We start from the raw sequence: 111,797 nt of genomic DNA, 5'->3' as shown, positions 1-111,797 counted from the left end.
TCCGGGTGACGGAGCGGGTGCGGAGGTGGATGGAGCGCCATGGCCAGTCTCTTCCCGAAGCCGAATGAGACCGTTGCCCTTCCGGATCCCCTCCGGGAGGCGGTGGGCCAGCTGCTCCTGGCGATGGCCGACGATGAGGTCCTGCTGGGCCACCGGGATTCTGAGTGGGTGGGCCACGCGCCGATCCTGGAGGCGGACATCGCCATGGCCAGCATCGCCCAGGATGAGATCGGGCATGCGGTGCTTTGGTATTCCCTGCTGCAGGAGCTGGGGTGGCCGGATCCGGACCGTATGGCCTACTTCCGGGATCCCCCGGAGTTTCGCAATGCGACGCTGGTGGAGCTCCCTAAAGGGGATTGGGCCTTCACCATCATCCGACAGTTCCTTTTCGATGTTGCGGAGAAGGTCCGGCTGGAGGCCCTGATGGCCAGCGCCTGGATGCCGCTGGCGGCGGCGGCGGCCAAGGTGCGGCGGGAGGAGACGTATCATCTGATGCACAGCCGAGCATGGGTGCTGCGGCTGGGGGACGCGACGGAGGAGAGCCATCGCCGAATGCAGACGGCCCTGGAGCAGGCGTGGCCCCATGCCCTGGGGCTCTTTGAGCCGACACCCGGGGAAATCCTGCGGGTGGAAGCCGGGATCCAGCCCCCGGAGGCCGAGCTCCAGGCCCGCTGGGAGGCGGAGGTCCGTCCGATCCTGGAGGCCGCCTCGTTGAGGATCCCGGAGGCGGAGCCCGTTTACGGCGGGCGGCTCGGCCGGCATACGGAGCACCTGGCTGCACTGCTGATGGACTTCCAGATGGTGGCCCGTTTGGGATTGGGGGAGACATGGTGAGCGAGGGCGGGGCGCTGACCCGCGAGGCGGTGCTGGCGGCTCTAGAGGCGGTGAAGGATCCGGAGATCCCCACGGTCTCGGTGGTCGACCTGGGGCTGATTTACGATGTCCGGGTGAAGGGGGATGAGGTGGAGGTGGATTTCGCGCCCACCTTTGTGGGATGTCCGGCGTTGCACGTCATGGAGCAGGAGATCGTGGCGTGCATCCGGGCCCTGGGGGCACGCAGCGTCCGGGTGCAGCGGGTGTATCGCCCACCGTGGACCACGGATCGGATGAGCGAGCGCGCGCGGCAGGCGTTGCGCGAGCTGGGGATCGCGCCGCCCCGGCCGGTCCCGGCGGAGATCCCGCTCACGGCGTTTGAGGAAGTGCCCTGTCCCTTCTGCGGATCCACCGATACCCGGATGGAGAACCTGTTCGGTCCGACTTTATGTCGAGCGCTGTTCTACTGTCACACGTGCCGGCAGCCCTTCGAGGCGTTCAAACCCCTGTGAGGCGGGAAGGGCCTCTTTTCTCTTCCCCATGGTTGGGCAGGCGGGCGAAGCCATTTCCGGTGGCCTCGCCCGCCCATGCGGATCCCCTGGGATGGCTTACGCTGCGCGGGTGATCCGGCCTCGGGCCAGGGTGATGATCCCATAGATCGCAAAGGAGATGATGAAGGCGGGGAAGGTGGCCCCCACCGAGGGAGCCAGGCGGGTGAGAGCCTGGTAAGTGGCCACCCCGGCCGCCCAAGCCGCGAGGCCCTCCCACCGGATGGCCACCGGTCGATACAGATCCGCCTCGGTGTAGGAGCGGCGCACCACGAAATAATCGGCCGCCAGCACGCCGAACAGCGGGACGAAGGCGGTGCCGATCAGCAGCAGGAAGTTCTCATACTGGGCGATGGGGACCGTGAGGGCTAGCAGGAGGCAGATCGCTCCGATTGCTCCGGCGAAGAGCGCCTGGCGGCCCCTCGGCCAGATGTTTTGCAGGGACACGGCCGCCGAATAGATATCGGCGAAGGCGTTATCGGTCTCATCCACCAGGATGATTGGCAGCACGATCCAGCCGATGGCCAGCGCCCCGATGGCTTCCACCAGCTGACCGGTCTGGGCGGTGAGGAGCAACAGGGCGCCCAGCCCGTAGAACCACACGTTCGCAATGAGATAGCCGATGTAAGTTCCCCAGAAGGCGGGCCCTGCCCGCCGGGCGAACCGGTTGTAATCGGCCACCAGAGGCATCCATGAGATCGGCATCGCGGCCACCAGATCCACGGCCAGCCAGAAGGGCATCTCCCCGGTCCCCGGTCGCCGCCACACGGCTCCCAGATCATATGTGGATATTAGGTAGATGGTCAATCCGATGGTGGTCAGCAACACCAGCCACACCGCGAATTTCTCCAGCCACTGGCGCACCACTACCAAGGGCCCTCCAATGGCCATCAGGGTGCACCACAGGGCGAAGAGGATGGCCCAGAAGGGATAGCTGGAGAATCCGAGGAAGCGGTCGCTGATGAAATTCGCCGCCTGAGCCATGATAATGATCTCAAAGGCGCCCCAGCCGATCAGCTGGAGCACGTTGAGGGCGGTGGGCAGGAACGACCCCAGACGCCCAAGGGAAGGTCGAAGCAGCACCATGGTGGGCGCGCCCGTTCGGCTGCCGATGTATCCCGTGGCGGCCAGCAACAGGTTGCCCAGCAGCGTCCCGATCAGGATGGCCAGCAGGGCCTGGGGAAGCCCCAGGCCGGGCACCAGCAGGGCGCCGGCGGCCATCACCAGTAACCCCACGCCGAGATCTCCCCACAGGACTGCGTAATCGAGGAATCCCAGGCGCCGTGCTTCCACCGGCACCGGCTCGATGCCCCATTCGGGGGGCGCATGGATCCGGGGAAACGCGCGAGCCCATACTTTGAGGATCGCCATGGTGAACCTCCCTGAAGAAGGTGTGGGAATGAAGCGGCGTGGGGGAATAAAAAACCCGCCGACGGGCGGGCGAGGAGAACGAAGCGGTCGCGACGGTCCCTCCGCCGGTATGACCCGGATCAGGTTCAATGGGTCGGCGCCAGGGCCGGCCTTCGGCCGGCAAGGCGCCCTCTCAGCCCGCTTCCCCGCGGACTCCCCACGTCGCTTCAAATCGTGATTTTAGCGTTGCAAGATGGCGCGGTCAAATTCCAACGCTCTGCCGGAGATCTCATCCCCCCAGGCCCATCAGTTCGCGGGGGAACGTGGTGAGCGATTCCGCCCCGGATTCTGTCACCACCACATCGTCCTCGATGCGGACGCCGCCCTTCCCCGGCAGGTAGATCCCGGGCTCGATGGTGAAGGTCATGCCAGGCTGAAGGAGCTCGGTGTTCCCCGCCACGATATATGGGGGCTCATGGACCTCCAGTCCGAGCCCGTGGCCGGTGCGATGGGGGAAGTGGGCGCCATAGCCGGCCGCCTCAATCACCGAGCGGGCCGCCCGGTCCACGGCCTCCGCTGGGATTCCGGGCCGCACGGCGGCGCGGCCGGCGGCGTTGGCCTCCTGAACCCGCTCATAGATCCACCGCAGCTCGGGATCCAGCTCGCCCACCGCAAAAGTTCGCGTGAGATCGGAGACATAACCTTCCACGACCACCCCGAAATCCACCAGCAGGAGCTCCCCGGTCCCGATAGGGCGATCCGATGGCGTGGCGTGGGGGAGGGCCGTGTTCGGCCCGGCCACCACGATGGGCTCGAAGGCCAGGGCATCCGCCCCGGCCGCGAAGCACGCCTGGATCAGCCGCCGGGTCGCCTCCCGTTCTGTCATCCCCCTGTGCACCTGGGGCAGCCATATCCGCAGCGCTTCCTCCGCCACTGCGACGGCCCGTCGCATCGCGGCGATTTCGTTCGGATCTTTTACCATCCGCAGCCGGGCCAGCAACGGCTCCGCCGCGATCGGTTCGGGGGAGGAAAAGACGTGGGCGAGCATGGACCATTCCAGCACGCGCATCCCCAGGGTTTCCACGGCGATGGGACATCCGCGCCGGCCCACGGCTTCCGCCGCCGCCTGGAACGCCCGTGCGGGCCCTTCCTCGTCGGTGTAAGGGAACAGGCGCCATGGGATCGGCGCCTGCTGGGCCTTCTCGATCTCGAAGGCCGGGAGGATCAGCACGGGATCGCTATCCCAGGGAAACAGCGCCACGATGGGGCGCTCCATCCGATGGAGAGAGAGACCGGTCACATAGAACAGATTGGCGCCGGGGACTAAGGCCAGGAGCTCGATCCCCTCCCGGTTCATTTCCTCCCGCAAGCGCAGCCAGCGTGGGTGTGACATCGTTGCCTCCGGGCTTTCTGTCTCCGGGTCCTTCCCAACCTCCCACCGCCTTTCATGCCCAGGAAAGTGGGAAAGCCCTCTGGATCAGTTTGACAAATCCTCCCGCTTGTGGCAACATAGAACACTGGCATGGGTCGGGGACCTGTTCGACGTTTCCCTTATACGCGCTCTGGCGCTTCGCTGATGTTCGCATCAGCGGAGCGCCGGTTGCGCTCTTCAGGCACCGGGAAGGCGATCTCGCTCCCGGTGCTTTTTTTTATACTGCCGTCCTGAGGGAGGGCCCCAGCATGACCACCATCCGTCTGCCCGGAGCGGCGGACATCCATGTGCACCTGCGGGAGCCAGGGGAGACCCATAAAGAGGATTTCGCCAGCGGGACGGCGGCGGCGCTGGCCGGCGGGGTGGTGACGGTGCTGGCCATGCCCAACACCCGCCCGCCCCTTACGGATCCCACAGCCTTCCGGGAAGCCGTGCAGCGCGCTCGGGCAGGGGCGCGCTGCGAGGTGGGCCTCTTTGTCGGCGGCACGCCGGAGAACCCCGAGGTCGCTGCGGCCTTAGCCCCCCAGGCCGCTGGTCTGAAGCTTTATCTGGATGCGACCTACGGCCCTCTTCGGCTGGAAAGCCTCGCCGCGGTCCTGGGCCATTTCAAGGCTTGGCCCGGCCACCGCCCCATCGCGGTCCACGCGGAGGGGCGGGCCGTGGCGATGGTATTAGGGCTGGCTGCCCTGTTCCGCCAGCCGATCCATTTCTGCCATGTCAGCCGGCGGGAGGAAATTCTCCTCATCCGCCGGGCGAAGGAGCGAGGCCTTCCGGTCACGTGCGAGGTCACGCCGCACCACCTGTTCCTGACGGAGGCCGATTGGCCCCGTCTCGGCCCGTTCGGTCTTATGCGACCGCCGCTGGCCACCCGGGCCGATCAGGAAGCCCTCTGGGCCAACCTGCCGGTGATCGATGCGGTGGCAACCGATCACGCCCCCCATACCATCGAGGAAAAACAGAGTCCCCACCCGCCCCCCGGAGTGCCGGGCCTGGAGACCATGCTGCCATTGATGCTCACCGCCGTCGTTGAAGGCCGCCTGTCCCTGGAGGAGGTCGTCCGCCTGGTCGCCACCGGGCCCCGGCGCATTTTCGGCCTGCTGGAGCCCCCGGAGACGTGGGTGGAGATCGAATGGGGTGGACCCTGGACGATCTCCCGGGAAGGCCTTTTCACGAAATGCGGATGGACTCCTTTTGAGGGGATGGTCGTGCGAGCCCGGGTGCGGCGCACGGTTCTGGAAGGACGGGTGGCCTTCGAGGACGGAGAGGTCCGCGCCCTCCCGGGATCGGGACGGGTGCTGTTCGCCGATCCCCTCCGTCAACCCGGTGCATCGTTGCAGCGGCAACGATGCCGCTGTGGAAACGATTCGCAAGGAGGTGAACGATGGTGAGTCGACCGCGCCTGTTCCAGTTCGATGGCGTCGCTCCGCGGGAGCCGGTGAACCCCCACAACGGCTTCTACATGCAGGATATCCTCTCGGTCTCCCAGTTCAACCGGGAGAACCTGGCCTATCTCTTCGAGGTGGCTGAGGAGATGCGGGAGCTGGTCCGCCGCGTGGGCGCCTGCGATCTTCTCAGGGGCTATGTGATGGCCTGTGTCTTCTACGAGCCCAGCACACGCACCAGCTCCTCCTTCATCGCCGCGATGGAGCGCCTGGGCGGGGCCGTCATTCCCATCACCCAGGGCGTCCAGTTCTCCTCGGTGGCCAAGGGGGAGTCCCTGCCCGACACCATCAAGACCCTGGAGCAATATTCCGACATCATTGTCCTGCGCCATCCCGAGGTGGGCGCGGCGAAGATTGCTGCCGATGTGGCGGAGGTCCCCGTGATCAACGCCGGCGATGGCATCGGGGAACATCCCACCCAGGCCCTGCTGGATCTCTTCACCATCCAGGAGGAGCTGGGCCGCATCGACGGCCTGCATATCGCGATGGTGGGGGATCTCCGCTTCGGGCGCACGGTGCACTCCCTGACCAAGCTGCTCACCATGTATGACGTGCGGCTGTCTTTCGTGTCGCCGGAGATCTTGCGGCTGCCGCTGGACCTGATGAATGAAGTCCGGGCGAAGGGGATCCCGGTCTATGAGACCTACGACGTGGCGGATGTGATCGAAGAGGTGGATGTGCTGTATGTGACTCGGGTGCAGAAGGAGCGTTTCACCGATCTTAACGCCTACGAACAGGTGAAGAATTACTACGTGATCACACCGGAGCTGATGAAGCGGGCCAAGGAGCGGATGATCGTCATGCATCCACTCCCCCGGGTGGGAGAGATCGACCCGGCAGTGGATCGGGATCCGCGGGCGGCCTATTTCCGCCAGGTGGCCAACGGCCTCTATATCCGGATGGCCCTGCTGGCCGCCGTGCTGGGCAAGGCATGAGCTGGAGGATCGGCCATGGAGTTCTTCGACCGATTGGGCGCGCGGACCGGGCCAGCCCGGCTGGGACTGTGCGTGGGCTTGGATCCGGTGCCGGCGCGCCTTCCAGGATGGGCGCGCCAGCATCCGGATCCGACCCTGGCCTTCCTGCGCTGGGTGATTGAAACCACCGCGGAGTTCGCTGCGGCCTACAAGCCCAACCTGGCCTTCTACCTGGCCCTGGGCGTTTCCGGTCTGGAGAGCTTGCGGGCAGTTCGGGCGGCGATCCCGCCGGAGATCCCGGTGATCCTGGATGGGAAGTTCGGGGATATCGGGTGGACCGCCGAGGCCTATGCCCAGTTCGCTTTCGATGTCCTGCGAGCGGACGCGGTGACGCTGAGCCCTTTCCTGGGTCCGGAGGCATTACGCCCGTTTCTGAGCCGGGAGGGCCGGGGGATCTTCCTTCTGATCCGGACCTCGAACCCGGGTGCGGAGGCCGTGCAGGAGCTACAGGTTGGGGGGGAGCCCTTCTATCAGGCCCTGGCCCGTCAGGTCCAGGGCTGGCCTGGGAGCGAGCGGATCGGCTTTGTGGTTGGGGCGACGGCTTCGGGGGCCCTGGCCGCCCTGCGCCGTATGGCCCCCGATCGCTGGTTCCTGATCCCGGGGGTTGGGCCTCAAGGGGGGGATCCGGAAACCGTGCGGATCCTCGCCGGTCCCCCGGCCCTGATCGCCGCCTCCCGGGAGATCCTGGAGGCGTCGGACCCGGGCGCAGCGGCCCGATTTCTCATCGAGCGCCTGCAGGGGATGTCCTCTCCTTCCGTTGTCCCCCGCACCCTGGCCCGCTGGCTGTATGAAACCGGCTGCATCCGCTTCGGGGAGTTCGTCCTCAAGTCGGGCCAGCGGTCGCCGATCTATCTAGATCTGCGTCGCCTTGTGGCCTTCCCTCAATTGTTGGAGCGGGTGGCTGGAATGTATGCGGCCCTTCTGGAGCGCCTCACGTTCGATCGCCTGGCGGCCATTCCCTACGCCGCGCTGCCGATCGGGACCGCGGTGGCGCTCCGGATCGGGCGTCCTCTGCTGTATCCGCGGAAGGAGGCGAAGACCTACGGAACCGCCCAGCGAATTGAGGGGGACTTCCATCCCGGGGAGACGGTGGTGATCCTGGACGATGTGCTGACGACCGGGGCCAGCAAGCGAGAGGTGATCCAGACGCTGGAGGAGGCAGGCTTACGGGTCACCGACATTGTGGTCCTGGTGGATCGAGAGCAGGGGGGACGACAGGAGCTGGAGGCCGCCGGCTATCGGGTCCATGCGGTTGCCACCCTTACTGCTTTGCTGGATGCCCTGGTCATAGAGGGGAAAATCCCCTCGGCCGAAGGGGATCGGATCCGAAAGGCTCTGGGGCTGAGGCCAGCCCCTTCGGCCTCGGGGTGAGGAACGCGATGGATGAGGCCAGACTGCCACCTACGGAGGTCCGATCAGGCAGATCGTTACGAATCCCCAGTATGGAGTGTCCTGGATGGGGGATCATCCGGTGGAATCCGAATGGGCCTCCTCGTTGGATCTTTCCTGTGAGATCGCGGGGGTGCATCTGCCGAACCCGCTGGTGTTGGCCTCCGGGATCCTGGGGACCAGCGCTTCGCTAATGGTCCGCCTGGCCCGCCTGGGGGCCGGGGCCATCACTGCCAAGTCGGCCACCCGGCTTCCCCGGGCCGGGCATCCCAGCCCGATCCTTCTCGATTGGGGGCACGGACTCATCAACGCGGTGGGCCTGACCAACCCGGGGGCCGAGGGGATGGCCGCTATCCTCCAGGAGGCCCGGGCTGAGCTGGCCGCCATGGGCGTTCCCCTGATCGCCAGTGTCTTCGCCGCCAGCGTGGAGGAGTTTGTGGAGGTCGCGCGGATCCTAACGGCGGCCGCGCCGGATATGATCGAGCTGAACCTTTCGTGTCCCAACGTGGCGGCGGAATACGGCGAGATGTTCGCCGCCAGCCCCCGGGCCACGGCGGAGGCCGTGGCGGCGGTGAAGGCGGCGGTGTCCTGCCCGGTCATCGCCAAGCTGTCCCCCAACGTGCCGGACATTGCTCGCATCGCCCGGGCGGCGGAGGAGGCGGGCGCGGATGCCATCACTGCCGTCAACACGATGCCGGGGATGGTGATCGACATTGAGGCGGGCCGGCCGATCCTCACCAACCGCGAGGGGGGCCTCTCGGGGCCCGCCCTCAAGCCGATCGCCGTCCGATGTGTTTACGAGATCGCCCGGGCGGTGCGCATCCCCATCATTGGCACCGGTGGGATCCTCACCGGGGAAGATGCCATCGAGATGCTCATGGCGGGGGCGACGGCGGTGGGCGTGGGCTCGGCGGTGGCCTATCGCGGGCTGGGAGCCTTCCAGGCTATCCGGAGGGAAATGGAGGAATGGATGAAAGCCCACGGCGTCCGGTGCCTGCAGGAGATCCGCGGCCAGGCGCATCGGGAATGAGGGGCCGGATCTGGGATAAAATAATTAGGAGTTCTGCTACCTGCGGCGCTGGATAGCTCGAAGGGATGGAGGTGGAACCGTGGAGGAGCATGGTGTGGTTCGGCAACCGGAAGAGGGACAGGCTTCGCCGACGCCCCAGGAGGCGGCGGTGGCGGAAGCAGAAGCCTCGCTGATGGACCAGCTCGAGACGTTAAAGAAGGAGCTGGAGGCGGCGCGGGCGCAGGCTCAGGAATACCTGGAGGGCTGGCAGCGGGAGCGGGCCGCCTTCGCCAACTATCGCAAGCGGGTGGAGGCTGAGCGGGCGCAGTTCGCTGCGGAGGCGACGGCGCTGTTCATCCGCAAGCTCCTGCCGATCATGGACGACTTCGAGCGGGCCCTGCAGACCCTTCCGGACAACCTACGTCATCTGACCTGGGTGGAAGGGGTTGCTCTGATTTACCGCAAGCTGCAGCTGGCCCTGGAGTCTGAAGGGGTGCAGCCTATCGAGGTGAAACCGGGCGATCCCTTTGATCCCATGCTGCATGAAGCGGTGCTTTACGAACCCGTGCCGGGCTTTGAGGATGGTCAGATCGTGGAGGAGCTGCAGAAAGGCTATAAGCTGGGCGATCGGGTGCTCCGCCCCACCCTGGTGAAGGTGGCCCGCAAGGTTGAGTCTGTGCCTGAGGCTCCAGGGGACGAATCGGAAGGGAAGACAGGGATATAACGCCGGTGGCACAACTGTGAACAGTGGTCCGACATCAGAGTGAGGCTCCATGAGCGCATCCCGCAAGGACTACTATGAGATCCTCGGCGTCCCGCGAAACGCCACGTTGGAGGAGATCAAACAAGCCTATCGCCGTCTGGCCCGCCAATATCATCCGGATGTGAACAAGTCTCCGGACGCCGAGGAAAAGTTCAAAGAGATCAATGAGGCCTACGCCGTCCTCTCCGACGAGGAGAAGCGGCGAATCTATGACATGTATGGTCATGCCGGCCTGGAGAGCCGAGGGGTCCGCCCGGAGCCGGCGGATTTCACGGATTTGTTTGCGGACCTGTTTGAGGATCTCTTCGGCTTCGGGCCGCGGGTTCGGATGCGCCGGGCCCCCCGACGGGGGGCGGACCTCCAGACGGAGGTGACGTTGACCTTCGAAGAGGCGGCGCTAGGGGGGGAGAAGGAGATCGAGGTGATGCGCAACGAGCCATGCCCTCGCTGTCGGGGATCTGGCGCGGAGCCCGGGACAGGCCCCACTCGCTGCCCTACCTGTGGAGGGCTAGGGGAAGTTCGGCGGGTGAGCCAGTCATTCCTGGGCTCCTTCGTCCAGGTCACCTCGTGCCCGACCTGTCGGGGGACAGGGGAAGTGATTGCCTCTCCATGTCGAGAGTGCGATGGGGAAGGGCGGGTGCTCACCCGCCGTCGGATCGCGGTGCGGATCCCAGCGGGGGTGGACGATGGGATGCAGATCCGGCTGCCGGGCGAGGGAGAGCCCGGGGAAAACGGCGGGCCGCCGGGCAATCTCTATGTTCAGGTGAAAGTCCAGCCCCATCCGTATTTCCGCCGTCGGGGGGATGACCTGATCGTCCAGGTCACCGTGAACGTCGCTCAGGCCGCCCTAGGCGATCGGATCCGGGTGCCCACCCTGGAAGGGGAGGAGACGGTGGAGATCCCGCCGGGCACCCAGCCGGGCCATGTGATCCGCCTGCGAGGCCGAGGCATCCCTCACTTGCGCCGCAATGGGCGAGGGGATCTGCTGGTGGTGGTCCAGGTGGAGATCCCGACGCGTCTGACCCCGCAACAGCGGAAACTCTTCCAGGAGCTGGCCCGCACCTTACCGGAGGGCGGCGTGCAGAAACCGGAGAAGGGGTTCCTGGAGCGCCTGCGGGAGCTTCTCGGCGGGTAACGCTTCCGTGCTCTGCGGGATCGGCGGAAACCGGCAGAGGGTTTGTCCGATGCGCTGGCTGGAGATCTCGGTGCGGGTGCCCACGGAGCTGGCGGACAATATCGCAGAGGTGCTCTCCCGTTATGCCCCTCATGGCATTGCCTATGATTATGGCCCCATCGAGACCGATGACACCGATTGGGAGCGTCCCCGCCTGCCCCCACCGATCCTCACCCTCCGGGTCTACCTGCCGATGACCGGGGATTGGGAAACGGCGCGGCAGCGCATCGAGGAGGGACTCTGGCATCTGCGTCAGGTCCTCCCCTTCCCGCCGCCCCAGTTCCGGGAGCTGGATGAGACCATGTGGGAGGAGGCATGGAAGGCCCACTATGATGTCTTGCGGGTGGGCCCCTTTGTGATCCGGCCCAGCTGGCGGACCGCGCGGCTGGAGCCGGGCGATCTGCTGATCGAACTGGATCCCGGGATGGCCTTCGGGACGGGCACCCATCCCACCACACGGATGTGCCTCCAGGCCATCGCGGAGTGGGTGCGAGCAGGGGATCGGGTTCTGGATCTAGGTACGGGCTCCGGGATCTTGGCGATCGCGGCGGCCCGGCGGGGTGCCGCCCGGGTCTGGGCTCTGGACGTCGATCCGGTGGCGGTGCAGGTGGCGCAGGAGAACATGATTCGCAATCGGGTGGCGGATCGCGTGGTGGTAATGCGGGGTTCCCTGGAGGAGGCCCGTGCCCTGGGCGAACGCTTCGATGGAGTTGTGGCGAATATCGTGGCCCCGGTGATCTGCAGCTTCTGCGAGCGGGGCATCGTGGAGTTGTTGCAACCGAGGGGCTGGCTGGTGGTCTCCGGGTTCTTCCACGGGGAACAGGAGGAAGCCGTCCGCCGGGCCCTGGAGGCCACCGGCCTCACCGTGACGCGCCGCTGGATCGAGGAAAGCTGGGTCGCGCTGGGAGCACGACGGAGGCGCTTTGGATGACCAAACGCCCGCCTCTCAGCCAAGCCGCTGGAGCTCTTTCCGGATATCCCCGATTACCGCCTCTTCTAAATGCGGGTCCTCACGTAGAGCCTTCGGGCGACCTCCTTAAGATGCTCCCGCATATCACGACCCAGCAGGGGGCCTTCTGGACGAACGTTATCGAAGTAATAACGTTCCCACTCCTTGAGGGTGCGAGGGGCGCACGCGCGGATCGATTCGGCCTGTCGGCCCACATAGCGAGGCCGAACATAGCCTCCTTGTCGAAGCGCAAGAGCCCTGGATCCACCAGTGGCTGAGCCTCCTTCACCCGGGGCTGGTCATCTGGGGGCGGATCGACCGGCGGCAGCCCCTGCTCCCGCCGGAGGATCCGTGCGGGCCAACCGGGAAGCCTCCCGGATCTCCAACGGAGGCCATTCCGATCGACCCGGTTTCTTGAACAAGAGGATGAATTCATCATCCAGCCCCACGATCCCGTTCGGGGGATATGGAAAGGAGTCCATCACGACGGCCCCGCCCGTGGGGCGCATCGTGGTTTTCTTCTGTCATATGATCGCCCCTAATTGAAGCCGATCGCCTCGCCCGGAGCGATGATCCCGGCCCGGAAAACCTCATCATCCGGGGGTGGGTTCATGGGATGGATCTCCGCGCTGATGCAGGCGTTCTTCCGCTGGCTCTATCACGAGGGATCCTGGGCCTATGAGGGGATTGCCGCCCTGGTCTCGGCCGGGCGCTGGACAAAATGGGCAATCTCGGCGTTGGAGCACGTGGAAGGGATGCGGGTGCTGGAGATCGGCCAGGGCCCGGGTCATCTGCTGGCGGCCATGGCTCATCGGGGCCTCCGCCCGGTTGGGCTGGATCTTTCCTTCCCGATGGCCCGCCGGGCGCAGCGGCGAACGGGCTTCGCGATCCCTCTGGTCCAGGGTCGAGCGCAGGCTCTGCCCTTTTCCGACCAAACTTTCGATACCGTGGTGAGCACTTTCCCGGCTCCTTTCGTCCTGGAGCCCGCCACCTGGCAGGAGGCCGCCCGCGTGTTGCGGCCGGGCGGTCGGTTCGTAGTGCTGCTCGGCGCCTGGCCTGCGGGGCCAGGCCTTCTTATGGGAATACTCCGGATCCTCTACCGATGGACGACCCAACCCCGGGGAGAGGGTTCCTTCCTGGAGGTTTTCCGTCTCCGGGCTCAGGAGGCCGGCCTGGCGTTTCAAGAATGGTCCGGTTGGGATGGGCCCTGGCATTTACAGGGAATGATCGCGGTCCGTAAGGACCGAGAACCCCTGAGGGGCGGGGGGCGTTTTGGGCCCGGCGAGCAGCGCGGCAACCAGGGCATGGAGCGCTGCGCTGAGCCAGAGATGGCCGGTGAGGCCGAACAGGGCCGTGGATGTTAGCGCACTCCCCCAGATCGCCGGCCTCTGGGCCACCTCCGGATCGCTTCCGAACTTCCGCCGCGTGCCCCACCAGACCCCGAAGGCCACCCAGGCGGCCGGAAGGGGATTTTGAGGAAACCATGCCGCGATCAGGATCCCTCGCCCCAGGGCCAGCAGGGCCTCCCGGGCCAGGGCCGTGAAGGCTTCCTCCAGCCTTTCGCTCCACGGGACCGGGCATGGCCTCCAGAGGCCAGAGCCCCAGAGGGCCAGCAGCGTCCATCCTCCATAAAGGCCGGCCAGCCCGATACCCCGGACCCAATCCGCGGGAAGCCATCCCAGCAACGCCCCGGGGGCGAAGCGGAGCGGCCCCACCAGCCCCGCTTCCCGCAGGCTGATCCATCCCGCCCCCAACACAAGGCCCAGCGGAAGCGGCCCCGCGATGAGCGGCGCGCTGATCTCCAGCAGGGGTTTTCCCCTTGGAGGGATTCGACACCGAAGGGCCGGGAGAGCGATTTCCGCCATCAGCGTCAGCATACCCAGCAGCATGGCCGGGGTCCAGCGGCTCATCGGGCTTCCTCCCGGGCGGAAGCCTTTGCATCGAGGGCGGCGCCGGGCAATGGGACCTGAAGCCGGACGCGGGTGCCCTGACCGATGGCGGATTCCACCTGCAATTCCCCGCCGAGTAGCTCAGCCCGCTCCATCATGCTGAGCATCCCCAGGCTGCCCCGACGGCTGTAGTCCGCCCGCAACGCCTGGGGGTCGAATCCCCGCCCATCATCCTCCACGCTCACTTGGAGCTGATCGCCCTCCACTTTCACGCGGATCCACACATTCTGGGGCTCGGCATGCTTGCGGGCGTTGTTCAGGGCCTCCTCAATAATAGAAAACACCAGCCCCTTCGCGTTGGGGTCCAGGGCCTGATCCACCCGCGGGTCCGCCTCGACGTGGATTGCGAAGGGCTCCGTTTCCTGAAACCGTTCAGCCAGATGGGTGAGGGCTGCCACCAACCCTTGGGATTCCAGGATCAACGGCCGCAATCGGAAGAGGAATTGGCGCAGCTCCTGAACGGCCTGGCGGGCCATCCGTTCCGCTTTCTCCAGCTCGGAAGGAAGCTGCGCGGGATCATGCTGGAACAGCTTGTGGAGGAAATTCAGCCGCATTGCCAGGGCGGCCACGCTCTGAGTGGGGCCATCGTGCAACTCCCGGGCCAGCCGTCGCCGGGCCTCTTCCTCCACATCCACCAGGCGCTCCTTCTCCTGCTGGAGGGTGTGGTAAAGCAGGGCGTTCTGCAACGCAATGGAAGCCTGGATTGCGATGAGCCGTAGCAAATCCCGACGCTCGCCCGTGAGAGCCTGGGGGTCCAGGCTGCCGATCACCAGGACGCCATAGCGCTCCGGGCCGATCCCCAGTGGCAGAAGCAGAGCGGCCTGGGCGACGCGCATCACCACCAGCCGCCCGAGCTCTGGATCCTGGGCCGGATTCGAACAGAGCGTGGCCTCCCCGCTTTCCAGCGCTTCCCGGATCGCCCCGGCGACGCCATGCAGGCGAATTCGCTCGTCCCGGAGCGGCAAGCGTCGGGCAGCCGCCACCTGCAAACCCTCCGGGTCCAGGAGAGCGATGAACATGGGCGGAGCAGGATAGCCGCTTCCCCGGAACAAGCTCTCGCTGACCTCGAGGGTGGCGTGGAGGATCTCCTCGATCCGCCGCATCTGCCCCAGGGCGGCGGCCAGCTCGAAGATCCCCTGGAGCTGCTGGCGGGCCTGGGCAAGCAAACGCTGCTGGGCTAGCTCCCGCAGATGAAGCTCCCGCAGGATCTCCCGTTTCAGGCGATCGCCCACCGCCCCGGCCAGCAATGCGCCCAGGGCAAGAACGCTGCCATGGACGAAAAAGGAGGGGAAAACCAAGACAGACCGGGTCCGGATCCATTCCCAGAGGACCAATCCTCCCACCAGGCCAAGGGTGACCAGCTCCCCTGCCCACCAGTTGAACCGGAGGGCCGCGGTGAGGATGGGGAGGAAAGCGAAGAAAAACAGGGGACTGTTCAGGCCGCCGGTGATCGCGATGAAGGAAAGGGTGATCAGCACATCGCCGGCCAGCGTGATGCCCGGGAGGGGCAGAGGAGAGCGCACGAAGACCAGGGCCAGGAGGACCAGAAGATTGTAAAAGCCTGTCAACAGAAAGAGGGCAAGAAAGGCCGTTTCAGAGGCCTGCCATGCGCCCCGGTTCAAGGCCGCCGTTAAGGCCATCGCCGCGATCAGCAACCAGCGCAGGTTGCCCAGCACCCATTCCACCTGGGCAGCATCTATGGGCGCGGGCGACACCGGTCGTGTTTTCATAGATCCTCATTCCTCTCCGGGCACTGGGTTTCATCGGATGTTGTTCTGAGCTAATCGTAATCGAAAGCGGCGGAATCGGCCAGAGGTTTCGGGGGGAGCGCATCTCCGCTTTCCCCAGCGAGGCTCCCGTTCTTCGGGGAGTTTGAGGGCTGCTGGGCGGGGCTCCCCAACTTCCGGACGGATTCAGCCGAAACTCGATACAATATGAGAACAAGCTGGATATCCCAGCGACGTGGTCCGAACCTTTGGGCGGGGAAGCTCATTCCCCTCCTGTGCGGTCCTGTCGCGGGCGGAGGAGGATGGTGGGGACGGCGTGGGGACCCTTCCCCCTGAAAATCGCATCCCCAAGTTAGGGAGGAGTTCAGGCCTCGATGATCAGCGATCAGCCGCTTCGACGGGACATCCATCTTTTAGGGGATCTGCTCGGCGAGGTGATCCGGGAGCAGGCCGGGCTCGAGGGCTTTGAGCTGGAGGAACGGGTCCGACAGCTGGCCCGGGCCCGCCGGGCCGGGGATGCGGAGGCGGAGAGGGCGCTCCGGGCGCTCCTCGAGGAGTTGACGCTGCCTAAGCTCCATGTCATCGCCCGGGCGTTCACGATCTTCTTCGACCTGGCCAACCTCGCGGAGGATCGTCATCGGGTGCGGGTGCTGCGGGCGCGGGAGCAGGCGGTGCACCCCCAGCCTCGACCCGAATCGATCGCCGAGGCGTTCCACCGGCTCCGATCTGCTGGGATCTCTCCCACCTCGATGCGCGCGGTTCTCGAGGCGCTTTCCATCGAGCCGGTGTTTACCGCCCACCCGACGGAAGCCAAACGGCGGACCGTGCGGGGCATCCTAGGCCGGATCCGGGGGATTCTGACCGAACTGGATGCGCCCGATCGATTGCCCCGGGAGCGGGAGGAGCTGCTCCGGCGCCTGCGGGCGGAGCTCACCACCTTCTGGCAGACGGACCTGACGCGGGTGCGCCGTCCCTCCGTGATGGACGAGGTGGAGAATGGCCTATCCTTCTTCGTCCGAACGTTGTGGTCTCTCACCCCCCGACTGTATCGGGATGTTCGGGAGGCCCTCCGGGCCACCTATCCGGAGCTGGGAGATCGGATGCCGATCTTCCTGCGCTTCGGCTCATGGATCGGAGGGGATCGGGATGGAAACCCCCGGGTGACCGCGGAGGTGACAGCGCAGACCCTGAAACGCCACCGCCAGGTCGCTCTATCCCTTCATCTTCAGCAGGCTCGTGACCTCTTCATCGCCCTGGGGGTCTCCACGCGCCAGGCTCCGATCTCCTCCGCGCTCGCTCAAGCCCTGGCGGAGGCGGAAGCGCGGTGGCCGGCCCTGCAGGAGCGCCTTTCCCGTCTCTCCCCGTATGAGGGATATCGCCGGTGGATCGGTGTGATCGCCTGGCGCCTGGAACAGACCCTGCGCTGGGACCCTCTAACGGGTGATCCGCCTCCAGAAGGCGCCTATCGGTCCGCCTGGGAACTGGTGGAGGATCTGGAGCGGATGCGGGAGAGCCTGCGGGAAGGCCGTGGAGAGCGCATCGCTGAGGGCTTCCTGTGGGACTGGTGGATTCAGGCTCAGGTGTTTGGGTTCCATATCGCCCGCTTGGATGTGCGTCAGGAAGCGCGACGCCATGCGGAAGCGATCGCCGAGGTGCTTCGAGCCGCAGGAGTAGCGAACGATCTGCCGTGTTCCGAGGAAGAGCGGATCGCCCTTCTGAGGGAGACGTTCCCTCGCGCGGCGGAGCTGATAGAGCGGACGGCCCCATCGCCGGAGACGGCGGAGGTCCTCGCGGTGTTCCGCCTGATCCATCAGGCCGCCCAGGCCTACGGCCCCGAGGCCCTGGGGCCGTATATCATCAGCATGGCCCACAGCCCGGCGGATGTGCTGGCCGTGCTCTGGCTGATGGCCGGCGCCAATGGCCTTTCAGCCCCTCCGGAGTTCTTCCGGGTTGCGCCGTTATTCGAGACCATCTCCACACTGCGGGGAGCGCCCGGGATCCTGGATCGGATGCTTTCCCTGCCTCCATATCGAGAGCATCTGAGCCGCCAGGGGGATCATCAGGTGGTGATGATCGGCTACTCCGATAGCACCAAGGATGGCGGATATCTGGCCGCCGTCTGGGGTCTTTATCGGGCCCAGGCGGAGATGGTTCGGGTGGCCCGCGCCCATGGGGTCACCCTCACCTTCTTCCATGGGCGGGGCGGGGCCCTGGGGCGGGGCGGCGGCCCGGCGGCCCGGAGCATCCTGGGCCTTCCGCCCGACGCGGTGGGCGGTCGCCTGCGCATGACCGAGCAGGGCGAGGTGCTGGCGGAACGTTACGACGATCCGCAGATCGCTTACCGCCATCTGGAACAGGTCCTATGGGCGACGCTGCTGGTCTCCGCCCTGCCTTCCCCGGAGCCGGAGGCCGCATGGGTGGAAGCGATGGAGCGGATGAGCGAGGCGGCTTACCGCGCGTATCGGGAGCTCCTGGAGACCCCTGGCTTTCTCACCTATTTTGAACATGCGACGCCCATCGATGGCATCGAGGAGCTCCCCATCGCCTCCCGCCCCGCCCGCCGGCGTCCGGAGCGGCGATTGGAAGATCTGCGGGCGATCCCCTGGGTGTTTTCCTGGACCCAGAGCCGCCATCTGCTTCCGGGGTGGTTCGGATTGGGGAGCGGCGTGGAAGCCTTCGTGCGGGCGGAAGGGGCCTCCGGCTGGTCGCTACTGGAGGAGATGGCCCGCCGCTGGCCGTTCTTCCAGGTGGTCCTGGCGGATGCAGCCCTGGCCCTTGCGAAGACCGATCTAGGGGTCGCCCGGGCCTATGCCGAGCTGGTCCCCGACGCATCCGTCCGCGAGGCCATCTGGTCCCGGATCGAGGGGGAATACGATCGAACGCGGCGGGTGATTCTGCGCATCATGGGTTTGCCCGATCTCCTGGAGGACATCCCATGGCTGAAGCGCTCGATCCAGGTGCGAAACCCTTACGTGGATCCCCTGAACTTCATCCAGATCCTTTTGCTTCGGCGCTGGCGGGAACAGCCAGAGGCGGAGGGACTGCGGGAGGCCCTGTGGCTCACCATTCAGGGGGTCGCGGCCGGGTTGCGCACCACAGGGTAAAGAAAGGCCGGGTGGGCGGGCACCTTCGCGGTCCGCCCACCCCTCCCGCCCTTCTTTCACGCTTCTTCTACGAATAGGGGGATCTGCTCGAACCGGTTGACATCCACCAGGCCGAGGTCTGTGATCTTCAGCTCTGGGATCACCTCCAAGGCCAGGAAGCTCATGGTCATCAGGGGGTTGGGAAGCTCGCTCCCCAGGGCCCGAGCGGCCTCCAGCACCTCTTCCATCTGCTTGCGGACGGCTTCAATAGGCCGATCGGACATCAGCCCGGCGATAGGAAGCGGAACCCGGGCCAGCACCCGCTCGCCGTCGGCGACCGCCACGCCCCCGCCGGTCTCCGCCACCGCCCGAACCGCTGTCATCATCGAGGAATCATCGGCCCCGATCACCACGATATTGTGGTGATCGTGGGCCACCGAGGAAGCCAGCGCGCCCCGCCGCAATCCCATTCCCTTCACAAACCCGAGGCCCATCCGCCCGGTGGCCCGGTGGCGTTCGATCACGGCGATCTTCAGCAGATCCCGCTCCGGATCCGCCACCGCATCGCCGTCGAGGATGCGGGCGTCCTCGATCAGATGCGGCGTGATCACCTGATCGGGGATCACCCCGATCACATGGATCCGGCGACCCCGGGCCGGGATCCGAAACTGGATTCGATCCCAGGCGATGTTCATGGTGCTCGGCAGGTCTACCCTCCGGCTGACCGGCTGCCAGAGCGGCCGTCCATTCTCTGCGACTAAGACCCCGTGGCGGAAAACGAGCTCCGGGCGGAGGTCGTAAAGATCGGAGAACACCACCAGATCGGCGACCCGACCCGGAGCGATGGCGCCCCGATCGTGGAGCCGGAAATGCTCCGCCGGGTTCAGGGTAGCCATCTGAATCGCGATGACGGGATCCAGGCCCAGATGCACCGCTTTGCGGATCAGGAAATCGATATGGCCTTCGTCCAGCAGATCGAGGGGATGGCGATCGTCGGTGCAGAAGCAAAAGCGGCGGCTGTTCGCCGGGGTGATGGCGGGAAGCAGGTCCGCTAGGTTGCGGGCCACGGAGGATTCGCGGACGAAAACATACATCCCGAGCCGGGCTTTCTCCCGGGCCTCCTCGGCCGTCGTGCATTCGTGATCCGAGGTGATCCCCGCCGCCACATAGGCCACCAGGTCCCGGCCGGTGAGCCGCGGGGCGTGGCCATCGCGGATCCCGTGGGCGAAGGCTCGGAGCTTGTCCAGCACCACCGGGTCGCCGTTGATCACCCCCGGATAGTTCATCATCTCCGCCAGCCCCAGCACCCAGGGGCTGGAAAGCAGCGGCTGGAGATCATACCAGTAAAGGGCGGCCCCTGCCGTCTCCATAGGGGAGGCTGGGACACACGAGGGCAGCATCACGAAAACACTCAGGGGGTTGTATTTGGCGGCGTTTAGCATATAGCGGATGCCATCCAGGCCCAGGACGTTGGCAATCTCATGGGGATCAATGATCACGGTGGTGGTGCCCCGGGGGACGACGGCGCGGGCGAACTCGGGTGGGGGAACCATACTGCTTTCGATGTGAACATGGGCATCGATGAATCCGGGAGCCACAAAGCGGCCTTTCAGATCGATGACCTCCCGGGCCGTGTAGCCCTCGCCGATGCCCACAATCCATGAACTGTGAATCGCGATATCCGCTTCATAAATGTCCCCGGTAAACACATCGATCAGGCGTCCTCCTTTGAGGAGCAAGTCGGCCGGCTCCTGACCGCGCGCCAGGCGGATCCGATGGGCGAGCTCCATAAGCGATCCTCCTTCGAGAAGGAGAGGTGGTGCGCCAATCCGGGGGACGGCCCTTCCCCCTGTATCCTTGATAGGTATCCCTCCAGCGTCCTCGAAAAGGAGATCCCACGTATTTGAAAATATTATAAGAGAGAAATGCCGGATCGGAGGCGAGCAAGGCGTTTCCATAACCCTGTGGACAGCTAGGGTTCGGCCGGGCCGGCGGACCGCTCTTTCTTCTCGAGGAACCTCGCCCATTCCCTCCCCCCACCCTCAGCCCGCAGGCGCCATACGGTCATCAGAGGGCGCTGAATCCGGACCACGAAATCCAAATAATTCTTCGTGATCTTGACACATTAACTAAGATAAATGTAGAATTTTGCCTGATTGATGGGGAAGGGGTGGCCTGGGATGTTCGGAACGGTGGCGGAAGCCGGGTTATTCGGGATCGGCTTCCATCGACGGGAAGGGCTTGAGGGTTTGGCGGCGTGGCTGGGGCTTCCGCCGGAGGAGGTGCGGGAGCGGCTGGCGGCCTTTCGGGCCCTGGGGATGAGGGAAGGGGTCGTGCTGAGCACCTGCGAGCGTCTGGAGATCTATGGTGTCGGTCCGTTGGAGGAGGCGGTGGCCTTCCTGCGCCGCGCTCTTCCCGGCCGATCCCCCGTTCTCTGGGTGGGCCGAGCGGTGGCCGCCCATTTATTTCGGGTCGCCGCCGGCCTGGATTCCACGGCGGTTGGGGAGACCGAGATCCTCGGTCAGATCCGGAACGCCCTGGCCATCGCCCGGGAAGCGGGAGCGGCCGGGCCGATCCTGGGCCCGCTGCTGGAGCGCGCCCTGGCCTTGGGCCGGGCGGTTCGCGCCCAGACGGAGCTCGGCCGCCTCCCTGTATCGCTGGCCACTCTGGCGGTCCAGGAAGTCCACCGTCGGATCTCCCTGGAAGGAAAGCAGATCCTGGTCGCCGGGGCCGGAACGATGGGCACCCAGATCGCGCATGTCCTCCTTCGCTATCGACCTGCTGGGATACGGGTGCTCAGCCGAACGCTGGGACGAGCCCGCGCCCTGGCCGAGCAGGTGGGCGGGGAAGCGGGCCCATTGATGAATCTCACAGCGGATCTGATCCGGGTGGATGTGGCCTTTCTCGCCCTGGCCACCCCTCGACCGATCCTTTCGGCGCCGGATCTGCAAGGGATCATCGCCGCTCGCGGTGGAACGCCGCTCTGGCTGGTCGATCTGGGGGCGCCGCCCAATGTGGGCCTTGATGGACCGCTGACGCCTGGAGTTCATTGTATCCGCCTGGAGGATCTGCAGTCCCTCAACGCCCGGTATCGGGAACGTATGGCGGAGGCCATCGCTCGGGCGGAGGAGATGGTGGCGGAAGCGGTGACGGAGTGGGAACGGTGGTGGCGGAGCCGCCAGGTCGGGCCGGTGATCGCGCAGCTGCAGCGGCGCGCCGATGCGCTCCGGCGACAGGAGCTGGAATGGCTCTGGCCCAAGCTTGGGGAGCTGACCCCCACCCAGCGGGCTCGGATTGAGCAGTTCGCCCATCGCCTGGTCCAGAAGCTCCTCCATTTGCAGATGGTGGGCTTGAAAGGGATCGCGGAGGATCCTTACGCGCTTCAGCGGCTGCGGGTGCTTTGGGAAAAAGAAGGGGATGCGGGGGGCGCGATCCCACCCGCCTGGGGGGAGTGATAGTTGCCGGCGGTTGCCTCCGGGCGGGTGGAGATTGCTCGCGATGGAGGGTCCAATGCGCGGCCCACGCCCATTGCGCGTTGGCACGCGAGGCAGTGCCCTCGCCCGGGCGCAAACCGAGCAGGTCCTTCAGAGGCTGCGGGCTCTGGACCCGGAGCTTTCCCTGGAAATCGTGATCATCCGCACCAGCGGCGATCGTGGGCAACGGGAGGTGCGGGGGGCTTTCGTCAAGGAGCTGCAGCACGCGCTCTTAAAGGGGGAGATCGATCTAGCGGTGCACAGCCTGAAGGACCTCCCTACGGATCCGGTGTCCGGGCTGCGGCTGGCCGCAGTGCTGGAGCGGGAGGATCCCCGCGAGGCGCTCATTGCCCGGAATGGATGGACCTGGGCAACGCTGCCATCGGGGGCGCGGGTGGGGACCGGCAGCCCCCGACGCACGGCCCAGCTGCGGGCGCTGCGGCCGGACCTGGTTTACCTTCCACTGGTTGGCAATGTGGATACCCGGTTGCGGCGATTGGAGGAAGGACATTACGAAGCCATCGTGCTGGCGGTGGCCGGGCTGATCCGCTTGGGATGGGGCGAGAAGATCGCGGAGATCTTCCCCCTGGAGCAGGTGCTTCCCGCCCCCGGCCAAGGCGCCATTGCGGTGGAGGTCCGGGCGGACGATGCCTCAACCCTGGCCCTGGTGGGGCGTCTGAACCATCTCCCGACTTGGTGGGCTGTAATCGCGGAGCGGGCGTTCCTGCGGGCCCTGGGAGGCGGCTGTCGCGTCCCCATCGCGGCCTATGCGGAAGTCCACGGGGAGCGCTTAACGCTGGAAGGGCGGGTGATGGCCCTGGATGGGATGCGGGGGGTCCGGGGGCAGATCGAGGGGCCGGCGGAGGCCGCGGAGGCTCTGGGGGAAGCGCTGGCGGAACGGATTAAGGCCGCGGATGGATCCATGCTGCTGGAGGCAGGGGAATGAAACGACTTCCGCTGGCCGGATGCCGCGTGCTGATCACCCGTCCGCGCCGTGCAGGAGAGGACCTGGCGGAGCGCCTTCAGGCGCTGGGGGCGATCCCTCTGCTGTTCCCGGCCATCGACATCCGGTCCCCTGAGGATCCCCGGCCGCTGGAGGAGGCAGCCCGGCAGGCTCCGGCGTTCGACTGGATCCTCTTCACCAGCGCCAATGGGGTTCATGCCTTCATGCAAGCCTTTCAATCCACCGGTGGATCGCTGCGGGATCTGGCTCGGGCGCGCCTGGGGGCGATCGGCCCAGCGACCGCCCGGGCCCTCCAGCGTTACGGCTTGACTGTGGATTACCTTCCCCCCGTCTATCTTTCCGAGGCAATGGCGGAGGGACTGGGGGAGGTGAAGGGGCGACGCATCCTGCTTCCTCGTGCGGACATCGCCCGTCGAGACCTGGCGGAGCGGCTGCGGGCCCGTGGGGCGGAGGTGGTGGAAGTGACGGCTTACCGGGTGGTGCTGGGCGGAGATCCGGAGGTCTTGCGAGCGATCCTCACCCCACGGCCCCATCGGGTGACCTTCACCAGCCCCTCGACGGCCCGTGCTCTGGCCGAGCTCCTGGAACGTCTGCAGGAAGCCCTTCGACCGGCGGATCTGCCTGCTGTATGCATCGGGCCGATCACAGCGGCGGAAGCCAGGGCCCTGGGCTTCCCGATTGCGGCTGTGGCCCGGGAGCACACCCAGGCCGGGCTGATCCAGGCCCTGGTGGAAAGCTGGATCAGGGGCTCAGCGACCGGCCTGGCCGGTTGAGCTCGTGGATCCTCCATCCATCCCCATGAACCCGAAAGGAGGTGGCGAATGGTTCAGGTTCTTTCCTCCACCCGGGTGGAACCCATCGATCGGTTGCGGCGTCTGCGCCGCACGGAGGGGCTGCGGGCGCTGGTTCGGGAGACCCGGCTGACGCCGGAGGATTTCATCTATCCCCTCTTCGTCCGGCCGGGTCGGAACCTTCGGGAGCCGATCCCTTCGATGCCGGGTCAGTTCCGCTTCACCGTCGATCGCCTGGAGGCGGAGATCGAGGAGATCCTCCGCCTGGGGATCCGGGCGGTGCTGCTCTTCGGGCTGGCCGAGCGAAAGGATCCCGAGGCCCGGGAGGCTTATGCGGAGGACAGCGTGGTTCCTCAGGCGATCCGCCGCATCAAGGCGCTCGCCCCGGAGCTCGTAGTGATCACGGATGTGTGCGTGTGCGCCTACACGGACCACGGGCATTGCGGCGTCGTGCGGGACGGGGAGGTGGACAACGATGCCACGCTGGCCCTTCTGGCCCGGATGGCCCTGACCCATGCGGCCGCCGGAGCGGATCTGGTGGCCCCCAGCGCCATGATAGACGGCCAGGTCCGGGCGATCCGGGAGGCCCTCGACGAGGCCGGCTTCCCCTATGTGGGGATCATGGCCTATTCTGCGAAGTTCGCCTCTGCCTTCTACGGACCGTTCCGGGAGGCAGCGGACTCCGCCCCGCGCTTTGGCGATCGCCGGAGCTACCAGATGGATCCCCCAAATGCGCGGGAGGCCCTGCGGGAGATCGAGCGGGACATCGCCCAGGGGGCAGACATCGTGATGGTCAAGCCGGCCCTGGCCTATCTGGACGTGATCCGGCGGGCCCGAGAGCGCTTTGATCATCCTCTTGCCGCCTACAACGTGAGTGGGGAATACAGCATGGTGAAGGCGGCGGCGCAGATGGGCTGGCTGGACGAGAGGCGGGTTGTGATGGAGATCCTCACCGCTATCAAGCGAGCAGGGGCTGATCTTATCATCACGTATTTCGCCCGGGAGGCGGCGCGCCAGTTGCGCGAGTAGGGATGCGTATCTCGGCGTTTCCACCTTTCCATCCGGAGGGATGTGATGGAAAAAACGGTCCTCGGGCATTTCGCCTTCTTCCGGCTGAGCGATTCCTTCTGGGCGCTGCCGGCAGCCCAGCGTCGATCTCAGGCTTCCGCCTGGTGGGAACGGCTTCAGGGCGTCGCCGCGCGCGTGGAGCTGTATCAGGTCTTCCCCAGTCGCGTGGAGGCCGATTTGCTGGTCTGGAGCGCGGATCCGGTGGAGACGACGGACCTTCCTGCCCGCTTCTTTGAACGGTTGGCCCGGGCCGTCAACGATTGCCGGATCCTCTTCCAGCCTGTCCTCACCCTCTGGGGTTTCACCCGGCCTTCCATCTATGCCGCCGGACGCTCCCCTCAGGAGATTGATCCCTTCGATGGGGACCGCAAGACCTATCTGATCGTATACCCCTTCGTGAAGACGGCGGACTGGTATCGGATGAGCAAGGACACCCGTCAGGGGATGATGAACGAGCACATCCGGGTGGGGAAGCAATATCCGGCGATCCGCCAGTGGCTGCTTTATGCCTTCGGCCTTCAGGATCAGGAGTTCGTGGTGGTCTATGAGACCGAGGACCTGGTCCTGTTCTCCGATCTGGTCCAGGCCCTGCGGAGCACAGAGGCTCGTCAATACACTCTGCGGGACACGCCGATTTTCACCGCCCTTCACCGGCCACCGGAGGTGGTCCTGGATCTGCTGGGCTGAGGGAGAGCCCCATGCGGTATACGGAACGCCCCCTGCTCATCTACTGGGAATTGACCCGCGCGTGCGATCTGGCCTGCCGTCACTGTCGGGCGGAAGCGATTCCCTGGCGGGATCCGCGGGAGCTTTCCACAGCCGAGGGGTTCGCGCTGCTGGACCGCCTGACCGCTTTCGGAGAGCCCCTACCCCATCTCGTGCTCACCGGCGGGGATCCTCTGAAGCGCCCGGATCTGTTCGACCTCATTGCGGAAGCCCGACGCCTGGGCTTTCCGGTGGCCCTCACTCCCAGCGGCACCTATGCCCTCGCCGAGGACGTGATCGCTCGCCTGAAGGCGGCCGGGATCTGGATGTTGGCCCTGAGCCTGGATGGATCCACGGCGGAGCGCCATGATGCCCTGCGCGGGGTGCCGGGGAGCTTCGCCCAGACGGTGCGGGCCGCTCTGTGGGCGGTCGCAGCCGGTCTTCCCCTCCAGATCAACACTCTGGTCTGCGCGGAAACCATGCCCGATTTGCCGGCGATCGCCGAACGGGTGGCCGCCCTGGGGGCCCGCCGCTGGAGCCTCTTTTTCCTGATCCCCATCGGCCGTGGCCGGCTCCTCCGCGAGATCTCGCCGGAGGAAAGCGAGCAACTGATGCATTGGTTGATCGACCTGGCCTCTCAGGTGCCCTTCGAGATCAAGACCACTGAAGCCCATCACTACCGACGGGTTCTGGTGGAGCGAGTGGGCGGGCGCCTCCCCCCCGCCGCGCGCCGTGGGTTTGGAGTCCGGGACGGCAATGGGGTGATGTTCATTTCCCACATCGGAGAGATCTATCCCTCCGGCTTCCTGCCGATCCCCCTGGGGGACGTGCGCCGGGAGGATCCGGTGGTGACCTATCGGGAGCATCCTCTGTTCCGTGCCCTGCGGGATCCGGATGCGCTGAAGGGGAAGTGCGGGCGCTGCCCCTTCCGGGCCATTTGCGGCGGATCCCGGGCCCGCGCTTATGCACACACCGGAGATCCCCTGGAGAGCGATCCCCTGTGTCCCTATCTTCCGGCCTGAGGAGGCGGCGATGCGCACCGAGCGTTCCGAGCAGCTTTACGCCGTAGCCCGAATGCGGATGCCCGGTGGGGTCTCCAGCCCGGTGCGGGCCTTCGGGGCGGTGGGGGGCACGCCCCGCTTCATCGCCCGCGGGCGCGGCGCCATCCTCGAGGATGTGGACGGCAACCGCTACATCGACTACGTGGGTTCATGGGGGGCGCTGATCCTGGGCCACGCCCACCCTGCGGTGGTCCGCGCCTTGCGGGAGGCGATCCGCCGGGGCACCAGCTACGGCGCGCCCACGGAGGCCGAGCTCGAGCTGGCTCTGCGGATCCAGGAGGCATTCTCTTCCATTCAAAAAATTCGATTTGTGAACTCAGGGACCGAGGCGACAATGAGTGCCCTGAGGGTGGCCCGGGCGGCCACTGGCCGCTCCAAGATCATTAAGTTCGAGGGCGGCTATCACGGCCATGCCGATTTCCTCCTCGCCCGGGCCGGTTCGGGCCTTGCGACGTTCGGGCTCCCGGATAGCGCGGGGGTTCCCGAGGCCTGGGTTCGGGATACCCTGGTGGCGCCCTATAACGATCTGGACGCTGTCGCCGCTCTCTTCGAGCAGTTCCCCGATCAGATCGCAGCGGTGATCGTGGAGCCGGTGGCCGGGAACATGGGCGTGGTGCCGCCGAAGCCGGGTTTTCTGGAGGGACTGCGGTCGCTCACGCGCCGCTACGGGGCGCTGCTGATCTTCGATGAGGTCATCACCGGCTTCCGGGTGGCGTGGGGAGGCGCTCAGACCCTTTATGAGGTGGAACCGGACCTAACCTGTCTGGGGAAGATCATTGGCGGCGGGCTTCCGGTCGGGGCATATGGAGGCCGGGCGGACCTGATGGATCAGGTGGCGCCAGCCGGGCCCGTCTATCAGGCAGGCACGCTCTCGGGCAACCCCCTCTCGATGATCGCAGGGCGGGTCACCCTGGAGCAACTGACCCCTGCGCTCTACCAGCAGCTGGAGGAGCGATCCGCGGCCCTGGCGGAGGGCCTGCAGGAGGTGGCGGAGCAGGCGGGTGTGCCTGTTCACATTCACCGGGTCGGGTCCATGCTCAGCGTGTTTTTCACGGAGCGCGCGGTGGTAGATTACGCCACGGCTGCATCCACCGATCGCGCCCGCTACGCCCGGTTCTTCCACGCCATGCTGGAGCGCGGGATTTATCTCCCCCCTTCTCCGCTGGAGGCCTGGTTCGTCTCCGCCGCCCACACGGAAGCCCACATCGAGCGCACCCTGCGGGCGGCCCGGGCGGCGTTCCGGGAGGTGGCCCGTGGGGTCCTTTAACGATCGGTTTCTACGGGCTTGCCGTCGCGAGCCGGTGGATGCCACGCCGGTCTGGTTCATGCGCCAGGCCGGTCGCTATCTCCCGGAATACCGGGCGCTTCGGGAACGGCATGCCTTTCTGGATCTCTGCCGTCGGCCGGAGCTGGCCGCGGAGATCACGCGCATGCCGCTGCGCCGCTTCGCGGTGGATGCCGCCATCCTGTTCTCCGATCTGACGATCCCCCTTCTGGGCATGGGAATCCCCCTCGCCATCGAGGAGGGAAGCGGTCCGGTGATCGAAGCCCCGTTACGCCGGGAGGCCGATGTATCTCGCTTGCGGCTGCTGGAACCCGAAGCGGATGTCCCCTTCGTCCTGAAGGCCATCCGCATCCTGCGGGAGGAGCTTCCGGTGCCGCTCATCGGGTTCCTGGGCGGGCCCTTCACCCTGGCCTGCTATCTGGTAGAAGGTCGGGCCGCACGGGATTTCGCCCGGACACGGGCGCTGATGTTCGCGGCACCCACCACCTGGCATGCCCTCATGGAACGTTTGACGGAGAGCCTGCGCCGCTATGCCATGGCTCAGATCGCCGCGGGCGTCCATGCCCTTCAGATCTTCGAGAGCTGGATCGGTATCCTCCACCCTCAGGATTACCGAACGGGTGTCCATCCCTACCTGAGGCATCTGATCGAATCCCTGCGCCCGATGGGGATCCCGGTGATCCTGTTCGGGACCGGAACGGCGGCACTGCTGGAGGATCTGGCGGAGACAGGAGCAACGGTGATCGGGCTGGACTGGCGGGTGCCGCTGGATCAGGCGTGGGCGCGCCTGCGCCATCGTGTAGCCGTTCAGGGGAATCTGGACCCGGCGGTGTTGCTGTCGCCCTTCGAGGTGGTCGTTGTCCATGCGGAGCGGATCCTGCGTCAGGCCGGCGGGCGGCCGGGCTATATCTTCAACACAGGCCACGGACTGCTGCCCGAGACCCCACCGGATACGGTGGCCCGTCTGGTCGACTGGGTGCACGCCTATCGCTGGGATCCCCCCATGGAGCGGCGGGGATGAACCCGGAGGCATCGCGATGCGGGTGGTGATCGTCGGGGGAGGGATCACCGGGCTCAGCGCGGCTTATTTCCTGGAGCGCGCCATGACGGAGGGACGGTGGCGCGGCGAGATCGTTCTGATCGAGCGGGCGACCCGGCTGGGCGGGAAGATCCTCACGGTGCGCGAGGACGGGTTTGTGGTGGAAGGAGGGCCGGATTCCATCCTGCGGGTGAAGCCGGAGGGCATGGCGCTGCTCCGGGAGCTGGGGCTGGAGGAGGAGGTCATTACGCCCGGGTCTCGCACGGTGTATCGGCTTCATCGGGGCCAGCTCGTTCCGATCCCGGAAGCGCTCCTCGCCCTGCGCCCGGATCCCCGGGCGATACTTCGGACGCGCGGCCTGCCGTGGTGGGGGCGGATCCGAGCGCTCCTGGAGCCCTGGATCCCGCCGCGCCGGGATGAGGGCGATGAGCCCCTGGCTGCATTTCTCCGGCGCCGGTTCGGCCGCGCTTTCGCAGAAGACATCGCCGAGCCGTTAACGGCCGGCATCCATGCCGGGGATCCCGAGCGCTTGAGCACACAGGCGCTCTACCCCCACCTCCTCGCCCTGGAGCGGCAGTTCGGAAGCATCGCGCGCGGGTTGAGGGGTGTCGGCCCCTTCCCGCCTTCCGATCCCCTCTTCGTTTCATTGCGCTCCGGCATGGGGGCCCTGGTCGATCGACTGGTTGCTTCTCTCCAGCGAACGCACATCCGAATGGGGCGCACGGTCATCGGCCTGGCCCTGAGCGGCGAGGGCAATGCCCGTCGCTATCGGGTGGCGCTGGAGGACGGAGAAACCCTGGAGGCCGATCGGGTGGTGCTGACGGTTCCCGCGATGGAGGCCGCGCGCCAGATCGCCGCGTTCGCCCCGGCGACGGCGGCACGGCTCCGGGAAATCCCCTTCGCTTCCCCGGTAGTGGTGACCCTGGCGTTCCGTCGGGATCAGGTCGCTCACCCGTTGCAGGGGAGCGGATTTCTGGTGCCGCGGAAAGTGCCTTTCCCCCTGACTGGCTGCACCTGGATCTCCTCCAAATGGCCAGGGCGGGCGCCGGAGGAGTTCGTATTGCTGCGGGCCTTTCTACGAGAGGAGGGGAATCGCGAGGCGATCGAAGAGGAGGACTCCGTTCTGATCCAGAGGAGCATGGAAGCCTTGCGGCCTCTGCTGGGCCTACACGGGGATCCGGTGCGGGCATGGGTGCACCGCTGGCCCCAGGGGATGCCCCAGTATACCGTCGGGCATTTGGAACGCCTCCAGGCGATTGAGGAAGCGTTCCGGGCGTTCCCCGGCCTCCTGCTGACGGGAGCCTCGTATCGAGGGATCGGGATCCCGGATCTGATCCGACAGGCGCGGGAAGCGGTGACGAGGCTTCTCTCCGCTCACGAGATCGGCCGCCCGGATCCGCTGACAGCCACCTGTGGGGAAGACCGGCCTTCTGCGGAAGAGATCATCCGGTGAGGGTCTGGACATGGCGCGCATCGGGGTGCTGCTGATGGCTTATGGGACGCCGCGATCGCTGGAGGAGGTGGAGGCCTACTACACCCATATCCGGGGAGGACGTCCGCCTTCTCCGGAGCAAGTGGAGGCGCTGCGGGAACGCTACCGCCGCATCGGCGGGCGTTCCCCATTGCTGGAGATCACCATGCGAGAGGCTCAGGCCCTGGAGGCCCGGCTGGCCCGGCTCTCCCTCGGGCATTCCTTCCACGTTCGGGTGGGGATGCGGCATGCGCCCCCCTTCATTGAGGAAGCAGTCGCTGGGCTGCTCGCGGAGGGCGTGGATCGTCTGATCGCCCTGGCTATGGCGCCCCATTTCTCCCGCATGAGCGTGGGCGCCTACCATGCCGCCGTCCGGCGTGCGCTCGTCGCTCGCGGCGCGGCGATCCCTGTGGTGGAGATCGGAGGCTGGGGCGCTCACCCGCTCTTCGTGATGGCCATGGCGGAACGCCTGAAGGAAGCGCTGGAGGATCTCCCGGAAGGGGAGACCATCGTGATCTTCACGGCCCACAGCCTGCCCGCCCGATTGCGGGAGGAAGGGGATCCCTACGAGGTGGAGCTACTGGATTCCGCACGGCGGGTGGCGCGGATGCTGGGGTGGAAGCGCTGGCGCTTCGCTTATCAGAGCGCCAGCGCGACGGGCGAGCCGTGGCTGGGTCCGGATCTCCGGGAGGTTCTGGAAGGGATCGCACAGGGGAGGGACGCGCGACATGTGGTGATCTGCCCCATCGGCTTCGTGGCCGACCATCTGGAGATCCTTTACGACCTGGACGTGGAGGCCCGGGAGGCGGCGCAAGGGTGGGGGCTGACCTTCCGGCGCACCCGCTCCCTGAACGATGATCCCCTCCTCATCGAGTGTCTGGCCGCGCTGGTCAGCGAGGCCGTCGCCGGCGGGTGAGCGCCGAATCTCAACGGGCAGGGGAGGCGCCTGGAAGCAGCTGGAGAAGGGCCTCCGCCTCCTCCCGGAACGGGGAGGGGCCAGAGCTCTCCAGAAAGGTCTGAAGATGCTGCCGCGCTTCGTCCACCTCGCCCTGTTGGGCCAGCAGCCGGCCGAGCCAGTAATGGGCCTCCGGCATCCCGGGGCGCTGAGCCAGAGCCCGTCGGAGATCTGCTTCGGCGCCGGTGAAATCCCCTTCCAGCAGGCGGACTGCTCCGCGTCCAACGTGGGCTTCGGGGAAATCGGATCGGAGCTGGAGGGCCTGTTCGAAGGCCTGGCGGGCCTCCCGGATTCGATTCTGCTGAAGGAAAGCGGCGCCCAGCAGATAATAGGCCCGCGCCTCCTGCGGATGCCGCGCCAGAACCGCCTGGGCCTCAGCCACGGCCTCGCTCAGGCGGCCGCTTTGATACAGCACAGCCCCCAGGCCCAGGCGGGCGGGCGCGTATTCTGGAACCCGCTGCAGCACCTCCCGATAGGCCTGCTCGGCCTCCGCCATCCGGCCCGTCATCGCATAGGCATCCCCCAGCCAGACCCGGGCGTCGAGGGCTTCGGGATGTTCCCGGACGAAGGGTTCCAGCACCGCGAGGGCGGCGAGGCCATCGCCCCGTTGCAGCGCCTCCCGGGCCTGGAGCAGCCGGGGCTCCAGGGTAAGGACGGGTGTGGGGGTCGGGGTGGGGCGACAGGCGGCGTGGCCTCCCATCCACGCCAGGGCCAGCGCGAAAAGAAGCGCCCGCCTCATCCTTCCTCCTGCGCTTGGAGGTTGAGCACGATGACCTGCGTTTCCTCCGGCAGCTCGTTCCGGGAGATCCTCAGCACATCCACCGTAGGGGCTTTCTCGCTCCCCAGCTCTTTCAGGAACTTCTGGACCGGATCGAGCTTGAGGGCCAGCCCGGGCACCCGGTAATGCATCGGGATCACCACCCGGGGCTCGAGGAGGCTGACGACCTCAGCGGCCTGGGCTGCGTTGAGCGCCCCTCCTCCGCCGACCGGGATGAGCAACACATCCACTTCCCCCAGTGCTTCCTCCACCTCAGCCTGGGAGGGCACATGCTGGAGATCCCCCAAGTGGCAGACCCGCAGGTCCTCCAGCTCGAAGAGGAAGATCGTATTGCGCCGCTCGCGATCCCGCTTGCGGCGGTTCTCAGGCCGGATATCCAGGCCGGTGATGAACACCCCGCTGATTTCGTATTCCCCAGGCCCGCTGAGGACATGCGGCTCGCCCTTCACCAGGCGAACGGCGTTATGGCCCGGGGCGTCGTGGCTGACGGTGACGATATCCGCTTTCAGGCGGGGCAGGTTGAGCCCCACGCTTTTATCATACGGGTCCGTCACAATCGTCGCCGTCCGGCTGCGGATACGGAAGCAACTCAGGCCAAACCATGTGATCTCCATCGCTCCAGCACCTCACCTTCAGGATGCATTTCAAGAAGACCATCCCCATGGGCCTGGCCCCATTACGGATCCATCGTATCACAGAGGGATGGGGCCGTCACCCTGAAACCCTTCGATCGGATCCCAGAAAAAAGACCCGCCGCGCCGGGCGTGTTATAATCATCAAGAATACTGAAAATTAGTGTCTATGCGATCATCCCCCTCCGATCCGGAGCGCTGTGAGGAGGTCACCGATGAGCGGTCGAGGGAAGGGAAACGCCCCGAAGGCGGCCGCAGCGGCGGGCGTGCAGCTGGATACGGCGACCAAGCTCTCGTTTTATCGTCGGATGGTCCTGATCCGCCGCTTCGAGGAGTTGGCCCGCATCGCCTATCAGCAGGGGAAGATCGCTGGCTTCCTGCACCTCTACATCGGCGAAGAGGCTGTAGCGGTGGGAGCCATCGCCGCCTTGAAGCCAGAGGATCATCTCCTCACCCACTACCGGGATCACGGCCATGCGATCGCCAGGGGCCTGGATCCCCGCCTCCTGATGGCGGAGCTCTTCGGGAAAGTGACCGGGTGCAGCCGGGGCCGCGGCGGTTCGATGCACTTCGCCAGCCGGGAGCACAATTTCTGGGGCGGCCATGCCATCGTGGGAGGACATCTCCCGATGGCCGTGGGCCTGGCCTTCGCCGCCAAATATCTGGGGGAACCCCGGGTGACGATGGCCATCTTCGGGGATGCGGCCACCGATATTGGGGAATTCTATGAGGCGTTAAACATGGCCGCCCTCTGGAAGACTCCCGTGGTATTCCTCTGCGAGAACAACCTCTACGGGATGGGGGTGGCCATCGAGAAGGCCTCCGCGGTGACGGAAGTTTACAAGAAAGCCTGCATGGCCAATATCCCGGCGGAGCGGATCGACGGGATGGATGTCCTGGCGGTCTATGAGGCGGCCGCTCGGGCAGTGGAGTGGGCCCGCGCTGGGAACGGCCCTTACTTCCTGGAGGCTCTCTGCTACCGCTTCCAGGGCCATTCGGTGGCTGACCCCGAGCTCTATCGCACGAAAGAAGAGGTCGAGCAGTGGAAGCAGCGAGATCCCATCCAGCGCTTCCGTCGGCACCTGATCGAGGTAGAAGGGATCCCGGAGGCGCAGCTGGATGCGATCCACGAGGAGGTGGAGCGGGAGATGGAGGAGGTCATGCGCTTTGCGGAGGAAAGCCCGGATCCCCCGCTGGAGGAGCTTTACGATTTTATCTACGCCAACCCCGTGGGGGCCTGGCGTGGCGATGAGCGGTTCCTCCGCGATTGGGATGGCGCATGATAGGGAGGGCGCGCGGATGGGGCGAAGCCCTCGCTGGAGGGGCTGCACCGCGCTGGCGTTTTCGGGAGATGCGAGCGACGAGGGACGGCCTGGGCCCTGGGAGCACCGAATCGGGGATCGCTGGATCTCCCATTCCTGCGGAAACGATGAGGAGGAAGATCGACCATGCCGATCATGACCATCCGGGAGGCGATCCGGCAGGCCCTGCGGGAGGAGATGCAGCGGGATCGCCGGGTCTTCATTATGGGAGAGGACGTCGGGGCTTATGGCGGAACGTATGCCGTAACTCGCGGCCTTTACGAGGAGTTCGGGGAGGAGCGGGTGCGGGATACGCCCATCGCGGAGTCCGCCATTGTGGGGGTGGCCTTGGGGGCGGCCCTGGGAGGGCTGCGCCCGGTCGCTGAGATCATGACCATCAACTTTGTCCTCCTGGCGCTGGATCAGATCGTCAACCATGCCGCCAAGATGTCTTACATGTTCGGCGGCCAGTTCAAGGTGCCCTTGGTCATCCGGGTCCCCGCGGGGTGGGGTCAGCTCGCGGCCACACACTCCCAGACCTTCGAGGTCTACTTTGCCTACGTCCCAGGCCTCAAAGTGGTCTACCCGGGAACGCCCTACGATGCCAAGGGGATGCTCAAGGCCGCTTTGCGGGACGAAGATCCGGTGATCTACATCGAACATACCGCCCTGTATCCGGTGCGGGGCGAGGTGCCGGATGGCGATTACGTGGTCCCCATTGGCAGGAGCGAGATCAAGCGGGTGGGGCGGGATTGCACGATCGTGACGTATGGGCGGATGCTGCAGGCCAGCCTTCAGGCGGCGGAACAGCTGGCCCGGGAAGGCATCGAGGTGGAAATCGTGGATCTGCGCACATTGCGCCCGCTGGACATGGAGCCGGTTTATGAGTCCATTGCCAAAACCCATCGGGCCCTGGTGGTCACGGAGGAGTGGCGCTCCTTCAGCGTAGGTGCCGAGGTGGCGGCCCGCATCCAGGAACACGCCTTCGATGAGCTCGACGCCCCCGTGATGCGCCTGGGGAGCCGGGAGGTTCCCATGCCCTATAACAAGCATCACGAGCGGGCGGTCCTTCCCTGGCCGGAGGATGTAGTGAAGGCGGTCAAGATATTGCTGCGCTGAAACGTAAGGATCATCCTCCCGATGATCGCGCCCTCAACTCAGGCGGTGGAGGCAAGAGATGGCCACAACGGTCACAATGCCCAAGATGGGCTTCGATATGGTGGAGGGGAAGCTGCTGCGCTGGCTGAAGAAAGTGGGGGATCCAGTTCGGGCCGGGGAGCCGTTGGCGGAGATCGAGACAGAGAAAGTCAACATCGAATTCGAGGCGCCGGCCTCCGGCGTGTTGAAGGCGGTGCTGATCGAAGAGGGGACCACGGTGCCGGTGGGCACCCCCATCGCCATCATCGGAGCCCCCGATGAGCCGGTGGAGGTTCCTGGAAAGACCCCGGCGCAGGCCCCCGCACCGACCGCCGCGCCGGCTCCACCGCCTGCAGCCCCCCCGCCGGCTCCCGCCCCGGCGGCGGCCCCGACCCCGATGCCAGAGGGGCGGGTGAAGGCATCCCCCCTTGCCCGGCGGCTGGCCCGCGAGGCCGGGATTGACCTCCGGGAGATCCCGGGAACGGGCCCCGGCGGTCGCGTGGTGAAGCGGGATATCGATCGCTATCTTCAGGCCCGGGCTCCTGCTCCGACGCCGGCGGTGGCCCCTGCTCCGGCTGTTGCCCCCACGCCTCCCTCCCCCCCACCGCCGACGGCGATTCCCGTCAGTCCGCTCCGTCAGGCCATCGCCCGGCGGATGACGGCCAGCAAGCAGACTGTTCCGCATTTTTATGTCACCGTCGAGGTGGCTATGGACGAAGCCATGGCCTGGCGGGCGCGGATCAACGAGGCGTTGGGAGAGCGAGGCAAGGTCTCAGTGAACGATATGGTCGTGAAAGCGGCGGCCCTGGCTCTGCGAGAGTTCCCTGCATTGCGCTCTTCGTATCAGGAGGGCGGGATCGTGCGCCACGAAGCCATTCATATCGGGATCGCTGTAGCGCTCGAAGAGGGGTTGATCACTGTGGTGCTGCGGGATGCGGATAAGAAGCCGCTGGCCCAGATCGCGCGGGAAAGCAAGGAGCTGGTGGAACGAGCGCGGAATGGAAAGGTCCGGCCGGAAGACATTGAGGGAAGCGTGTTCACGGTGAGTAATCTGGGGATGTATGAGGTGGAGCATTTCATCGCCATCATCAACCCGCCTGAGGCGGCCATCATGGCCGTGGGTAGCGTCCGCGAGGTGCCAGTGGTGAAAAACGGTCAGCTGGCCGTGGGGCAGCGGATGAAGGTGACAGTCTCCGCGGACCATCGGGTGACGGATGGTGCGGAGGTCGCTCGGTTCCTCCAGGTCTTCCGTCGATATCTGGAGAATCCCCTGCTTTTGCTCATCGAGTAGATCGGGGGCTGGGGATCGATCCCGCGGAAGATCCCCGCGCGATTCTTCGGCTTTCTCCATCACCCGCGATCTCGAGGGGTTGGGGGCCCCGAAGGCGGCCTCCCATCCCTCACCGGCGCGGCCGCCGAAGCCATGCCACGCAGCGCAGTAGACCCGCCGAGCCGCTAAAAGCATCGCTCGGCAGCGAGGACGTAGGGGTTCCTCATCCATACCCGTGGCCCCCTTTTCTGGACCGATAGGCCCATCGGATCGCGCCCCCCACGGCCAGCAGGCCGATCCACCCGCCGATGCAGCCGGGCACCGGGCGCACCGGGCGCCATGTCACCTGGAGCGAGATCGCCGGCTGATCTGGGCTGAGCGGGACCATCCAGCGAATCCGTCGGCCTTCCACCTGGGCGCCGCTCCGGGGCGAGTAATCCACAATCGGGCCGGGGAGCTCCACCTCATAGAGCATCCGGAATTGGGCGGCGCGTAGCAAGGAGAGCTCCTCCGTCGAAAGCGGCGGCTCCCCCGCGGCGATCCGCAGGCGATCCAGGATCCCCGAGATGGATAACGTCACACTCAGGGTCTGAAAGCCTCCCTCTTCCCCCAGAGCCACCTGTTCCAGCCCGGCCAGGGGATCTCCTTCGGGCAGGCGGTTCAGGTCCTCCAGCGCGCCCAGCGCACGACGCAAGCGAAGCCCCTCCTGTTCCCGCGTGGGATCCTGATAGTCTTCCACCTGCCATCCGCTTGCTTTAGATTTCGCGCGGAGCGCCTCCAGAGGGTCCACCGTTGCGGTCTGCAGGAGAACCGAATCCACGGCGATCACCACCGTCCGCTCCGCGGAGCCATCGTTCCGCAAACGGGTTCTCACCTCCAGGGTGAGGCATCCGCTGAGCCCCAGAAGGGCCAGCGCCATTAGGATGATCCGGGGAGTCTTCTCTCTCGGGCTCATGGTCGGTTCACCCCGACGTGACTCATGCGATCCCCTGGAGCGCGTGGGCCTGCGCCTCCAGCAGCTCCGTAATGCCCTTGCAGGCCAGGCTCAGGAGCGCCTGGAGCTCTTCCCCGCTGAAGGCCCGACCTTCCCCCGTCCCCTGGATCTCCACGAAATGTCCTTCGCCGGTCATCACGATGTTGAAATCCACTTCGGCGATGCTGTCTTCCGCGTAACAGAGATCCAGTCGGGGCTCTCCTTCTACGATCCCCACGCTCACCGCCGCCACTGGCGTCCGCAGGACCTCTGGAGGAACCCCCCCGGCTTCGATCAGGCGGCGCAGGGCCAGGACGACCGCCACGTAGCCGCCTGTGATCGCCGCCGTCCGGGTGCCGCCATCCGCCTGGATCACATCACAATCCACGATGAGGGTCCGTTCCCCCAGATATTCCAGGTTCAGAGCGGCCCGCAGGCTCCGGCCGATCAACCGTTGGATCTCTTTGGTGCGCCCGCTCTGCAGCCCCGCCTCCCGCGGTGTCCGCGTATAGGTGCTGCGGGGCAGCATGGCGTATTCCGCGGTGAGCCAGCCTCGCCCATGACCCTTCAGCCACGGGGGCACGTTTTCCTCCACGGTGACGTTGCACAGCACGCGAGTGCGCCCCATCTCGATCAGCACCGATCCCTCGGCGTATTCGGTGAAGCCCAAATGGAAACGAACAGGGCGCAAGGCGTCATTCAAGCGCCCATCCGGCCGTGGCATCCGATCACCTCCAGAGCGAGACTCAGGCTTCCTGGCAGGATTTTGGGGATCGGGCGGGGCGCTAAGGGGTCCTCATCGCCCCGCCTGAGGGATAAGACGAAGGCGAGCGATACGCAGGCCGTCCATTGCCTCCACCCGCAGACGGACCGCCCCGGCGTCCACCTCGTCGCCTACTCGGGCGATGCGCCCCAGGCGGCCTAGCACGAACCCGGCGATCGTCTCGTAGTAAGGATCCCGCAGGTCCAGCTGGAACCGTTCGTTCACCTCCTGGATCGGAAGCAGCCCGCTGATCAGATAGGAACCATCGGGCATGGCGACCACATCCGGCTCTTTGGGCTCCATTCGTTCATGCAGCTCTCCAACGAGTTGTTCCAGCACGTCCCGCAGTGTGACCAGGCCGGAAGTGCCCCCGAACTCATCCACCAGGATCGCCAGATGCTCTTCCCGCTCCCGGAACTGGCGCAACAGATCATCCACCCGGATGGAGTCCGGCACCACTAGCACCTCGCGGCACAGGTCCCGCGCCTGGACGGGGCGGCCTTCCCGCCATGCGCGCAGCGCCTCTCGGAGATGTATCACCCCGATGATCCGATCCAGATCGCCCTCATAAACTGGGAACTTGTCGTAGCCGGTCTGAATCGCGGCGTCGATGATCCGCTCCACGGGGGCCTCAGCTTCCACCGCTACGATCTCCGTCCGGGGCACCATGATCTGGCGGGCTGGGATCTGACCCAGGTCGAAGACCGCTTCCAGGATCTCCCGGGCTTCCGGCTCCAAGATCCCCGCTTCCCCGCTCTCGTCCACAATCCGCTTGAGCTCCTCAATGGTATACATCATTCCATAACCGTCCCCTGAAATCCGGAGGGCTTGCAGGGTGAAATCGGTGACCCGATGGAGCACCCAGACCAGGGGGCGCAGGAGCCAGTAGATCGCCCGCATCGGGCCCAGGGCCGTTAGCAGCACCCGTTCGGAGGCCCGCAGGGTGGCGATCTTGGGAACCTGTTCGCCCAGCACGATCTGGAGGCCGAGGATGAAGGTCAGGTTGAGCGTAAGGGGGAGGATCTGCAGAGCCTGTCGAACCAGCGGGGTTGGGGGAGGAAGGACCAGGATACGTTCTAGAGTCGCCGACAGGGTGCGTTCTCCCAGCCACCCCAGCGCCAGCCCCACCATGGTGATCCCCACCTGTACGGTGGCCAGGATCTCATCCCGATGCTGTGCGTCCTCCAGCCAGCGCAGCGCAATCCGTGCGGCCGGGGAGCCCGACTCAGCCAGCACCGCGATCCGGCTCCGGCGAGCCGATACCACGGCATACTCCACCGCGGCGAAGAAAGCATTCAGGCCGATCAATCCAAAAACCGCCAGCCATTGCAATAACAAAGAACTATCGTCCATCGCGGATCCCTGACGCAGCCCCACCGTTTGGGGTCACGAGAAGCGCCGAAAGCGTTCGTCCGGCCCCAAACTGAAAGGTGTTCAACGGCATGACCTACGGGAGCATGCGGGGCGGGGCCGCTCTTCCAGAGCAGTTATTATAGCGGGGGCCCGCGCCTTGTGAAAGCCATGCTGTGCGCCGATGGGAAATCGGCCTCGTGAGGCACTTCCGCGCCGGGTATCGGCTTGCGCCGACGTGATGGGGCCGGTGGAGGCCCATGCGGTCGAATTCCTTTAATATCCGGTCTCCCGGTCGATGACTCCATGCTGTCGGGCTTTCCGCTCCGCCAGCTGATACAGCCCAAACCCCAGGCCCAGAGAGAGCAGGGTCATCCCTCCTAGCATCGACAACAGCTGCCCATCCGACCATCCGGCGAAGGTTGGGAAGCGGGTGGCCGAGGAACCCAGCAGGGCCCGACGGATGCTTTCCAGCCAGTAGGTCAAGGGGAGCGCATATCCGATCGGGCGCAGGAAGGGTGGTAGGACCTCCAGGGGGAACACGGCGCCGCAGAACAGATAGAGGGCGCCGGCCACCGCTTCTCCGATCACCCAGACATGGCGGGCGGCCAGAAGGGTAGCCCCTGCCAGCCCCACCCCCAGGCCGATCATCGCCAGCAGCCCCAGCATCATCGCGATGAGGAAGAACCCTCCGCCCGCCCAGGAGATGCGCAACGGCAACCGGAAAACCAGCAGCCCGAATAGGAGCGTGATCGCCACAGCGATGGTGCCGGTGGCCATGCGGGCGACCCCTCGCCCTACCAGGTAGGCTTCCGTGGGGATGGGGGTGATGTAGAGGTATTTCAGGATCCCATATTCCTCCCGGTCGATGATCAAAACCTGGCTGATCCCCGTCAGGACGGCGCCCACGTAGATATAAAAGGCGTTGCCCAGGTAAAGGTAAGCAAAGAGGGGGTGGCTGAAATCCGCCCGGGCCACCACCTTATACATCAGGATCAGGATCAGGACGCTGGCGATGGGCTTGGCAACTGAGTAAATCATAAACAGGAAGGGATCCGTCCAGTTGGACTCGATCTGCCAGCCCAGCCAGGCGGCGGTCCGCAGGGTGTGCCAGAGGGTTCGCATCAGCGCCTCCGCTCTGTGAGCCGGCCTTCCCGTCGGGCCAGCCATTCCAGCGCATCCAGGGCGTGCTTTGCGGCAAGGAGAAAGATAGCGCTCAGCACCCCCAGGCCTCCGATCTCCCATCCCACCGGGAAGAGACCGCTGGCGGCCCGCGGGAACAGCAGCTGCCGCATCGCATCCAGGCCCAGGGTGAGGGGGATCAGAGAGGCCAGCGCGCCGATCCAGAACCCCAGCGCCCGGATGGGGAAGTAGAACCCGGAGAGCAGGTAGATCGGCTCCTGCAAAAGGTTCGAGAGGTGCCAGGCCTCTCGGCCCCACATCAGGAAGAGAGAGGCCAGCAGCATCCCCAGCCCATACAGGGCCAGCAGGGTCAGCAGGAAGGCCCCCCCTAGGGCCAGAGGATTGGCCGGGGCGTAGCGCACCCCGAAGAGCAGGGAGCCAGCCAGGACGATCACGGTGGCCCGCAGGGCGGTCGCCAGCATCCCGCCCAGCGCCATCCCCGCCAGGATCCCCATCATCGGCCCAGGGGCGATGATGAACAGGGGGAGGTTCCCTGATTCTTTTTCCCAGTAGAGCTGGCTGGACATCGACCACAGGACATTGAGCCAGAAGGCGGTCATGGCCCCGCCCAGGATCACGAAGCCGATATATTCCTCAGGGGCCTGAAGAGCCCGGTAGATGAACACATAGGCGGAGGTGCCCAGCAGCGGCAATCCGATATCGATGAGGATCCAGCTGGGCTCCCGGTTCTGGCCGATGATCCGCGGGTAAGCCCGCGCGATCATCGTTCGCAAAAAGAGGACCATGGCTTCCCGGCTCATCCCGGCTCCTCCTCGCCGGTTTCCGAAAGGCCTCGCCCCACCAGACTGACAAACACATCCTCCAGGGTGGGCTCCCGTTTGCGGAGGGCCAGGATATGGGCGCCGTTCGCGGTCAGAACCGAGATCACCGGCCCGATCACTCCCTCCTCCTCCAGGATGAGATCCAGCTCCAGGTGCCCGTCATGATGGCGATGATGAACCTGACGCACCCCGGGGATCTCCCCGAGGAGCTGGGCGTGATGCGGAAACTCGGTCACCGCAATGGAGAAGATGGCATCCCGTTGAAGGCGACGCTTCAGCCCCTGGGGGGTGTCGCAGGCCAGGATGCGCCCTCGATCGATGATCGCCACCCGATCGCATAGCTCCTCTGCTTCCAGCATGTAGTGGGTGGTCAGAAGGATCGTCCGCCCCGGCCGCTCCTGGATCCACGCCCGGATGAACGAGCGGATCTGCCGCGCTGCGTTGACGTCCAGCCCAAGGGTGGGCTCGTCCAGGAACAGGATCTCCGGGTCGGTGAGGAAGCCCCGGATGATGTTGACCTTCTGCCGCAGCCCGGTGGAGAGATCCGACATCTTGGAATCCCCGCGATCCCGCAGATCGAAGCGCTCAAGCAGCTCCTCGATGCGGCGGCGCGCGGTCCGGTTATCCAGGCCGTAGAACTGGGAGAACATCCACAGGTTCTCGCGCACTGTGAGCAACCCATAGCCACAGGATTCGCCGCCCGCCACCATATTGATGCGACGTCGGATGGCCTCCGGCTGGGTGGCCACATCGTAGCCAGCGACCCATGCCCGGCCGGAGGTCGGCAGGAGCAGGGTGGTGAGGATCTTGATCAGCGTGGTCTTCCCAGCCCCGTTTGGCCCCAGCAGGCCGAACAGCTCGCCGGGGCGGATCTCCAGGTCCACCTCCTGCAAGGCGACCCGCTCTTGAGGCGGCTGCCCCCGTTTCCGGGCCACCCGATAGACCCGGGTCAGCCGCTCGGTGCGCACCGCCCAGACCTCTCCCTCCATGCGATCGCTCCTGGTGGATTCACATCCTGCCGGTGGGCTGACGAAGGGAATCCCCTAAGGCAAGCAGAGGGGCCTCTGACCCTCCCTTGGCCCATCTCAATATATTTTTCCTCTGGGAATGGCGCTGGGGGAGGGGGCCAGGGGGCTCCTCCCGGAGGCCTGGCTCAGGGGATCCTCTCCGACGTCGAGGAAACGTCAGGGAAATGTCAGATTTCCGTCCAGCAGAGAAGCCGGCCACGGCGTATTCTGTAAAACGAGCAGCGGGCGGAACCTCTTCTCCTCCTTTTAGCCGAGCGCCGGGGATGGCGGCCCCCGGCGCTTCGCTTTTTATGCGGGACGGATACAGCCAGGCCTGGATCTGGGGAAGCGAGACGGCCCTTTCCCCCGCCGGAGCTCCAACGGCGCTGGGGAACTCATCCGGATCACGGCCGGATCCGGAGGTCTGGCGCGGCTTCCCATGCCGCCGGCCGGGGCACCCGGGAGAGGGCCCGGGCCTGGGCCTCCGCCCGGTAGCTGCTGCGCACCAGCGGGCCGCTTTCCACCCATCGGAACCCCAGCTCGTAGCCGATCCGCTTCAGCTCCTCAAATTCCTCCGGCCGGTAGAACCGCTCCACCGGAAGATGGTTCCGGGAAGGCTGGAGATACTGGCCGATGGTCAGGATATCCACGCCCACCGCTCGCAGATCCTTCATCACGTCGATGATCTCCGCCCACGTTTCCCCCAGCCCGACCATGATCCCGGACTTGGTGACGCATTCCGGCCACAGCTTCTTGGCGTTGGAAAGCGTGGCCATCGCCCATTCGTAGCGATCCTGAGGCTGGACCTTCTTGAAAAGCCGGGGCACCGTCTCCACATTGTGGTTGAAGATGTCCGGCCGCGCCTCGATGACGATGCGCAGGGCATCAATCGATCCCTTGAAGTCCGGCGTGAGCACCTCCACCGTACAGCCCGGAACTTGCTCCCGGATCCGGCGGATGGTCATCGCGAAGAGGGTGGCGCCTCCGTCCGGCAACTCGTCCCGGTTGACCGAGGTGATCACCACGTGGGAAAGCCCCATCGCCCGGACGGCCTCCGCCACGCGGTTCGGCTCGTCCCAATCCACGGCGAGCGGGCGGCCGGTTTTGACCGCGCAGAACCGGCAGGAACGGGTGCAGACATCCCCCAGGATCATAAACGTCGCCGTGCCGTGCCCCCAGCATTCCCCGATGTTCGGACAGTGGGCTTCCTCACAGACCGTGTGAAGGCGCTTGCTCCGCATCAGCCGGAGCACGAATTCATAGGTCTCCCCCTGGGGGGCCCGAACTTTCAACCACTCCGGGCGCCGCGAGAGGCGGGGCGGGGAGATCGGGGCCGCTTCCAGGGGGATGGGCTCGCGGATCGTGGAAGCCATTCGCTCACCTCGTTCTGGAGGTTAACCGATGACGCGTTCATCCTAACACAAAAGGGGGCCGGGAGGCAAACTTCGGCCCCCTTTCCGTTTCAGGGCGTCGGCACAGCCGCCCCATGGCGCTCGCGGAGGCGCCGGGCTGCCGATACCATGTGGCGCAGGGAGGGGATCACCTCCTCCCACCGTCGGGTCTTGAGCCCGCAGTCCGGGTTCACCCAGATGTTCTCCGGGGGGATCACCCGGATGGCCCGTTCGATGATCGCTTCCATGGATTCCGGCGTCGGGATGGCGGGGGAGTGCACGTCGTAGACGCCCGGGCCGATCTGGCGCTCATAGCGGTGGCGCTCGAACGCGTGGATGACCTCGCCCCGGCTCCGTGTGGCCTCGATGCTGATCACATCGGCATCCAGGGCGTCGATGTATTCGATGATCTCATTGAACTCCGAGTAGCACATATGAGTGTGGATCTGGGTCTCCGGCCGGGCCCGGGAGGCCAGGCGGAAGGCCTTCACCGCCCAGTCGAAGTATTCAGGCCACCGCCGCCGCTTGAGAGGCGCCCGCTCCCGGAAAGCTGGCTCATCGATCTGGATCACCCGGATCCCCGCCGCCTCCAGATCCCGGACCTCATCTTGAATGGCCAGGGCTAGCTGGAAGGCCACTTCCTGCACCGGGATGTCCTCCCGGATGTAGCTCCAGGCCAGCATGGTCACCGGCCCGGTGAGCATGCCCTTCACAGGCTTCGCGGTCAGGGATTGAGCGTAGGCGATTTCCTTCAGGGTCATCGGCCGGAGCCGATGGACATCCCCATACAGGATCGGCGGCCGATACACACGGGTGCCGTAGGAGAGGATCCAGCCGTGCTGGGTGATGGCGAAGCCCTCCAGGCGCTCGGCGAAGAATTCCACCATGTCCGAGCGCTCGAACTCCCCATGGACCAGCACATCCAGGCCCAGCTCTTCCTGGACCTGGATGACATACCGAATCCGCTCCTGGATGAGGGCTTCGTATTCGGCCTCCGGAAGCTTCCCCGCCCGATAGGCCGTGCGGGCCCGGCGCAGATCCTCCGTCTGGGGGAAGCTGCCGATGGTGGTAGTGGGAAAGAGGGGAAGGGGCAGCCGTTCCCGCTGCCGGCGGGATCGCTCTGCGTAGGGAAGGTCGCGGAAGAAATCCTCCGGCCTCAAGCGGCGCACCCGCTCCTGGACCTCCGGGTGATACCAGTGGTGGGTGGGGTGGGCTGGGGCATTCCATTGCCGTACTGCTTCGGTCTCCCCTTCGGTCATCAGGGTTTTGAGCAGGCGAAGTTCCTGGAGACGTTCCATGGCGAAGGCGATGCGCTCCTGAAGGGCCGGATCGAGACGGGATTCCAGCTCGACGGTTACGGGGAGGTGATAGAGCGGCCCGGCGTTGGAGATCCAGATCTCGGCGGAAGTCCACTGGCGGAGCGCCTCGACCTGCTGCGCCGCCTTCTGGAGATCCGTCTTCCAGACGTTGCGGCCGTCCACGACCCCGGCGATGAGAACCCGGTCGGAGGGGAAGCCCGCCCGCCGGAGCGTCTCCAGGTTCTCCGCGCCGTGGATGAGATCCAGCCCGATGCCCCGCAACGGCAGGTCATAGAGTTGGTCAAGGAAATCCACGCTATCGTAGTAGGTAAACACCAGAAGATCGGCCTCCCGGCCCAAGGCAGTGTAAGCCTCGCGGATCAGCGCGACGTGCTCGGGCGGCACGTCTGTCACCCATGCGGGCTCATCGACATGGATCATGAGGGCGCCGGCCGCTTTCAGGGATCGGAACAGCTCAGCATAGGCCGGGATCAGCGCCCGGAACAGCGTCCCGAAGGCCTCCGGGGGATATCCCTTGCTGAGCCGGAGGAACGTATACGGGCCGATCACATACGGGATGCCGTCCGGGGTTTTCCGGAACGCTTCGAGGGGCTTGTTCCAGGCAACCCGGAAGACCGGAGGTTGCCCCCCGGCGCAGGGGATCTCTGGAACCAGGTAATGATAGTTGGTGTTAAACCATTTGGTGAGCTCCAGGGCCTTCTCGCCCCGCGCCAGCGCGAAGTAATCCTCCAGCTGCCCGCCGTTCGGATAAAGCCCCAGGATCAGGGCGGTGTCCAGCATCGGGTCATACAAGGAGAGCTCGCCGACCGGGAAGCGATCCACAAAGCGTCGATAGGTCTCCAAGCGCTCCGCTTCCAGGGCCTCCAGGCCAGCGACCAGCTCCGCCTCCTGAAGCTTCCCGGCCCAGAAGCCCTCAATCAAGGATTTATATTCCCGTTTGCGTCCTAGGCGGGGATAGCCGTATGCGTAGGTGTGCATCGGTCCCTCCTGTGAGGAGAGTATTGAGGGGTCCCAGGCCCATCCCGGCCTTCCGCTCACCATTCCCGATACCGTTCCTCCCGCCACGGGTCCCCCCGCATATGATAGCCGGCCTGCTCCCAGAAGCCCGGCCGATCCTCGGCCATGAACTCCAGGGCCCGGAGCCATTTCGCGCTCTTCCAGAAATACAGGCGGGGCACAATCAGGCGGAGGGGGTAACCGTGCTCGGGCGTCAGCGGCTCCCCGTTGTAATGGGTGGCCAGCAGGGCGTCTTCCATGTATTCCATCGGGATGTTGGTCGTGAACCCGTATTCGCAGTGGGCCATCACATAGCGGGCCTCAGGCTTCACCCGAACGAACCGCAGCAGATCCCGAAAGGCCACCCCGGTCCAGGTGGTATCCAGCTTGCTCCACCCGGTGACGCAGTGCACATCGATGGTGATGGTGGTCCGGGGGAGCTGCTGGAACTCCTCCCAGGTCCAACGTTTCTCCTCTTCCACTAATCCGAAGACCCGGAAGTCCCAGGTCACCGGATCGAACTTCGGGATCGGCCCGTAATGCAGTACCGGGAATTTCTCCGTCAGGACCTGCCCGGGCGGCAGGCGCCGGGCGAACCGGGCCGCTTCCTCCTGAATCTTCCGTTCGAACCGCATGGTCCCCTCCCCAGAGGATCCGACTGTGGGTTTCCGGAGCGCCACAAGATTCAGGATAATGGAAACTACGCAGTCTTCGGATATCCCCGGGCCAGATGCCGTGCGGCCCGGTTACTGGAGATTCTACACGGAATGGCGCCCGGAATCGAGAATGGGCAGATCGCCCAGCGCCTGATCCTGGGCCTGGCGCTCAGCGGCCTCGCCGGGGGCATCGCCTTCCGGCTGGGCATGCTGGCCGAGAGCGGATGGCTGGGAGCGGTGCTGGTAGGCACAGCGGTCTTCGGTTTCGGAGGATGGCCGTGGGCGGTGCTGCTGATCGCGTTTTTCATCTCCTCCTCGGCGCTGACCCACTGTGGATCCGGGCGGAAGGCGGAAGTGGCCCTGGACTTCGCGAAGGGCGGACGTCGGGATCTGGGACAGGCGCTGGCGAACGGGGGGGTCGGGGCGATGCTGGCGATCCTCTGGGGGTTCTCTCCACATCCAGTGTTCTGGTGGATGTTTGCTGGGAGCATGGCGGCCGTCACGGCAGATACCTGGGCGACGGAGGTCGGGCTGCTCTGTGGACGTTCCCCCTGGGATATCTGGAGGGGGAAGCGGGTTCCCCCGGGAACCTCCGGGGCGATCACGCGGGAGGGGACGATCGCCGGCGGGCTGGGGGCGCTGGGGATCGGGCTCCTGGCGGTCGGGCTGAGCCCAGTGGGCGGGTCCCTCGGGCTGGCCCTGCCGGTGGGGCTGGCGGGCTTCCTCGGGATGCTGCTGGACAGCCTGCTGGGCGCGACGGTGCAGCGGATCTACTGGTGCGATCGGTGCGGGAAAGAAACCGAGCGCCGGATCCATCGCTGCGGCCAGCCGACCCGTCCGCTGCGAGGATGGAAAGGGCTGAATAACGATGGCGTCAACGCCCTGGCCGCCCTCGCCGGAGCCCTTTCGATGGGCCTGTGGATCATCGTCTGGAGATAATCCATCCGGTTGGGACACCTGGCTTCCCCATCGGGGGTCAGCGGCGTAAGTCCTATCATGGATAAAGGAGGCCATGGATGGCCGGGGAGGAAACCCTGTTCTGTGCCTTTCATCCCGGCATCCCCACCGCGTTGCGTTGCAACCGGTGCGGGCGGCCGATCTGCATCCGGTGCGCCGTTCCGACGCCGGTGGGGTACCGCTGTCGGGCATGTGTGGCCGGCCAGCAGGCGGCTTTCTTCAACGCTCGCCCTCTGGATTACGGCCTGGCGGCCTTGGCGGCGACGGCGATCGGCCTGCTGGCGGCTCCCCTCGTCGCCGCTGTGGGCTTCTGGGTGATCTTCATCGGCCCGCTGGTGGGGAGCCTGGTCGCGGAGATGGTGCACCGGCTTATCGGGCGGCGTCGGGGGCGCTGGATCTGGCTGGTGGTCAGCGGGGGATTGGTCGCTGGGCTTGTGCCGTTTCGCCTGCCGCTCCTGCTGGCCTCTCCCTTGGTCCTCCCACGCCTCCTGTGGGATGGGATCTATCTGGCCTTGGCCATCAGCACGGTGATCGGCTACCTTCGGTTCTGGCGATGAGAGGGATGGACAGGCCGGGAGTCCATCGATACGGGAGATGGGATGCTCATTGAGCTGCACGTTCGGGATTTTGCCATCATCGATGAGGTCACCCTCCGCCTGGAACCCGGGTTGAATGTGCTGACCGGGGAAACCGGGGCCGGGAAATCCATCCTGGTGGACGCGGTGGCGGTGCTGGTAGGCGGCCGGGCGGATGTGGAGATGATCCGGGCCGGCGCGGAACGGGCCCTGATCGAGGGGCTGTTCCAGGTGGACGCCGCGGTGGGTGCGCTGCTCGCCCCGATTCTGGAGCAGCATGGCCTGCTGGAGGCGGAACCTCCAGGGGAAGTGGTGTTGAGCCGGGAGATCCGGCCGGGCGGGCGCCATGTGGCCCGGGTGAACGGGCGGCTGGTGCCCCTGCACGTCCTGAAGGAGATCGGCCAGATCCTGGTGGACATCCACGGACAGACGGAACATCTCTCGCTCCTGCGCTCCCGGGAGCAGCTGGAGCTGCTGGATCGATATGCGGGGGTCGGGGAGTTGCGGGCCGCGCTGGCGGAGCGGGTGGCCCGCTGGCGGGCCGTGCGCCGGGAGATCGAACAGCTGCGCCAGGACGAGCGGGAGAAGGCCCGCCGGATGGATCTCCTCCGCTTCCAGATCGAGGAGATTGAGGCGGCCCGGCTCCGGGAGGGCGAGGAGGAGGTCCTTCTCCAGGAGCGAAATCGTCTGGCGAATGCGGAGCAGCTGGCCCATCTCGCGGATGCCCTCTATCGGGCCCTTTACGAAGGGGAGGAAGAAGCGCCATCGGCGCTGGATCGTCTGAGCGAGGCGGCGCGATCCCTTCAGGCCCTGGCGCGCATCGATCCCCTCTTCCAGCCTTATATCGAGACCATGGAGAGCCTGGTCGCCCACGTGGAGGATCTGGCCCGCGCGGTCCGGGATTATCGGGAGGGGATCGAATTCAACCCCCGGCGGCTGGCCCAAATCGAGGAGCGGCTCGACCTCATCCGACGGCTCCAGCGGAAATACGGGGATACGATCCCGGAGATCTTGGCTTATGCGCAGCGGGCGAAGCAGGAGCTGGAGACCTTGGCCCACGCGGAGGAGCGACTTGCAACGCTGGAGGAGGAGGCCGAAGGCTTGTTGCGGGAGATCGGGGAGCTGGGGCGGCGGCTCTCCCGTCAGCGCCAGGAGGCCGCGGAGCGGTTGGCACGGGAGGTGGAAGCCCAGCTCGCCGATCTGCGGATGGCTGGGGCGCGGTTCGCCGTGGCCCTGGAACGGGTGCCGGACCCGAACGGGGCTTATGCGGATGGCGCCCGCTGGGCGTTCGACGCCACCGGATTGGATCGCGTCACCTTTCTGATCGCTCCGAACATCGGGGAGGGATTGCGGCCCCTGGCCCGCATTGCATCGGGGGGTGAGACCTCCCGCCTGATGCTGGCGCTGAAAGTCGCCCTGGCCCAGGCGGACCCTGTTCCCACTCTGATCTTCGATGAGATCGATCAGGGGATCGGTGGGCGGGTGGGGGCGGTGGTCGGGGAGAAGCTCTGGCGCCTGGCCCGCCACCATCAGGTCCTCTGTGTCACGCATCTCCCTCAACTGGCCGGGTTCGGGGATACCCATTTCAAGGTGGAGAAGCAGGTGATCGGCCATCGCACCGTGGCCCGGGTGACCCGGGTGGAAGGGGAAGAACGGGTGGCGGAGCTGGCCCAGATGCTCGGGGGAACCGGCCGGGCAGCGGTGCAGAGCGCCCGGGAGATCCTGGAATATGTGGCGCGGGTGAAGACGGGGGAGAGCGTCCGTTCCGCTTCCCGTCGCCGGTGAATCCGAAGGCTTGATTCGGCCCCCTCGTCTTCTTCCGGGGCGGGCGCGCCAAAGGCTTACCCCCTCTATTGCCCCAAAACCCTCACGCCCTCAGGCGATCCACCGTTTGCCTCTCGTCGGGAGGGAAGAACCGCCGCTCCGGTCGGGAAGCAACCCGGAAGGCCTATAGGGAAAACGCCTTGCAGCCCAGCTCCGAACTTTTGACAGGGAGGGTTCTCCCCGCTACGATATTATTGAAAAATTTTTTCAGTAAGCGAGGGACAGCGTGAGCTGGGAGGAGCGATTGAATCAAGCGGGGTGGCGCGTCACGATGCCCCGTCGGGTGGTGCTGCGGGTCCTGCAACAGGCCAGGCGTCCGCTATCCCCTCAGGAGATCCACGCCCGGGGGCGGCGGATGCGTCCCTCGCTGGGGCTCGTGAGCGTCTACCGGGCGCTGGAGGTGCTGGAGCAGGCTGGGCTGGTCCGTCGGGTTCATCAGGGGGCGCGCTGCGACGGCTATATCCTGGCCTCGCCAGGCCACCATCACGTCCTGATCTGCCGCCGCTGCGGGCGCGCCGTGGAGTTCCCCGGCGCGGAGGACCTAAGCGGCCTGATCGCCCAGGTGGAGCAGCGGACCGGGTTCCGCGTGGAGGATCATCTGCTCCAGTTGAGCGGTCTTTGCGCGCCATGTCGAAAGTAGAAAGAGGAGGAACCTATGCCCAGGTTTCCATGCCTTCCTTCCAGCGGGCGGATCGTCGTGGCGCTGACGATCCTCCTAACGGCGTGCGGAGCCCCGGCGGCCGCTCCGATCCCCACGCCTCGCCCTCTGACGGTCGCCGCTACGACCCCTATCGTGGGCGACGTGGTGCGCCAGATCGGCGGCGAGCATGTGCGGGTGACGGTCCTTCTGCCCCTGGGAGCTGACCCCCACGCCTTCGAGCCCAGCCCCCAGGATATCGCCCGGGTGGCCGACGCGGACGTGGTGTTCGCCGTCGGGGCGGGCCTGGAGGTCTTCCTGGAGCCGCTGTTGCGGAGCGCGGGAGGGAAAGCCCTGCGCGTGGAGCTCACCGAGGGGATTCCCTTACGTCCATTCGAGGCGGAAGTCCATTCCGAGGGACAATCCGCGGTGGGAACCGAGCTTCACGCCCACGGGGCGTGGGATCCCCACGTCTGGTTGGATCCGAACAATGTGATCACCTGGACCCACACCATCGAGGCCGTGCTGAGCCGGGTGGATCCGGCGCGGGCAGATCGGTATCGGCGCAACGCCGAAGCCTATCGGGCGCAGCTCCGGGAGCTGGATGCTTGGATCCGGGAGCAGGTATCGCAGATCCCTCCGGAGCGTCGGAAGCTGGTCACCGATCATCAGGTCTTTGGCTATTTCGCCCACCGGTATGGATTTGAGCAGGTGGGGGTCATCCTCCCCGGCGGGAGCACGGTCGCCCAGCCGTCGGCCCGGGAGATCGCTGCCCTGGAGGAAACCCTCCGTGCGCTGGGCGTCCCGGCGATTTTCGTGAGCAGCACGGTGGACCCGGCCCTGGCCCGGCGCATCGCCCAGGATACGGGAGCGCGGCTGGTGCAGCTGTATGTGGATTCCCTCAGCCCGCCGGGGGGCGAGGCGGATTCCTACATCCAGATGATGCGCTATAACGTGCGGCGGATCGTGGAGGCGTTGCGCTGAACCGCCCAGCATTCCGGTCCACGGGGAGGGGGCGATGGGGCTGGTGAATCTGTGGCGGAAGGTCACATTGCGGGAGCGAGATATCGGTCATCCCCCGGGAGAGCCGATTGTGGAAGTCGTCCATGTATCCATGCGCTATGATCGCGTGGTGGCCCTGGAGGATGTTTCGTTCACCGTGGAGGTGGGGGAGCGGATCGCGATCGTGGGCCCCAATGGAGCGGGCAAGAGCACGCTTCTGAAGATCATCGCGGGGGTGCTGACACCGACAACGGGCTCGGTGCGGATCTACGGCCGCGGCCCCGGCGGGCATCTCTGTATCGCCTACATCCCCCAGCGGAACCAGGTCGACTGGAATTTCCCCCTGACGGTTGCCGATGTGGTGATGATGGGTCGGATCGGGAGGATGGGTCTGTTGCGCCATCCCGGGCCCCGGGACTGGGCGATCGTTCGCCGCGCCCTCGAACAGGTAGGTATCGCGGATCTGGCCGATCGCCCCATCCGGGCGCTCTCCGGCGGGCAGCAGCAGCGCATGTTCATCGCCCGGGCCCTGGCTCAGGAGGCGGAGCTGCTGTTGATGGATGAGCCGTTCACTGGCCTGGATCTGCCGGCCCAGGAAGGCATCCTGGAGATCCTGGAACATCTCCGCCGGCAGGGGGTCACCATCCTCCTCACCACCCACGATCTGGAGCAGGCCGCGTCCCATTTCGATCGCGTGCTGTTGCTGAACCGGCGCCTCCTCGCCTTCGGGCCTCCCGATGCGGTCTTCACCCCAGAGGCCCTGCGGGCGGCTTATGGAGGGCACCTGCGTCTGATCCCCATGGAGGGGGAGTTGGTCGCGATCGGGGATACCTGCTGTGAGGGGGGATGAGCCATGGGGGAGGCGCTGCGCGTCCTGCTGGATCCTCTCCAGTATGCCTTTATGGTGCGGGGCCTGATCGCTGCGGTGGTGACCGGCGGGCTTTGCGCACTGGTGGGGACATATGTGGTGTTGCGGGGGATGGCGTTCTTCGGCGACGCCCTGGCCCACTCGATCCTTCCCGGCCTTGCCTTGGGTTACCTGCTGGGAGGCGGCTCCCGGGATTCCCTGTTCTGGTGGGGCCTGGGCACGGCGATCCTCGCCGCGCTGGGGATCGGGGGCCTCAGCCGGGGGGGACGGCTAAAAGAGGATACGGCCATTGGGGTGCTGTTCGCCGGGGCCATGGCCTTGGGGGTTGTCCTCATCTCCACCTCCCGAAGCTACGCCGTCGACCTCACCCATCTGCTCTTCGGGGATGTGCTGGGCGTGGGGGAGAGCGATTTGATCCGCCTCGGGATCTTCGCTGCCTTCGTCTTCGCGTTCATTGTTCTCTTTTACAAGGAGTTCCTGGTGATCTCTTTCGACCCCATCCTGGCGGTCACCCTGCGCCTTCCTACCCGCCTGCTGGAAAACTTGCTGCTCATCCTGATCGCGGTCACTATCGTGGTGGCGCTGCAGACGGTGGGGGTGGCGCTGATGGTGGCGATGCTAGTGACCCCAGCGGCGACGGCGTATCTGCTGGCCCGCCGTCTGCCGGCGATGATGGCCCTCTCGGTTGCCCTGGCGGCCTTTTCCGCCGTCGTCGGACTGTATACGTCGTACTACGCCGGCGTGGCCTCCGGAGCCGCTATTGTGCTCACCGCGACGGGGATTTTCCTGGCCGTTCGATTCTTGCAGATCGTCCGGGGATCGTCCCAGGCGTGAGGGAAGGCGTGCCCCGTGGATCCTCCTAACCGATTGTGGGGGAACGGATCCTGATCGTGGAGGATGGGCAGCGGTCAAGGCGGACCGCGATCGCTGCAGTTCTTTATCATCCCATGTGAACGGGAGGATATTAGGATGGGAGATCCGGTGATGGTGATGGAGAAAGTGGAGAAAATCTACCGGCTGGGAAAAGTGGAGGTCCCGGCCCTGCGTGGGATCGATCTGGTGATCCGGCGCGGGGAGTTCGTGGCCATCATGGGACCCTCCGGCTCCGGGAAGTCCACCTTGATGAACCTTCTGGGCTGCCTGGACACGCCCACCCGGGGCCGCTATATCCTGGAGGGCCAGAACGTCTCCCGGCTCTCCGATGACCAGCTGGCGGAGATCCGGAATCGGAAGATCGGCTTCGTGTTCCAGCAGTTCAATTTGCTCCCCCGGGCCACGGCCTTGCAGAACGTGGAGCTGCCGCTGATCTACCGGGGGGCGCGGGATCGGCGGGACCGGGCCCGGCGGGTGCTGGAGCTGGTCGGCTTGGGGGACCGGCTGCATCATCGTCCCAATGAGCTCTCGGGTGGCCAGCAGCAGCGGGTGGCCATCGCCCGGGCCCTGGTGACGGAGCCGGCGGTCATCCTGGCTGATGAGCCCACGGGCAACCTGGACTCCAAGACCGGCCGCGAGATCCTAGCCCTCTTCCAGCGCCTGAACCGGGAGCGCGGGATCACCCTCGTGGTGGTGACCCACGATCCCTTTGTGGCTCGCCATGCCGAGCGCATCGTCCGCATTCAGGATGGCCTGATCGTGGGCGATGAGCCGGTGCCGCCCGAGGAGCGTATCCTCGAGGATGGAGTGTGAAGGGGGACGCGATGACCGCCCATGAACGGCGTTTCGACCCGCACCATTGCGATCGGTTGCTGGATCCCGCCCGCTGGGCGAAGTGGGACCCGCCTCGGTTGCTGGCGACTTCGGATCTCCATCCCGGGGAGTCGGTGATGGATCTGGGATGTGCACCGGGTGGCTGCACGAGGATGCCTACCTCATCCGTGCCTCCGGCCTTCATAAGGGGGGTAGCGGCTCGCGAATCACCATCATGTTTGGCAAGGAGGGGGATCTATGGCTCTAGCACCTCGCCTGTGGAAGGTGTTTCTGTGGCTCTGGATCGCAGTTGGGATGGCCGCCTGCGCCGCCCCGGCCTCGCCCGAGCCGACCTTAGCGGTCACGCCCACGGCCGTTCCCGCCGAAGCGGGCACGCCGGCCACCCCGGCCATCGCCCCTACTCAGGCTCCCCCCGCCGATACCCGGGGCCATCGCCTCACGTATCTCGTGATCCCAGAAGAAAGCGAGGCCCGCTACCGGGTGCGCGAGCAGCTCGTGGGGGTGAGCCTGCCCAGCGATGCGGTGGGCGCCACCCGGGCCATCACCGGCGTCCTGGTCCTGGAGGGCGAGCGGATCGTCCCCGAAGCCTCCCGCTTCCAGGTGGACCTGCGTACCCTGACCAGCGATCAGGCGCGGCGGGATAACTTCATCCGGCGCAACACCCTCCAGACGGATCGCTATCCATATGCGGTCTTCATCCCCCGGGAGATCCAGGGGCTTCCCTCGCCCCTTCCGACCTCGGGCGAGCACGCCTTCCGGCTGATCGGCGATCTGACCATTCGGGAGGTGACCCGGCCGGTACTGTGGGAAGTGACCGCACGGGTGGAAGAGGATCGGGTGATCGCTCAGGCCCGGACCCAGTTCACCTTTTCAGACTTCCGCCTGGAGCCGCCCCGGGTGCCGGTGGTGCTGAGCGTCGACGAGACCATCCGCCTGGAAGTGGATGCTGTGTTCCAAAGGCAGCCATAAGGGGAGGATGGATAGAACCTCTTGGGACGAAGCCCGGCGGGGGCGATGTCCATTCGTCGCCCCCGCTTTTAGTGGGAAGACTGAAGCAGCTATGGAAACCCACAGGCACCACCTGAGGATTTCCACAGTTCCCAAGCGCCATGGGGGGCCAGGAAACCGCCTGGAGGGATCAGCTTGGCTCTCCTCCTTAGCACACCGGATCCTCCGCGCCCAGGGATGGCCAGTTAGGCTGGATGCAATTCATCTGACCGGGGGTTCACCCTACTGGGATATGGAAACCATAGGGCTGGAGCATGTCCGTTGGCCATAACGGTGGAGCTCGATGGGCATCAGCTTCCCAGCGTCATGCCATCATCCGAAGCATCCCATCCTGCTTGACAGTTTTGCCTTCTCTCGTTGGAGGGCGCCGGGAACACGGACGACGGATATTGACTGGACGCGCGAACGGCCAGCGGTCTGTCCGAGCTGCGAAGCATCGAAGGTCTGGATCTCCGTAAAGCCTGTAGCCTCGAGGGCGGATCGGATTTCCGGCTCCGAATCGCATCATTGCAGAACGGTGGCATTCGAACGATGCCACATCCCCTCACGCAACTGGAAAATCGTGATGGCGAACCAGCCGATCCGCTCCTCCTCATCACAGCCCGCGCGAGCGATAAAAGCATGATCTTCTTCTACCGCACCGAAAGAGCCCCGCCAGCGCGCTTTGTAGCCCGGTTCCATGTCAGGTCGAAGAGGAAAAAGCCACTGCCGCGACCGCCCGATAGGAGCTCCCGATTCCCACCTAGGGATCCCAGGATCTCTGGGAAAGCGGGGAGTTCCAGGCTGGGTGTCCCTTCACCGGTTCCCCATGGCTTCGGGCAACCCGGCCCAGTGTCGGAGGACGCGTTCCAGATCCTGGGGCCAGGAGGGGCGACGGGGGAGGCGCACCGCGCCATCGGCGATCCAGCCGCCCAGTTCCCGGATGAGCCCATCGGTCCCCGCCGGGGCCGGCCGCAGGACCAGGGTCCGCCCCTCCCCATGGATCCGTTCGATCCCCGCCTGGGCGGCCAGGATCTTGAGACGCAGCTGCTGAAGGAGGTTGCGGGCTTCCTCGGGCAGCGGGCCGAACCGATCCTCCAGCTCCCGGGCCATCTCCTCCACCCCCTCCAAGGTGGTAATCCCCGCCATGCGCCGGTAGAGCTGCAGCCGCAGGGCGGGATCCGGGACGTAATCCTCCGGCAGGCCGATGGGCCAGGGGAGGTTGAGGGTTACCCTCTCCGAGGTCGGCGGCGGCGGCGCTCCTTCCCGCTCCGCCCGAAGCTCGGCGATGGCCCGATTCAGCATCTTCATATAGAGGTCGAAGCCTACCGCTGCGATGTGTCCGTGCTGACGGGTGCCCAGGATCTCCCCTGCGCCCCGCACCTCCAGGTCCCGCATCGCCAGCTGGAAGCCGCCCCCCAGCCCGGGGATCTCGTAGAGGGCGGCCAGCCGTTCCCGGGCTTCCGCGGTGAGCGGGATCTTCGGATCATAGAGGAAATAGGCATAGCCCTGGAGCACGCTCCGGCCCACCCGCCCGCGGAGCTGGTAGAGCTGGGCCAGCCCGAAGAGGTCCGCCCGGATCACGATCATTGTGTTGGCGTTGGGGATGTCCAGGCCGCTGCTGATGATGTCGGTGGCCACTAGCACGTCGATCTCCCCCCGCGTGAAGGCCATCATGGTCTTCTCCAGCTGCCGGGGCGGCATCTGGCCGTGGGCCATGCCGAAGCGAGCCCCCGGCACCAGGGCCTCCAGCCGCTCCTTCCAGGCCTCCAGGCCGTGCACCCGGTTGTAGACCACGAAGACCTGCCCCCCGCGATCCAGCTCCCGCATGATCGCCGAGCGCACCAGGCGATCATCGTAGGGCCCCACATAAACCTGTACTGGCAGCCGTTCCTCTGGCGGCGTCTGGATGAGGCTGATGTCCCGCAGCCCGCTCAGGGCCAGATAGAGGGTGCGGGGGATGGGGGTGGCCGTGAGGGTGAGCACATCCACCTCCGCCCGGAGGCGCTTGAAGTGCTCCTTGTGCATCACACCGAAGCGCTGCTCTTCATCGATGATCACCAGCCCCAGATCCTTGAAGATCACATCGGGCTGAAGCAGACGGTGGGTGCCAATGAGGATGTCGATTTCCCCCTCCCGGAGCCGGCGCAGGAGCTCCGCCTGCTCCTTCGGCGAGCGGAGCCGGGTGAGGACCTCCACCACCACTGGGAAGGGAGCTAGGCGGGCGCGGAAGGTCTCGTAGTGCTGGTGGGCCAGGATGGTTGTGGGGGCCAGCATGGCCACCTGCTTGCCGTCCATCACCGCCTTGAAGGCCGCCCGCAGGGCCACCTCGGTTTTCCCGAACCCCGCGTCCCCACACAACAATCGATCCATGGGCCGCGGCCGCTCCATATCCGCCTTGACCTCCTCGATGGCCCGGAGCTGATCCTCCGTCTCGATGAAGGGGAAGGAAGCCTCTAGCTCCCGCTGCCATGGCGTGTCTGGCGAGAAGGCGTGGCCCCGGGCCACCTCCCGTCGGGCGTAAAGCTCCAGCAATTCGCGGGCCACCTCGGCCGCCGCCTGTCGCGCCCGCGCCCGCGCCTGAGCCCAGTCCCCGCTCCCCAGAGGGTGGATCTCCGGGGGCTGATCCGTCGGGCCCACATACCGGCTGACCCGATCCGCCTGATCCACCGGCACATACAGCCGATCGTTGCCGGCATAGCGCACCACCAGATACTCCCGCTCCACGCCGTCCAGGTTCAGGTGGACCAAGCCCTCGAAGATGCCGATGCCGAAGTCCTCGTGGACGACATAATCGCCTTCTCGGAGCTCCCGGATCCATTCGGGAGGCGGGCCTCGCCGGACGCGCCGGCGCCAGGGGAGAGGGCGAAGCACCCCGAAGAGCTCCGCATCGGTGAGCAGGGCGAAGCGCCGCCCATCCCGGGATCGGAACAGCAAGCCTCCGCTCAGCGCCCCGTTGAGAAAGTAGATCCGTCGGGGAAGGGGCGGGGCTTCCAGGGCCGGGATGCTGCAGGCCGCTTCCTCCATTCCATGGGCATGATCGGACCAGACCTGCGCCAGCCGGGCGGCCTGGCGGCTGACCACCACGACGGCCTCGCCCAGATGAAGGCGCCGGCTCAGATCCTCCAGGATGCGCTGGAGTTGTCCGCCGAAGCGGGGCGGAGCTTCCACGGGCAGGGAGGGGAATCCGCCCCCTTCTGGGATGGCTGTGATCTGAAGATGCGGGCGTCGATTCCGATGAGCCTCCCAGATCTGCCGGTCGACAAAGGGATCGGGATAATCCGGGGGAAGGAACCCCGCGCCCTCCGCGCGGGCCCGCAGGGCTGCGGCTTCCTCCATCAGCTCATTCCAAGCCGCCTGGATCTCCGCCTCGTCTAGGAGCAGCACCCATCCGTCCTCGGGGAGATACGCGATGGGGGTAGTGGAGTCGGCATAAAAATAGGGGAGGTAAAACTCCAACATCGGGAAGGGAGCGCCACGGGCCAAGGCATGGCGTTCCCGCTCGAGGGCCTCAGCCTCCGCGGGGGCCTCCACGGATGGCTGCCAGGCGGCCAGCCGCTCCGCGATCGCCGGGCCATAGGCCGGCAGCGCCTCCCGAGCCGGCAGAATGCGAACCTGCTCGATGGGCCGGAGGGTCCGCTGAGAGATGGGGTCGAAGGCGCGCATGCTGGCGATGCGGTCCGCTTCCCACTCGATCCGGATCGGCTCCGGAATTGTCGAGGGGAAGAGATCCACGATCCCCCCGCGGCGGGCGAATTGCCCCGGCTGGGTGACGACGGTGACCGGCTCATACCCGGCCTCCAGGAGATACCGGAGGAAGCCTTCCATTGGAAGCTCCTGGCCGGCCCGCAGGATCCGGCGCAGGCGGTGGAAAAGCCGCGGCGGCAGCGTGCGGAGGAGCAGGGCGCGGATGGAGGCCACCACCACCGGCGCAGGATCTCCATTCAAGCCCGCCAGGGCGGCCAGGGCGGCCAGGCGCTCCGCGCGGATCTCCGGAGGCCACGGCGCCCGCTCGTAAGGGAGCGCCGGGGGCTCCGGCAACCGATGGATCCGCTCCGCCCCCAGCCAAAGGGCCAGGTCCTGGGCCATCCGCTGGGCCCCTTCTGCGGTCCCCGCTACGATCAACATCGGTCGCAAGGCCCGTCGGGCCAGCCCGGCGATCCAGAACGACCACGCCCGCCGGGGAAGCGCCATCTGGATGGGCTTTCCCATGACCAAGGCTTCAGTGGTCTGGGAAAGGAGAGGCTCTGCTTCCAGAAATTCCAGCAAACCGCTTAGCGCTCCCATGCTCATCGATGGATCCCTGCCTTGACAGCTCTACCGGGTTGTGTTATCGTATGATCGGTTCCCCCAACGGCTCGTTGTTTCCCAGCTTATTTTACGGCAGGCATATCGGATGACCGGTCCCGAGGGCTCCTTTTCGATCCAGCTTCCAAATCGCTCGAGCTTCGCTCGAAGGTCGAGTATATCCTTCCTCTTGCTTTCCACGGTCTCTCTGCTGAGAGCGCTCTGATCTCGATGGGCGGTTCAGCACCCGACATGGCCTTTTCCCCTGGGACTTTTTTCCTACATTTCAATTGTTGCGCCTTTCTTATCATTGGACCTGAGCATGCCGGCCCCCTTAGCTCAAAGGGAAAGAGCGGCCGCCTTCTAAGCGGCGGGATCCGGGTTCGAATCCCGGAGGGGGCGCTCACAGGGCCGGCGCGATCGCGCCGGCCCTGTTGGTTTCGGCGTAGGGATGCATTCCCCGTATATGCGGTGGTGGAGCGTTCACCGGTCGAGGCGGAAACCCAACAGGCCGGGTTGTCCGGCCGGGCTGTCGCTGATCGGTGGATCTTACGAAGACTACGCACCGGGGAGCCCCTTACCGGGCGCTCTCCTATTTATGCCCGACCACCCAGAGGCGAAAGGATCGCCGATCCACCGATTCCTGCGCTGACAGTCCAGCCGTTTCCACAAGCTCCCGAATGCGCTCCCCGCTCAGGAACCGGCTGCGCAGGCCGATCCACCGTTCGAGCAACGCTATTCCCTTAACCGGCCAGCGGCGGATATCTGGCTCTTCGATCACCAGCCGGCCTCCTGGTCGGAGCACTCGGGCGGCCTCCTGGATGGCGGCCGCCGCATCGATAAAATGATGCAGGGCATCGACGATGACGATCCGGTCGAAGGCGCCATTGGCGAACGGAAGGCGCTCGGCGAGGGCCTGAACTGGGATCAGTTTCGGACGCCGTCGAGCCACCTGGAGCATTCCCCAAGCCGCGTCGGCCACGATGGTCAAGCCGGCTATCTCCCGAAAAGCGAAGGCCACCCGGCCGGTCCCCCCGCCGAGATCCAGCAGTCGTCCTCCGATCGGAGGATCCAGATGATCCCGAAGCGGCGCGGGATCCAGAAACCGGGTGGCCGCATCGTAGAAAGGCGCGATCCGCTCGAAAAGCCAGTTAGAGCCCATAGCGATCGCTCCCATTGATGGGCAGGCGGTGCTGGAGATCTCGAGGGATCCCCCTTCGGCGGCGAGATGGCTTCGGATAGGGCTTCCGCGGGATGGGATCACGGCCCACCTATCGAGCGAAGCCATCGATCATCCTTTGATGAAGGGATCGCCGCGCATGGCCTGGTTTCCCTCATTTTACAGGCGTTCCGTCTTCCTGATCCCTCCTTTGAAGCAGGCGGCGTGCCTTCGGAGCGTTTGCTTGCCCTTAAAATATTTTCTGACTCATCCTGTGGGCAGGGAGGATCGGTGGAGCGCTTCGGCTGGGAGGAGGCACTGAAGGCCTATCAGGAGGATCGGATATCCGGGGCGATGGCGCTGGCGGTTCGGGCCGCCCAGATTGTGGAGGAATGGGCCCAGATCGCTCCGGTGGATCGGGTGGAGGATTTCCGCGCGGAGCTGGAAGGATTACTGGACGCCCTCATCCAGGCGCATCCCGACATGGCGCCTCCCCGGCATCTGGCGGAAGCCGCCCGTCAAGCCATCCGAGAGGCCTCCTCTTTACCGGCGGCTCGAGCAGATCTGATCTCTGCGCTGCAGAAGTTCCGACGCCGGCTGGAAGTCCATGAGCGGGCCGCTGCCCGGCATGCCGCCGCATTGCTTCGCTCCGCCCGGACGATCCTGACCCATTCTCGGAGCGGCCTGGTGGCTCGGGCCCTGGCGTTCACCGCGGAGAAGGGCCGATATCTTCAGGTGATTTGTCCGGTGGCCGAGCCCGGAGGGGAAGGGCGGCGGATGTCTGAGGAGGTGGTGGCAATGGGCCACGCTGCGATCCTCCTTCCGGATCTCGCCGCGATGGGCTGGCTTCCGCACGTGGATCTGGTCATGGTCGGGGCCGATGCATGGGACGAAGATGGGATCGTGAACAAGGTGGGGACCCTAGCTTTGGCGGTCCTGGCTCGGGCGTTCCGACGCCCCTTCTTCGTCGTGGCGACTTCGGAGAAGCGATGGCCGGCCGGGGTCGACCCTCATCCTGCTCGGGCCCGACGCTTTCCTCCGCTCATCAGCGAGGAGACCCCATGGTTCGAGTTCGTTCCGCGCTCGTATCTCACCGGCTTAATCTTAGAGGACGGGTTGTGTCTGACGGCGTAGCCTCCTGGTTTCCGAGGTCTGGGAAGGTTAAGGAGGGGAATCCGTTCGGTTGCCGCCAGGCCCCTTCGGCGATTTCCCCCCATGACCAAAGTCCCAGGGGCGAGCCTGCACCCCTTCCTTATTATGAAAGCGACATCCTTCATCGCCCATTTGGTTCGCTGTCATCCGGGTTGTATGGACGATCCCCTCATCCGTGAGAGGGCTTGGGATGGTGCTTTTGTGGGATAAAGGAAGGCCCCTCACCTCGGATCGATCTGGAGACCAGATGTCGTGCTTCCGGCGTGAAGTGGGTCAGGGACTGATCGAATACGCGTTGCTGGCCTTGCTGATTGCGCTGGCCGCCCTCGTTGCTATCACCGTGTTTGGGCAAGCCGTATCGGGCCTTTATTCGCAGATCCTTTCCCGCTGGCCATCGTGATCCGCTGGGGAAACTCGGGGCTTCTCGATTCGGTGGATCCCCTTGCTTTCTGGATGAGGCTGGATGCCACCACCTTTCTTCTCTTCCATTTACATTTTACATTAGCGGCTGAATTCGATAGGCTTTCTTCCTGTTGGCAATCCGTTGTTCCCACTTTGGCCCCGGTGGGTGAACCCCTCGGAACCGGTAGGAGCTGCTTTCGCTAAGCCCCCATCCGGAGAAACCCGCCCTTCCCGCGCTTCTGGGACATGGCGAAAGCCCATAACCGAAGAGCGTCCCGCCCGTTATTCATGATGGGATGAGCGCCCTATGGGGATCCTCCTATTCGGGATTCCCTCGGGGTCGATCCGGGGAAGCCATGGGCTTGGATCGGTGCAACCTGAGATCGGAGCGATCTTCCGGGGGGCATCGCTGCCGGCGGCGCCCATCCTCACTATGGCCAATACCTCCAGAGGAGGTGGAACATGCGTCGAATAGGAATCTGGCTCCTGATCCTGGGGTGGATGTTGCTTCCGGTAGGAGCGGTATGGGCCCAGGAGCCATCCCCTACCGCGACCCCCGCTCTGGGTCGCCCCGTTCTGGTCAGGGGAAGCATCACCGCGGTCGGTGATCATTCAATTACATTGAACACCGAGCAGTGGGGCGCCCTGGAGGTTCAGATTCGGGAGGGGACTCGTTTCCATGTCCCCGGCTTTGTGCGGGCGGACCTGGGTGAGGTGCGGGTGGGGGATCAGGCGACTGTCCACGGGCGCTGGCTGGAAGAGGGCCGATCCCTGGAGGCCGATTGGGTGATCGTCCGGGGCCCGGTTCAGGTGCGTCATGGGGACGTGGCGCGAATCGACGTTGGGGCACGACGGTTGGAAGTGAAGACCCGGGCGGGCGAGACGATCCCGGTGGAGTGGACGGCGCATACGCGCCTGCACGTCACGGGGGTGATCTCGCCGACATGGTCGGATATCGGCGTCGGCTATCCCGTCACGGTCATCGGGCATTTCGTGGAAGGAACGTTCCTGGCGGGTCGGGTGATCACTCGGCGCCCTCATCGCATGTTCCACGGCACCCTCCAGGGTGTGGAGGGCAACACCCTGGTGATCCAGACCCGGGAGGGTGAGCAGGTCCGGTTGGTGACCGATGACCACACTCGGATCCGGATCCCTGGTCATCCCCATGCTACCCTGTCGGATCTTCAGGTGGGGGATATCCTGACCGCCCGGGCGGTGGGCAATCCGGATGGAACCTGGCTGGCCCGCACCGTGATTGCGCGCTCGCCGAAGCTTCCGAAGCCTGGCTCTCAAGGCCCTAAGCCCGGCGCCCCGCCCCCTCGGCGTCCGTAGGATCATGTCGACCGTTCTCCTCCGGGTTCGGATCGGTGGGGCGACGCGCTTCGACGCGTCGCCCCCTATGCTGTCCCTCATCCATGGGAGTTCCGACATGCGTCTTGAGCGGATCCTTCTCGGCTTCCTGATCGTGGAAATGGCCATCCTCGGGTGCGTCCGGAAGGTGCCGGCTGGGGGTTCCCCCAGCCCGCTCCGGACGGCGTCAATGACCCCATCCCCGGGTGCGAGAAAACCCCAGGCCCCGCCCATGCTACCCGGCTCCCCTCCGGCGGAAGAGCCTGCTTCCTCTGAGGCGACGATCCTTTCTCTGGAAGGCCCCGTGGAAGCGGTCATCCCCGGAGGGTATCAGGTGGCCGGCCATCTGGTTCGGGTTTCCCCCGATCTCGATGCAGAGGGCCCGCTGCCTCCCGGGGTCTACGTCACGGTGATCGGCTCCCGTGCCCCCGATGGCGGGCTGATTGCGGAGTCTTTCGAAGTTCTGCGGCGTCCGGAAGCGGAGGGAGAATGGGAAGGGGTGATTGAAGAGGCGCTTCCCCATGGCTATCGAGTGGATGGGCGTCGGGTGCTTGTGCTCCCTACCACGGCCCTCATCGGGACCCCTCAGGTGGGCCAGTATGTTTACCTCTCCGGCTTTGAGCAACCGGATCACACCATCCTTGCGGATAACCTGATTGTGCTGGAATCTCCGTAATGGAGGATTCAACCCGTGACCTTCCGGTCATGGGTGATGGAAGAAAAATCGTTCGGGGGTTGGGGGCGCCCGATGCCCCCAACCCCCTTTCCTGGAGTCCTGTCCTTCAGTCCTCCATCAGGAAAGGATTGGCCACCCGTTCCTCCCCGATGGTCGTCCATGATCCATGTCCGGGATAGACCCGTGTTCCATCGGGAAGGCGGAGCAATTTCTCCCGGATGCTGCGCATCAGGGTCTCGTAATCCCCTCCCGGCAGGTCGGTGCGGCCGATGCCTCGAGCGAAGAGGACGTCACCGTCGAACACCACACCGGCCTCCGGCTCATAAAGCGAGATGTGCCCCGGCGTGTGCCCCGGGGTAAACAGCACATGAAACCGCAACGTCCCCACTTCCAAGACATCCCCATCCTGCAGCTCCAGATCGGGAAGGGGGCTGGGAGGCATCGGGATCGCCCACCAGTCCGCGCCCCCTTTGGCCTGCAGGAGCGGGAGATCGGCGGGGTGCAAGGCCAGGGGAGCGCCGGTGGCTGAAACCACGGCCCCGTTGGCGCCGATGTGATCCCAGTGCGCATGGGTGTTGATCACATAGCGCACCTTCAGCTCCAGCGCCTGAACTACGGCCAGGATCTGGTTGGGATCCCAACCCGGATCGATGATCACCGCTTCCCGGGTCTCTGGGCAGGCGGCGATGTAGCAGTTGGTGGCGAGCGGGCCGACGGTTAGGATTCGCAAGTGCATGCGAACGGAGGAAGGAGGGCGGGACATCTACAGCCTCCCGAAAGGGAGATCTGGGGGGTGTCAGATCCAGGGGCTGCCTTCCGGCTCCTCCAGGGTGGCCCGGACAGCGGCCTCGATGTGAGGCAACGCCAGGCCCCCCAGTCCGGTCCCGAAGAGCACGCCGGTGATCCATCGCATCCACGAGTTAAAGGAGCCCAGCGCATCTCCCACATAAAACCACGAGGGCAGGCATCCCCCGGTCAGCATCACGAGCCAGGCGTTGTCATAGCGAAAGCCGCGCTCGCCGATCCCATAGAGGAGGTCATTGATGAAATGTGTGGTGCCATCCACGGCCATGGGAAGGGCCAGCAGGAAGAAAACCCCTATGGAAAGCGGCCGCCAGCGCCGGCCGCTTAAAGCATAAAGAAGCGCTACAACCCAGAGGCTGGTATACATGGAGATCATGCGGTCCGACCAGGCGACCTTATACCCGAAGGCCGGATTGCCGATGAACTCCCGCAGCAAGAGAGGATCCTCATAGGGCCAGACCTGATGGATCTCGCTCAGCGAATACATGGGCTTGGGCCCGAACAGGAAAAGAGATCGCTGGGGCAGCTGATGGCAGAAGAGGCTGTAGAGCGCGTAAAGCCCGCGGGCCGGCGTTTCCCAGCCCATGCGCATGAACACGGGCGCAAGCCATGGAAGGCCAACGAAGAGGCCGTATCCGATTAGGAAGACCCAGATCCATTCGCGCAGAAGCCATCGGCTGAGGCGCTCTGGGATCGAACGATGGGCTCCCTGTTCTATACCCCGCCAACTGTTGCCTCGGGGCAGGGCTTCGACAGTCCCATGCCTTTCATTAGCTGTCGACGAGCGCATTTCAGAGATCCCCCCAGGGATCCACGGATCTATTATATTATGCCATTTGTCGCTGAGGCGTCTCTTCCACCTGGGGAGATGGTCGCGGGCCAGGCGATCCACAAGACCCTGTGTATACTGGAGGCTCCCGATGCGTCTGCCGTTCTTCGGACCCACTTTTGAGGAGATGCGGGATCCATCGTGTCAGCCGATGGAGATTCGCGCGCGCGCCCTCGAGGCCCGGTCGCGCGATCCCCTGGATCCTTACAACCTGTTTAACATCACCTGGCGCGATCCCGTCGGCCGGATTTATTATGAGGTCCTGCCCTCCGCCCTCACCGGCGTGGAGGCGCCCATCGTAGTCCTGTATTCCAAGGATTTCCCCACCGGCTCCCACAAGGTGGGGGCCGCCTACTCCATTCTGATGGAAAAGGTGCTTCTGGAAGGCCTGCGGCCGGGGCACCACATCCTGGTCTGGCCCTCGACCGGGAACTATGGCATCGGCGGGGCCTGGGTCGGCGGCCGGATGGGGTTTGAGGGGATCGTCATCCTCCCCGAGGGGATGAGCCGGGAGCGGTTCGAGCGCATCGCCGCCTACGGCGCCCGGGTGATCAAAACCCCTGGCTCCGAGAGCAATGTGAAAGAGATCTACGACAAATGCAAGGAGCTGGCGGGGGCGGATCCGCGGGTGCGCATCCTGAACCAGTTCAGCGAGCTCGGGAACTATCGCTTCCACTATTATGTCACCGGGAACACCATCGTCGAGCTGGCGGCTCAGCTCCACCAGCAGGGGATTGGGAACGGCCGGGTGGCTGCCTTTGTCTCGGCCATGGGCTCGGCGGGCACCATCGGCGCGGGCGATCGCCTGAAGCAGGTGTGGCCGGCGTGCCGGATCGTCGGCCTGGAGCCGATCCAGTGCCCCACGCTTTATATGAACGGCTACGGCGTCCACGACATTCAGGGCATCGGCGACAAGCATGTCACCTGGATCCATCACGTGATGAACATGGACGCCCTGATGTGCATCGATGATCTCTCATGCAAGAAGGGCCTGCAGCTTCTGACCGAAGAGCCAGGCTGGAAGGTGCTCGCCCGCTGGGGGATCCCTGAGGAGCAGATCCAGCGCCTCTCCCAGATCTTCGGCATCAGCGGGGTCGCCAATGTGCTGGGGGCTATCAAGACGGCGAAATTCTATCGTTTCGGCCCGAGGGATCTCATCGTCACCGTCGCCACAGATAACATCGAGCGCTATCGATCGGTGATAGCGGAGCTCACTCAGCAGTATGGGCCGATGGATGAAACGGAAGCTACCGTGCGTCTGGTTCACATCTTCCATGGCCAGGGGCTAGACTGGATCCAGGAAGGGACACAGGAGAATCGGCGCCGGTGGCACAATCTCAAATACTTCACCTGGGTGGAGCAGCAGGGGAAGACGGTGGAGGAGCTCGATGCCCAGCTGGATCCGGAGTGGTGGGAGCGGGAGCAGGCCCGCATCCCGGAGCTGGACCGCATGTGGCGCGAGGCGAGGGGGTTTTAATCTGAAATTCCCTATCGGTTTCTTGAATCGAGGCTTCCCAGAGGAATGGGGGCAGATCCGGAATGGAAGCGGCGGTCGCGGCCTTCTTCGATGTGGACTACACGGTGCTTTCGGTGAGCTCAGGGCGGCAGTGGGTGCGCTATCTGCGCCGAAACGGCCGCATGACCTGGGCGATGTGGGGGATGTTCCTCTGGCTGGCCCTGCGCTACTACCTGGGGCTGCTGGAATTCCCCCGGGCGAGCGCCAGACTGACCGCGATGATCGCCGGGGCCAATGAGGCGGCTTTCCGGGAGGAAACCCGTCGCTGGTTTGAGGAGTGGGTGCGGCCTTACATCGCCCCGCGAGCTGTAGAGCGGATCGCCTGGCATCGCGCCCGGGGGCATCGGGTCGCCCTGGTCTCCGGGGCCACTGAATATGTGGTGCGCCCCCTGGCCGAGGTCCTCGGGATCCCGGATTACCTGTGCACCCGTCTGGAGGTCATCGATGGCCGCCTCACCGGTCGGGTGGTGGAGCCCCCGTGTTATGGCCCGGGCAAAGTCTACTGGGTGGAACGCTATGCCATGGAGAAGGGGATCGCTCTCGACCAAAGCTATTTTTATTCCGATAGCTACACCGATCGCTATCTGCTGCTGCGCGTGGGCCATCCGGTCGCCGTGAACCCCGATCCCCGCCTGCGCCGGCTGGCGCAGCAGCGCGGGTGGCCAGTCGAGCGCTTTTACTGAGCTGGGGGTGGACATCGCCCGACAATCGGCTCGTGGCTGGGTCCTGGGCACCCAATGGATCCGCAGCGGCTCACTCCGGATAGGTCGGCCCTGCCGTGAGCGGCCCGACCTGGTTTCGGAACTCCGTCCGGCTCCAATCGCAGCGGGTGCAGACGACCCGGACTTCCTCTATGTAGGGATCATGCTCATCGGGCTGAAGAATGGACCAGCGGAGCCGGCCGCCGCATTGTGGGCAGGTCGGGGTGATTAGCCAGGAGTAAACCCCGGGGGGGTGGATCCACGCCAGGGCCGTCATCCCCAGCGCCAGGATGATACCGATCCAAGCCGGGCCCTGAGGCCGGGCCCCGATCCCGATCCCAGCCCAGATCAGCATGAGCAGGGCGATGAACCAGCGCACGTAGGGATACCGGATGAACAGCATGGTTTCCTCCGCTCTCATGTCAGATCCGGTGACTGCGAGGGAAGCCCGCGTGGCTCCGATCCGCGCGCCCCCTAATCAAGCACCTCCCCATAATTCACTGGCGCGCTCCACGCCGGGCGGATCGCCACCCGCTGATGGACCTGCGGCCCCAGCTTCTCCCAGTAGGCCGCCCGGTCGGGAACCCCATAGACCCATTCCTCCAGCCATGCTTTCAGGCGCTCCGGATCCCGGGAGACGGCATCCCATTCCATATAAAACCGATTGTCCCGATCATAATAGCCCTGGGCGTAAGAGGGATGGGCGCCATAGGGCACATGACAGACGGCCGTCACCAGAAAGCCCGGGATCACCGTCCGGTTCGGATCCTGACGGATTACCTCGGAGGGGACGATCTCCTCGGCGGTTACGATCACCCGTCGGGCGGCGAGGGCGGCTTCCTTCTGTTCCCCGATGATGCCCCAGATCTGGGCGTTTCCCTCCTCATCCGCCCGCTGGACATGCACGATGGCCACATCGGGCTGGAGGGCCGGGACGGCCATCAGGCGCTCGCCGGTGAATGGACAGGTGATCTCCCGGTAATGAGGGTTGACCTGGGGCAGATCGTGGCCAGAGGGCCGCATCGGCATAAAGGGCAGCCCTGCCGCCCCTGCCGTCAATCGCGCCACCATCGCGAAATGGGTGTATTCCTCGATTTCGATCTCCCCTGCTTCCACTGCCCGGCGGATGGCATGGAGCATTCCCACGCCAGGGTTCCCGGCCCACGAGAAGATCAGCCGCCGCGCGCATCCGGCCGCCACCATCTGGTCGTAGATCAAATCCGGAGTAGCGCGAGCCAGGATCAGCCCTCGCTTCCGCTGACGGATGATCTCATGCCCGGCCGCGAAGGGGATCAGATGGGTGAACCCAGCCAGGTAGACCAGATCCCCATCATGGACATAACTGGCGATCGCCTCGGCCAAGGACATGCGCTTGGGCATCGCGTGCGCCCCAGTCATTCCTTCCGGACGTTGTTCGTGAAAATGGGGAGATGTCCCAGAGAGATAATGTGGCGCCACCGGGCCCGCTCGCCTTCTGTGAATACGGCCGCCTCCGCGATCACGATGGCCCCGGCCTTGTTCATGAGCAGGCGCATCGCCTGCAGGGTCGATCCGGTGGAGATCACATCATCCACCAGGACCACCTTCCGACCCCGAACCTGTTCGATATCTTTCTCATCCAGATACAGCGTCTGAGGTTGCCCCGTCGTAATCGAGAGGGTCTCCGCGCTCAGCGCCTCGCCCATATAGGGTTTATAGCTCTTGCGCAGGATCACGTAGGGCAGGCCGGTCTCAATCGAAAGCTGATAAGCCAGAGGGATCGCCTTGGCCTCTGGGGTGACGATGACCTCCGCTTCCTTGGGGATCCGTTTGGCCAGCTCTTTGGCCGCTGCCAGGACCACCTCCGTGTCTCCCAGCATATTGAAGATCGCGATGCGCACGCCAGGGGCGATCTCGAACAGCGGAAGATGCCGGACCAGCCCCGCGATCTCCACCGTATAGGTCTCGCGCTTCGGGCGCATGGGGTCCACCTCCCGCCGGGATGCCGAAGCTATTATAACCCAACTCACCACCCTGTCTTTCCAATAGCCCGGGAAGGGGAGGCCTGCCTTCTCGGCATCCACCACCATGGCATCGTCCGCGAGTTACGCGGTGGGTTCCCCTGTGGAGCTTTGAGGATCAAAGGGGTATCCAAGTTATAATGCAACCGGATATCCTTACGGCAACGGAATCTCGCAGTGGGGAGGCAGCACGATGAAAGCGGTGATCCCGGTGGCTGGGTTTGGAACCCGGCTGCGTCCACACACCTACAGCAAGCCGAAGCCGCTGATCAACGTCGCCGGCAAACCTTTCCTCGGTTACATTCTGGAGAAACTGACGGCCCTGAATCCGGTGGAATACATCTTCATCGTCGGTTATCTGGGCGAGCAGATCCAGCATTATGTGGACAGCGTTTACCGGTTGCCGGCCCGCTATGTGGAGCAGAAGGAGCTCCTCGGGCAGGCCCATGCCCTCTGGCTGGCCCGCGATTACATCGATGGCCCCATCGTGATCATCTTCGCAGACACCCTGTTTGAGGCCGATCTTCAGGATCTGGATGCCCTGGATGCGGATGGGATCGCCTTTGTGAAAGAGGTCGATGATCCCCGCCGTTTCGGGGTGGTGGAGCTGGACGCGAGGGGCTATGTCACACGGTTTGTGGAGAAGCCGACCAGTCTGGAGAACCGTCTGGCGGTGATTGGGATGTATTACGTTCGCAATGGTCCCCTGCTGGTCAAGGCCTGTGAGGAGCTGATGGCCCGCGGCATCCGCACGCGGGGCGAGTATTTCCTCACTGATGCGCTGAACATCTTCCTGGAGTATGGCCAGCGGCTGCGGGTTCGAGAGGTGAACGTATGGGTGGATTGCGGGACGCCGGAGGCTGTGCTGGAGACGAACCGATATCTCCTTTCCCATGGCCACGACAATTCCTGGGAGGCTCAGCGGGAGGGCGTGGTGATCATCCCCCCTGTCTTTATCTCCCCCAGCGCCCATGTGCGCCATGCTGTGATCGGCCCTTACGCGACTATTGCGGATGGATGCTTCATCGAGAACGCGATCATCCGAGACTCCATTGTGGATAGCGGGGCCCGGATTGTGAATGCTGTCCTGGAGCAATCCCTGATCGGGCGGGACGCCTATGTAGGGGGGCGGTTCCGGCGGTTCAATGTGGGGGATTCCTCCAGCATCGATTTCACATAGAGGAGGATCCGCGGCGATGAGGCCCCGTCCGGAATAAGGCCATGTAGGGAAGCCGGGCGGGCTGCCCGCGGCGGCTGATCCCGTTCCCCCGCTTCAGGGGAGCGCTCCGGGATGCTCAGCGCTCATCGGAGGTCTCGAGGGGAGCGCCCGCTGTGTCCTCGATCGCCTCCAAACCCTCAGTCCGGAGCACAGCCACGAAGGGGAGATTGCGGAACTTCTCATCCAGATCCAGCCCGTAGCCGAAGACAAAAACATTGGGGATTTGGAAGCCCACGTAATCCAGGGGGACGTGGGTCTCGCGTCGGGCCTTCTTATCCAGCAATGCACAGACCCGCAGCGTGGCGGGGTTACGCGTCCAGAGGAGTCGCAAGATATGGTCCAGCGTTCGGCCGCTGTCAACGATGTCCTCCACGATCAGCACATGGCGCCCTTCGATGTTAGTCTGGAGATCCATCAGGATGCGCACGACTCCGGTGGACTGGCGGACACCGATCCCATAGCTGGTGATCGCCATGAAATCGATCTCATGGGGAATCGTGATATGGCGCATGAGATCGGTCAGAAACATCACCCCGCCCTTCAGCACGCAGACCAGCACCAGGTCTTTGCCCGCGTAATCCCGGGAGATCTGCGCTCCCAGCTCGGCGATCCGACGCTGCAACACATCCGGGGGGATCAGGATGCGCTCAATGAGATCCTCACATCCCCAGCGGGATGGGGTTTCCACCAGCGTCTCCTTCATTCCAGCCTCCATTCCAGCCCGGTGGCCCGGTCTCTAAAGGGGATCGAGGGGATCCCGGGGAACCACGTGACAGCGGCGGCAGCGGGCCTCATACGTTTCACTTCCCCCCACCAGGATCACCGGATCATCGTAGCGAGCGGGCCGCCCGTTGATGAGCCGCTGGGTCCGGGTGGCCGGCGCCCCGCATACCACACAGATCGCTTGGAGTTTATCCACCTGCTCGGCCTGGGCCATTAAAAGGGGCATCGGCCCGAACGGCTCACCTCGGAAATCCATATCCAGGCCGGCCACGATGACCCGTATCCCCCGCTCGGCCAGCTCCTGGACCACGTCGGCGATCTCCCAGTCAAAGAACTGGGCCTCATCGATTCCCACTACCGTGGTCCCAGGGTGAAGGTGCTCCAGGATCGCTCGGGCATGGGGAACCGGGATAGCCTCGATGTCCAGGCCGTTGTGGGAGCGGACTCTTTCGGTTCCATAGCGGGTGTCGAGGAGGGGTTTGAACACCTGAACCTGCTGACGGGCGATCTGGGCGCGGCGGAGCCGGCGGATCAGCTCCTCGGTTTTGCCGCTGAACATGCAACCGCAGATCACTTCCACCCAGCCTGTCCGCATCGAGTCCATGCGCTTTCCTCCCGGATCAGGGCGCTGGATCTTCGAAGGGCTCCAAGGGCGTGGGCACCTGGATTCGAGCCCGGGGCATGCGTCCAAGGGAAAAACAATGCGAGCGGGCCCTTCCAGAACCCGCCCGCACTGTTTTATTCGCCCTCGCTTTCTCCTTCCATGGTCTCGAGGATCTCCCCCGGCTCCTCGACGACCTCCACCACAGCCTGCTTCCGCTTACGGCGCTGCGCTCGCTCCCCCCGCGCCTTCAGGTAGGCCTCATCCCGGGCGCTCAGACGCCGCATGAAGCGATCCACCTGGCCTTCTTTGTCGACGATCCGCTGCTCGCCGGTAAAGAACGGATGGCATTTCGAACATACATCCGTCCGGATCACCGGCACCGTCGCGCCGGTGGTCCAGGTGTTGCCGCAGGCGCAGATCACCTGGGCGTTGGGATACCATGAGGGGTGAATTCCCGGCTTCATGCCTCACCTCCGTTTGGGGACGCGCCATTCGGGCGGACCGGCTCTGGATATACGCTCACCCGTTTCCGGCCGCCGCGCATGAACTCGAAGCGCACATATCCATCGATCAGGGCAAAGAGGGTGTAATCCCGGCCCATCCCCACGTTCTTGCCCGGGTAAATCCGAGTGCCGCACTGGCGGACCAGGATATTGCCGGCCCGCACGAACTGGCCGTCGAACCGCTTTACGCCACGGCGTTTGGATTCGCTATCTCGCCCATTGCGGCTGGCGCCGCCACCTTTCTTGTGGGCCATGGTTGCCTCCCCTTATGCCGATGCCCGGACGCCGGCTTCAATCGCGTCGATGCGCAGGACCGTGTAGGTCTGGCGGTGGCCCTGCTTACGCCGGTAACGCTTGGCGCCCGGCCGGTATTTGAAGACGATGATCTTTTCTCCCTTCCCATGTCCCAGCACGGTCGCCCGCACCCGGGCCTCCGGGATGACCGGCTGGCCGATCCGAACCTGTTCCCCTTCCCCAACCATCAGAACCCGGTCGATCTCCAGCGAGGCACCGGCCTGCAGAGGAAGTTTTTCGACCTGGATTTGATCGCCTGCCTTCACGCGATATTGATGGCCTCCGATTTCGACCACAGCGAACACGATAGGACCTCCTGTGCATCGCAGGGCTTTGGGGATAGGCGTGTTCAAGATGCCCGCCTCCGGCCTGCCCCAGGCCGGGGAGTTCACCGATCGAAGAGGCCGGGTGATGAAGAAAGGGCCGCCCCGGGCGGCCCCTTCCACTGGCTGCGGGGGGAGGACTCGAACCTCCATACCCGGATCCAGAGTCCGGTGTGTTGCCCCTTACACCACCCCGCAGGGCCGTTCTTCATTTTACACGGGGCCTGCGCCCTCGGTCAAGCGCAGAATCTCCCATACGGTCTCATCCGTTGTGGGCTCGACGATGTCGCCCACAATGCCCGCCGGAGTTCTGGAAGGCGCCCAGCCATGCGCTGGGTTTTTCCGGTGGCGGGGGCAGAATTTGCGCAATGGGCTCCCCACGGTAAGTCACGATCTCAGGATTGCCCGTCCTGCGAACCCGTTCCAGGGTGCGGGGCCGCCCCTTTTCCCCTGTCCTGCATCCGTCTGTCGGATTCCCTACTGAAGGCCCAGCCCCAGGCCGAGGGCCAGGCACAGGAGGGCAGCCAGCCCGAAGCGCCATGTCATCGCCATCCAGGGCGCGTAGCGCGCCCGGTGATCGTGGAGCACCTCCACCAGCGGTCGCTGCTCTCGCATGGCCTGCCATGGCGCCGCCATGTTGCCTCCCATCTCCGCCACCGCCGGGAACGCGGCGATGAGGAAGTAAGCCAGACCGATCCAGAACAGGCCGTCGGAGATCCGGTGGGGGGTGAGGCCGCCCTGAAGCCCGCTGAAGAGCACCGCGATCCCCAGCGCCAGCCCGGTCAGCCCGAGGATCTGCATCCCACCCCGATCAAATCGAGACATCTTGACGCTCCTTTCCCGGATTCGTTATCTGGGGGCCGGGCCCACCCATTGGCCCCTTGCAGGCAGCCGTCCGAGTTGCCCCTACTGGAAATCCCGCCATGCGGGGATCCCGGGGATGCCTTCGGCAGCTCGGATCGCGCGGATCACGGCCTCCGCCACCGCCTCAGCGGCGAAGGCTCCGATGATGCTGACATCCGCCTCCTTTTCGCCGGTTGCCAGCGCGAACATCGTATCGCCGTCCAGCATGGTATGCGCCGGGCGGATGGTGCGGGCGAGGCCGTTATGGGCCATCTGGGCGACTTTGTTCGCTTCCTCCTTCGATAGCCGGGCATTCGTCGCAACCACGCCGATCACCGTGTTTTCAGGGATCCGCCGGCGGAAGCTCAGGGAAATCTGGCCGGCCAGGACGCGCAGGACGGCCATCGTGTCGGCGAATCCCTGGCCATCCGGGCGCCGGGCGCCCGCCAGGATGGCGCCGGTGTGGGGGTCCACGACATCGCCGAGGGCGTTGACCGCGACCAGCGCGCCGACTCGAATTCCATCTCCGATCTCCAGGCAGGCGGTGCCGATCCCTCCTTTCATGGCATATGGCATGCCCAGGATCTTGCCCACGGTTGCGCCGGTTCCTGCCCCCACGTTGCCTTCGGGCACCGGCCCATCGGTCGCGGCCTGACAGGCCGCGTAACCCATCGCCGCGTCCGGGCGAACCCGGGGATCGCCGATCCCCAGATCATACAGAATCGCGGTCGGGACGATGGGCACCCGTCCACCCGGGGTCTCAAAGCCCACCCCTTGCTCTTCCAGATAGCGCATCACGCCGGAGGCAGCGTCCAGGCCGAAGGCGCTGCCGCCGGCCAGCACCACCGCGTGCACCTCCTGAATCAGGTGCATAGGACGTAGAGCGTCCGTCTCCCGCGTCCCCGGCGCGCCCCCGCGCTGATCTATACCGGCGACGGCGCCCTTCTCGCAGAGCACGACCGTAACTCCGGTGAGCGCCTCCAGATCGTGGGCGTGGCCCACGCGGATGCCCGGCACATCGGTGATCGCATGATGGCGTAACGCCATTTCCCTCCTCCCACTTCAGAAAGGGATGGGATGGTCCAGGAAGAGCATGAAGGGAATCCCCCTCTATCTTAGTCGCGTTCGTGATCCCATGGGGAACCTTCGGCGGGGCCTGCCGGGGACGGTCGGGATTCGATCCCTTCCTTTGAATTCCCACCGGGATCATAATCGTGGGGAGGAGCCCTCCACAAGGGAGGGGCGCGGATCGAGGGCAGGCGGGGATTTCTATCCTTCGGGTCAGGGATGTTGGAATGGCATGCGGGGGATTGACATTCGGGATCCAGAAGGCGCGACGCACGCTCATCGGATGGATCTGTCTGGTCGGGATCGCCTGTCAGGCCCGGGTGGCTCCAGCGGAGCCTTCCCCTCTCGGGACCCTGGAGCGTCTTCCCGCGATGCCCTCACCTGCGTGGAGGACGCCCACGCCGGATCCTCCGCGCGCCGGGGGGGATCCGGATCGGGAGTTATACCTGGTGCAAGCGGGAGATACCCTGGCGGCTCTGGCCCAGCAGTTCCAGACAACCGTGGAGGCGATCCTGACGCTGAACCCCGGGCTCGATCCCCAGCGTCTTCAGATCGGGCAACCCTTGTGGATCCCAGTGGGGGTGAAGGCCCAGGGGCCGGCGCTCAAGTTGATCCCGGATTCCGAGCTGGTATATGGGCCCGCGTATCGGGATTTCTCCACCGCAGAAGCGATCCGCCGGTTAGGTGGTTATCTGAGCCGCTATCAAGAGATCATTGGGGGAAGGGCCCGGACGGGGATCGAGATCGTGGAAGAGGTGGCGCGCAATCATAGCGTGGGCCCGCGGGTGTTGCTGACCCTGCTGGAGATGCAAAGCGGCTGGGTGCGCGGGGAACCGGTGGATGACCAGGCCCGGCTTTACCCGATGGGCTGGAAGCAGCCGGGTTCCGAGGGTCTCTACCGGCAGTTGAACTGGGCGGCGGATCGGTTGAACGATGGCTATTACGGCTTTAAGGGGCGCCACATGGGGACCATACGGTTCGCCAATGGGCGGCGGGTGCGGGTGGCCGATGGCTTGAACGCCGGGACGGTTGCGGTGCAGGCCTTCTTGGCGGCGGTGCTCCCTCCCGAAGCCTGGGCCCGGGCGGTGGGTCCCTCGGGGTTCCCGGCCGTGTATCGTGCGCTCTTTGGGGAACCGTTCCGCCCGGGGCCTGCGCCGTCGATGTCCCCGGAACCCGCCTGGCAGTTGCCATGGGGGGATGGAGAGCTTTGGTATTTCACAGGCGGGCCGCACGGGGGCTGGGGGAATGGAGCGGCGTGGGGCGCGCTGGATTTCGCGCCGCCGGATGTGGAGGGATGCGCCATCTCCCACTACTGGGTGCGGGCGGTCGCGGACGGCGTGGTCGTGCGCACAGGGGAAGGCCTCGTGGTTCTGGATACGGATGGGGATGGGCGGGAGGAGACCGGCTGGGTAATGGTGTATCTTCACATCGCCGCGGAGGGCCGTGTCCCGCCGGGCACTCGCGTCCGAGTGGGGGATCCCCTCGGGCATCCCTCCTGTGAGGGCGGGTTTGCGGACGCGGCTCATGTCCATCTGGCCCGTCGCCTGAACGGGGAGTGGGTGCCGATCGAACCCGGGCGCCCCTTTCGTCTCGGGGGCTGGGAGGCCCATCCCAGCTTCGCACTCTATGAGGGGACGATGGTTCGAGGCGATGAGCAGAAGATCGCGTGTGCGTGTAAAGATGAACTCCGCAACGGGATCCGGGCGCCCTAATCCCTCTGCTTCCCTTCCGGATCTCAGTCTGACCGCGTCCGTCTGTCTGCAACCCGTAATATAATCATAGACGCTCGTCCAGGCCATGGGAGTGCCCTCCATGCGGGACGGTTTCCGCAAGCCCGGGGTGTTGCAGGCGTTTTTAAGCGATCCGGATCCTCAGGAGATCGCCGAAACGCTCGTGGCCTTCGCCAACACGGACGGCGGTGTCCTGGTGATCGGGGTGGATGCGGAGGGCAAAGCGATCGGAGCGGATCCCGAGGAAGTGGAGGATGCCCTCCGGCAGGCTATGCTCCGCTGTCGCCCCCCCATCCAGATCCGATGGGAGCTGAACGAGGCGGATGGAAGAACCATTATCCTCCTTCACATTCCCCGCAGCCCGGAGCTCCACAGCCTGGACGACGGTCGGGTCCTGATCCGACGGGGAGCGGAGAATCGACCCCTGGAAGGGCGGGAGATCCAGCAGCTGGCGGCGATGAAATCCGTCGGCGACTATGAAGCGGAGGTGGTCTCGGGCGCCACCCGGGAGGATTTGGATGAGGCGATGATCGCGGAATACCTCACCAAACGGGCAGCCCGTCAGCGCCGGCCCATTGCCGGGGGCGTGGAGGAGCTGCTGGTGGAGATCGGGGCCCTGACCCCCTCAGGGCAGCCCACGGTGGCGGGGATCCTGTTGTTCGGCAAGCAGCCGCAGCGGTTCCTCCCCCAGAGCGGCGTCGTGTTCGTCAAATATCCGGGGACGACCCCGCATGGCGAGGGGGGGTTGCCGGGATATGCGCGTCGAGAGGAGATCGGGGGGCCGCTGGCACGGATCGTCGAGCAGGCGTGGAAGATCGTGTGGGATGAGATGCAGGTGGGGGCTGTGGTGCGAGGCCTGGAGCGCGAGGAGCGGCCGGAGTATCCCCCTTTTGCGGTGCGAGAGGCGATCGTCAACGCGGTGTGCCATCGGGATTATCGGCTGCGGGGCCGTCGGATTGAGATCCGAAAGTTCGCCGATCGACTGGAGGTCAGCAGCCCGGGAGGGTTACCCGGGCATATCACGCTGGATAACATTGTGGACGAGCATTATTCCCGGAACCCGCGGATCGTCTCGGGGTTGTTCTATTGGGGATATATCGAGGAGCTAGGTCTCGGGATCGATCGGATGATCGAGGAGATGGTGCGGGCCGGCCATCCCCAGCCGAAGTTCATCGCCCAACCTTATTCCTTCACGGTGATTCTCTATAATCGACAGGAGCGCCCGCCGGTTCCCGTGGGGGAACCCCCTATGAACGAGCGCCAGCTGAAGGCGCTGCAATACGTCCGGGAGCATGGGCGCATCACCAACCGGGAATACCAGCAGCTGTGCCCCGGGGTCTCCCCCGAGACGCTCCGGCTGGATCTGGCGGATCTGGTCCGGCGCGGGATCCTCCTGAAGATCGGGGAGAAGCGCGGGACCTACTATATCCTCAAGTAGAAGGGACCTTTGCGAAGCAGCAGAACACACCGCCTTCCCCGCCGCTTTATCCCAAGGATTTCCCCAATCGGATTGGGGATAACAACATGGTTAACTGGTCGCCGCCGTTTCCGATTCGGGATTCCGCTGGGTGGGATCCTGGCCCTGGGGCTGCTGGGGGGTGACAGCGTTAGCGATTTACAGGCCGGGCCCACCTGACGGGCCCTACCGGGAGTTCCCCGGGAAGGGATGCCTGTGGAGATCCCTCTGGCGGCGGAACGGCGGAGAGCCGGTCTACGAGCCACGGGTCGAGGAAGCCGGAAGGGGCCGGTCATTCGGTTCCCCCTGTTGGGGGAAATAAATGACGATGAGCCATGGAACGGCTTCGCCGCTCAGCCCTCCGTCTGGAGGAGATCGTCAACGCCATGCTGGATATCTCCCAGATCAACACGAAGACCCTCTCGATCTATCCGATCTCCATCCAGATCCCCACCCTGATCCGCATGGCGGTGGAGCCTCTGGAAAGGGCGATCGCCGAACGCCGCCAGCAGCTGATCCTCGAGCCCATGGGGGATCTCCCCGTAATCTATGGGGATTTGACCTGTCTGGTGCAGGCTCTGCGTCACATCGTGCAGAACGCCATCCAGTTCACGCCCGATGGGGGGACGATCACCATCCGCGCTCGATCGGTTTCCCCGGAAGAGGGGGAGGGATCGTCGGCATATGTGGAGATCGCCGTGCGGGACACAGGGATCGGGATCGATCCAGAGGATCAGGCGCTGATCTTTGAGAAGTTCTATCGGGTGGGGCCGATCGAGCTTCACTCCACCGGATCGGTGAAGTTTAAGGGCGCGGGACCAGGTCTGGGGTTGCCCATCGCCCGAGGGATCATCGAGGCCCACGGCGGGCGGATTTGGGTGGAAAGCCCGGGTTACGATGAAACCCGATGCCCGGGGAGCACATTTTATATCTGGCTCCCCGTAGCCCCTCACGCCGGGGAAACACGGGGGAGGGAATAGAGAGCGGGCGCTCCAGGCAGGACCGGGGTGCAGGCAGCGAAGGGGCCCGCACCCTGGTTGTTGCCATGCGGCACGGCGTGTTCGTGCCTTGACAGCAGGCTTTCTTAGGCATACAATGTGTCTGAAAAAGTTGATCTTGTTTTCACATTTGTGAGCCCTCCCATGGACGACGAGCGGCTGGCGGAGATTGCGTCCTGGTATTACGAGGAGGGGCTGGATCAGGCGGCGATCGCCCGGCGGCTGGGCTGCTCGCGTTCGATGGTTTCGCGTTACCTCAAGGAAGCTCGGGCCCGGGGCTTGGTGGAGATCCGGGTTCGACATCCCCTCAAGACCGATTCCCTTCTCGCGAAAGCCCTCCAGGATGCTTTCCCGCTTCGCGAGGCCCTGGTTCTGGCGGATCCTCCTTCCGATCCCCGTTCGCTCCTGCGCCGCCTGGGAGAGCTGGGGGCCCGGGCGTTGCAACAACGGCTGCGTCCGGGGATCCGCATCGGGGTGAGCTGGGGAACGGCTGTATACGAAGTCGTGCGAGCGATGCCGGAGCTTCCCGTGAGCAGGGCCCAGGTGGTTCAGATCATCGGCGCGCTGGGCACCGGCGATCCCATGATCGATGGTCCGGAGCTCGCCCGCTGGCTGGCGGAGAAGCTGAATGCTCCGGTCCGCCATCTCCACGCGCCGCTGCTGGTGGAGGGCGAGGCGGTGGCCCGGGCCCTACGGGGCGAGCGGGCGATCGCTGAGACCCTGAATCTGGCCCGCGGGGTCCATGTGGCCCTGATCGGGATCGGCTCGGTGGATCCCCGGCTCTCCAGCCTGCGACGGGCCGGCTATTTGACGGAATCCGATCTGGAAGCGCTTCGGGCCGCCGGGGCCGTAGGGGATGTGCTGGCCCGGGCGCTGGATGCGGAGGGGAACCCTCTGGATCACCCCCTGAACCGTCGGGTGATCGGCCTGGAGCTTGAGGCGCTGCGTCGGATCCCCACGGTGATCGCTGTGGCCGGGGGCGTTGCGAAGGCTCCCGCGATCCGGGCCGCGTTGCGCGGCGGCTATGTCGATGTGCTGGTCACCGATGCGGAAGCTGCTGTCGCTGTCTTAACTCTGGAGGGAGCGATGGTCTATGCATGACATATCGATGGTTTCCACTCTGGAGGTCGCCCTCGATCTCCCCCGGGAGCGCCTGATCGAATGGCTCTATCAGATGCATCTGATCCGGGCCTTTGAGGAGACGGTCGAGCAGCTCTACGCGGCGGGGAAGATGCACGGCACCATGCATCTTTCCATCGGCCAGGAGGCGGTGGCCGTGGGAGCGATCGCCGCTCTCCGTCCGGATGACTATATCACCTCCACTCATCGCGGCCATGGCCATGCCATCGCGAAGGGGCAGGATATCCGAGCGATGCTGGCGGAGCTGCTGGGGAAGGAGACGGGCGTCTGCCGGGGACGGGGTGGGTCGATGCACCTGGCTGATCTGGAGCGGGGGAATCTGGGCGCCAACGGTATTGTCGCCGGCGGGATCCCCATCGCTGTCGGCGCGGGGCTCAGCATCCGCATGCAGGGGCAGGACCGGGTGGTGCTATGCCTCTTCGGCGACGGGGCGGCCAACCACGGCAACTTCCATGAGGGCCTGAACATGGCCGCCATCTGGCGACTCCCCGTGGTCTTCCTTTGCGAGAACAATCAGTACGCGATGTCCATGCCGATCCGGAAGGCGATGGCAGTGCCCCGGGTGGCGGACCGCGCGGCCGCCTACGGCATCCCCGGCGAGACGGTGGATGGCATGGACGTCCTGGCGGTCTACCGGGCGGTGCGCGCGGCGGTGGAGCGGGCCCGGCGTGGGGAAGGCCCCACCCTCATCGAAGCGATCACCTATCGTTACAAGGGACATTCGAAGAGCGACCGCCAGGTCTATCGCACGAAAGAGGAGGTGCAGGCCTGGATGGCCCGGGATCCAATCGCTCGTTTCCGCGCCTGGCTGATCGCCCAAGGATGGCTCTCGGAGGCTGAAGCGGCGGAGATCGAGGCGCGGGCCCGACAGGCCGTTGAAGAGGCCCTGCAGATCGCCGAAGGGGACCCCGAGCCTCGGGTAGACCAGTTGACCGAAGGGGTCTATGCAGAGGATCCCTCTATGCCGCCCCTCTGGATCCGCCAGGCGTTTGGGTCGGGAACGGCTGTGGAGCCCCCTCCGGGGACGCGGGAGCTCTCTTACATGGAGGCTCTGCGGGAGGCGATGGCCCAGGCCATGGCCGCCGACGAGCGGGTCTTTCTGATGGGGGAGGACATCGGGGTCTATGGTGGGGCCTTCGGGGTGACCCAGGGGCTGATCGAGCGGTTTGGGCCGGATCGGGTGCGGGATACGCCGATCTCCGAGAACACCATTGTAGGAGCCGGGGTGGGGGCTGCTCTCACCGGCATGCGCCCGATCGTGGAGATGCAGTTCATGGATTTCGTCACCCTGGCCATGGAGCAAACGGTCCTCCAGGCGGCCAAGGTCCGCTATATGTTCGGCGGGAAGGCCCGGGTTCCCCTGGTGCTGCGCCTTCCTGGCGGATCGGGTACGGGGGCGGCGGCCCAGCACTCCGAGAGCCTGGAAGCGTGGTTTGTGCACGTGCCCGGATTGAAAGTGGTGGCGCCCGCCACGCCTTACGATGCGAAAGGATTGCTGCTAGCGGCCCTGGCCGAGGAGAACCCCGTGATCTTCGTGGAGCACAAGCTGCTCTATCGAACCCGTGGGCCGGTTCCAGAGGAGCCGTATGTGGTCCCCCTGGGACGGGCAGCGGTGCGGCGGCCCGGGCGCCATGTGACCCTTGTGGCCTATTCCGTGATGGTGCTGCGTGCCCTGGAGGCGGCGGAGCGGCTGGCGGCGGAAGGGATCGAGGCAGAGGTGATCGATCTGCGCACCCTGAAACCCTACGATGCGGAGACGGTGATCGCCTCCGTGAGGAAGACAGGCCGGCTGCTGATCGTGCACGAGGCGCCGCGGCTGGGGGGCTTCGGGGGGGAGCTGGCCGCTGCCATCGCCCAGAGCGAAGCCTTCGCGTATCTGGAGGCGCCCATCGTGCGGCTGGGCGGTGCGGACGTCCCGATTCCCTATCATCCGCGTCTGGAGCGGGCGGCGGTTCCCCAGGTGGAAGATATCGTCGAGGCGGCCCGGCGGCTGGCGCGCCTGGAGATCTGATGGAGGAGGCTCAGGAACGCATGCCGGTCCCGGTGATTATGCCCAAGTTCGAGATGGCCCAGGAGAGCGGGAAGATTCTCCGCTGGCTCAAGCGGGAGGGAGAGTCGGTGGCGAAGGGCGAGCCCATCCTGGAGGTGGAGACCGATAAGGTCGCCATGGAGGTGGAGGCGCCGGCCAGCGGGACCCTGGTGGGGATTCGGGCGGGGCCTGGCGAGGTGGTGCCCATTGGCCAGCCCATCGCCTACATTCTGCAGCCCGGCGAAGTCGAGGAAGCCTCTCCCTCCACGCCCTCCATGCCGGCGGCTCCCCAGGGCCCCCGGGCGACCCCGGTGGCCGAGCGCATTGCCCGGGCCCATGGCCTGGATCTGCATACGATCGCCGGCACCGGGCCAGGTGGGCGGGTGACCAAAGCGGATGTGGAGGCTTCCTTAGCCCGGCGTGCTCCGGTGGAAGCGGAAGGAAAGATCCCCGCGGTCCCTGCGGCGCGGCGACTGGCCCGGGAGCTGGGAGTGGATCTGCACACGGTGCGGGGGACCGGGCCTGGAGGCCGGATCCAGTCGGAGGATGTGCGGCGGGCGGCGGAGGCCTTGTCCCGGGTTGCAGCGCCGGAAGCCCCCGCCCCTCCGGCGATCCGTCGGCGAGTGCCGCTGACCGGGATGCGGCGGGCCATCGCGGAGCGGATGCTCCGAAGCGTGCGGGAAGCGCCCCAGTTCACGGTCAGCGTGGACGTGGAGATGAGCCGGGCGCTGGCCCTGGTGGAGGATCTGGCGGCGTGGGCAGAGCGGGAGGGCGGGCCCCGGGTGACCCTGACGGCCTTGCTGGTGAAGGCCTGTGCCTGGGCGTTACGGCGGCATGCGGCGCTCAACGCGACTCTGGAAGGGGAAGAAATCCTGGAATGGGAAGCCGTGAACATCGGCGTGGCGGTCGCTGTGCCCGAGGGCCTGGTGGTCCCGGTGATCCACGATGTCGATCGACGAGGGGTGATGGAGATCGCGCAGGCTCTGGAGGAGAAAGTGAAGCGGGCGCGGGAGGGACATCTGCGCCCGGAGGATGTGCAGGGAGGGACCTTCACCCTGTCGAACCTGGGGATGTATGGCGTGGATCGATTCACGGCGATCCTGAACCCGCCCCAGGCGGCCATCTTGGCTGTGGGCCGGGTGGCGAAGCGGCCGGCGGTCGGCGAGGGGGATCGCGTGGAGGTGCGCCTGATGGCCACTCTGACCCTAACGGCGGATCACCGGATCGTAGACGGCGCCCAGGCCGCCCGCTTCCTGGACGACCTGCGGATGGTTCTGGAACGCCCGGGGATCATGCTGGGATAGGAGGACTTGGATGGCGGAATCTTCAGCTGGGTCGTCTCGTCTGTGGGGACCCAGAAAGTGACGTGATCTGAGCGTCTGGTGATCATGCGAGATGTTGAGCATGGGATCTCGCCGGCCCTGGCGATCGCGACCCTGGCACGGCCGGTGAGTTTCCGCAATATGGTGAATCCTGAGTGGCTATCGCACCGATCTTCCACGCTTGATCCTGGCGCTGGCGTATCTGGCTCTCTATTTCGGTTTGTGGGCGCTGGTCTGGCGCCGGCCTCAAGCTTTTCTGAAGGCGCCGCAAGATAGGTGAAGACAGGAGGCAGCCTCCCCATGGGAATCGTACATCGGCGGAAGCCAGAGGGATGGGACTGGGAGGGCGTGCCTGTGGTCCCTTACACCGGACCGGGAGGAGTGTGTGGATCCCGGCGGGTGCTGATCGGCCCCCGGGAGCACGCTCGCTATTTCGCCCTCCGCTATTTTGAGCTCCCTCCCGGATGCCGTTCCAGCCTGGACCTCCATCCCCATGACCACGGCGTGGTGGTCCTGCAAGGGCGCGCCCGCGCCCGCCTGGGTTCGGAGATCGTGGAGGTTCAGGCGGGCGATGTGCTTTATATCCCGCCCATGGAGCTCCATCAGTTTGAGAACATCGGCGAGGAGCCTTTCGGGTTCCTATGTGTGATCCCGAATAAGGCGCTGCTTCAGAGGAAGCAACTGGAGGAGACGGGATGATCGCTCACACCCGGGCGGTGATCTATCACGGCCGGGAGGATCTCCGCATTGCAGATGTGCCTCTGCGGCCTCTCGCCGAAGGGGAAGTGCTGGTGCGGATCCGGGTCTGCGGCCTGTGCCCAGGGGAGATCATGGACTGGTATATGGCCCGGAAGGCGCCCCTCACCCCCGGCCACGAGCTGGTTGGAGAGGTGGTGGAAGTGGGGCCGGGGGTGACCTCCTTCCAGGGAGGGGAGCGGGTGGTGGTGCACCACCATGCGCCATGTGGAGCCTGCCGGTTCTGCCAGCGGGGCGATTACGTGCACTGCCCAACCTGGCGGTCTACCCGCCTGATCCCGGGCGGGCTGAGCACGTATGCCATCGTCCCCCCTCCGATCGTGGAACGGGATCTCCTCCCGATCCCGCCGCATGTTTCCGACGAGGTCGCGGCGTTCACGGAGCCCCTGGCAACGGTGGTGAAGGCCCTGCGGCGGGCCGGATTGCGCGCCGGGGATCGAGTGGCGGTGATCGGGCTGGGGGTGATGGGGTTGCTGCATGGGATGGTTGCGCGCTGGTGGGGGGCGGAGTGGGTCTGGGGGATCGATCGCATCCCCGCCCGCCTGGAGATCGGCGCGCAGCTCGGGATCGTCCCGGTCCCCGCTCCCGAAGCGGCCGAACGGATCCGCGCGGAGAGCGAGGGGCTGGGGGCCGATCTGGTCGTGGTGGGCCCTGGATCCGTGGAGGCGATCGAGCTGGGGTGGGCCCTTGTGGCCTCTGGAGGAACCCTGTTGCTGTTCACGCCGACGCCGCCCGAGGCCCGTTGGCCGGTGGATGTCCACACGCTGTATTTCCGGGAGATCCGGGTGATCCCCAGTTACTCCGCCGGTCCGTCGGATATGCAGGAGGCACTGCGCCTGCTTGCGGAAGGCCTTCCTGTGGAGCGCCTGATCACTCACCGGCTGCCGCTGGAGGAAACCCCCCAGGGCTATCAGGCGATGCGGGCCTATGAGGCATTAAAGGTGCTCGTTTATCCGTAGCCGGGTGAGGCTTGGGGATTCCGTGAGTCAAACCCTTTTATGCGCCGTCGATCTTCCGCCCCCCCGATCGTAGATGAGGTCATCCTTCCAGGCCAGGTAGATCCCAAGGGTGCGGATCCTGCGCATTGGACACCTCCGGTAGGGATGGGCTCCTCCGGAGGATAGCCGTTCGCGAGGGGCTCGGCTTTCCTCAAGGCGCCGGGGGCGGTAGGGGCGAATCGCCTGCCCGCCTTCCCGTTCGAGCCGAACGATCCCGGAGTCGGCCTGATCCGTTCGGACCAGGCCCCATTCTCCGATCCGCATGCCCACGAAGGCCAGCAGGTGCGGCACACCGAATCCCAGCCACGTGAGGCGCTCCGCCCGGAAGCCCTCGCTGATCAGGCACACCCCCTGTAAAGCACAAGCGCCAGCAGGGAAGCGCTCCCGGAGGCCTTCCGCCGCGAACGGCTCCAATGGCTCCGCGATGAGACGGGTTACTGGAACGCCCGACTCCGGTTACAATCAAGCCGGAACGGCATATGTTACCGGTTGGGCTGGAATCCATAGGATATAGGGGCCCCTCCCCACCATGTGAATTCTAGAGTGAGGATCTCCGATGAAGGGTGCAAGGAAGTGGATCCGGTGGAGCGTTGTGCTGTTGCTTGGGCTCAGTATCTGGGGAAGCTTTGCCACGGCTCTCCACGCTCAATCCGCGATGGCCGTTGCGGAGCGCTTCGATGTGGAGATCCGCGTGCAGTTAGACGGCACCATGGAGATCACCGAGCATCAAACGATCCGTTTCAATGGGACGTTCCGCCGGGGGTTCCGGGAGATCCCCCTGTGGCGCACGGAGGGGATCACCATCCTGGATCTCCAGGATGATGAGGCGACCTATCGTCGCGCGTCTTCTGGCCAGCCGTTTACCTATGAGGTGGAGGAAAGCCGTGAGGGGATCACCGTTCGGTGGTTTTTCCCGCCCACGACGAACGCGGTCCGAACTTTCCATCTGCGCTATCAGGTCCAGGGCGCGATCCGGCGATATCCGGAGGGGGATCAGCTGTGGTGGAATCCGCTTCCCGCCAAGCATGCGTATGAGATCCGCCATAGCACGGTCACGGTGGTCCTGCCCCCCGGGGCGTCGGCCCAGCGGATCGCCGCTTATGGCCCGGCGGATGGGGAGATCCTGGAAGGGGGACGGACGGTGCGCTTCCAGGCCCGACGTCCTCTCCAGCCGGATGAGTCCTTCGAGATCCGGGTTCAGTTCCCCCATGGCATCCTGCCCCCCGAGCCTCCGGCCTGGCAGGTCCAGGAGGACCGCCTGCCCTTGTATAACCTGGGGCTGCTGGCCATGGGGGTGTTGCTGCTGATCGGCGGACCGGCCTTGGCCCTGGCGCTATGGGCAGCGCGGGGGCGGGATCCCTATGTCGGGGTTGTGCCGGATTCGCTTGCCGAGCCGCCTTCCGCGGATCCTCCGGCGATGGTGGGCGTGCTGCTGGACGAGCGGGCGGATTTGCGAGACATCCTGGCGACGGTGGTGGATCTGGCCCGGCGAGGGGTGTTGACGATCGAGGAGGTTCGCGAAGGCTTTCGCCGGGAATTCCTCCTTCGGCGGACCGGACAGGAAAGGGATCTGCGGCCCTTTGAGGCGGTTTTGCTGCGTGCCCTTTTCAACGGAAGCTCGGTTCGCCGTATGGGGGAGCTTCGCTATCGCTTCGCCCATCGCCTGCCGGAGATCGAAGCGGCGCTGTATCGGGCGGTCGCCCAGGCGGGGTGGTTTGCCGGCCGTCCCGATCGGGTGCGGGGCGGCTATCAGTTCCTGGCCTTCGGGTTCGGCGGCCTGGCGGTGCTGGCGGGCATCGCCGCGGGGAACTGGAGCGGTCATGGGCTGTGGGGGATGTGGGCAGTCGTCGTGGGGTTGGGGGGAACATCCCTCGCGTGGTGGCTGATCGCCCCTCACATGCCCCGGAAAACCCGGAAAGGCGCGGAGCTGGCCGCCCGCTGGCGGGCCTTCGCTCAGGGATTGCGCCGGCTTCAGCAGATGGCGCCGGAGGAGGCGCGGGCACGGCTTGAGGCCTATCTTCCCTATGCGATCGCTTTCGGGATGGAGCGCCGGTTCCTGCGGCAGTGGCAGGAGCTGGCCCCCGATCTTCCGCCGCCGCCGTGGTATCGCCCGTGGATCGATCCGCGCCCCGCTTCCGCGCCGGGGAGGATCCCGGGCCATGCCGCGCCCGCTCCCGCTTCGGGGGGGCTGGGGGTTCCCTCGCTGGATGATGCGGCGAGCGCCCTGACCGGCAGTTTGAACGCCTTTGCTGAGGGCCTGACGAGCATGCTCAACGCGGCCGCGGATACGTTTGTCAGCCGTCCACCTTCGGATTGGGGAGGCGGCGGGCGCTGGAGCGGCGGCGGGAGCTTCGGCGGCAGGGGGGGCGGCGGGGGCCGAAGCGGGTTCGGATAATCCATTCTTCATCCGAGAGGGGGAAGCTGTATGCATCCACGCACCATGCAGACCCTGGGGATCCTGATGATCGGCGCCAGCGTCTTCCTGGAGATGGCCTTCCTCGGCTTCCTGGCCATCCAGCGGGTCCGGGCGGAGCTGACGCCTGGGGGCTTCGCGCTGGGGGCTTTCCTGATTTTTCTGGTGTTCTCCCCCCTGCTCATTGCGGGGATCTATTTATGGCGGCGGGGAGGTGTGGAGGCCCGGGAGGCGGAGGTGGCGGAGAAACAGCGTCAGCTTCTGGGGATGATCCAGGCGCGGGGGAAAGTCGCGCTTTCGGATATCGCCCTGGAGCTGCGGGCGAGCCGGGATCAGGTGCGGGCGTGGATCTATGATCTGGTGCACATGGGGCTTTTCTCCGGATACATCAACTGGTCGGAGGGCTTGCTATATTCGGCCGAGGCAGCAGCTTTGCGGGACGCCGGCAAATGTCCCAACTGCGGCGGGGCGCTGGAGCTGGCCGGGAAAGGGGTGATCCGCTGCCCCTATTGCGGCGCGGAGATCTTCCTCGCCCGGTGACCCTTCTTCCCTTCCGGCGGCTCAGAGAGCTGCAGGAAGGGGGGATCGCCCCTTCGGCTGTCTGCGAGGCATGATCGTCCTCGGGGAGGGCCCATGGCGGTTCGTGCGCGCACATTGAAAGAGGCATTGAATCTCTTCGACCCCCGGGTTCCGTTATCCGGGCGAGCCCTGGCCGCGTATTACGTGGAGCGGCCGGATGTTCCCACCCAAGAGCTGAAAGCCTACCTGGAGGCGATGGACGAGCCGGTGAAGGTGCTCTTCTCCGGCCACCGGGGGAGCGGCAAGAGCACCGAGCTCAACCGCCTGACAGGCCTTCTGAAGGGACGCTTCTTCATTGTGCACTTCTCGGTTCTGGAGATCCTGAACCTCACGGACCTCACCTATGTAGATCTCATCCTGGCCATTGCCCTGCGCCTGCTCCAACAGGCCACCGATGAACGCGTTCTGAAAGGCCGCAAGCGGGGCCTGGTAGGGATGGGAATGCTGGAGGACCTTTACCGCTGGTTGACCCACGAGATTGTGGAGGAGGAAATGGTCAGCCCCTCGCGCGAAGCCTCCGCCGAAGCGGCCCTCAACCTCCTGGCCCTGAAGCTTGAAGGGCGGGTCAAGACCGAGAGCAGCACCCGGCGGATGGTCCGGGAACGGGCGGAGCTGCGGCTCTTCGAGCTGGTATCCCGAACCAACCGGCTGATCGAGGAAATCCGCTCCAACGCCCGCCGGCCCGTCTTGGTGGTGGTAGAGGATCTGGATAAGCTCTCTTTCGAGCGAGCTATGGGGCTTTTCCTGAACCATGCCGCCCTGCTGGCGGAGCTGCGCGCGCATATCCTGTTCACCTTCCCCATCGCCCTGCGTTATGCCCGCGAGTTCCTTCAGATCCGCAACCATTTCAGCGAGCGGTTCATCGTCCCCAACGTGATGGTCTACGATCGCCATGGCCAGCTGCGGCCTGAAGGGCACCGGGTGATGCGGGAGATGGTGGAGCGCCGGGTGGAGCCTTATCTCATCGATCCGGAGGCGATCGATCTGGCCGTTCGGATGAGCGGCGGGATCCCCCTCACGCTGATTCAACTGGTCCAGTCGGCGATCCTGCATGGGCTTGCCGCCGGCCAGGATCGGATCGGCCTCCCCGAGATGCGCAGCGCTGTGATCCAGCTGCAGAACGACTATCGGGGAACCCTGCGGCCGGAGGACTACGGGGAGTTGCTGCGCTACCATCGCACGCGGACCTTTATCAACAACGAGCGCACCCGGGAGTTTTTGGCCAGCCTAAGCCTTCTGGAATACAGCGATGGGGAGCCGTGGTGCGATGTTCATCCCATTCTGCTCCCCCTGTTAGGGGAACCATGAGGCGGGAAAAGCCCATGGATCCGGCCTCCCAGGATGAGCGGTGATCCCCACCCCTGCGCCGCGGGAACGGAGTCGCCCGCTTAGGGGTTCAGACGATAGCCATAACGACGCACGGTCTGAATCCAACGTGGACGCTTGGGGTTAGCTTCCATCTTCTGGCGGAGGTTCCAGATATACCAACGGAGGGCTTGCAGAGATCCCTCCTGGGTCCCTCCCCAGATGGCGGTCAGCAGCTCGGCGATAGAGACCACTCGCCCGGCCCGTTCGGCCAGATAAACCAGGAGCGTGTATTCGATGGGGGAGAGATCCAGGGGTTGGCCTTGGAATCGCACCTGCCGCCGTTCCCGGTCGATCACCAGGGTGCCGTTCCCGATCTCCAGGATCGGCGATGCGGCAGGGGCGGCCTGGCGCACCCGCCGCAGGATCGCTTCCACGCGGGCCAGCAGCTCCTCAACCGCGAAAGGCTTGACAATATAATCATCCCCTCCCAGAACCAGCCCCCGCACTCGGTCCGGGATCTCCTCTAAAGCGGTCAGGAAAAGGATCGGCACCGTGGAGACCCGCCGGATGCGTCGACAGACCTCCCAGCCCTCGATGTCAGGGAGCAGCACATCCAGGATCACCACATCCGGATGGTGGAGGTCGAACAGCGAAAGCCCCTCCCCCCCGGTGCCCGCTGCGAGCACCTCATAGCCCTCCTGGATCAGGGTCCGCGTCAACAGCTCCCGTAACAACGGATCGTCATCTATCAGTAGGATCAGCGCTTTCCCATTCATCATCGTTTCCCTTTACCTCCACCCCGGGTTGGTCGACCCCCCCGACGATCCCCGTAAGCCACGCTTCTCAGTTGATGGCGAATCTATAGTTTCCAAGACTATTCTGAGATTTTGGCTTAGATTTTACCTTAGTGGGGAGAGGCTTTCCACCACTGGGTGGAAAGCCGGCGGCATCGACAGGGAACCGGCTTTCTTACCATTCATACCAGTCTGGAGGCCAGGCTGGGCGAGGCTGGGGGCGGCGGGCGAAGAAGCGGACGAGCAGCCAGCCGGCCACGAACCCGCCGATGTGCGCCCACCAACCGATGCCCCCCACAGATGGGCTTGCCGTGGTGATGGCGGCTAGGCCATTGATGAACTGGAGCAGGAACCACATCACCAGCAGCACGGCCGCTGGGACTTCAAAGAAGCCCAGGCCGAAAAAGAAATAAGGGGCCAGCACCGTCACCCGCGCCCCCGGGAATAAAACCAGGTAAGCGCCCAGCACCCCCGCGATGGCCCCGCTGGCGCCGATCAGGGGGACCCGGGAGCCGAAGAGGACGAAGGTCTGGATCAGGCCGGCGATGACCCCGCAGAGGAGATAAAAAACCAGATAGCGCATGTGGCCCATGCGGTCTTCTACATTGTCCCCGAACACCCATAGGTAGAGCATATTGCCCAGAATATGAGCCCACCCCCCATGCAGGAACTGGCTGGTGACCAACGTGATCAGCCAGAAGGGATCCGCATGCCCCAGGATGGCGCCCCAGATCCGAATGGGCACCGCCCCCCATGTAAACAGGAAGCGATCCAGCGCCCGCGAAGGCAGCGAGAGCTCGAACAGGAAAATCAGGGCATTCACCAGGATCAGCGTCCAGTTGACGATGGGAATCGTTCGGCTTCGCGGGCTGTCACTGATGGGAATCATCTGGAAATCCCTGGCGAAAAGATCAAAACCCATTATACCTCTGTTGGAGGAAACCGTAGGGCGGAGGCGGAGCGTTATGTGCTGGCCTGGATCGATGGGATGGTGGTTGGGCGCGAAGGGAGCAGGCTGGATGGTCCCCTCCTTTTTCCCGGCGGGTTTTGAGAGGATTAGGGGTCAGGCTGATCCCGAACGCCTTCCGGCAGAGATCCCCGGTAGCCCTTGATCGTTTGGCTTGACGGAGAATGGAGGGCTGGGCATAATTGCTGATGGAGGGATGGCCGAGCGGCTGAAGGCGGCGGTCTTGAAAACCGCTAGGAGGCCTGAGCGCCTCCTCGGGGGTTCAAATCCCCCTCCCTCCGCCTGCGGGGTGCTCCAGGGGCCCATGGCGGGTCGCTGGGAAGTCCATGGGTCATCCGGGTGACTGGGGGATCGGTCACCCGGATCGTCCTGTTCGCTATGGAGGGGTGCCGGAGTGGCCTAACGGGACCGCCTGCTAAGCGGTGGGGGGTGCGAAAAGCCTCCCTCGAGGGTTCGAATCCCTCCCCCTCCGCCTGCCCGCGGGGCAGCGCCTCAGGCGCTGCCCCGTTTTTCATCCTCCATCGAACGGTGTGCAATCCATGGGGGTGCCGGGCTGGACCATCCGGTGATCCTCTTCACCTATCGAATGATCCGTCGTGCCGCCTGCTCACACAGGTGACGCCCGCCGGCCTCCAGCCACTCCTGGAGCCGGGGGCTTTGGGTCGCTCCCCGCCGGGCGTCCTCGTAGATGCCCACTCCCCAGTAGACATAGCGTCGGGTCTCCTCGCCCCAGCGTTCTGGGCGCCCGATGACGGTGTGGCCTCCGTTATAGCCGGCCAGGGCACCCGCGACATCGCCCCCCGCTTTGCGCCACGCCTCTGCCAGATACGAAAGCCCGGCGCGCGCATTCGTCTCCGGATCCCACGGATCCTCCCGGGCTCCGAAATGGAAGGGCATCACCTGGAAGAGCCCGATGGCCCCACGGGAGGATCGAGCCAGCGGATCCCCACAGGATTCAATCTGCATCACCGTGGCGATCAGATTGGGATCCAGCTGGTAAGCCTGCGCCCAGGCCAGGATCTGCGCCGACCAGCGTTGCACTTCGGGCGTAAACAAAGGGGCCAAACCCCTTCCCTCCTCTCCTCCGCGGTGAGGGGCCGGGAAGGGGGAGAGGTGGATGGCCTCCTCTGGATTCAGGGCCATGGCCACCAACCCGGCCAGCGGTGTCAACAGCAGGACCGCCAGCATGGCAATCCCCAACGGAAGACCGCGCGTAACCCAGCGTTGCGCTTCCAGGGTCCACATCGCCTCCACCTCCGCGAGCCTTCCAGCATTCAAGGGGGGGAGCGGCCCGCTCTGCCGTCTCTGGACTCGATCGGCACCGGGGCAGGAGCCCCGCGTCCCGGCGCCCCTGCTCTCTGCACCGGCCGATTAACGCGGACCGACCCGCTGTCGTCGCGTGGCCTCCTGGTCCTCCGGCGCGATCAGACGAGGTCCGGGAGCGGCCCCTCGCGTCTCCTCCGCGGCTTCCGACATCTGGGCGATCCGGGAATCCGCCCACGCCTGGAGGCGATCGGCGAGCCAGCGCGCCGCGGGCAGCAGCAGCCCCATCATCGTGCTCACCAAGAGGACCCGGCCCGTCCAAACCAGGAAGGCTATGGCGGTTGGGATGTAGGGTATCATGGCGTTGACCCAGGCCGTGCGGGGCGTGCCGGTCTGCGTGAGCGGCGAGGCCATCAGCGCCAGGGTGACGGCCCACCACTTGAGCAGGGCATTGGCCCCCGAGGCCAGAAGCCAGGCCACCAGCACATACCAGAAGCCGGGCTTCTCCCGCTCCTGGGGGAGCGAAAGATAGAGCAGACCCGACAAATCCACCAACCACAGGCCCAGGGCTAGCAGCATCCCCCAGGTCACTCCATCCGCTGTTAAGTTGCCGAAGAGCGTGGTCAACGCGTATTGAGACGCTGAGTAATTGAACCACTCCAGCGCCAGCCATCCCCCGGCCATCATCAGCCCCACCACCAGCGGCACCCCGATCTCCCCGCTCGAGGCCGGAGGTATCCTCTTCTCGCGGTTCGGTTGGGAGGCCAGACCCTCCGGTTGAGCCGTTCGGAATCCATGCCAGACCATCCGAGCCTCCTTAGAACATTTGTTCTAATCCGCAGCCTCATCATATCACTGGGCGGATGGGGCGTCAAGTCCGGGCCTTCGCGGGCGCTTCTTCTCACACAGGCTCTGGGCGTCTGCTGCGCTTCATTGGCCTGGCTACTGGGGGTCAGGCAGGGCGGGAGAGGGGACCGGCATCCTGCACCGTCTGCCCATGGGAGCGCGTTCACCCAAACAGGGGTTTATTCGGGCAGCGTGGCCAGCCAGAGGCTCAACCGCTCCTGCTCCTCCGGGGAAGCTGGCGTGGTTCCTTCCATCCGCTCCACCGGCCAGAGCAGGGGGTAGCCGCAGAGCGGGCAGATGGGGGAAATGCCGCTTTCCATGAAACGAAGGGCGTGTCCTTCCAACTCCACGATCCACTCTTCCGCCTGCACCCGATGCACCCACGCGCCTTCATGGGCCTGACATCCGGCCCGATCGCAAAACAGCTGGATCTTCTCCATTCGAACGACCCCTCCAGTGGTCACGCTGGATGAAAAGGACCATCGCTCAGGATGGGATTTCCCGAAGGGCTTGCGATGGCCTGTCCCTTTCGAACCCCTCAGGGAGGTTGCGCGAGCCCCAATGCCCTTATTGTCCTTCCGGCCCACGCATCTGTCCACTTTGTATGGTCCCCCAGGAAGCGGAGGCGTGATCCGCGATGGTTCCACGCCCGCGCTGTTTCGCGAGATCCCCGCGATTTACGCTACAATCGTAGAGATTGGGACAGTGGTTCTGCGGTGTCGGAATCATCGGGGCTGGGAAAGGCATATTCAGCGAGGTCGAGGGAAGAGGGATGGAGGCGGAGATCCGACCCCTGCGCACGCTGGAAGAGATCGAGGCGTGTGTGGAGCTCCAGCGCCGGATCTGGGGCTCGGATGATCTGGATGTGGTTCCCGCTCATGTGCTCATCACGGCGGCCCATAATGGAGGGGTGCTTCTGGGCGCCTTTGCCGGCGGCCAGCTGGTGGGGTTTGTGTTTGGTTTCCTGGGAACCGATGAGCGTCGAGGGCGGGAGGCCCCAGCCACGGTCAAGCTGAAGCATTGCTCCCATCAACTGGGCGTGCTCCCCGAATGGCAGGATAAGGGCATCGGTTACCAGCTCAAGCTCGCGCAGCGCGAGGCGGTCCGCAATCAGGGCCTGCGGCTGATCACCTGGACCTATGACCCGTTGGAGAGCCGCAACGCCTATTTCAACATCGCCAAGCTGGGGGCCGTGTGCAACACCTACATCCGGAACGCCTATGGGGAGCTCCACGACGCCCTGAACCGGGGGCTGCCCACGGACCGTTTCCAGGTGGACTGGTATATCGCCAGCCGGCGGGTGGCGGCTCGCCTGAGCCAGGGCCATTTCGCTCTCTCCCGTTCCTCCTTTGAGCAGGCCGGCGCGGTGCTGGTGAACCCCTGCCGCTTCGATGAACGCGGCCTGCCGATTCCCCCCGAAACGTTCCAAACTCCAGATGTCGGCTTCTGGCTGGTGGAAATCCCTCACCGCTTCCAGGAGGTCAAGCGGCAGGATCCGGGCCTGGCCCGGGCCTGGCGGTTCCACACGCGGGAGCTTTTCGAAACCGCCTTCGCCCTCGGTTACTTGGTGGTGGATTTCGTCCGGGAACAGGAGCCGGGAAGGCCTCCCCGCAGCTTCTATGCCCTGGTCCGGGCGCACCTGACCGGAAGGGAGCCATGGAGCGTCTTCGCCCGGGATCTCGTGGACCTTCGGGATGCGGAGTGATCGCGGATGCGGCTCTCTCGATTTCAGGATCCTGCCGTCTTCGATGAGCTGGCGGAGGCATGGATCGATCTGTTGCGCCGATCCTCGGTGGATGCCCCCTTTCTGCGCCCGGGCTGGCTGCGGATCTGGTGGGAGCATTTCGGGGAAGGAGAGCTCCACCTGCTGACATTTGAGGAAGAAGGGCGGCTGATCGGCCTCGCGCCCCTGCGCCGGATCGCCCGGGATGGCTATCGGGTGCTGGAGACCTTCGGCGAGGAGGTCACAGATTATCTGGATCTCCCGGCGGAGTCCGGCCGGGAGGGGGAGATCGCCCACAGGCTTCTGGCCTGGCTGCTCAGCCCGGGGGCGCCGGAGTGGGATCTCCTGATCCTGTGGAACATCCGGGAGGATTCTCCCTTGTATCCCCTATGGCCGAACCTGGCCTCCGCTTACGGCCTGACCGTTCAGGTGGAGCCGTTGACAGTATGCCCAGTGCTGCGATTGCCCGCGACGTGGGAGGCGTATCTCCAGATGCTGGATGGGAAGGACCGTCACGAGCTGCGTCGCAAGATGCGCCGGGTGGAGTCACTGGAAAACATCCGCTGGTATATCCTGCGAGAGGAAGGACCAGATATCGAGGAAGCCATCGAAGCGTTCCTGGATCTGATGGCCGCCAGCAGCCCTGAGAAGGCGGACTTCCTGAGCGAACGCATGCGCGCCTTCTTTCGTCGCGTGATCCGTTATGGCCTCCGGGAAGGATGGGCGCGCCTCTCGTTTATCGAGATCGAGGGCGAGAAGGCCGCGACCTACCTGGATTTCGATTACGGGGATCGGATCTGGCTGTACAACGCGGGTTTCCATCCTCGCTTCGCTGGCCTGAGCCCCGGGGTGGTCCTGCTCGCTTACCTGATCCGTCATGCGATCGAGCGGGGGAAGCGCGTCTTCGATTTCCTGCGGGGAGATGAACCGTATAAGTTCCGCTTCGGGGCCCGGGAGGTGCCCCTGTATCGCATCGTGATCTCCCGGACCGAGGAAGGGAGCTTCTCCACCCCCTTGTGAGCGGGTGCCTGGGGCAAGCGCTGCCGTCAAGGGGGCGGGGGAAGCCTTCCGGCCTTCTCCATATGAGGCAACGGGGCATGCCAGGGATGGGCCGATCCGGGAAGATCTCTTTGAGAATGCAAGCACCATCTGTGTGGACCTACTCCACGTCCTCAGGAGGTGCCCCATGGCGGTCGAGCTGAAGGTGGTGCAGATCGAGAAGCCGGACGAGCTCAATGTGATCCTGGGCCAGAGCCACTTCATTAAGACCGTGGAGGACATTCACGAGGCGCTTGTGAACACCGTCCCCGGCATTAAGTTTGGCCTGGCCTTCTGCGAGTCCTCGGGCCCCGCCCTGGTCCGGGCCAGTGGGACAGATCCGGAGCTGGTGGAGCTGGCGAAGAAGAACGCGCTGGCGGTCGGCGCCGGGCACTTCTTCATTGTGGTCCTGGGTAGGGGCTACTACCCGATCAATGTCCTGAACGCCATCAAGATGGTCCCCGAGGTCTGTCACATCTACGCAGCCTCCGCTAATCCCATGCAGGTGATCATCGCCGAGACCGAGCAGGGGCGGGGGATCCTCGGGGTGGTGGATGGGGTGGCCACTCGAGGGGTTGAGACGGAGGCCGATGTGGCGCATCGCAAGGAGTTCCTGCGCCGCATCGGCTATAAGATGTGAGGGGGAAGCGGAAACCGTGCGAGCGGGGATCAGGGAGCGTTCGCGGGCGGGACGGGTTGTCCCGCCCGCCGGATCCAGGGGAGATGCGGATGGGGCCTGTGGTGCTAGTTTTTCTGGATGGTGTGGGAGTGGGGGAGCCAGAGCCGTCGAATCCCCTCTTCCTCCCCGGTCTTCCCCGGCTATCCGCCCGATTCGGCCGTCCGCTGGTGCGGGGATGCGCGGGGGAAAATGGGGATCTGCTCTGCCGCGAGCTGGATGCGACCCTGGGCGTGCCGGGCCTGCCTCAGAGCGCGACCGGCCAGACCGCGCTGTTCACGGGCCTGAACGCTCCCGCTCTCCTCGGTGGCCATCGAACGGGATATCCCTCCCCGGAGCTGGTGCGCCTGCTGGAAGATCACAGCCTGTTCCGCCGGGCCCAGGCCGCGGGCTTCCGCCCCACCTTCGCCAATGCGTATTCAGAGCTCTACTGGCAATGGGTCGCCCAGCGGCGGCTGCGCCCTTCCGTGACGACCTGGATGAACCGGCTGGCGAACCTGCCCTTTCGGACTTTCCAGGATTTGCAGGAAGGGCGGGCGCTGCTCTGGGATATCACGAACGCCTTTGCACCGGTGTGGGCCCGGCGGCACGGCCGGCCTTTCCCGGATCTGCCGCCTGTGGCGCCCGAGGAGGCGGCAATGCGGCTGCTCGGGTTGCTGGAAGAAGCAGACCTAGTGCTCTTCGAGAGCTTCCTCACCGATCTGGTGGGCCATCGACATTTGCCCCCGGAGCCGGTCCTGGAGACGCTGGATCGCTTCCTGGATGCTCTGCTCCGGCATCGGCCGCTGGGGGCGACCGTGATGGTGACCAGTGACCATGGGAACATGGAGGATCTGCGGACCCGGCTGCACACCATGAATCCGGTCCCCCTTCTGGTCGCCGGGCCAGGGACCCAGGCCTTTCAAAACGCGACCTCGCTGCTCGATCTCACCCCCGGGGTTTTGAGGGTTCTGAGCGCGTAGATCCGTCCTTACTCCACGGCCGGGCCGAGGGGAGGGCGAAAGCGCTCCCCCCGTCCATCCCCGGCGCCTTCGGGCCCCGGGTTTTTATGCGCGCCCCAGGCGTCGCGGCTTCTCTTTGGCCCAGGCGAGCAGCTGCTCCAGCGGCCAGGCGTTGGCGACGTCCTTCGGCGTGGCCCAAGCCCGCCGGGCCACGGCTACACCGAAGTGGATCAGATCGAATTCCCCGGGGCTGTGGGCATCGGTGCTGATCACGAGTTTGCATCCTAGCTCCAGTGCCCGACGGGCCAGGACATCCGGGAGATCCAGTCGGGCCGGGTTCGCATTGATCTCCAGCAACGTCCCCGTCTCCGCGGCGGCCCGCAGGATGGCCTCCCAGTCGGCGTCCGCTCCCTCCCGTTCCCCCAGCAACCGTCCGGTCGGGTGGGCGATGATGTGAACATACGGATGGCGGATGGCGGCCAGGAAGCGGGCCGTCACCCGTTCCCGATCCTGCCGCAGGCCGGTGTGCACGGAGGCGACCACCAGATCCAGGGCAGCCAGGACCTCATCGGGGTAATCGAGGCTGCCGTCGGCTCGGATCTCCACCTCTGCCCCGTGAAGCACGCGGAACCCATCGCCCAGCTCGGTGTTCACGGCCTCGATCTCCCGGCGCTGTTCCCACAGCCGTTCCGGCGTCAGGCCTTTCGCCACTCCCAGACTCTGGGAATGGTCGGTCAGCAACATGTAGCGGTAACCCCTGGCCTTCGCCGCCTGGGCCATCTCCTGGATGGAGGCCTGGCCATCGCTCCAGGTGCTGTGGACCTGAAGGTCGCCCTGGAGATCTTCGATCTCGATCAGCCGCGGGAGGCGGCCTTCCAGGGCGGCCTCGATTTCCCCTCGCCCTTCCCGCAGCTCTGGCGGGATGTAAGCCAGGCCCAGGTGGCTGTAGACCTCTTCCTCCGTCGCGCACAGGATCTCTTTCTCGGTCTCCACCTGGGTGAGGGCGTATTCGCTGAGGCTGTAGCCGCGCTTGAGGGCATGCTCCCGCAGCTGGATGTTGTGCTGCTGGCTGCCCGTGAAGTATTGCAATGCCGTCCCCCAGCGCGCGGCCTCGATCACCCGCAGGTCGGCCTGCAAGCCGGTCCGCAGGCGAACGCTGGATTTCGTGGAGCCCTTCAGAAGCACGGTCTCCACGATGGGGAGCGTGGTGAAGCGCTCCATCACCGCATCGGGGTTATCGGCCGCCACGAGGAAATCTAGGTCGCCGATAGTGTCTTTCATCCGACGGAAGGATCCGGCGGCGGCCAGCTGCTGCACGCCGGGGACTTCCCGGAGGGCACTCAGGATCTCATGGGCCAGAGGCCATGCCACGCCCAGCGGAACCCGTCCGGTGATCTTGCGGCGCTTGACCGCCTCAATGCCGGCCAGGATCTTACTTTCGAGCTTAGCGCCGAAGCCGGGCAGGCTTCGGAGCTTCCCCGCGCGGGCGGCCTCCTCGAGCTCCTCGACCGTGGTGATCCCCAGCTTCTCCCACACGGCCTTGATGCGTTTGGGACCCATCTCGGGGATCTGGCGCATCTCCAGGAGGCTCTGGGGGATTTCGGATTTCAGGCGCTCGTAGAGCTCGAGGCGGCCGGTGCGGAGCAGCTGATCGATCTTTTCCTCAATGGCTTCGCCCACGCCAGGGATGGTGCGCAGGGCGCCTTCCCGCCAGAGATCGTAGATGTCCCGTCCCAGGGTGGCGATGTTCTCCGCCGCCCGCCGATACGCCATGACCTTGTAGGGGATCTCCCCCTGGATCTCCAGCATGTCGGCGATGTTTTCGAGAATTTGCGCGATCTCCTGGTTAGTCCATCGCCGTTCCATCGTCGCCTCCTCGGATCGCTCTCCTGAGGGCGAAAGGGTTCCTTTCCTCGGCTGGAGGGTGGATCAGGCGGGACTTTCCGCCTGATCTCATCATAGCGCAAAAGGGAAGAGGGAAGCAGGCCAGGTGGGGCCTCCGGGAAGCGGCCGGCTGCGCTGGAAGGGATTCCGTAGTCCTTTCCCGGATGGCCCTCATCGTGGAGGGGGAAGGGGGCGTTCGGTTTCCGGGTTGGAGGCGGCGAGGACCATGCCTTCTGAAGGCATGGTGGGGATCCTCCGCAGGCCCAGGGCAGCGAATCCCCCCACCAGCACCATGAGCAATCCTGCTCCCAGCAGCACCGGCCGGGGGCCCCATAGCTGCCCGAAGAGCCCGGCGCTTCCCTGGGCGAGGACCAGCGCGCCGTTCACCACGAGGTTCACCAAGCTGTCCACTCGCCCCCGCAGGGGATTCGGCGTGATCTGCTGGATCAGAGTGGCCATGCCGGCCCGGGCCACCACTACACAAATCCCCATCGCGAAGGCGGCCAGGAGCACGAAGGCGAAGGTCTGGGCCTGACTGAAGGCCACCGTAGCGAGGCCGGCGGCGGCCAGGAAAAGGCCCACCACCCAATGGGTCGGGATCCAACGGCCGAGCAACGGCACCACCCCCAGCCCAATGGCCAGGCCGATGCCCATCATGGCCATTGTCAGGCCGAACCCTCCGGCGCGCCCTTGCAGGACCTCTGTGAGGAACGCCAAGCCGAGGACCTGCACCACGCCGATCCCGATGGTGGCGAAGGGCGTGATGGCCGCCACTTTCCGAAGGGAGCGCCGGGTCCATACGAAGCGAAGGCCTTCCAGCAGATCCCGGCTGGGGTTTTGCCGGGCTGGCTGGGGCCGATTCACGGATGGGGGAAGGCGGATCCAGGCCAGAGTGAGGGCGGAAACAAGGAAGGTCAGGCTGTCAACGATGAAGGCCGCGTAGGGCCCGAAGCGATCCACAAAGAACCCAGCGGAGATCCCGCCCGCCACCAGGGCCAGGACGTAGCTGGCCTGGAGCATCGTGTTGGCCTGTAACAGGTGGACCGGGGAAACCAGGGCAGGAAGCACCGCGTTGCGGGCGGGATAGAACAAGAGCCCTATAATGGCCATGGCCGAGGCCAACGGATACAGCCGCCACAAATCGACGTTGCTCTGCACCGTCAGCGCGCCCAAGACGATGAGCGCCCGCGCCACATCGGAGCCGATCAGCACATAACGACGCGGCCAGCGATCGGCGAAAACCCCTCCCCACAGTCCGAAGAGGATCTGGGGAAGGGTGATCGCCATGGCCAGCCCCCCAAAGGCGGCCCGGGAGTTCGTTAGGCGGTCCAGCAGGCTTAAGCCGGCGATAAAGAGGAACTGATCGCCGATTTGCGACAGAAACTGGCCCACCCAGAGCAGAGTGAAGGACCTTCCGAAGGGCCAGAGGGCTCGCCCGCTCAGCCAGGATTTCCGCATCGGGTTCACAGCGGCAGCTCATAGATCCGGTAGATCTTGTAGATCCGCCCGCCCATCGCCTGGATATCCCGATTCATCATCAAGTTGTTCTCCAGCACCCACGACATCTCCGCACGCCGATAGCCCTTCGGCAGGGCCGCTTTCGCCGTCTCATAATAGAACAAGGCGCTCACCCCTTGAGCGCGCCAGCTCTCGATAACCCCCATCGCGAAGACCCGGATAGTATCCACCACCCGGCGCACCTTCCAGTAATAGAGAAGCTTGAGCAACGTCCACCACTCCGGGACGCCAGGGCGCGGGTAGGCCTTTCGCAGGGCCTGGTTCATATCCGGGAGAGTCAGGGAGAACCCGATGGGCTCCTCATCGACCTCCGCGATGAACACCAGATCGGGGTCCACGAACTGGATCAGCTGAGCGGCCATATGTTCGATCTCCGCATCGGTGAGCGGCACAAAGCCCCAGTTCCGTTCCCAGGCCGAATTGTAGACCTTTTTGATGCGATCGAGCTCCTCCCGGAAGCGCCGGATATCCGCCTGACGCACCCGGAATTTCGCGCGGCTCTTCAGCTTCTCCACCACCCGGACCAGTTTCTCCGGCCAGTTGAAGACCTCCACCGTCAGCTCATAGGCATAAAGGTCCATTGCCTTCTGGAAACCGAAGCGCTCGATGAAATCCCGATAGTAAGGGGGGTTATAGCTCATCAGGATGCGAGGCGGGTCGTTGAATCCTTCGATCAAGAGGCCGCATTCCTCATTGGTGCTGAAGGTGGTCGGCCCGCGCAGCGCCGTCATGCCCCGGGATCGAACCCAATCCCGGGCCGTGGCGAGCAGGGCGTGGGCGGCTTCCTGATCGGGCAGCACCTCGAAAGCGCCGAAGAAGCCCACCCGCTCGCTGTGGAAGGCATTGTGCTGATGGTTGATGAGGGCGGCGATGGTGCCTACCGGCTCCCCATCTCGTCGGGCTATGAAAAGGGCAACTTCCGCGTGCTGATAGAATGGGTTGCGTTGCGGGTCGAAGAAGATCATCCGCTCGCTGATCAGCGGGGGAACCCAGTAGGGATCGCCCCGATACACGCGCCATGGGAATGTCACAAAAGCCCGGCGCTCGGCCGGGGTTCGACATTCCTGGATGGTCAGCATGCGCCTGTTTCCTCCATTCATTGGATGAGGAAGCGGCCCATGGATCTGCGCCGCTGGGCTTCGATCGGGCCGGGTTGCTTCCGCTGTTCCACCTTCGGGACATGCGCCCGTCTCCGCACCGGTTCAAGCCCTTCCTTTCACGCCAGAAACGCCAGGGCCTGGGGGAGGATGCGGAACGTCGCCGGGGCCTCCCCGACCAGCTCTCCTTCTGCCTGCAGGAACATCCGCTCTTTCGCCTCCACGTGGATCTCCTTCGCGCGCCGCCAGGTGATCTTGGGATGCCTCAGATGCGTCCCCCGATAGACGCGAGGGAGATTGCCCACGATCTCTCCCTTTCCCAGATCCCCCAGGAGGATGACATCGAACCATCCGTCATCCACCTCGGCATGCGGGGCGATGAACATCCCGCCCCCGAAGTATTGTCCATTGCAGACCAGCACCGAGTTCATCCGTCCGGAACGTTCTTCCCCATCAAACCGCACCATGACGGTCTTGTTCTGATACAGGATCAGGGTGAGGAAGAGATACACCAGATAGGTGCCGGTGGCCCCGAAGGCCTTGATGCCCCGGTTGGTGCGATCGGCCACTTCCCCATCGAATCCCAGCCCCGCGGCGTTGATGAAATAACGGGTGACGGTCTCCTCAGCCCGCCGACAGGTGATCTGACCGACATCCACCCGGCGAACTCGTCCCTCCCGCAGCCGCAGGGCCGCGGCGACCGGATCCCGGGGCAGCCGGAAGGTGCGCACGAAATCAGAGCCGGTGCCCAGGGGGAGCATCCCCAGGCGGATGGTCTGCATGCGCTCCGGATCTTGCAGGGGGAGCCCGTTCAGGATCTCATGGAGGGTTCCATCACCGCCCACGCCAACGATGGTGGTGAAGCCGGCCTCCAGGCCCTGTCGGGCGAGGAGGGTGGCGTGACCGGGCTCCTGGGTGAAGACGACCTCCATGCGGATCCCTTCCACGCGCAGGCGGGCCTCCAGCCCGCCCCATCGCCGGCCGGTTCGTCCATTGCCGGCCACCGGATTCACGATCACCCACCAGGGTTGTTCCGCCATAGGTTCAGGGCCCTCCCGAGGGAACGATGGATTCCGCATCGTGCTGGCGGGCGAGCTTTGACGGCTCAGGGAGGCCATGGTATGCTCAGAACGGCAAATCCTCAAGCCATGGAGCGTCCCCGATGGCCAGATCCCGCACCGAGTTGATCGTGCAGCGGCTAAAGGATCTCCAGGCCAGCACGCCGGACATCGAGGCCTCAGCCCTGGTCTCCGTCGATGGGCTGATCATTGCCTCCGCACTGCCTCGGGATGTGGAAGAGGATCGGGTCTCGGCCATGTCGGCGGCCATGCTCTCCTTGGGAGAGCGGATCGCCAGCGAATTGGGGCGGGGCACGCTGGATCAGGTCTATGTGCACGGATCGAACGGCTATGTGATCCTGATGGCAGTGGGTCAGGAGGCCGTGTTGACGGTGCTGGCCCGGGAGAACGCCAAACTGGGCCTGATCTTCCTCGATATGCGCCGGGCGGCGCAGGATCTGGCGAAGTTGATGGGGTAGGGCAAGAAGGGTGCGGGGCGCTCCAGGCGCCCCGCACCCCCTTTTATGGGGCCATGGGTTCCCTTCCAGGCCCAAAGGTCCTGGGGTGATCTCTACCCACACCTCGCAGGGGATAGGGGCCATGTATCCCTCATCAGCCCCCACCCGAGCGACAGCGAAGAGCCCTGGGAGGCGTCTATGACCAAATATATTTTTTGCACGGGCGGTGTGGTCAGCAGCGTTGGGAAAGGGGTAGCCGCAGCGGCCCTCGGGCGGGTGTTGAAAACCCGGGGGCTCCGGGTGACCATGCAGAAGCTGGATCCTTATATCAATGTGGATCCCGGGACGATGAATCCCTTCCAGCATGGGGAAGTCTTCGTCACCGAGGACGGCGCGGAGACGGACCTGGACCTTGGGCATTATGAGCGCTTCATCGATGAGAACCTGACCCGGGCGAGCAACGTCACCACCGGGCAGATCTACGCGGAGGTGATCGCCAAGGAACGTCGGGGCGATTACCTGGGGGGGACGGTCCAGGTCATCCCCCACATCACCAACGAGATCAAGCGGCGCATCGGCCTGGTGGCCAAAGCCCACCAGAACCCCGATGTGGTGATCGTGGAGGTGGGCGGCACGGTGGGCGACATCGAGGGCCTGCCCTTCCTGGAAGCCATCCGCCAGATGCGGCGCGACGTCGGGCGGGACAATGTCCTTTACATCCACGTGACCTGGCTTCCTTATATCGGCGCCACCGGGGAGCTGAAGACCAAACCGACCCAGCATAGCGTGAATACCCTGCGCAGCGTGGGCATCCAACCCGATGTGATCATCGCCCGGGCCGATTACCCCGTCCCGGACAGCCTGCGGGAGAAGATCGCCCTGTTCTGTGATGTGGACCTGCGGGCGGTGATCCCGTTGCCCACGGCGAAGATCCTTTACGAGGTTCCCCTGATGCTGGAGGAGGCTGGGCTGGGGACCTTCGTGGTGGAACGGCTGGGCCTCCCGGGCCGCGATCCGGACTGGACCGAGTGGTCCCGGATGGTGAGCGAGATGCGGCGTCCGAAGGAGAAGCTCCCCATTGCCCTAGTGGGCAAATACGTGGATCTCCACGACGCTTACATTAGTGTCCGCGAGGCCCTGATCCACGCCGGCGTGGCCCATGGAGTGGATGTGCAGATCGAGTGGATCCCAGCGGAGGATCTGGAGCATGGTCGTTGCTGGGATCGCCTGCAGCGGGCCCATGGGATTGTGGTGCCCGGCGGCTTCGGCTATCGGGGAGTGGAGGGGAAGATCCTGGCTGCCCGCTACGCCCGGGAACACCGCGTTCCTTACCTGGGGCTATGTCTGGGGATGCAGGTGATGGTGATTGAGCTCGCCCGTCATGCCCTTGGCTCCGATGAGCCCAACAGCACCGAGTTCAATCCCCATACCCGCTATCCGGTGATCGATCTGCTGCCGGAGCAACGGGATATCACGGATCTGGGGGGGACGATGCGGCTGGGGGCCTATCCCTGCGTCCTGGTGCCGGGGACCCGGGCCGCTCAGGCGTATGGGGTGGATCTGGTTTATGAGCGGCATCGTCATCGCTTCGAGTTCAACAACGCCTACCGAGATCTCCTTCAGCGAGCCGGGCTGGTGCTGAGCGGCCTCTCGCCGGACGGCCGTCTGGTGGAGATCGTAGAGCTGGCGGATCATCCCTTCATGCTGGGAACCCAGTTCCATCCAGAGTTCAAGAGCCGGCCCAACCGACCGCATCCCTTGTTCCGGGCCTTCATCGCCGCCGCCGCGTCCCGTCTGGATTGAGGCGATCATGGCTCTGCTGCCTCCCGGGCTGCCCGCCGCACGGCCTCGGAGGGGTCGTTCCAGGCACTCCGCAGGGCTTCCCGGGCGATCGGATCGTCCAACGCCCTCAAGGCCTCCACTGCCGCCAGGCGCACGGGGAGAGGGCTCTCCCATCGTAGCAGCACCGCCAGGGCCGGGATCGCCCGGGGATCCCTCAGGCGTCCCAAGCTGCGAACGGCTGCCTCCTGAACACCGAAGTCCCGGGCATGGAGAGCCGTTTCTATTAAAGCGGGCACCGCCCGGAGATCCCCCAGCTGCCCCAGGATGGTCGCCGCGGTGGCCGCCCGGGTTCGCTCGGGATGCCGGAGAGCGCGAAGCAGCTTCTCAAAGAAATCCCGCTCCTCTGCCAGGGAAGCGCCGCAGGTGGGGCAGAGGGTCTCCTCTCCTGCGGGCAGCTCGGCCCAGCATTCGGGGCAGAATCGGGTGAGCTCCCCCATCGGATGCCTCCTGCTGAATGTTCAGATCTCACTGCCCTCATCTGGATCCAGCGCGGCCGCTGGATCTCCCTGAAGACGGCGCAGCATCTCCCGGAGCCGGGCATTCTCCTGCTGCAGGCGGCGGACCACCTCCTGGAGCCCCGTGCTCATCGCCTCAATGGCTCCATGGCTGAGCTCCCACCGCCGCAATGCTTGCTCCGCCTGGAAGAGACGGAACTTCATCACCGCGTAACGCCCTTCCAGTTCCACTAGGCGCCGGATCAGGCGCTCCACCTCCTCCGCGGAATGGGTCCCGGCAGCCACGCCGGAGAGGATGGCTTGCCCCTCCGCATAAGCTGCTCCCAGTCCCAGAAAATAGAGCAGGCCCTCGGCTTCGCTCAGGCGGCGAGATTCCCAGAAGGCCCGCCAGCGGCACGCGGTCTCTTCATCCACCTCAATCGTCCAGCGAACCATTGTTCTCTACCTCCCCAGCAAAGAAGGCTACCGCGCGAATCCAGGCCTTACGTTCCTCGGGGCTCATCGGCTCGTGGCGATAGTTCCAGTCATGCTTGCGGATATATTCCTGCAGATCCTTCAGAAGATGTTGAAGGCGCCGGGCGGCATCGCCGGCCAGCCAGGCGAAGGCCTGAGGCGCTCGATCGCGGGCGCCTGCCAGCGCCATCCGCAGGTGGGGCAAGCATAATCCATCCGAAGCCGTGTAGTGCTCCTGGATCTCCGCATCCTCGAGGCCTTCGACCAGCCACTCCGCATATGCCCGCGTGGTCTCCTCCCCTAGCCGGCATACCCGGCAGCGCGCCCGCCCATGCAGGCCAGCGATCCCGTGGGGGCCAGGGCGGCCGGTGGCGTGGAGGACACGCGCCAGCCATTGATCGAGGGGAGAAAGAGTTCGGGCAGGTTCCTGGGCCATCGCCTCCAGAACGGGGATCACCCGTTGCAGGAGATCCTCATAAAGGATCGCGTTCCCGAGCCCATCCCCGTAGCGCCGCGCCTCCAGGCGTTGCAATTGCCAGGCGTGCCGGCTGCAGAATCCCAGACCCGCCGCCCATTGCTCACGGGTCGCGGGGTCGTTCACGTTCTCCCAGAGCAGGTTCTCCAGGTAACGGGCCTCAGCCTCCCGCTGCAGACGACATAGCGGGCATCCGGGTTGCCGCATCACATGCTTCAAATTCGCCAGTCCCCAGCTCATCCCCTCGCCTCCCAAGCAAAAAAGCCTCTATCCCATCCCTGGGATAGAGGCTATCAGCCACGCCCGAGGCATGGCGGTTCGCGGGAAAAGCCCCCGCCCGGCGAGCCTCATCGCCGGATCGGTTTTAATTTTACCCTGAAGTTCTCGCTGGATCCAGCGGCGGGGGGGATTCGACGTCACGGTGCATTCGCCGCGGGCTCTGAACACCTCCCGAACCTCTGGTGTGCTAAACTGAAAGCCAGCGTCCCCAGCGTCGCTGGGATCCTGCCCGTGGGAGGAAGTCCCATGCCGGAGCGGATCAACCTGTGGAACATGCCCGCGTGGGCCCAGCTGGCGGTCTATGCCTTCCACGCGCTCTGTCTCGCCACCTTCCTCCTTTCTTTCTACCGGCGCATCCGGATCTGGTGGGCAGTGGGCCGGCCGGAGATGCGCTTCGATCGCCTCCCGGAGCGTCTGAAACAGGTGCTCATCTACGTCCTGGGGCAGCGGCGGGTGATCCGGGATCCGGTCGGAGGGCTCTCCCACGCCTCGCTGTTCTGGGGGTTCGTGATCTTCTTTATCGGAACGACCCTCGCCTTTATCGATGCGGACGTCTTCAAGTTCCTGCGTGGGGAGATCTATCTGGTCTATGAGTTCGTGCTGGACCTCTTCACCCTGCTCGCTCTGATCGGAGTCGGGATCCTGGCGTGGCGCCGCTATGGAGCGCGCCCGCCCAAATTGAGTTACGGCCGTCGGTTCGATCTGGCGCTGGTCTGGCTGCTGGTTCTGATTGTCACCGGCTGGCTTCTGGAATCCTTCCGTATGGCCGTGCAGCGCCCGCCATGGGGACCGGCCTCCTTCATGGGGTGGATCCTCGGCCAGGCCTGGATCGCCATCGGCCTCGGCGAGGACGTCCTGCGCCCTCTCCATCAGGCGACCTGGACCTTCCACGCCGCTTTGGCCGGCCTCACCTACGTCTTCATTCCAGTGGGTTTCCTGGTCCACATCGTCTCCTCCACCCTCAATGTGTTCTTCTCCCGCCTGGACCGGCCCAACGGGGCTTTAACGCCGATCCCGGATCTGGAGACAGCGGAGCGGCTGGGCATCGGGACATTGCGGGATCTGACATGGGTGCAGCTGCTGAATGGGGAGGCGTGTACGGAGTGCGGGCGGTGCCAGGCGGCCTGTCCGGCCTACGCCGCAGGGACCCCCTTGAATCCCAAGCAGGTGGTACTGGACGTGCGGAATACCCTCCATGCGGTGTTGCCGCCCACTCTGAACCCCTTTGCGCCCATCCAGATCCAGGAGGATCGCCTGGCCCTGGCCGGCACGGTGACACCCAAGGAGGCGATCTGGGCCTGCACCACATGCTATGCCTGCGTCTCTGAGTGCCCCGTGCTCATCGAGCATGTGGACCTCCTCGTGGGCATGCGGCGCTACCTGACCTTGATGGAGGGGGAGGTCCCGGCCTCCCTCTCCAACACCTTCCGCAACACCGAGCGGACGGGCAACCCGTGGGGGCAGCGGACCTCTCGCCTGGAATGGGCAAAGGGCCTGGACGTCCCGGTGATGGCAGAAAGGCGGGAGGCGGAGGTTCTCTTCTGGGTGGGGTGCGCGGGGGCTTTCGATCCCAACGGCCAGCGCACTGCCCGGGCCATTGTCCGCCTGCTCCAGTCCGCCGGCGTGGACTTCGCCGTGCTGGGGGATGAAGAGACGTGCACCGCCGAGTGGGCCCGCCGCGCCGGCCATGAGGCCATGTACGTTGCCGCCACGGAAGCCATTCTGGAGACACTACGGTCCTACCGCTTCCGCATCCTGCTCACCATGTGCCCGCATTGCTACAACACCTTCCGAAACGAATACCCCCAGTTTGGGGGGCGGTTCGAAGTGGTTCACCATACCGAGTTCCTGGCCCGCTTGGTAGAGGAAGGTCGGCTGAGGATGAAGGGAGGAGTAGGGCAGCGCTGGACCTTCCATGATTCCTGTTACCTGGGCCGTTATAATGGGATTTTCGATGCGCCCCGGCGCCTGCTGCAGGAGAGCGGAGTAGAGCTGGTGGAGATGGCCCGGAGCCGGGAGCGAGGGTTCTGTTGCGGGGCGGGGGGTGCCCAGGTCTGGATGGATACGCCGCAAGCCCGTCCGATCCACCTCCAGCGCCTGGAGGAAGCCCTGGGGGTGAACCCCCAGGGCATTGCGGTTGCCTGTCCTTTCTGCCACCTGATGCTGACTTCCGCTGCCCAGAGCAAAGGGGTAATCGATCAGGTTCCCATTCGAGATGTTGCCGAGGTTATGGCGGAAGCACTGGCTCATCCATCGGGCTGATCAAGGAGAGCCTTCCCATGGAGGAATTGCTGGATCGCCTGGAATCCACCCTGAGCGATCTGCGATGGGCGGTCGCTCAGGTCTCCCCCGATCGGGAAGGGCGACGGCCGCCACCTGCCCTGGGCGATTGGTCCGTGCGACGCCAGCTTTACCACCTCTGGTTCTATGAGGCTCACATCGCTCTGCCACAAATCCGCTATGCCCTGGGCCTTCGGGGACCGCTGGCTCTCGGCGAGGTGCCTGATGAGGATCTCTTCTGGCCCCGGGAGATCCCGGCTGCGACTTGGCTCGCTCGCCTGGAAGAAGTTCGCCGGGAGACCATGGCCCTGCTCCGCCCGATCCCATTGGAGGTCTGGAGCCGGCCGGTTCCCAGAACGATCTGGGGAACGCGGACGCTGACCTGGATCGTGACCAAGACCATTCAGCACACCTATGAGCATATGACGACGATCCTCCAGATCGCCCTGTTCTGGGAGATGGCGGCGGCCTTCGAGCCACAGTGGGAGTTCGAATGAGGCAGCGAGCCCGATCGGTCGCATACGGCCTCCAGGGGTGATACCCTTCCCAGGGAAGGGAGGCCCATGATGGCGCTGACGACGGAAGATCTGCGGGATCTGGTGGAGCTGTTGCGGGCGCATCCCGAGTGGCGGGAGGTCCTGTGGGCCCTGCTGGCCTCGGAGGATGTCCTCCGCCTGCCAGCGGAGCTCGCCGCCTTCCGTGCCGAGGCCGAGCGCCGCTTCGCCGAGCTGGCGGAAGCGGTCCGCCACCTGAGCGAGATCTTGGTTGCCCATCGTCAGGAGTTCCTAGCCCAGCAGGCCCAGACCGAGGCTCGCTTTGCGGAGCTGGCGGAGGCGATCCGTCGCCTGAGCGAGGAATTTGCTGCCCACCGCCGGGAGTTTCTGGAATACCGGGCCCAGACCGACCGCCGCCTGGATCGGGTGGAGCGTCGCCAGGAGGATCACCGTCGGGATCTGGGGGAGCTCCTGTCGATGCGCCTGGAGGCCCTCTACCACGAGAATCCTGGTCTCTTTCGCCCCCCGCTGCGGTGCGCCAGCTGGAGATCCTGGAGGAGGCGGAG

General features: G+C 65.3%; 101 protein-coding genes, 4 tRNA genes, 3 pseudogenes and 2 riboswitches (1 of these 110 running past the window's edge). Of the genes and pseudogenes, 64 read left to right on the top strand and 44 right to left on the bottom strand.

The features are described from left to right. The 3 genes in view from paaB to paaD are tightly spaced (each overlapping or abutting the next) and all read left to right on the top strand, a layout consistent with a single transcriptional unit that may run on beyond the window. A protein-coding gene (gene paaB / locus ACFMO3_RS07990) for a 1,2-phenylacetyl-CoA epoxidase subunit PaaB (protein WP_376789891.1) crosses the window boundary here: on the top strand, nt 1–68 show its end. 256 nt of this gene lie to the left of the window's left edge; the window shows 68 of its 324 coding nt (coding positions 257–324); the start codon falls outside the window, past its left edge; the stop codon is at nt 66–68. After that, nucleotides 40–834 carry a 1,2-phenylacetyl-CoA epoxidase subunit PaaC gene (gene paaC, locus ACFMO3_RS07985; protein ID WP_376789890.1) on the top strand — a complete coding sequence of 265 codons (795 nt, stop codon included), beginning with the start codon at nt 40–42 and terminating at the stop codon, nt 832–834. Before paaB ends, paaC begins: the two co-directional genes overlap by 29 nt. Continuing rightward, nucleotides 828–1,325, top strand: a complete 498-nt coding sequence (paaD, locus tag ACFMO3_RS07980) for a 1,2-phenylacetyl-CoA epoxidase subunit PaaD (protein ID WP_376789889.1) — start codon at nt 828–830, stop codon at nt 1,323–1,325. The genes paaC and paaD overlap by 7 nt, the downstream gene beginning before the upstream one ends. Nucleotides 1,326–1,421: 96 nt before the next feature. Here the strand turns inward: paaD and cytX are convergent, their stop codons facing one another. Then, on the bottom strand, nt 1,422–2,732 hold the full coding sequence (gene cytX, locus ACFMO3_RS07975; RefSeq protein WP_376789888.1) for a putative hydroxymethylpyrimidine transporter CytX: 1,311 nt from the start codon (nt 2,730–2,732) through the stop codon (nt 1,422–1,424). Between the two features lie 78 nt (nt 2,733–2,810). Continuing rightward, a riboswitch (TPP riboswitch) is annotated at nt 2,811–2,941 on the bottom strand. A 59-nt stretch (nt 2,942–3,000) separates the two neighbouring features. Further along, nucleotides 3,001–4,104, bottom strand: coding sequence for a M24 family metallopeptidase (locus ACFMO3_RS07970; protein WP_376789887.1), 1,104 nt, complete (start codon nt 4,102–4,104; stop codon nt 3,001–3,003). Between the two features lie 287 nt (nt 4,105–4,391). Here ACFMO3_RS07970 and ACFMO3_RS07965 point away from each other — a divergent pair, with 287 nt between their 5' ends. The 7 genes from ACFMO3_RS07965 to prmA all read left to right on the top strand — a co-directional run bounded on the left by ACFMO3_RS07965 (nt 4,392) and on the right by prmA (nt 11,825). Then, nucleotides 4,392–5,531, top strand: coding sequence for an amidohydrolase family protein (locus ACFMO3_RS07965; protein ID WP_376789886.1), 1,140 nt, complete (start codon nt 4,392–4,394; stop codon nt 5,529–5,531). Between the two features lie 71 nt (nt 5,532–5,602). Then, nucleotides 5,603–6,520, top strand: a complete 918-nt coding sequence (gene pyrB / locus ACFMO3_RS07960) for an aspartate carbamoyltransferase (RefSeq protein WP_376789921.1) — start codon at nt 5,603–5,605, stop codon at nt 6,518–6,520. 15 nt (nt 6,521–6,535) lie between these two features. Further along, nucleotides 6,536–7,930 carry an orotidine-5'-phosphate decarboxylase gene (gene pyrF, locus ACFMO3_RS07955; RefSeq protein ID WP_376789885.1) on the top strand — a complete coding sequence of 465 codons (1,395 nt, stop codon included), beginning with the start codon at nt 6,536–6,538 and terminating at the stop codon, nt 7,928–7,930. A gap of 85 nt (nt 7,931–8,015) precedes the next feature. Further along, entirely contained in the window at nt 8,016–8,978 is a 963-nt protein-coding gene (locus ACFMO3_RS07950) for a dihydroorotate dehydrogenase (RefSeq protein ID WP_376789884.1), read from the top strand. Nucleotides 8,979–9,057: 79 nt separating this feature from the next. After that, on the top strand, nt 9,058–9,681 hold the full coding sequence (locus tag ACFMO3_RS07945; protein ID WP_376789883.1) for a nucleotide exchange factor GrpE: 624 nt from the start codon (nt 9,058–9,060) through the stop codon (nt 9,679–9,681). Nucleotides 9,682–9,730: 49 nt separating this feature from the next. Further along, the gene (gene dnaJ / locus ACFMO3_RS07940; protein ID WP_376789882.1) at nt 9,731–10,855 is read left to right on the top strand and encodes a molecular chaperone DnaJ; all 1,125 of its coding nucleotides are present in this window, start codon (nt 9,731–9,733) and stop codon (nt 10,853–10,855) included. A gap of 49 nt (nt 10,856–10,904) precedes the next feature. Next, a complete protein-coding gene (prmA, locus tag ACFMO3_RS07935) occupies nt 10,905–11,825 on the top strand; it encodes a 50S ribosomal protein L11 methyltransferase (protein WP_376789881.1) in 921 nt (306 codons plus the stop codon). A 65-nt stretch (nt 11,826–11,890) separates the two neighbouring features. Here the strand turns inward: prmA and ACFMO3_RS07930 are convergent. Next, nucleotides 11,891–12,082 (bottom strand): annotated as a pseudogene (locus ACFMO3_RS07930) (MjaI family restriction endonuclease); the annotation flags it as partial. 372 nt (nt 12,083–12,454) lie between these two features. On the opposite strand from ACFMO3_RS07930, the gene ACFMO3_RS07925 reads away from it, so the two are divergent. Beyond that, nucleotides 12,455–13,207, top strand: a complete 753-nt coding sequence (locus ACFMO3_RS07925; RefSeq protein WP_376789880.1) for a class I SAM-dependent methyltransferase — start codon at nt 12,455–12,457, stop codon at nt 13,205–13,207. A 542-nt stretch (nt 13,208–13,749) separates the two neighbouring features. Here ACFMO3_RS07925 and ACFMO3_RS07920 read toward each other — a convergent pair. Then, a complete protein-coding gene (locus ACFMO3_RS07920; protein ID WP_376789879.1) occupies nt 13,750–15,522 on the bottom strand; it encodes a GAF domain-containing sensor histidine kinase in 1,773 nt (590 codons plus the stop codon). A gap of 371 nt (nt 15,523–15,893) precedes the next feature. Here ACFMO3_RS07920 and ppc point away from each other — a divergent pair, with 371 nt between their 5' ends. Next, the gene (ppc, locus tag ACFMO3_RS07915) at nt 15,894–18,623 is read left to right on the top strand and encodes a phosphoenolpyruvate carboxylase (RefSeq protein WP_376789878.1); all 2,730 of its coding nucleotides are present in this window, start codon (nt 15,894–15,896) and stop codon (nt 18,621–18,623) included. 56 nt (nt 18,624–18,679) lie between these two features. Here the strand turns inward: ppc and ade are convergent, their stop codons facing one another. Further along, nucleotides 18,680–20,392 (bottom strand): adenine deaminase, encoded by a 1,713-nt coding sequence (ade, locus tag ACFMO3_RS07910; protein WP_376789877.1) that lies wholly within the window; start codon nt 20,390–20,392, stop codon nt 18,680–18,682. A gap of 390 nt (nt 20,393–20,782) precedes the next feature. Here ade and hemA point away from each other — a divergent pair, with 390 nt between their 5' ends. From hemA to hemH, 10 genes are read left to right on the top strand one after another with little or no spacing between them, the layout of a single operon-like run. After that, nucleotides 20,783–22,057, top strand: coding sequence for a glutamyl-tRNA reductase (gene hemA, locus ACFMO3_RS07905; RefSeq protein ID WP_376789876.1), 1,275 nt, complete (start codon nt 20,783–20,785; stop codon nt 22,055–22,057). Between the two features lie 55 nt (nt 22,058–22,112). Beyond that, a complete protein-coding gene (hemC, locus tag ACFMO3_RS07900; RefSeq protein ID WP_376789875.1) occupies nt 22,113–23,021 on the top strand; it encodes a hydroxymethylbilane synthase in 909 nt (302 codons plus the stop codon). Then, entirely contained in the window at nt 23,018–23,812 is a 795-nt protein-coding gene (locus ACFMO3_RS07895; protein ID WP_376789874.1) for a uroporphyrinogen-III synthase, read from the top strand. Before hemC ends, ACFMO3_RS07895 begins: the two co-directional genes overlap by 4 nt. A 48-nt stretch (nt 23,813–23,860) precedes the next feature. Then, nucleotides 23,861–24,859: a porphobilinogen synthase gene (gene hemB / locus ACFMO3_RS07890; protein WP_376789873.1), complete on the top strand. Its 999-nt coding sequence runs from the start codon at nt 23,861–23,863 to the stop codon at nt 24,857–24,859. Between the two features lie 45 nt (nt 24,860–24,904). After that, entirely contained in the window at nt 24,905–25,585 is a 681-nt protein-coding gene (locus ACFMO3_RS07885) for a chlorite dismutase family protein (RefSeq protein WP_376789872.1), read from the top strand. 11 nt (nt 25,586–25,596) lie between these two features. Then, nucleotides 25,597–26,625, top strand: a complete 1,029-nt coding sequence (locus tag ACFMO3_RS07880; RefSeq protein ID WP_376789871.1) for a radical SAM protein — start codon at nt 25,597–25,599, stop codon at nt 26,623–26,625. A 10-nt stretch (nt 26,626–26,635) separates the two neighbouring features. Beyond that, a complete protein-coding gene (gene hemL / locus ACFMO3_RS07875) occupies nt 26,636–27,931 on the top strand; it encodes a glutamate-1-semialdehyde 2,1-aminomutase (protein WP_376789870.1) in 1,296 nt (431 codons plus the stop codon). Further along, entirely contained in the window at nt 27,918–28,970 is a 1,053-nt protein-coding gene (gene hemE / locus ACFMO3_RS07870; RefSeq protein ID WP_376789869.1) for a uroporphyrinogen decarboxylase, read from the top strand. The genes hemL and hemE overlap by 14 nt, the downstream gene beginning before the upstream one ends. A 16-nt stretch (nt 28,971–28,986) precedes the next feature. Further along, nucleotides 28,987–30,441 carry a protoporphyrinogen oxidase gene (gene hemG, locus ACFMO3_RS07865; RefSeq protein WP_376789868.1) on the top strand — a complete coding sequence of 485 codons (1,455 nt, stop codon included), beginning with the start codon at nt 28,987–28,989 and terminating at the stop codon, nt 30,439–30,441. 10 nt (nt 30,442–30,451) lie between these two features. Then, nucleotides 30,452–31,375 (top strand): ferrochelatase, encoded by a 924-nt coding sequence (gene hemH / locus ACFMO3_RS07860; protein ID WP_376789867.1) that lies wholly within the window; start codon nt 30,452–30,454, stop codon nt 31,373–31,375. Between the two features lie 10 nt (nt 31,376–31,385). Here the strand turns inward: hemH and ACFMO3_RS07855 are convergent, their stop codons facing one another. Together ACFMO3_RS07855 and ACFMO3_RS07850 are read right to left on the bottom strand one after the other, a co-directional pair. Further along, the gene (locus ACFMO3_RS07855) at nt 31,386–32,153 is read right to left on the bottom strand and encodes a tetratricopeptide repeat protein (RefSeq protein ID WP_376789866.1); all 768 of its coding nucleotides are present in this window, start codon (nt 32,151–32,153) and stop codon (nt 31,386–31,388) included. Beyond that, complete coding sequence (locus ACFMO3_RS07850; protein WP_376789865.1) at nt 32,150–32,806, bottom strand: MBL fold metallo-hydrolase; 657 nt, start codon at nt 32,804–32,806, stop codon at nt 32,150–32,152. The genes ACFMO3_RS07855 and ACFMO3_RS07850 overlap by 4 nt, the downstream gene beginning before the upstream one ends. A 233-nt stretch (nt 32,807–33,039) precedes the next feature. Here ACFMO3_RS07850 and pdhA (ACFMO3_RS07845) point away from each other — a divergent pair, with 233 nt between their 5' ends. From pdhA (ACFMO3_RS07845) to ACFMO3_RS07835, 3 genes are all read left to right on the top strand, one after another. Further along, the gene (gene pdhA / locus ACFMO3_RS07845; RefSeq protein ID WP_376789864.1) at nt 33,040–34,107 is read left to right on the top strand and encodes a pyruvate dehydrogenase (acetyl-transferring) E1 component subunit alpha; all 1,068 of its coding nucleotides are present in this window, start codon (nt 33,040–33,042) and stop codon (nt 34,105–34,107) included. A gap of 165 nt (nt 34,108–34,272) precedes the next feature. Beyond that, a complete protein-coding gene (locus ACFMO3_RS07840) occupies nt 34,273–35,244 on the top strand; it encodes an alpha-ketoacid dehydrogenase subunit beta (RefSeq protein ID WP_376789863.1) in 972 nt (323 codons plus the stop codon). A 58-nt stretch (nt 35,245–35,302) separates the two neighbouring features. Beyond that, nucleotides 35,303–36,553 (top strand): dihydrolipoamide acetyltransferase family protein, encoded by a 1,251-nt coding sequence (locus ACFMO3_RS07835; protein ID WP_376789862.1) that lies wholly within the window; start codon nt 35,303–35,305, stop codon nt 36,551–36,553. A 202-nt stretch (nt 36,554–36,755) separates the two neighbouring features. On the opposite strand, the gene ACFMO3_RS07830 is transcribed toward ACFMO3_RS07835, so the two are convergent. From ACFMO3_RS07830 to ACFMO3_RS07790, 9 genes are all read right to left on the bottom strand, one after another. Then, on the bottom strand, nt 36,756–37,487 hold the full coding sequence (locus ACFMO3_RS07830) for a hypothetical protein (RefSeq protein ID WP_376789861.1): 732 nt from the start codon (nt 37,485–37,487) through the stop codon (nt 36,756–36,758). A gap of 22 nt (nt 37,488–37,509) precedes the next feature. Then, on the bottom strand, nt 37,510–38,229 hold the full coding sequence (gene rph / locus ACFMO3_RS07825) for a ribonuclease PH (RefSeq protein ID WP_376789860.1): 720 nt from the start codon (nt 38,227–38,229) through the stop codon (nt 37,510–37,512). Nucleotides 38,230–38,301: 72 nt separating this feature from the next. Continuing rightward, nucleotides 38,302–39,621 carry a hemolysin family protein gene (locus tag ACFMO3_RS07820; RefSeq protein ID WP_376789859.1) on the bottom strand — a complete coding sequence of 440 codons (1,320 nt, stop codon included), beginning with the start codon at nt 39,619–39,621 and terminating at the stop codon, nt 38,302–38,304. Nucleotides 39,622–39,894: 273 nt separating this feature from the next. After that, on the bottom strand, nt 39,895–40,743 hold the full coding sequence (locus ACFMO3_RS07815) for an ABC transporter permease (RefSeq protein WP_376789858.1): 849 nt from the start codon (nt 40,741–40,743) through the stop codon (nt 39,895–39,897). Next, a complete protein-coding gene (locus ACFMO3_RS07810) occupies nt 40,743–41,561 on the bottom strand; it encodes an ABC transporter permease (RefSeq protein WP_376789857.1) in 819 nt (272 codons plus the stop codon). The genes ACFMO3_RS07815 and ACFMO3_RS07810 overlap by 1 nt, the downstream gene beginning before the upstream one ends. Beyond that, on the bottom strand, nt 41,558–42,571 hold the full coding sequence (locus ACFMO3_RS07805) for an ABC transporter ATP-binding protein (protein WP_376789856.1): 1,014 nt from the start codon (nt 42,569–42,571) through the stop codon (nt 41,558–41,560). The genes ACFMO3_RS07810 and ACFMO3_RS07805 overlap by 4 nt, the downstream gene beginning before the upstream one ends. 422 nt (nt 42,572–42,993) lie before the next feature. Then, entirely contained in the window at nt 42,994–43,962 is a 969-nt protein-coding gene (lipA, locus tag ACFMO3_RS07800; RefSeq protein WP_376789855.1) for a lipoyl synthase, read from the bottom strand. A gap of 89 nt (nt 43,963–44,051) precedes the next feature. Next, nucleotides 44,052–46,277: a 5-methyltetrahydropteroyltriglutamate--homocysteine S-methyltransferase gene (gene metE / locus ACFMO3_RS07795; RefSeq protein WP_376789854.1), complete on the bottom strand. Its 2,226-nt coding sequence runs from the start codon at nt 46,275–46,277 to the stop codon at nt 44,052–44,054. A 56-nt stretch (nt 46,278–46,333) separates the two neighbouring features. Further along, nucleotides 46,334–46,930, bottom strand: a complete 597-nt coding sequence (locus ACFMO3_RS07790) for a sulfite oxidase-like oxidoreductase (protein WP_376789853.1) — start codon at nt 46,928–46,930, stop codon at nt 46,334–46,336. A 132-nt stretch (nt 46,931–47,062) separates the two neighbouring features. Here ACFMO3_RS07790 and ACFMO3_RS07785 point away from each other — a divergent pair, with 132 nt between their 5' ends. The 9 genes from ACFMO3_RS07785 to ACFMO3_RS07745 all read left to right on the top strand — a co-directional run bounded on the left by ACFMO3_RS07785 (nt 47,063) and on the right by ACFMO3_RS07745 (nt 55,490). Next, on the top strand, nt 47,063–47,890 hold the full coding sequence (locus tag ACFMO3_RS07785) for a DUF92 domain-containing protein (protein WP_376789852.1): 828 nt from the start codon (nt 47,063–47,065) through the stop codon (nt 47,888–47,890). Between the two features lie 77 nt (nt 47,891–47,967). Further along, nucleotides 47,968–48,465, top strand: coding sequence for a hypothetical protein (locus tag ACFMO3_RS07780; RefSeq protein ID WP_376789851.1), 498 nt, complete (start codon nt 47,968–47,970; stop codon nt 48,463–48,465). Nucleotides 48,466–48,507: 42 nt separating this feature from the next. After that, nucleotides 48,508–50,268, top strand: a complete 1,761-nt coding sequence (gene recN, locus ACFMO3_RS07775) for a DNA repair protein RecN (RefSeq protein ID WP_376789850.1) — start codon at nt 48,508–48,510, stop codon at nt 50,266–50,268. Between the two features lie 265 nt (nt 50,269–50,533). After that, nucleotides 50,534–50,947 carry a Fur family transcriptional regulator gene (locus ACFMO3_RS07770; RefSeq protein WP_376789849.1) on the top strand — a complete coding sequence of 138 codons (414 nt, stop codon included), beginning with the start codon at nt 50,534–50,536 and terminating at the stop codon, nt 50,945–50,947. Nucleotides 50,948–50,962: 15 nt separating this feature from the next. Next, nucleotides 50,963–51,928, top strand: coding sequence for a metal ABC transporter substrate-binding protein (locus ACFMO3_RS07765; RefSeq protein WP_376789848.1), 966 nt, complete (start codon nt 50,963–50,965; stop codon nt 51,926–51,928). A gap of 34 nt (nt 51,929–51,962) precedes the next feature. Further along, a complete protein-coding gene (locus tag ACFMO3_RS07760) occupies nt 51,963–52,796 on the top strand; it encodes a metal ABC transporter ATP-binding protein (RefSeq protein WP_376789847.1) in 834 nt (277 codons plus the stop codon). Nucleotides 52,797–52,799: 3 nt separating this feature from the next. Beyond that, entirely contained in the window at nt 52,800–53,648 is an 849-nt protein-coding gene (locus ACFMO3_RS07755) for a metal ABC transporter permease (RefSeq protein ID WP_376789846.1), read from the top strand. Between the two features lie 135 nt (nt 53,649–53,783). Then, entirely contained in the window at nt 53,784–54,500 is a 717-nt protein-coding gene (locus ACFMO3_RS07750) for an ABC transporter ATP-binding protein (protein WP_376789845.1), read from the top strand. Nucleotides 54,501–54,758: 258 nt separating this feature from the next. After that, nucleotides 54,759–55,490 (top strand): YceI family protein, encoded by a 732-nt coding sequence (locus ACFMO3_RS07745; RefSeq protein WP_376789844.1) that lies wholly within the window; start codon nt 54,759–54,761, stop codon nt 55,488–55,490. Nucleotides 55,491–56,324: 834 nt separating this feature from the next. Here ACFMO3_RS07745 and mfd read toward each other — a convergent pair. Then, entirely contained in the window at nt 56,325–59,801 is a 3,477-nt protein-coding gene (gene mfd, locus ACFMO3_RS07740) for a transcription-repair coupling factor (protein WP_376789843.1), read from the bottom strand. Between the two features lie 322 nt (nt 59,802–60,123). Here mfd and ACFMO3_RS07735 point away from each other — a divergent pair. Then, a tRNA-Arg gene (locus ACFMO3_RS07735) sits at nt 60,124–60,197 on the top strand. Between the two features lie 190 nt (nt 60,198–60,387). On the opposite strand, the gene ACFMO3_RS07730 is transcribed toward ACFMO3_RS07735, so the two are convergent. Next, complete coding sequence (locus tag ACFMO3_RS07730) at nt 60,388–60,957, bottom strand: class I SAM-dependent methyltransferase (RefSeq protein WP_376789842.1); 570 nt, start codon at nt 60,955–60,957, stop codon at nt 60,388–60,390. Between the two features lie 288 nt (nt 60,958–61,245). On the opposite strand from ACFMO3_RS07730, the gene ACFMO3_RS07725 reads away from it, so the two are divergent. The 4 genes from ACFMO3_RS07725 (at nt 61,246) to ACFMO3_RS07710 (ending at nt 64,534) form a co-directional block, all read left to right on the top strand. Continuing rightward, nucleotides 61,246–62,088, top strand: a complete 843-nt coding sequence (locus ACFMO3_RS07725; RefSeq protein ID WP_376789841.1) for a hypothetical protein — start codon at nt 61,246–61,248, stop codon at nt 62,086–62,088. A gap of 265 nt (nt 62,089–62,353) precedes the next feature. After that, the gene (locus ACFMO3_RS07720) at nt 62,354–62,506 is read left to right on the top strand and encodes a Flp family type IVb pilin (protein WP_376789840.1); all 153 of its coding nucleotides are present in this window, start codon (nt 62,354–62,356) and stop codon (nt 62,504–62,506) included. Nucleotides 62,507–62,970: 464 nt separating this feature from the next. Then, nucleotides 62,971–63,840, top strand: a complete 870-nt coding sequence (locus ACFMO3_RS07715; protein WP_376789839.1) for a DUF5666 domain-containing protein — start codon at nt 62,971–62,973, stop codon at nt 63,838–63,840. A 322-nt stretch (nt 63,841–64,162) separates the two neighbouring features. After that, nucleotides 64,163–64,534, top strand: coding sequence for a DUF5666 domain-containing protein (locus ACFMO3_RS07710; protein ID WP_376789838.1), 372 nt, complete (start codon nt 64,163–64,165; stop codon nt 64,532–64,534). A gap of 106 nt (nt 64,535–64,640) precedes the next feature. Here the strand turns inward: ACFMO3_RS07710 and ACFMO3_RS07705 are convergent, their stop codons facing one another. Continuing rightward, nucleotides 64,641–65,297, bottom strand: a complete 657-nt coding sequence (locus tag ACFMO3_RS07705) for an MBL fold metallo-hydrolase (RefSeq protein WP_376789837.1) — start codon at nt 65,295–65,297, stop codon at nt 64,641–64,643. 33 nt (nt 65,298–65,330) lie between these two features. Then, the gene (locus ACFMO3_RS07700; protein ID WP_376789836.1) at nt 65,331–66,128 is read right to left on the bottom strand and encodes a DUF2085 domain-containing protein; all 798 of its coding nucleotides are present in this window, start codon (nt 66,126–66,128) and stop codon (nt 65,331–65,333) included. 130 nt (nt 66,129–66,258) lie between these two features. On the opposite strand from ACFMO3_RS07700, the gene ACFMO3_RS07695 reads away from it, so the two are divergent. Both ACFMO3_RS07695 and ACFMO3_RS07690 read left to right on the top strand, forming a co-directional pair. Beyond that, on the top strand, nt 66,259–67,644 hold the full coding sequence (locus ACFMO3_RS07695) for a PLP-dependent cysteine synthase family protein (protein ID WP_376789835.1): 1,386 nt from the start codon (nt 66,259–66,261) through the stop codon (nt 67,642–67,644). Nucleotides 67,645–67,706: 62 nt separating this feature from the next. Beyond that, nucleotides 67,707–68,366, top strand: a complete 660-nt coding sequence (locus ACFMO3_RS07690; protein WP_376789834.1) for an HAD family hydrolase — start codon at nt 67,707–67,709, stop codon at nt 68,364–68,366. Nucleotides 68,367–68,436: 70 nt separating this feature from the next. On the opposite strand, the gene ACFMO3_RS07685 is transcribed toward ACFMO3_RS07690, so the two are convergent. From ACFMO3_RS07685 to ACFMO3_RS07675, 3 genes are all read right to left on the bottom strand, one after another. Then, a complete protein-coding gene (locus ACFMO3_RS07685) occupies nt 68,437–68,787 on the bottom strand; it encodes a hypothetical protein (RefSeq protein ID WP_376789833.1) in 351 nt (116 codons plus the stop codon). A 71-nt stretch (nt 68,788–68,858) separates the two neighbouring features. Then, nucleotides 68,859–69,764, bottom strand: coding sequence for a CoA transferase subunit A (locus ACFMO3_RS07680; protein ID WP_376789832.1), 906 nt, complete (start codon nt 69,762–69,764; stop codon nt 68,859–68,861). 14 nt (nt 69,765–69,778) lie between these two features. Then, nucleotides 69,779–70,345, bottom strand: a complete 567-nt coding sequence (locus tag ACFMO3_RS07675) for a phosphoribosyltransferase family protein (protein ID WP_376789831.1) — start codon at nt 70,343–70,345, stop codon at nt 69,779–69,781. Nucleotides 70,346–70,577: 232 nt separating this feature from the next. Here ACFMO3_RS07675 and ACFMO3_RS07670 point away from each other — a divergent pair, with 232 nt between their 5' ends. After that, nucleotides 70,578–71,564, top strand: coding sequence for a sugar phosphate nucleotidyltransferase (locus tag ACFMO3_RS07670; RefSeq protein WP_376789830.1), 987 nt, complete (start codon nt 70,578–70,580; stop codon nt 71,562–71,564). A 115-nt stretch (nt 71,565–71,679) separates the two neighbouring features. Here the strand turns inward: ACFMO3_RS07670 and hpt are convergent, their stop codons facing one another. From hpt to ACFMO3_RS07630, 8 genes and pseudogenes are all read right to left on the bottom strand, one after another. Next, nucleotides 71,680–72,306: a hypoxanthine phosphoribosyltransferase gene (gene hpt, locus ACFMO3_RS07665; RefSeq protein WP_376789829.1), complete on the bottom strand. Its 627-nt coding sequence runs from the start codon at nt 72,304–72,306 to the stop codon at nt 71,680–71,682. Nucleotides 72,307–72,339: 33 nt separating this feature from the next. Then, nucleotides 72,340–72,930, bottom strand: a complete 591-nt coding sequence (locus tag ACFMO3_RS07660; protein ID WP_376789828.1) for a thymidine kinase — start codon at nt 72,928–72,930, stop codon at nt 72,340–72,342. A 257-nt stretch (nt 72,931–73,187) separates the two neighbouring features. Next, a pseudogene (rpmE, locus tag ACFMO3_RS07655) lies at nt 73,188–73,394 on the bottom strand (50S ribosomal protein L31); the annotation flags it as partial. Then, nucleotides 73,391–73,687 carry a 50S ribosomal protein L27 gene (gene rpmA / locus ACFMO3_RS07650; protein ID WP_376789827.1) on the bottom strand — a complete coding sequence of 99 codons (297 nt, stop codon included), beginning with the start codon at nt 73,685–73,687 and terminating at the stop codon, nt 73,391–73,393. The pseudogene rpmE and the gene rpmA, both read right to left, overlap by 4 nt. A gap of 12 nt (nt 73,688–73,699) precedes the next feature. Next, nucleotides 73,700–74,032 (bottom strand): 50S ribosomal protein L21, encoded by a 333-nt coding sequence (gene rplU, locus ACFMO3_RS07645; RefSeq protein ID WP_376789826.1) that lies wholly within the window; start codon nt 74,030–74,032, stop codon nt 73,700–73,702. A 141-nt stretch (nt 74,033–74,173) separates the two neighbouring features. Beyond that, a tRNA-Gln gene (locus ACFMO3_RS07640) sits at nt 74,174–74,248 on the bottom strand. 279 nt (nt 74,249–74,527) lie between these two features. Then, nucleotides 74,528–74,875: a hypothetical protein gene (locus ACFMO3_RS07635; RefSeq protein ID WP_376789825.1), complete on the bottom strand. Its 348-nt coding sequence runs from the start codon at nt 74,873–74,875 to the stop codon at nt 74,528–74,530. Nucleotides 74,876–74,956: 81 nt separating this feature from the next. After that, a complete protein-coding gene (locus ACFMO3_RS07630; protein ID WP_376789824.1) occupies nt 74,957–75,940 on the bottom strand; it encodes a P1 family peptidase in 984 nt (327 codons plus the stop codon). Nucleotides 75,941–76,188: 248 nt separating this feature from the next. On the opposite strand from ACFMO3_RS07630, the gene ACFMO3_RS07625 reads away from it, so the two are divergent. From ACFMO3_RS07625 to ACFMO3_RS07590, 8 genes are all read left to right on the top strand, one after another. Next, nucleotides 76,189–77,673 carry a LysM peptidoglycan-binding domain-containing protein gene (locus ACFMO3_RS07625; protein WP_376789823.1) on the top strand — a complete coding sequence of 495 codons (1,485 nt, stop codon included), beginning with the start codon at nt 76,189–76,191 and terminating at the stop codon, nt 77,671–77,673. 100 nt (nt 77,674–77,773) lie between these two features. Continuing rightward, on the top strand, nt 77,774–79,129 hold the full coding sequence (locus ACFMO3_RS07620) for an ATP-binding protein (protein ID WP_376789822.1): 1,356 nt from the start codon (nt 77,774–77,776) through the stop codon (nt 79,127–79,129). A gap of 353 nt (nt 79,130–79,482) precedes the next feature. Then, on the top strand, nt 79,483–80,127 hold the full coding sequence (locus tag ACFMO3_RS07615) for a sensor histidine kinase (RefSeq protein WP_376789821.1): 645 nt from the start codon (nt 79,483–79,485) through the stop codon (nt 80,125–80,127). 162 nt (nt 80,128–80,289) lie between these two features. Beyond that, nucleotides 80,290–81,246 (top strand): sugar-binding transcriptional regulator, encoded by a 957-nt coding sequence (locus ACFMO3_RS07610; protein WP_376789820.1) that lies wholly within the window; start codon nt 80,290–80,292, stop codon nt 81,244–81,246. Beyond that, nucleotides 81,239–83,296, top strand: coding sequence for a pyruvate dehydrogenase (acetyl-transferring) E1 component subunit alpha (pdhA, locus tag ACFMO3_RS07605; RefSeq protein WP_376789819.1), 2,058 nt, complete (start codon nt 81,239–81,241; stop codon nt 83,294–83,296). Before ACFMO3_RS07610 ends, pdhA (ACFMO3_RS07605) begins: the two co-directional genes overlap by 8 nt. A 20-nt stretch (nt 83,297–83,316) precedes the next feature. Next, a complete protein-coding gene (locus ACFMO3_RS07600; RefSeq protein WP_376789818.1) occupies nt 83,317–84,618 on the top strand; it encodes a dihydrolipoamide acetyltransferase family protein in 1,302 nt (433 codons plus the stop codon). A 318-nt stretch (nt 84,619–84,936) separates the two neighbouring features. Then, nucleotides 84,937–85,335: a cupin domain-containing protein gene (locus tag ACFMO3_RS07595; protein ID WP_376789817.1), complete on the top strand. Its 399-nt coding sequence runs from the start codon at nt 84,937–84,939 to the stop codon at nt 85,333–85,335. Then, nucleotides 85,332–86,351 carry an alcohol dehydrogenase catalytic domain-containing protein gene (locus ACFMO3_RS07590; protein ID WP_376789816.1) on the top strand — a complete coding sequence of 340 codons (1,020 nt, stop codon included), beginning with the start codon at nt 85,332–85,334 and terminating at the stop codon, nt 86,349–86,351. Before ACFMO3_RS07595 ends, ACFMO3_RS07590 begins: the two co-directional genes overlap by 4 nt. A gap of 27 nt (nt 86,352–86,378) precedes the next feature. Here the strand turns inward: ACFMO3_RS07590 and ACFMO3_RS07585 are convergent, their stop codons facing one another. Beyond that, on the bottom strand, nt 86,379–86,804 hold the full coding sequence (locus tag ACFMO3_RS07585; protein ID WP_376789815.1) for a hypothetical protein: 426 nt from the start codon (nt 86,802–86,804) through the stop codon (nt 86,379–86,381). 142 nt (nt 86,805–86,946) lie between these two features. Here ACFMO3_RS07585 and ACFMO3_RS07580 point away from each other — a divergent pair, with 142 nt between their 5' ends. The 3 genes from ACFMO3_RS07580 (at nt 86,947) to ACFMO3_RS07570 (ending at nt 90,690) form a co-directional block, all read left to right on the top strand. Continuing rightward, complete coding sequence (locus ACFMO3_RS07580; RefSeq protein WP_376789814.1) at nt 86,947–88,785, top strand: DUF2207 family protein; 1,839 nt, start codon at nt 86,947–86,949, stop codon at nt 88,783–88,785. Between the two features lie 30 nt (nt 88,786–88,815). Further along, nucleotides 88,816–89,343 carry a hypothetical protein gene (locus ACFMO3_RS07575; protein ID WP_376789813.1) on the top strand — a complete coding sequence of 176 codons (528 nt, stop codon included), beginning with the start codon at nt 88,816–88,818 and terminating at the stop codon, nt 89,341–89,343. A 93-nt stretch (nt 89,344–89,436) separates the two neighbouring features. Then, nucleotides 89,437–90,690 (top strand): hypothetical protein, encoded by a 1,254-nt coding sequence (locus tag ACFMO3_RS07570; protein ID WP_376789812.1) that lies wholly within the window; start codon nt 89,437–89,439, stop codon nt 90,688–90,690. An 80-nt stretch (nt 90,691–90,770) separates the two neighbouring features. Here the strand turns inward: ACFMO3_RS07570 and ACFMO3_RS07565 are convergent, their stop codons facing one another. Both ACFMO3_RS07565 and ACFMO3_RS07560 read right to left on the bottom strand, forming a co-directional pair. Then, on the bottom strand, nt 90,771–91,469 hold the full coding sequence (locus ACFMO3_RS07565) for a response regulator transcription factor (RefSeq protein WP_376789811.1): 699 nt from the start codon (nt 91,467–91,469) through the stop codon (nt 90,771–90,773). 190 nt (nt 91,470–91,659) lie between these two features. After that, nucleotides 91,660–92,373, bottom strand: coding sequence for a rhomboid family intramembrane serine protease (locus tag ACFMO3_RS07560; protein ID WP_376789810.1), 714 nt, complete (start codon nt 92,371–92,373; stop codon nt 91,660–91,662). Between the two features lie 268 nt (nt 92,374–92,641). Here ACFMO3_RS07560 and ACFMO3_RS07555 point away from each other — a divergent pair. Beyond that, nucleotides 92,642–92,732: transfer RNA gene (locus ACFMO3_RS07555), tRNA-Ser, on the top strand. 99 nt (nt 92,733–92,831) lie between these two features. Next, a tRNA-Ser gene (locus tag ACFMO3_RS07550) sits at nt 92,832–92,923 on the top strand. Between the two features lie 107 nt (nt 92,924–93,030). On the opposite strand, the gene ACFMO3_RS07545 is transcribed toward ACFMO3_RS07550, so the two are convergent. The 3 genes from ACFMO3_RS07545 to ACFMO3_RS07535 all read right to left on the bottom strand — a co-directional run bounded on the left by ACFMO3_RS07545 (nt 93,031) and on the right by ACFMO3_RS07535 (nt 95,000). After that, nucleotides 93,031–93,696, bottom strand: coding sequence for a lytic transglycosylase domain-containing protein (locus ACFMO3_RS07545; protein WP_376789809.1), 666 nt, complete (start codon nt 93,694–93,696; stop codon nt 93,031–93,033). A gap of 126 nt (nt 93,697–93,822) precedes the next feature. Beyond that, nucleotides 93,823–94,521, bottom strand: coding sequence for a hypothetical protein (locus ACFMO3_RS07540; RefSeq protein WP_376789808.1), 699 nt, complete (start codon nt 94,519–94,521; stop codon nt 93,823–93,825). A 218-nt stretch (nt 94,522–94,739) separates the two neighbouring features. Further along, nucleotides 94,740–95,000 carry a hypothetical protein gene (locus tag ACFMO3_RS07535; protein WP_376789807.1) on the bottom strand — a complete coding sequence of 87 codons (261 nt, stop codon included), beginning with the start codon at nt 94,998–95,000 and terminating at the stop codon, nt 94,740–94,742. A gap of 332 nt (nt 95,001–95,332) precedes the next feature. On the opposite strand from ACFMO3_RS07535, the gene ACFMO3_RS07530 reads away from it, so the two are divergent. From ACFMO3_RS07530 to ACFMO3_RS07515, 4 genes are all read left to right on the top strand, one after another. Further along, complete coding sequence (locus ACFMO3_RS07530; protein ID WP_376789806.1) at nt 95,333–96,265, top strand: GNAT family N-acetyltransferase; 933 nt, start codon at nt 95,333–95,335, stop codon at nt 96,263–96,265. 6 nt (nt 96,266–96,271) lie between these two features. Then, the gene (locus ACFMO3_RS07525; RefSeq protein WP_376789805.1) at nt 96,272–97,303 is read left to right on the top strand and encodes a GNAT family N-acetyltransferase; all 1,032 of its coding nucleotides are present in this window, start codon (nt 96,272–96,274) and stop codon (nt 97,301–97,303) included. Between the two features lie 166 nt (nt 97,304–97,469). Continuing rightward, on the top strand, nt 97,470–97,961 hold the full coding sequence (locus tag ACFMO3_RS07520; RefSeq protein ID WP_322800800.1) for an adenosine-specific kinase: 492 nt from the start codon (nt 97,470–97,472) through the stop codon (nt 97,959–97,961). An 89-nt stretch (nt 97,962–98,050) separates the two neighbouring features. After that, entirely contained in the window at nt 98,051–98,959 is a 909-nt protein-coding gene (locus ACFMO3_RS07515) for a hypothetical protein (RefSeq protein ID WP_376789804.1), read from the top strand. Nucleotides 98,960–99,043: 84 nt separating this feature from the next. Here ACFMO3_RS07515 and polX read toward each other — a convergent pair whose 3' ends face one another. The 4 genes from polX to ACFMO3_RS07495 form a co-directional block, all read right to left on the bottom strand. Further along, nucleotides 99,044–100,804, bottom strand: a complete 1,761-nt coding sequence (gene polX / locus ACFMO3_RS07510; protein WP_376789803.1) for a DNA polymerase/3'-5' exonuclease PolX — start codon at nt 100,802–100,804, stop codon at nt 99,044–99,046. Nucleotides 100,805–100,993: 189 nt separating this feature from the next. Beyond that, nucleotides 100,994–102,280: an MFS transporter gene (locus ACFMO3_RS07505; protein ID WP_376789802.1), complete on the bottom strand. Its 1,287-nt coding sequence runs from the start codon at nt 102,278–102,280 to the stop codon at nt 100,994–100,996. A 5-nt stretch (nt 102,281–102,285) separates the two neighbouring features. Next, entirely contained in the window at nt 102,286–103,419 is a 1,134-nt protein-coding gene (locus tag ACFMO3_RS07500) for a GNAT family N-acetyltransferase (protein WP_376789801.1), read from the bottom strand. Nucleotides 103,420–103,556: 137 nt separating this feature from the next. Continuing rightward, nucleotides 103,557–104,477 carry a diacylglycerol/lipid kinase family protein gene (locus ACFMO3_RS07495; protein WP_376789800.1) on the bottom strand — a complete coding sequence of 307 codons (921 nt, stop codon included), beginning with the start codon at nt 104,475–104,477 and terminating at the stop codon, nt 103,557–103,559. A 122-nt stretch (nt 104,478–104,599) separates the two neighbouring features. Between ACFMO3_RS07495 and ACFMO3_RS07490 the strand changes: the two genes are divergently transcribed. After that, nucleotides 104,600–104,974 (top strand): roadblock/LC7 domain-containing protein, encoded by a 375-nt coding sequence (locus ACFMO3_RS07490; protein ID WP_376789799.1) that lies wholly within the window; start codon nt 104,600–104,602, stop codon nt 104,972–104,974. Nucleotides 104,975–105,151: 177 nt separating this feature from the next. After that, entirely contained in the window at nt 105,152–106,756 is a 1,605-nt protein-coding gene (locus ACFMO3_RS07485) for a CTP synthase (protein ID WP_376789798.1), read from the top strand. 5 nt (nt 106,757–106,761) lie between these two features. Here the strand turns inward: ACFMO3_RS07485 and ACFMO3_RS07480 are convergent, their stop codons facing one another. From ACFMO3_RS07480 to ACFMO3_RS07470, 3 genes are read right to left on the bottom strand one after another with little or no spacing between them, the layout of a single operon-like run. Continuing rightward, nucleotides 106,762–107,232 carry a HEAT repeat domain-containing protein gene (locus tag ACFMO3_RS07480; protein WP_376789797.1) on the bottom strand — a complete coding sequence of 157 codons (471 nt, stop codon included), beginning with the start codon at nt 107,230–107,232 and terminating at the stop codon, nt 106,762–106,764. Between the two features lie 21 nt (nt 107,233–107,253). After that, nucleotides 107,254–107,685, bottom strand: coding sequence for a hypothetical protein (locus ACFMO3_RS07475; protein WP_376789796.1), 432 nt, complete (start codon nt 107,683–107,685; stop codon nt 107,254–107,256). Beyond that, nucleotides 107,666–108,418 carry a DUF6062 family protein gene (locus ACFMO3_RS07470; protein ID WP_376789795.1) on the bottom strand — a complete coding sequence of 251 codons (753 nt, stop codon included), beginning with the start codon at nt 108,416–108,418 and terminating at the stop codon, nt 107,666–107,668. Before ACFMO3_RS07470 ends, ACFMO3_RS07475 begins: the two co-directional genes overlap by 20 nt. Nucleotides 108,419–108,455: 37 nt before the next feature. After that, nucleotides 108,456–108,542, bottom strand: a riboswitch (Fluoride riboswitch). A gap of 161 nt (nt 108,543–108,703) precedes the next feature. Here ACFMO3_RS07470 and ACFMO3_RS07465 point away from each other — a divergent pair. The 3 genes and pseudogenes from ACFMO3_RS07465 to ACFMO3_RS07455 all read left to right on the top strand — a co-directional run. Further along, a complete protein-coding gene (locus ACFMO3_RS07465; RefSeq protein ID WP_376789794.1) occupies nt 108,704–110,719 on the top strand; it encodes a heterodisulfide reductase-related iron-sulfur binding cluster in 2,016 nt (671 codons plus the stop codon). A gap of 17 nt (nt 110,720–110,736) precedes the next feature. Then, nucleotides 110,737–111,234: a DinB family protein gene (locus ACFMO3_RS07460; protein WP_376789793.1), complete on the top strand. Its 498-nt coding sequence runs from the start codon at nt 110,737–110,739 to the stop codon at nt 111,232–111,234. Between the two features lie 69 nt (nt 111,235–111,303). Then, a pseudogene (locus ACFMO3_RS07455) lies at nt 111,304–111,797 on the top strand (hypothetical protein); the annotation flags it as partial.

The organism is Thermoflexus sp., from assembly GCF_042408815.1.
Taxonomy (GTDB): Bacteria; Chloroflexota; Anaerolineae; order Thermoflexales; family Thermoflexaceae; genus Thermoflexus.
This window is presented reverse-complemented; position numbering and strand designations above follow the sequence as displayed.

Excerpts from the sequence above, each read along its gene's own strand:
- ACFMO3_RS07695 (WP_376789835.1), top strand. The coding sequence starts at position 66,259 with ATGCGTCTGCCGTTCTTCGGACCCACTTTTGAGGAGATGCGGGATCCA.
- ade (WP_376789877.1), bottom strand. The coding sequence starts at position 20,392 with ATGGAGCTCGCCCATCGGATCCGCCTGGCGCGCGGTCAGGAGCCGGCC.
- paaC (WP_376789890.1), top strand. The coding sequence starts at position 40 with ATGGCCAGTCTCTTCCCGAAGCCGAATGAGACCGTTGCCCTTCCGGAT.
- rpmA (WP_376789827.1), bottom strand. The coding sequence starts at position 73,687 with ATGGCCCACAAGAAAGGTGGCGGCGCCAGCCGCAATGGGCGAGATAGC.
- ACFMO3_RS07670 (WP_376789830.1), top strand. The coding sequence starts at position 70,578 with ATGAAAGCGGTGATCCCGGTGGCTGGGTTTGGAACCCGGCTGCGTCCA.
- ACFMO3_RS07700 (WP_376789836.1), bottom strand. The coding sequence starts at position 66,128 with ATGCGCTCGTCGACAGCTAATGAAAGGCATGGGACTGTCGAAGCCCTG.
- pdhA (WP_376789864.1), top strand. The coding sequence starts at position 33,040 with ATGAGCGGTCGAGGGAAGGGAAACGCCCCGAAGGCGGCCGCAGCGGCG.
- ACFMO3_RS07730 (WP_376789842.1), bottom strand. The coding sequence starts at position 60,957 with ATGGGCTCTAACTGGCTTTTCGAGCGGATCGCGCCTTTCTACGATGCG.
- ACFMO3_RS07755 (WP_376789846.1), top strand. The coding sequence starts at position 52,800 with ATGGGGGAGGCGCTGCGCGTCCTGCTGGATCCTCTCCAGTATGCCTTT.
- ACFMO3_RS07690 (WP_376789834.1), top strand. The coding sequence starts at position 67,707 with ATGGAAGCGGCGGTCGCGGCCTTCTTCGATGTGGACTACACGGTGCTT.
- ACFMO3_RS07880 (WP_376789871.1), top strand. The coding sequence starts at position 25,597 with ATGCGGTATACGGAACGCCCCCTGCTCATCTACTGGGAATTGACCCGC.
- ACFMO3_RS07835 (WP_376789862.1), top strand. The coding sequence starts at position 35,303 with ATGGCCACAACGGTCACAATGCCCAAGATGGGCTTCGATATGGTGGAG.
- ACFMO3_RS07560 (WP_376789810.1), bottom strand. The coding sequence starts at position 92,373 with ATGATTCCCATCAGTGACAGCCCGCGAAGCCGAACGATTCCCATCGTC.
- ACFMO3_RS07790 (WP_376789853.1), bottom strand. The coding sequence starts at position 46,930 with ATGCGGTTCGAACGGAAGATTCAGGAGGAAGCGGCCCGGTTCGCCCGG.
- ACFMO3_RS07965 (WP_376789886.1), top strand. The coding sequence starts at position 4,392 with ATGACCACCATCCGTCTGCCCGGAGCGGCGGACATCCATGTGCACCTG.
- ACFMO3_RS07855 (WP_376789866.1), bottom strand. The coding sequence starts at position 32,153 with ATGAGGCGGGCGCTTCTTTTCGCGCTGGCCCTGGCGTGGATGGGAGGC.
- ACFMO3_RS07830 (WP_376789861.1), bottom strand. The coding sequence starts at position 37,487 with ATGAGCCCGAGAGAGAAGACTCCCCGGATCATCCTAATGGCGCTGGCC.
- pyrF (WP_376789885.1), top strand. The coding sequence starts at position 6,536 with ATGGAGTTCTTCGACCGATTGGGCGCGCGGACCGGGCCAGCCCGGCTG.
- ACFMO3_RS07600 (WP_376789818.1), top strand. The coding sequence starts at position 83,317 with ATGCCGGTCCCGGTGATTATGCCCAAGTTCGAGATGGCCCAGGAGAGC.
- ACFMO3_RS07630 (WP_376789824.1), bottom strand. The coding sequence starts at position 75,940 with ATGGCGTTACGCCATCATGCGATCACCGATGTGCCGGGCATCCGCGTG.
- recN (WP_376789850.1), top strand. The coding sequence starts at position 48,508 with ATGCTCATTGAGCTGCACGTTCGGGATTTTGCCATCATCGATGAGGTC.
- ACFMO3_RS07780 (WP_376789851.1), top strand. The coding sequence starts at position 47,968 with ATGGCCGGGGAGGAAACCCTGTTCTGTGCCTTTCATCCCGGCATCCCC.
- hemG (WP_376789868.1), top strand. The coding sequence starts at position 28,987 with ATGCGGGTGGTGATCGTCGGGGGAGGGATCACCGGGCTCAGCGCGGCT.
- ACFMO3_RS07565 (WP_376789811.1), bottom strand. The coding sequence starts at position 91,469 with ATGATGAATGGGAAAGCGCTGATCCTACTGATAGATGACGATCCGTTG.
- ACFMO3_RS07570 (WP_376789812.1), top strand. The coding sequence starts at position 89,437 with ATGGCGGTTCGTGCGCGCACATTGAAAGAGGCATTGAATCTCTTCGAC.
- ACFMO3_RS07590 (WP_376789816.1), top strand. The coding sequence starts at position 85,332 with ATGATCGCTCACACCCGGGCGGTGATCTATCACGGCCGGGAGGATCTC.
- ACFMO3_RS07750 (WP_376789845.1), top strand. The coding sequence starts at position 53,784 with ATGGGAGATCCGGTGATGGTGATGGAGAAAGTGGAGAAAATCTACCGG.
- ACFMO3_RS07685 (WP_376789833.1), bottom strand. The coding sequence starts at position 68,787 with ATGCTGTTCATCCGGTATCCCTACGTGCGCTGGTTCATCGCCCTGCTC.
- metE (WP_376789854.1), bottom strand. The coding sequence starts at position 46,277 with ATGCACACCTACGCATACGGCTATCCCCGCCTAGGACGCAAACGGGAA.
- ACFMO3_RS07615 (WP_376789821.1), top strand. The coding sequence starts at position 79,483 with ATGGAACGGCTTCGCCGCTCAGCCCTCCGTCTGGAGGAGATCGTCAAC.
- ACFMO3_RS07495 (WP_376789800.1), bottom strand. The coding sequence starts at position 104,477 with ATGGCGGAACAACCCTGGTGGGTGATCGTGAATCCGGTGGCCGGCAAT.
- ACFMO3_RS07895 (WP_376789874.1), top strand. The coding sequence starts at position 23,018 with ATGAAACGACTTCCGCTGGCCGGATGCCGCGTGCTGATCACCCGTCCG.
- hemC (WP_376789875.1), top strand. The coding sequence starts at position 22,113 with ATGCGCGGCCCACGCCCATTGCGCGTTGGCACGCGAGGCAGTGCCCTC.
- ACFMO3_RS07675 (WP_376789831.1), bottom strand. The coding sequence starts at position 70,345 with ATGCGCCCGAAGCGCGAGACCTATACGGTGGAGATCGCGGGGCTGGTC.
- pyrB (WP_376789921.1), top strand. The coding sequence starts at position 5,603 with ATGCAGGATATCCTCTCGGTCTCCCAGTTCAACCGGGAGAACCTGGCC.
- ACFMO3_RS07850 (WP_376789865.1), bottom strand. The coding sequence starts at position 32,806 with ATGGAGATCACATGGTTTGGCCTGAGTTGCTTCCGTATCCGCAGCCGG.
- dnaJ (WP_376789882.1), top strand. The coding sequence starts at position 9,731 with ATGAGCGCATCCCGCAAGGACTACTATGAGATCCTCGGCGTCCCGCGA.
- paaD (WP_376789889.1), top strand. The coding sequence starts at position 828 with ATGGTGAGCGAGGGCGGGGCGCTGACCCGCGAGGCGGTGCTGGCGGCT.
- ACFMO3_RS07470 (WP_376789795.1), bottom strand. The coding sequence starts at position 108,418 with ATGAGCTGGGGACTGGCGAATTTGAAGCATGTGATGCGGCAACCCGGA.
- ACFMO3_RS07500 (WP_376789801.1), bottom strand. The coding sequence starts at position 103,419 with ATGCTGACCATCCAGGAATGTCGAACCCCGGCCGAGCGCCGGGCTTTT.
- polX (WP_376789803.1), bottom strand. The coding sequence starts at position 100,804 with ATGGAACGGCGATGGACTAACCAGGAGATCGCGCAAATTCTCGAAAAC.
- ACFMO3_RS07540 (WP_376789808.1), bottom strand. The coding sequence starts at position 94,521 with ATGGTCTGGCATGGATTCCGAACGGCTCAACCGGAGGGTCTGGCCTCC.
- hemL (WP_376789870.1), top strand. The coding sequence starts at position 26,636 with ATGCGCACCGAGCGTTCCGAGCAGCTTTACGCCGTAGCCCGAATGCGG.
- ACFMO3_RS07925 (WP_376789880.1), top strand. The coding sequence starts at position 12,455 with ATGGGATGGATCTCCGCGCTGATGCAGGCGTTCTTCCGCTGGCTCTAT.
- ACFMO3_RS07885 (WP_376789872.1), top strand. The coding sequence starts at position 24,905 with ATGGAAAAAACGGTCCTCGGGCATTTCGCCTTCTTCCGGCTGAGCGAT.
- ACFMO3_RS07785 (WP_376789852.1), top strand. The coding sequence starts at position 47,063 with ATGGCGCCCGGAATCGAGAATGGGCAGATCGCCCAGCGCCTGATCCTG.
- rph (WP_376789860.1), bottom strand. The coding sequence starts at position 38,229 with ATGCCACGGCCGGATGGGCGCTTGAATGACGCCTTGCGCCCTGTTCGT.
- ACFMO3_RS07815 (WP_376789858.1), bottom strand. The coding sequence starts at position 40,743 with ATGCGAACCCTCTGGCACACCCTGCGGACCGCCGCCTGGCTGGGCTGG.
- ACFMO3_RS07515 (WP_376789804.1), top strand. The coding sequence starts at position 98,051 with ATGGGGCCTGTGGTGCTAGTTTTTCTGGATGGTGTGGGAGTGGGGGAG.
- pdhA (WP_376789819.1), top strand. The coding sequence starts at position 81,239 with ATGCATGACATATCGATGGTTTCCACTCTGGAGGTCGCCCTCGATCTC.
- ACFMO3_RS07465 (WP_376789794.1), top strand. The coding sequence starts at position 108,704 with ATGCCGGAGCGGATCAACCTGTGGAACATGCCCGCGTGGGCCCAGCTG.
- ACFMO3_RS07970 (WP_376789887.1), bottom strand. The coding sequence starts at position 4,104 with ATGTCACACCCACGCTGGCTGCGCTTGCGGGAGGAAATGAACCGGGAG.
- ACFMO3_RS07485 (WP_376789798.1), top strand. The coding sequence starts at position 105,152 with ATGACCAAATATATTTTTTGCACGGGCGGTGTGGTCAGCAGCGTTGGG.
- hemB (WP_376789873.1), top strand. The coding sequence starts at position 23,861 with ATGGTTCAGGTTCTTTCCTCCACCCGGGTGGAACCCATCGATCGGTTG.
- ACFMO3_RS07620 (WP_376789822.1), top strand. The coding sequence starts at position 77,774 with ATGCGGGACGGTTTCCGCAAGCCCGGGGTGTTGCAGGCGTTTTTAAGC.
- ppc (WP_376789878.1), top strand. The coding sequence starts at position 15,894 with ATGATCAGCGATCAGCCGCTTCGACGGGACATCCATCTTTTAGGGGAT.
- ACFMO3_RS07950 (WP_376789884.1), top strand. The coding sequence starts at position 8,016 with ATGGGGGATCATCCGGTGGAATCCGAATGGGCCTCCTCGTTGGATCTT.
- ACFMO3_RS07530 (WP_376789806.1), top strand. The coding sequence starts at position 95,333 with ATGGAGGCGGAGATCCGACCCCTGCGCACGCTGGAAGAGATCGAGGCG.
- hemH (WP_376789867.1), top strand. The coding sequence starts at position 30,452 with ATGGCGCGCATCGGGGTGCTGCTGATGGCTTATGGGACGCCGCGATCG.
- ACFMO3_RS07765 (WP_376789848.1), top strand. The coding sequence starts at position 50,963 with ATGCCCAGGTTTCCATGCCTTCCTTCCAGCGGGCGGATCGTCGTGGCG.
- hpt (WP_376789829.1), bottom strand. The coding sequence starts at position 72,306 with ATGAAGGAGACGCTGGTGGAAACCCCATCCCGCTGGGGATGTGAGGAT.
- ACFMO3_RS07610 (WP_376789820.1), top strand. The coding sequence starts at position 80,290 with ATGGACGACGAGCGGCTGGCGGAGATTGCGTCCTGGTATTACGAGGAG.
- ACFMO3_RS07760 (WP_376789847.1), top strand. The coding sequence starts at position 51,963 with ATGGGGCTGGTGAATCTGTGGCGGAAGGTCACATTGCGGGAGCGAGAT.
- mfd (WP_376789843.1), bottom strand. The coding sequence starts at position 59,801 with ATGAGCATGGGAGCGCTAAGCGGTTTGCTGGAATTTCTGGAAGCAGAG.
- ACFMO3_RS07635 (WP_376789825.1), bottom strand. The coding sequence starts at position 74,875 with ATGTCTCGATTTGATCGGGGTGGGATGCAGATCCTCGGGCTGACCGGG.
- ACFMO3_RS07505 (WP_376789802.1), bottom strand. The coding sequence starts at position 102,280 with ATGCGGAAATCCTGGCTGAGCGGGCGAGCCCTCTGGCCCTTCGGAAGG.
- ACFMO3_RS07475 (WP_376789796.1), bottom strand. The coding sequence starts at position 107,685 with ATGGTTCGCTGGACGATTGAGGTGGATGAAGAGACCGCGTGCCGCTGG.
- ACFMO3_RS07575 (WP_376789813.1), top strand. The coding sequence starts at position 88,816 with ATGCATCCACGCACCATGCAGACCCTGGGGATCCTGATGATCGGCGCC.
- ACFMO3_RS07490 (WP_376789799.1), top strand. The coding sequence starts at position 104,600 with ATGGCCAGATCCCGCACCGAGTTGATCGTGCAGCGGCTAAAGGATCTC.
- hemA (WP_376789876.1), top strand. The coding sequence starts at position 20,783 with ATGTTCGGAACGGTGGCGGAAGCCGGGTTATTCGGGATCGGCTTCCAT.
- ACFMO3_RS07705 (WP_376789837.1), bottom strand. The coding sequence starts at position 65,297 with ATGTCCCGCCCTCCTTCCTCCGTTCGCATGCACTTGCGAATCCTAACC.
- ACFMO3_RS07580 (WP_376789814.1), top strand. The coding sequence starts at position 86,947 with ATGAAGGGTGCAAGGAAGTGGATCCGGTGGAGCGTTGTGCTGTTGCTT.
- ACFMO3_RS07625 (WP_376789823.1), top strand. The coding sequence starts at position 76,189 with ATGGCATGCGGGGGATTGACATTCGGGATCCAGAAGGCGCGACGCACG.
- ACFMO3_RS07820 (WP_376789859.1), bottom strand. The coding sequence starts at position 39,621 with ATGGACGATAGTTCTTTGTTATTGCAATGGCTGGCGGTTTTTGGATTG.
- ACFMO3_RS07810 (WP_376789857.1), bottom strand. The coding sequence starts at position 41,561 with ATGAGCCGGGAAGCCATGGTCCTCTTTTTGCGAACGATGATCGCGCGG.
- ACFMO3_RS07805 (WP_376789856.1), bottom strand. The coding sequence starts at position 42,571 with ATGGAGGGAGAGGTCTGGGCGGTGCGCACCGAGCGGCTGACCCGGGTC.
- ACFMO3_RS07520 (WP_322800800.1), top strand. The coding sequence starts at position 97,470 with ATGGCGGTCGAGCTGAAGGTGGTGCAGATCGAGAAGCCGGACGAGCTC.
- ACFMO3_RS07595 (WP_376789817.1), top strand. The coding sequence starts at position 84,937 with ATGGGAATCGTACATCGGCGGAAGCCAGAGGGATGGGACTGGGAGGGC.
- ACFMO3_RS07840 (WP_376789863.1), top strand. The coding sequence starts at position 34,273 with ATGCCGATCATGACCATCCGGGAGGCGATCCGGCAGGCCCTGCGGGAG.
- lipA (WP_376789855.1), bottom strand. The coding sequence starts at position 43,962 with ATGGCTTCCACGATCCGCGAGCCCATCCCCCTGGAAGCGGCCCCGATC.
- ACFMO3_RS07545 (WP_376789809.1), bottom strand. The coding sequence starts at position 93,696 with ATGTGGACCCTGGAAGCGCAACGCTGGGTTACGCGCGGTCTTCCGTTG.
- ACFMO3_RS07535 (WP_376789807.1), bottom strand. The coding sequence starts at position 95,000 with ATGGAGAAGATCCAGCTGTTTTGCGATCGGGCCGGATGTCAGGCCCAT.
- ACFMO3_RS07920 (WP_376789879.1), bottom strand. The coding sequence starts at position 15,522 with ATGAAAACACGACCGGTGTCGCCCGCGCCCATAGATGCTGCCCAGGTG.
- cytX (WP_376789888.1), bottom strand. The coding sequence starts at position 2,732 with ATGGCGATCCTCAAAGTATGGGCTCGCGCGTTTCCCCGGATCCATGCG.
- ACFMO3_RS07480 (WP_376789797.1), bottom strand. The coding sequence starts at position 107,232 with ATGGGGGAGCTCACCCGATTCTGCCCCGAATGCTGGGCCGAGCTGCCC.
- ACFMO3_RS07660 (WP_376789828.1), bottom strand. The coding sequence starts at position 72,930 with ATGGACTCGATGCGGACAGGCTGGGTGGAAGTGATCTGCGGTTGCATG.
- prmA (WP_376789881.1), top strand. The coding sequence starts at position 10,905 with ATGCGCTGGCTGGAGATCTCGGTGCGGGTGCCCACGGAGCTGGCGGAC.
- ACFMO3_RS07715 (WP_376789839.1), top strand. The coding sequence starts at position 62,971 with ATGCGTCGAATAGGAATCTGGCTCCTGATCCTGGGGTGGATGTTGCTT.
- ACFMO3_RS07525 (WP_376789805.1), top strand. The coding sequence starts at position 96,272 with ATGCGGCTCTCTCGATTTCAGGATCCTGCCGTCTTCGATGAGCTGGCG.
- ACFMO3_RS07745 (WP_376789844.1), top strand. The coding sequence starts at position 54,759 with ATGGCTCTAGCACCTCGCCTGTGGAAGGTGTTTCTGTGGCTCTGGATC.
- ACFMO3_RS07680 (WP_376789832.1), bottom strand. The coding sequence starts at position 69,764 with ATGCCCAAGCGCATGTCCTTGGCCGAGGCGATCGCCAGTTATGTCCAT.
- ACFMO3_RS07720 (WP_376789840.1), top strand. The coding sequence starts at position 62,354 with ATGTCGTGCTTCCGGCGTGAAGTGGGTCAGGGACTGATCGAATACGCG.
- ACFMO3_RS07460 (WP_376789793.1), top strand. The coding sequence starts at position 110,737 with ATGGAGGAATTGCTGGATCGCCTGGAATCCACCCTGAGCGATCTGCGA.